This is a genomic window from Parasediminibacterium paludis (genome assembly GCF_042651445.1).
Taxonomy (GTDB): Bacteria; Bacteroidota; Bacteroidia; order Chitinophagales; family Chitinophagaceae; genus Parasediminibacterium; species Parasediminibacterium paludis.
The window spans coordinates 115344-230686 of sequence record NZ_JBHSDC010000027.1 but is presented as its reverse complement, the minus strand read 5'-3'; the positions used below and the strand labels follow the sequence as shown (position 1 = coordinate 230686).

110 protein-coding genes (2 of these 110 cut by a window edge) are annotated in these 115343 nt (G+C 36.3%); 50 read left to right on the top strand and 60 right to left on the bottom strand.

Translation table 11 applies throughout. From position 1 onward, the window contains the following. On the top strand, positions 1-238 hold the 3' portion of the coding sequence (locus ACFOW1_RS13605; RefSeq protein WP_379014983.1) for a hypothetical protein. The gene continues 14 nt to the left of window position 1, outside the view; only the last 238 of its 252 coding nucleotides appear in the window; its start codon lies beyond the left edge, outside the window; the stop codon is at positions 236-238. Between the two features lie 131 nt (positions 239-369). Here ACFOW1_RS13605 and ACFOW1_RS13600 read toward each other — a convergent pair whose 3' ends face one another. Further along, complete coding sequence (locus tag ACFOW1_RS13600) at positions 370-1527, bottom strand: hypothetical protein (RefSeq protein ID WP_379014981.1); 1158 nt, start codon at positions 1525-1527, stop codon at positions 370-372. Positions 1528-1623: 96 nt separating this feature from the next. Then, positions 1624-3162, bottom strand: coding sequence for a glutamine-hydrolyzing GMP synthase (guaA, locus tag ACFOW1_RS13595; RefSeq protein ID WP_379014980.1), 1539 nt, complete (start codon positions 3160-3162; stop codon positions 1624-1626). Positions 3163-3318: 156 nt separating this feature from the next. On the opposite strand from guaA, the gene pyrE reads away from it, so the two are divergent. Continuing rightward, on the top strand, positions 3319-3951 hold the full coding sequence (pyrE, locus tag ACFOW1_RS13590) for an orotate phosphoribosyltransferase (protein WP_379014978.1): 633 nt from the start codon (positions 3319-3321) through the stop codon (positions 3949-3951). A gap of 29 nt (positions 3952-3980) precedes the next feature. Continuing rightward, complete coding sequence (locus tag ACFOW1_RS13585) at positions 3981-4391, top strand: hypothetical protein (protein ID WP_379014976.1); 411 nt, start codon at positions 3981-3983, stop codon at positions 4389-4391. A gap of 54 nt (positions 4392-4445) precedes the next feature. Here ACFOW1_RS13585 and queA read toward each other — a convergent pair whose 3' ends face one another. Continuing rightward, positions 4446-5495 carry a tRNA preQ1(34) S-adenosylmethionine ribosyltransferase-isomerase QueA gene (queA, locus tag ACFOW1_RS13580; protein ID WP_379014974.1) on the bottom strand — a complete coding sequence of 350 codons (1050 nt, stop codon included), beginning with the start codon at positions 5493-5495 and terminating at the stop codon, positions 4446-4448. Between the two features lie 200 nt (positions 5496-5695). Here queA and ACFOW1_RS13575 point away from each other — a divergent pair, with 200 nt between their 5' ends. Further along, complete coding sequence (locus ACFOW1_RS13575) at positions 5696-6208, top strand: GNAT family N-acetyltransferase (protein ID WP_379014972.1); 513 nt, start codon at positions 5696-5698, stop codon at positions 6206-6208. Here the strand turns inward: ACFOW1_RS13575 and ACFOW1_RS13570 are convergent. Both ACFOW1_RS13570 and ACFOW1_RS13565 read right to left on the bottom strand, forming a co-directional pair. Next, positions 6205-7299 (bottom strand): hypothetical protein, encoded by a 1095-nt coding sequence (locus tag ACFOW1_RS13570; protein WP_379014971.1) that lies wholly within the window; start codon positions 7297-7299, stop codon positions 6205-6207. The genes ACFOW1_RS13575 and ACFOW1_RS13570 overlap by 4 nt on opposite strands. A gap of 8 nt (positions 7300-7307) precedes the next feature. Then, complete coding sequence (locus tag ACFOW1_RS13565; protein WP_379014970.1) at positions 7308-8561, bottom strand: DUF2130 domain-containing protein; 1254 nt, start codon at positions 8559-8561, stop codon at positions 7308-7310. A gap of 179 nt (positions 8562-8740) precedes the next feature. Here ACFOW1_RS13565 and prfB point away from each other — a divergent pair. The 6 genes from prfB (at position 8741) to ACFOW1_RS13535 (ending at position 14865) form a co-directional block, all read left to right on the top strand. Next, a protein-coding gene (gene prfB / locus ACFOW1_RS13560; RefSeq protein WP_379014968.1) for a peptide chain release factor 2 occupies positions 8741-9833 on the top strand; the annotation gives its coding sequence in 2 pieces (ribosomal slippage) (positions 8741-8800 and positions 8802-9833; 1092 coding nt in all). Between the two features lie 93 nt (positions 9834-9926). Further along, positions 9927-10226, top strand: a complete 300-nt coding sequence (locus ACFOW1_RS13555; RefSeq protein WP_379014967.1) for a DUF6922 domain-containing protein — start codon at positions 9927-9929, stop codon at positions 10224-10226. After that, positions 10214-10807, top strand: coding sequence for a nucleotidyl transferase AbiEii/AbiGii toxin family protein (locus ACFOW1_RS13550; protein WP_379014966.1), 594 nt, complete (start codon positions 10214-10216; stop codon positions 10805-10807). The genes ACFOW1_RS13555 and ACFOW1_RS13550 overlap by 13 nt, the downstream gene beginning before the upstream one ends. 78 nt (positions 10808-10885) lie before the next feature. Continuing rightward, positions 10886-12994, top strand: a complete 2109-nt coding sequence (locus ACFOW1_RS13545) for an endonuclease MutS2 (protein ID WP_379014964.1) — start codon at positions 10886-10888, stop codon at positions 12992-12994. Positions 12995-13183: 189 nt separating this feature from the next. Further along, positions 13184-13606, top strand: a complete 423-nt coding sequence (locus ACFOW1_RS13540; RefSeq protein ID WP_379014963.1) for an OsmC family protein — start codon at positions 13184-13186, stop codon at positions 13604-13606. Positions 13607-13701: 95 nt separating this feature from the next. Beyond that, positions 13702-14865, top strand: a complete 1164-nt coding sequence (locus ACFOW1_RS13535; protein ID WP_379014962.1) for a trans-sulfuration enzyme family protein — start codon at positions 13702-13704, stop codon at positions 14863-14865. Between the two features lie 104 nt (positions 14866-14969). Here the strand turns inward: ACFOW1_RS13535 and purE are convergent, their stop codons facing one another. Together purE and ACFOW1_RS13525 are read right to left on the bottom strand one after the other, a co-directional pair. Then, positions 14970-15488, bottom strand: coding sequence for a 5-(carboxyamino)imidazole ribonucleotide mutase (gene purE / locus ACFOW1_RS13530; RefSeq protein WP_379014961.1), 519 nt, complete (start codon positions 15486-15488; stop codon positions 14970-14972). A gap of 226 nt (positions 15489-15714) precedes the next feature. Then, positions 15715-16131, bottom strand: coding sequence for a DUF6261 family protein (locus tag ACFOW1_RS13525; RefSeq protein WP_379014986.1), 417 nt, complete (start codon positions 16129-16131; stop codon positions 15715-15717). Positions 16132-16829: 698 nt separating this feature from the next. Here ACFOW1_RS13525 and ACFOW1_RS13520 point away from each other — a divergent pair. Beyond that, entirely contained in the window at positions 16830-17441 is a 612-nt protein-coding gene (locus ACFOW1_RS13520; protein WP_379014960.1) for a hypothetical protein, read from the top strand. A gap of 119 nt (positions 17442-17560) precedes the next feature. Here the strand turns inward: ACFOW1_RS13520 and argS are convergent, their stop codons facing one another. Then, positions 17561-19348, bottom strand: coding sequence for an arginine--tRNA ligase (gene argS, locus ACFOW1_RS13515; RefSeq protein WP_379014959.1), 1788 nt, complete (start codon positions 19346-19348; stop codon positions 17561-17563). A 35-nt stretch (positions 19349-19383) separates the two neighbouring features. On the opposite strand from argS, the gene ACFOW1_RS13510 reads away from it, so the two are divergent. Then, positions 19384-19923, top strand: coding sequence for a GtrA family protein (locus tag ACFOW1_RS13510; protein WP_379014958.1), 540 nt, complete (start codon positions 19384-19386; stop codon positions 19921-19923). 95 nt (positions 19924-20018) lie between these two features. On the opposite strand, the gene ACFOW1_RS13505 is transcribed toward ACFOW1_RS13510, so the two are convergent. Together ACFOW1_RS13505 and ACFOW1_RS13500 are read right to left on the bottom strand one after the other, a co-directional pair. Further along, positions 20019-20534: a DUF2911 domain-containing protein gene (locus tag ACFOW1_RS13505; RefSeq protein WP_379014957.1), complete on the bottom strand. Its 516-nt coding sequence runs from the start codon at positions 20532-20534 to the stop codon at positions 20019-20021. Between the two features lie 80 nt (positions 20535-20614). Then, positions 20615-22393 carry a hypothetical protein gene (locus ACFOW1_RS13500; protein ID WP_379014955.1) on the bottom strand — a complete coding sequence of 593 codons (1779 nt, stop codon included), beginning with the start codon at positions 22391-22393 and terminating at the stop codon, positions 20615-20617. Positions 22394-22682: 289 nt separating this feature from the next. On the opposite strand from ACFOW1_RS13500, the gene trxB reads away from it, so the two are divergent. Continuing rightward, positions 22683-23633: a thioredoxin-disulfide reductase gene (trxB, locus tag ACFOW1_RS13495; RefSeq protein ID WP_379014954.1), complete on the top strand. Its 951-nt coding sequence runs from the start codon at positions 22683-22685 to the stop codon at positions 23631-23633. A 99-nt stretch (positions 23634-23732) separates the two neighbouring features. On the opposite strand, the gene ACFOW1_RS13490 is transcribed toward trxB, so the two are convergent. Then, complete coding sequence (locus tag ACFOW1_RS13490; protein WP_379014952.1) at positions 23733-24242, bottom strand: hypothetical protein; 510 nt, start codon at positions 24240-24242, stop codon at positions 23733-23735. A gap of 274 nt (positions 24243-24516) precedes the next feature. Between ACFOW1_RS13490 and ACFOW1_RS13485 the strand changes: the two genes are divergently transcribed. Further along, complete coding sequence (locus ACFOW1_RS13485; RefSeq protein ID WP_379014950.1) at positions 24517-25266, top strand: L,D-transpeptidase family protein; 750 nt, start codon at positions 24517-24519, stop codon at positions 25264-25266. 4 nt (positions 25267-25270) lie between these two features. Here ACFOW1_RS13485 and ACFOW1_RS13480 read toward each other — a convergent pair whose 3' ends face one another. Continuing rightward, positions 25271-26527: an aspartate kinase gene (locus ACFOW1_RS13480; protein WP_379014948.1), complete on the bottom strand. Its 1257-nt coding sequence runs from the start codon at positions 26525-26527 to the stop codon at positions 25271-25273. Between the two features lie 145 nt (positions 26528-26672). On the opposite strand from ACFOW1_RS13480, the gene ACFOW1_RS13475 reads away from it, so the two are divergent. Further along, positions 26673-27947: an NAD(P)/FAD-dependent oxidoreductase gene (locus ACFOW1_RS13475; protein ID WP_379014947.1), complete on the top strand. Its 1275-nt coding sequence runs from the start codon at positions 26673-26675 to the stop codon at positions 27945-27947. A 160-nt stretch (positions 27948-28107) separates the two neighbouring features. On the opposite strand, the gene ACFOW1_RS13470 is transcribed toward ACFOW1_RS13475, so the two are convergent. Next, positions 28108-28734, bottom strand: coding sequence for a protein-L-isoaspartate(D-aspartate) O-methyltransferase (locus tag ACFOW1_RS13470; RefSeq protein WP_379014945.1), 627 nt, complete (start codon positions 28732-28734; stop codon positions 28108-28110). A 227-nt stretch (positions 28735-28961) separates the two neighbouring features. Between ACFOW1_RS13470 and ACFOW1_RS13465 the strand changes: the two genes are divergently transcribed. Next, positions 28962-30152 carry a pyridoxal phosphate-dependent aminotransferase gene (locus ACFOW1_RS13465; protein WP_379014944.1) on the top strand — a complete coding sequence of 397 codons (1191 nt, stop codon included), beginning with the start codon at positions 28962-28964 and terminating at the stop codon, positions 30150-30152. 78 nt (positions 30153-30230) lie between these two features. Here ACFOW1_RS13465 and ACFOW1_RS13460 read toward each other — a convergent pair whose 3' ends face one another. The 6 genes from ACFOW1_RS13460 to thrS form a co-directional block, all read right to left on the bottom strand. Further along, positions 30231-30536 carry a YtxH domain-containing protein gene (locus ACFOW1_RS13460; RefSeq protein ID WP_379014942.1) on the bottom strand — a complete coding sequence of 102 codons (306 nt, stop codon included), beginning with the start codon at positions 30534-30536 and terminating at the stop codon, positions 30231-30233. Between the two features lie 146 nt (positions 30537-30682). Continuing rightward, complete coding sequence (gene rplT / locus ACFOW1_RS13455) at positions 30683-31027, bottom strand: 50S ribosomal protein L20 (protein WP_379014940.1); 345 nt, start codon at positions 31025-31027, stop codon at positions 30683-30685. A 93-nt stretch (positions 31028-31120) separates the two neighbouring features. Next, the gene (rpmI, locus tag ACFOW1_RS13450) at positions 31121-31318 is read right to left on the bottom strand and encodes a 50S ribosomal protein L35 (protein WP_379014939.1); all 198 of its coding nucleotides are present in this window, start codon (positions 31316-31318) and stop codon (positions 31121-31123) included. Positions 31319-31543: 225 nt separating this feature from the next. After that, complete coding sequence (infC, locus tag ACFOW1_RS13445; RefSeq protein ID WP_379014938.1) at positions 31544-32134, bottom strand: translation initiation factor IF-3; 591 nt, start codon at positions 32132-32134, stop codon at positions 31544-31546. A 27-nt stretch (positions 32135-32161) separates the two neighbouring features. Next, entirely contained in the window at positions 32162-32485 is a 324-nt protein-coding gene (locus ACFOW1_RS13440) for a hypothetical protein (RefSeq protein WP_379014936.1), read from the bottom strand. Positions 32486-32500: 15 nt separating this feature from the next. Then, positions 32501-34438 carry a threonine--tRNA ligase gene (thrS, locus tag ACFOW1_RS13435; RefSeq protein ID WP_379014935.1) on the bottom strand — a complete coding sequence of 646 codons (1938 nt, stop codon included), beginning with the start codon at positions 34436-34438 and terminating at the stop codon, positions 32501-32503. A 163-nt stretch (positions 34439-34601) separates the two neighbouring features. On the opposite strand from thrS, the gene ACFOW1_RS13430 reads away from it, so the two are divergent. After that, entirely contained in the window at positions 34602-37196 is a 2595-nt protein-coding gene (locus ACFOW1_RS13430) for a M1 family metallopeptidase (RefSeq protein WP_379014934.1), read from the top strand. Between the two features lie 206 nt (positions 37197-37402). After that, the gene (locus tag ACFOW1_RS13425; protein WP_379014932.1) at positions 37403-38182 is read left to right on the top strand and encodes a DUF6515 family protein; all 780 of its coding nucleotides are present in this window, start codon (positions 37403-37405) and stop codon (positions 38180-38182) included. Positions 38183-38251: 69 nt separating this feature from the next. Here the strand turns inward: ACFOW1_RS13425 and ACFOW1_RS13420 are convergent, their stop codons facing one another. Both ACFOW1_RS13420 and ACFOW1_RS13415 read right to left on the bottom strand, forming a co-directional pair. Continuing rightward, positions 38252-38953, bottom strand: coding sequence for a cell division ATP-binding protein FtsE (locus ACFOW1_RS13420; RefSeq protein ID WP_379014931.1), 702 nt, complete (start codon positions 38951-38953; stop codon positions 38252-38254). Between the two features lie 70 nt (positions 38954-39023). After that, positions 39024-40193 carry an AIR synthase related protein gene (locus ACFOW1_RS13415; RefSeq protein WP_379014930.1) on the bottom strand — a complete coding sequence of 390 codons (1170 nt, stop codon included), beginning with the start codon at positions 40191-40193 and terminating at the stop codon, positions 39024-39026. A gap of 134 nt (positions 40194-40327) precedes the next feature. Between ACFOW1_RS13415 and ACFOW1_RS13410 the strand changes: the two genes are divergently transcribed. The 3 genes from ACFOW1_RS13410 to ACFOW1_RS13400 all read left to right on the top strand — a co-directional run bounded on the left by ACFOW1_RS13410 (position 40328) and on the right by ACFOW1_RS13400 (position 41735). After that, positions 40328-41275 carry a bifunctional riboflavin kinase/FAD synthetase gene (locus tag ACFOW1_RS13410; RefSeq protein ID WP_379014929.1) on the top strand — a complete coding sequence of 316 codons (948 nt, stop codon included), beginning with the start codon at positions 40328-40330 and terminating at the stop codon, positions 41273-41275. 42 nt (positions 41276-41317) lie between these two features. Continuing rightward, a complete protein-coding gene (locus tag ACFOW1_RS13405; RefSeq protein WP_379014928.1) occupies positions 41318-41518 on the top strand; it encodes a hypothetical protein in 201 nt (66 codons plus the stop codon). Positions 41519-41588: 70 nt separating this feature from the next. Continuing rightward, positions 41589-41735: a hypothetical protein gene (locus ACFOW1_RS13400; protein ID WP_379014926.1), complete on the top strand. Its 147-nt coding sequence runs from the start codon at positions 41589-41591 to the stop codon at positions 41733-41735. 61 nt (positions 41736-41796) lie between these two features. Here the strand turns inward: ACFOW1_RS13400 and ACFOW1_RS13395 are convergent, their stop codons facing one another. The 3 genes from ACFOW1_RS13395 to ACFOW1_RS13385 all read right to left on the bottom strand — a co-directional run bounded on the left by ACFOW1_RS13395 (position 41797) and on the right by ACFOW1_RS13385 (position 44146). Continuing rightward, a complete protein-coding gene (locus tag ACFOW1_RS13395) occupies positions 41797-42954 on the bottom strand; it encodes a Gfo/Idh/MocA family protein (RefSeq protein ID WP_379014925.1) in 1158 nt (385 codons plus the stop codon). Positions 42955-43012: 58 nt separating this feature from the next. Beyond that, a complete protein-coding gene (locus tag ACFOW1_RS13390) occupies positions 43013-43738 on the bottom strand; it encodes a ThuA domain-containing protein (protein ID WP_379014923.1) in 726 nt (241 codons plus the stop codon). A 96-nt stretch (positions 43739-43834) separates the two neighbouring features. Next, the gene (locus tag ACFOW1_RS13385) at positions 43835-44146 is read right to left on the bottom strand and encodes a tetratricopeptide repeat protein (protein WP_379014922.1); all 312 of its coding nucleotides are present in this window, start codon (positions 44144-44146) and stop codon (positions 43835-43837) included. Positions 44147-44301: 155 nt separating this feature from the next. Here ACFOW1_RS13385 and ACFOW1_RS13380 point away from each other — a divergent pair, with 155 nt between their 5' ends. From ACFOW1_RS13380 to ACFOW1_RS13365, 4 genes are all read left to right on the top strand, one after another. Next, positions 44302-45045 (top strand): electron transfer flavoprotein subunit beta/FixA family protein, encoded by a 744-nt coding sequence (locus ACFOW1_RS13380; RefSeq protein WP_379014920.1) that lies wholly within the window; start codon positions 44302-44304, stop codon positions 45043-45045. A 127-nt stretch (positions 45046-45172) separates the two neighbouring features. After that, the gene (locus ACFOW1_RS13375; RefSeq protein WP_379014919.1) at positions 45173-46141 is read left to right on the top strand and encodes an electron transfer flavoprotein subunit alpha/FixB family protein; all 969 of its coding nucleotides are present in this window, start codon (positions 45173-45175) and stop codon (positions 46139-46141) included. Positions 46142-46496: 355 nt separating this feature from the next. Beyond that, the gene (locus ACFOW1_RS13370; RefSeq protein WP_379014917.1) at positions 46497-48587 is read left to right on the top strand and encodes an LruC domain-containing protein; all 2091 of its coding nucleotides are present in this window, start codon (positions 46497-46499) and stop codon (positions 48585-48587) included. Between the two features lie 168 nt (positions 48588-48755). Further along, the gene (locus ACFOW1_RS13365) at positions 48756-49472 is read left to right on the top strand and encodes a tRNA1(Val) (adenine(37)-N6)-methyltransferase (RefSeq protein ID WP_379014916.1); all 717 of its coding nucleotides are present in this window, start codon (positions 48756-48758) and stop codon (positions 49470-49472) included. Between the two features lie 85 nt (positions 49473-49557). On the opposite strand, the gene ACFOW1_RS13360 is transcribed toward ACFOW1_RS13365, so the two are convergent. Continuing rightward, positions 49558-51444 carry an Nramp family divalent metal transporter gene (locus ACFOW1_RS13360; RefSeq protein ID WP_379014914.1) on the bottom strand — a complete coding sequence of 629 codons (1887 nt, stop codon included), beginning with the start codon at positions 51442-51444 and terminating at the stop codon, positions 49558-49560. Next, a complete protein-coding gene (locus ACFOW1_RS13355; protein WP_379014913.1) occupies positions 51437-52111 on the bottom strand; it encodes a metal-dependent transcriptional regulator in 675 nt (224 codons plus the stop codon). The genes ACFOW1_RS13360 and ACFOW1_RS13355 overlap by 8 nt, the downstream gene beginning before the upstream one ends. Positions 52112-52238: 127 nt before the next feature. On the opposite strand from ACFOW1_RS13355, the gene ACFOW1_RS13350 reads away from it, so the two are divergent. Next, complete coding sequence (locus tag ACFOW1_RS13350) at positions 52239-53192, top strand: hypothetical protein (RefSeq protein ID WP_379014912.1); 954 nt, start codon at positions 52239-52241, stop codon at positions 53190-53192. A 4-nt stretch (positions 53193-53196) separates the two neighbouring features. On the opposite strand, the gene ACFOW1_RS13345 is transcribed toward ACFOW1_RS13350, so the two are convergent. From ACFOW1_RS13345 to ACFOW1_RS13335, 3 genes are all read right to left on the bottom strand, one after another. Continuing rightward, positions 53197-54096 carry a DUF6089 family protein gene (locus ACFOW1_RS13345; RefSeq protein ID WP_379014911.1) on the bottom strand — a complete coding sequence of 300 codons (900 nt, stop codon included), beginning with the start codon at positions 54094-54096 and terminating at the stop codon, positions 53197-53199. A gap of 81 nt (positions 54097-54177) precedes the next feature. Beyond that, positions 54178-55488, bottom strand: coding sequence for an exonuclease domain-containing protein (locus tag ACFOW1_RS13340; RefSeq protein ID WP_379014910.1), 1311 nt, complete (start codon positions 55486-55488; stop codon positions 54178-54180). A 666-nt stretch (positions 55489-56154) separates the two neighbouring features. Further along, positions 56155-57309 carry an acyl-CoA dehydrogenase family protein gene (locus ACFOW1_RS13335; protein ID WP_379014908.1) on the bottom strand — a complete coding sequence of 385 codons (1155 nt, stop codon included), beginning with the start codon at positions 57307-57309 and terminating at the stop codon, positions 56155-56157. Between the two features lie 356 nt (positions 57310-57665). Here ACFOW1_RS13335 and ACFOW1_RS13330 point away from each other — a divergent pair, with 356 nt between their 5' ends. Together ACFOW1_RS13330 and ACFOW1_RS13325 are read left to right on the top strand one after the other, a co-directional pair. Then, the gene (locus ACFOW1_RS13330; RefSeq protein ID WP_379014906.1) at positions 57666-57890 is read left to right on the top strand and encodes a hypothetical protein; all 225 of its coding nucleotides are present in this window, start codon (positions 57666-57668) and stop codon (positions 57888-57890) included. Positions 57891-57946: 56 nt separating this feature from the next. Next, positions 57947-58579, top strand: coding sequence for a phosphatase PAP2-related protein (locus ACFOW1_RS13325; protein WP_379014904.1), 633 nt, complete (start codon positions 57947-57949; stop codon positions 58577-58579). Here the strand turns inward: ACFOW1_RS13325 and ACFOW1_RS13320 are convergent. After that, positions 58576-59667: a BamA/TamA family outer membrane protein gene (locus tag ACFOW1_RS13320; protein WP_379014903.1), complete on the bottom strand. Its 1092-nt coding sequence runs from the start codon at positions 59665-59667 to the stop codon at positions 58576-58578. The two genes, ACFOW1_RS13325 and ACFOW1_RS13320, sit on opposite strands and share 4 nt — an antisense overlap. A gap of 157 nt (positions 59668-59824) precedes the next feature. On the opposite strand from ACFOW1_RS13320, the gene ACFOW1_RS13315 reads away from it, so the two are divergent. Continuing rightward, positions 59825-60643, top strand: a complete 819-nt coding sequence (locus ACFOW1_RS13315) for a phytanoyl-CoA dioxygenase family protein (protein ID WP_379014901.1) — start codon at positions 59825-59827, stop codon at positions 60641-60643. Positions 60644-60809: 166 nt separating this feature from the next. Then, on the top strand, positions 60810-62021 hold the full coding sequence (sucC, locus tag ACFOW1_RS13310) for an ADP-forming succinate--CoA ligase subunit beta (protein ID WP_379014899.1): 1212 nt from the start codon (positions 60810-60812) through the stop codon (positions 62019-62021). A gap of 81 nt (positions 62022-62102) precedes the next feature. Here sucC and ACFOW1_RS13305 read toward each other — a convergent pair whose 3' ends face one another. The 5 genes from ACFOW1_RS13305 to mnmA all read right to left on the bottom strand — a co-directional run bounded on the left by ACFOW1_RS13305 (position 62103) and on the right by mnmA (position 65686). Then, on the bottom strand, positions 62103-62333 hold the full coding sequence (locus ACFOW1_RS13305; protein ID WP_379014898.1) for a DUF3820 family protein: 231 nt from the start codon (positions 62331-62333) through the stop codon (positions 62103-62105). Between the two features lie 63 nt (positions 62334-62396). Next, on the bottom strand, positions 62397-63041 hold the full coding sequence (locus tag ACFOW1_RS13300; protein ID WP_379014897.1) for a rhomboid family intramembrane serine protease: 645 nt from the start codon (positions 63039-63041) through the stop codon (positions 62397-62399). Between the two features lie 107 nt (positions 63042-63148). Beyond that, on the bottom strand, positions 63149-63622 hold the full coding sequence (locus tag ACFOW1_RS13295; RefSeq protein WP_379014895.1) for a 23S rRNA (pseudouridine(1915)-N(3))-methyltransferase RlmH: 474 nt from the start codon (positions 63620-63622) through the stop codon (positions 63149-63151). A 70-nt stretch (positions 63623-63692) separates the two neighbouring features. Continuing rightward, the gene (locus ACFOW1_RS13290; protein WP_379014894.1) at positions 63693-64427 is read right to left on the bottom strand and encodes a hypothetical protein; all 735 of its coding nucleotides are present in this window, start codon (positions 64425-64427) and stop codon (positions 63693-63695) included. A 146-nt stretch (positions 64428-64573) separates the two neighbouring features. Beyond that, positions 64574-65686, bottom strand: a complete 1113-nt coding sequence (mnmA, locus tag ACFOW1_RS13285; RefSeq protein ID WP_379014893.1) for a tRNA 2-thiouridine(34) synthase MnmA — start codon at positions 65684-65686, stop codon at positions 64574-64576. A 256-nt stretch (positions 65687-65942) separates the two neighbouring features. On the opposite strand from mnmA, the gene ACFOW1_RS13280 reads away from it, so the two are divergent. Continuing rightward, entirely contained in the window at positions 65943-66905 is a 963-nt protein-coding gene (locus tag ACFOW1_RS13280) for a Gfo/Idh/MocA family protein (RefSeq protein ID WP_379014891.1), read from the top strand. A 93-nt stretch (positions 66906-66998) separates the two neighbouring features. On the opposite strand, the gene ACFOW1_RS13275 is transcribed toward ACFOW1_RS13280, so the two are convergent. From ACFOW1_RS13275 to recF, 6 genes are all read right to left on the bottom strand, one after another. Continuing rightward, complete coding sequence (locus tag ACFOW1_RS13275; protein ID WP_379014889.1) at positions 66999-68183, bottom strand: acetyl-CoA C-acyltransferase; 1185 nt, start codon at positions 68181-68183, stop codon at positions 66999-67001. A gap of 330 nt (positions 68184-68513) precedes the next feature. After that, positions 68514-68747 carry a hypothetical protein gene (locus ACFOW1_RS13270; RefSeq protein WP_379014888.1) on the bottom strand — a complete coding sequence of 78 codons (234 nt, stop codon included), beginning with the start codon at positions 68745-68747 and terminating at the stop codon, positions 68514-68516. A 211-nt stretch (positions 68748-68958) separates the two neighbouring features. After that, positions 68959-69279, bottom strand: coding sequence for a DUF2442 domain-containing protein (locus tag ACFOW1_RS13265; RefSeq protein ID WP_379014886.1), 321 nt, complete (start codon positions 69277-69279; stop codon positions 68959-68961). After that, positions 69260-69499 (bottom strand): DUF4160 domain-containing protein, encoded by a 240-nt coding sequence (locus tag ACFOW1_RS13260; RefSeq protein WP_379014885.1) that lies wholly within the window; start codon positions 69497-69499, stop codon positions 69260-69262. Before ACFOW1_RS13260 ends, ACFOW1_RS13265 begins: the two co-directional genes overlap by 20 nt. A gap of 116 nt (positions 69500-69615) precedes the next feature. After that, entirely contained in the window at positions 69616-70584 is a 969-nt protein-coding gene (locus tag ACFOW1_RS13255; protein WP_379014884.1) for a hypothetical protein, read from the bottom strand. Positions 70585-70727: 143 nt separating this feature from the next. Then, positions 70728-71810, bottom strand: a complete 1083-nt coding sequence (recF, locus tag ACFOW1_RS13250; protein WP_379014883.1) for a DNA replication/repair protein RecF — start codon at positions 71808-71810, stop codon at positions 70728-70730. Positions 71811-71875: 65 nt separating this feature from the next. Between recF and ACFOW1_RS13245 the strand changes: the two genes are divergently transcribed. The 3 genes from ACFOW1_RS13245 to ACFOW1_RS13235 all read left to right on the top strand — a co-directional run bounded on the left by ACFOW1_RS13245 (position 71876) and on the right by ACFOW1_RS13235 (position 73552). Beyond that, positions 71876-72034: a 2-oxoisovalerate dehydrogenase E1 subunit beta gene (locus ACFOW1_RS13245; RefSeq protein WP_379014881.1), complete on the top strand. Its 159-nt coding sequence runs from the start codon at positions 71876-71878 to the stop codon at positions 72032-72034. Positions 72035-72045: 11 nt separating this feature from the next. Continuing rightward, positions 72046-72429, top strand: coding sequence for an iron chaperone (locus tag ACFOW1_RS13240; RefSeq protein ID WP_379014880.1), 384 nt, complete (start codon positions 72046-72048; stop codon positions 72427-72429). Between the two features lie 103 nt (positions 72430-72532). Next, a complete protein-coding gene (locus tag ACFOW1_RS13235) occupies positions 72533-73552 on the top strand; it encodes a WD40/YVTN/BNR-like repeat-containing protein (protein WP_379014878.1) in 1020 nt (339 codons plus the stop codon). Between the two features lie 102 nt (positions 73553-73654). Here ACFOW1_RS13235 and ACFOW1_RS13230 read toward each other — a convergent pair whose 3' ends face one another. Continuing rightward, on the bottom strand, positions 73655-75958 hold the full coding sequence (locus ACFOW1_RS13230) for a beta-N-acetylhexosaminidase (protein WP_379014876.1): 2304 nt from the start codon (positions 75956-75958) through the stop codon (positions 73655-73657). A gap of 506 nt (positions 75959-76464) precedes the next feature. Here ACFOW1_RS13230 and ACFOW1_RS13225 point away from each other — a divergent pair. The 3 genes from ACFOW1_RS13225 to ACFOW1_RS13215 all read left to right on the top strand — a co-directional run bounded on the left by ACFOW1_RS13225 (position 76465) and on the right by ACFOW1_RS13215 (position 78261). Continuing rightward, positions 76465-77082, top strand: coding sequence for a GDSL-type esterase/lipase family protein (locus tag ACFOW1_RS13225; protein ID WP_379014875.1), 618 nt, complete (start codon positions 76465-76467; stop codon positions 77080-77082). A 12-nt stretch (positions 77083-77094) separates the two neighbouring features. After that, on the top strand, positions 77095-77847 hold the full coding sequence (locus tag ACFOW1_RS13220) for an esterase family protein (RefSeq protein ID WP_379014874.1): 753 nt from the start codon (positions 77095-77097) through the stop codon (positions 77845-77847). 96 nt (positions 77848-77943) lie between these two features. Then, positions 77944-78261, top strand: a complete 318-nt coding sequence (locus ACFOW1_RS13215; protein WP_379014872.1) for an antibiotic biosynthesis monooxygenase family protein — start codon at positions 77944-77946, stop codon at positions 78259-78261. A 9-nt stretch (positions 78262-78270) separates the two neighbouring features. Here ACFOW1_RS13215 and ACFOW1_RS13210 read toward each other — a convergent pair whose 3' ends face one another. Next, positions 78271-78975 (bottom strand): LytR/AlgR family response regulator transcription factor, encoded by a 705-nt coding sequence (locus ACFOW1_RS13210; RefSeq protein WP_379014871.1) that lies wholly within the window; start codon positions 78973-78975, stop codon positions 78271-78273. Further along, on the bottom strand, positions 78972-80093 hold the full coding sequence (locus ACFOW1_RS13205; RefSeq protein ID WP_379014870.1) for a sensor histidine kinase: 1122 nt from the start codon (positions 80091-80093) through the stop codon (positions 78972-78974). The genes ACFOW1_RS13210 and ACFOW1_RS13205 overlap by 4 nt, the downstream gene beginning before the upstream one ends. 173 nt (positions 80094-80266) lie before the next feature. Between ACFOW1_RS13205 and ACFOW1_RS13200 the strand changes: the two genes are divergently transcribed. From ACFOW1_RS13200 to ACFOW1_RS13190, 3 genes are all read left to right on the top strand, one after another. Further along, complete coding sequence (locus tag ACFOW1_RS13200) at positions 80267-81631, top strand: alpha-amylase family glycosyl hydrolase (protein ID WP_379014869.1); 1365 nt, start codon at positions 80267-80269, stop codon at positions 81629-81631. Between the two features lie 266 nt (positions 81632-81897). After that, the gene (locus ACFOW1_RS13195) at positions 81898-84351 is read left to right on the top strand and encodes a TonB-dependent receptor domain-containing protein (protein WP_379014867.1); all 2454 of its coding nucleotides are present in this window, start codon (positions 81898-81900) and stop codon (positions 84349-84351) included. Positions 84352-84668: 317 nt separating this feature from the next. Further along, positions 84669-85880 carry a DEAD/DEAH box helicase gene (locus tag ACFOW1_RS13190; RefSeq protein WP_379014866.1) on the top strand — a complete coding sequence of 404 codons (1212 nt, stop codon included), beginning with the start codon at positions 84669-84671 and terminating at the stop codon, positions 85878-85880. A gap of 158 nt (positions 85881-86038) precedes the next feature. Here ACFOW1_RS13190 and ACFOW1_RS13185 read toward each other — a convergent pair whose 3' ends face one another. Both ACFOW1_RS13185 and ACFOW1_RS13180 read right to left on the bottom strand, forming a co-directional pair. Beyond that, entirely contained in the window at positions 86039-86290 is a 252-nt protein-coding gene (locus ACFOW1_RS13185) for a type B 50S ribosomal protein L31 (protein ID WP_379014864.1), read from the bottom strand. A 100-nt stretch (positions 86291-86390) separates the two neighbouring features. Further along, positions 86391-86882: a YajQ family cyclic di-GMP-binding protein gene (locus ACFOW1_RS13180; protein WP_379014863.1), complete on the bottom strand. Its 492-nt coding sequence runs from the start codon at positions 86880-86882 to the stop codon at positions 86391-86393. Positions 86883-87108: 226 nt separating this feature from the next. Between ACFOW1_RS13180 and ACFOW1_RS13175 the strand changes: the two genes are divergently transcribed. Then, positions 87109-87861, top strand: coding sequence for a DUF6089 family protein (locus ACFOW1_RS13175; protein WP_379014861.1), 753 nt, complete (start codon positions 87109-87111; stop codon positions 87859-87861). Positions 87862-87864: 3 nt separating this feature from the next. Here the strand turns inward: ACFOW1_RS13175 and ACFOW1_RS13170 are convergent, their stop codons facing one another. Next, positions 87865-88044 (bottom strand): DUF6728 family protein, encoded by a 180-nt coding sequence (locus ACFOW1_RS13170; protein WP_379014860.1) that lies wholly within the window; start codon positions 88042-88044, stop codon positions 87865-87867. Positions 88045-88249: 205 nt separating this feature from the next. Here ACFOW1_RS13170 and ACFOW1_RS13165 point away from each other — a divergent pair, with 205 nt between their 5' ends. The 5 genes from ACFOW1_RS13165 to ACFOW1_RS13145 all read left to right on the top strand — a co-directional run bounded on the left by ACFOW1_RS13165 (position 88250) and on the right by ACFOW1_RS13145 (position 92495). Then, positions 88250-88813 (top strand): sigma-70 family RNA polymerase sigma factor, encoded by a 564-nt coding sequence (locus ACFOW1_RS13165; protein ID WP_379014858.1) that lies wholly within the window; start codon positions 88250-88252, stop codon positions 88811-88813. A gap of 371 nt (positions 88814-89184) precedes the next feature. Beyond that, positions 89185-89973, top strand: a complete 789-nt coding sequence (locus ACFOW1_RS13160) for a PhzF family phenazine biosynthesis protein (protein WP_379014857.1) — start codon at positions 89185-89187, stop codon at positions 89971-89973. A 64-nt stretch (positions 89974-90037) separates the two neighbouring features. Further along, entirely contained in the window at positions 90038-90508 is a 471-nt protein-coding gene (gene rnhA, locus ACFOW1_RS13155) for a ribonuclease HI (protein WP_379014856.1), read from the top strand. 109 nt (positions 90509-90617) lie between these two features. Then, positions 90618-91148 carry a hypothetical protein gene (locus ACFOW1_RS13150; protein ID WP_379014854.1) on the top strand — a complete coding sequence of 177 codons (531 nt, stop codon included), beginning with the start codon at positions 90618-90620 and terminating at the stop codon, positions 91146-91148. A 75-nt stretch (positions 91149-91223) separates the two neighbouring features. Beyond that, entirely contained in the window at positions 91224-92495 is a 1272-nt protein-coding gene (locus ACFOW1_RS13145) for a helix-turn-helix domain-containing protein (RefSeq protein WP_379014852.1), read from the top strand. A gap of 39 nt (positions 92496-92534) precedes the next feature. Here ACFOW1_RS13145 and smc read toward each other — a convergent pair whose 3' ends face one another. Then, positions 92535-96056, bottom strand: a complete 3522-nt coding sequence (gene smc, locus ACFOW1_RS13140; RefSeq protein ID WP_379014851.1) for a chromosome segregation protein SMC — start codon at positions 96054-96056, stop codon at positions 92535-92537. Positions 96057-96378: 322 nt separating this feature from the next. Between smc and ACFOW1_RS13135 the strand changes: the two genes are divergently transcribed. Further along, positions 96379-98727, top strand: a complete 2349-nt coding sequence (locus ACFOW1_RS13135) for a mechanosensitive ion channel family protein (protein ID WP_379014849.1) — start codon at positions 96379-96381, stop codon at positions 98725-98727. A 42-nt stretch (positions 98728-98769) separates the two neighbouring features. Here ACFOW1_RS13135 and ACFOW1_RS13130 read toward each other — a convergent pair whose 3' ends face one another. Then, a complete protein-coding gene (locus tag ACFOW1_RS13130) occupies positions 98770-99348 on the bottom strand; it encodes a YdeI/OmpD-associated family protein (protein ID WP_379014848.1) in 579 nt (192 codons plus the stop codon). Positions 99349-99889: 541 nt separating this feature from the next. Here ACFOW1_RS13130 and ACFOW1_RS13125 point away from each other — a divergent pair. Then, positions 99890-103576 (top strand): PKD domain-containing protein, encoded by a 3687-nt coding sequence (locus tag ACFOW1_RS13125; RefSeq protein WP_379014847.1) that lies wholly within the window; start codon positions 99890-99892, stop codon positions 103574-103576. Positions 103577-103578: 2 nt separating this feature from the next. Here the strand turns inward: ACFOW1_RS13125 and bshB1 are convergent, their stop codons facing one another. The 3 genes from bshB1 to ACFOW1_RS13110 all read right to left on the bottom strand — a co-directional run bounded on the left by bshB1 (position 103579) and on the right by ACFOW1_RS13110 (position 106176). Beyond that, the gene (gene bshB1, locus ACFOW1_RS13120; protein ID WP_379014846.1) at positions 103579-104307 is read right to left on the bottom strand and encodes a bacillithiol biosynthesis deacetylase BshB1; all 729 of its coding nucleotides are present in this window, start codon (positions 104305-104307) and stop codon (positions 103579-103581) included. Positions 104308-104348: 41 nt separating this feature from the next. Continuing rightward, positions 104349-105629, bottom strand: a complete 1281-nt coding sequence (locus ACFOW1_RS13115; protein WP_379014844.1) for a prolipoprotein diacylglyceryl transferase — start codon at positions 105627-105629, stop codon at positions 104349-104351. Between the two features lie 130 nt (positions 105630-105759). Then, positions 105760-106176, bottom strand: a complete 417-nt coding sequence (locus ACFOW1_RS13110; protein ID WP_379014843.1) for a BrxA/BrxB family bacilliredoxin — start codon at positions 106174-106176, stop codon at positions 105760-105762. Between the two features lie 233 nt (positions 106177-106409). Between ACFOW1_RS13110 and ACFOW1_RS13105 the strand changes: the two genes are divergently transcribed. Continuing rightward, the gene (locus tag ACFOW1_RS13105; RefSeq protein ID WP_379014841.1) at positions 106410-106838 is read left to right on the top strand and encodes an Hsp20/alpha crystallin family protein; all 429 of its coding nucleotides are present in this window, start codon (positions 106410-106412) and stop codon (positions 106836-106838) included. 155 nt (positions 106839-106993) lie between these two features. Here the strand turns inward: ACFOW1_RS13105 and ACFOW1_RS13100 are convergent, their stop codons facing one another. The 8 genes from ACFOW1_RS13100 to rpsU form a co-directional block, all read right to left on the bottom strand. Further along, entirely contained in the window at positions 106994-110284 is a 3291-nt protein-coding gene (locus ACFOW1_RS13100) for a DUF2723 domain-containing protein (protein WP_379014840.1), read from the bottom strand. A 151-nt stretch (positions 110285-110435) separates the two neighbouring features. Then, a complete protein-coding gene (locus ACFOW1_RS13095; protein WP_379014839.1) occupies positions 110436-110864 on the bottom strand; it encodes a DUF4258 domain-containing protein in 429 nt (142 codons plus the stop codon). 87 nt (positions 110865-110951) lie between these two features. Continuing rightward, positions 110952-111338, bottom strand: a complete 387-nt coding sequence (locus ACFOW1_RS13090) for a DUF423 domain-containing protein (RefSeq protein WP_379014837.1) — start codon at positions 111336-111338, stop codon at positions 110952-110954. 38 nt (positions 111339-111376) lie between these two features. After that, positions 111377-111934 (bottom strand): shikimate kinase, encoded by a 558-nt coding sequence (locus tag ACFOW1_RS13085; protein WP_379014836.1) that lies wholly within the window; start codon positions 111932-111934, stop codon positions 111377-111379. Between the two features lie 61 nt (positions 111935-111995). Continuing rightward, complete coding sequence (locus ACFOW1_RS13080; protein ID WP_379014835.1) at positions 111996-113180, bottom strand: acyl-CoA dehydrogenase family protein; 1185 nt, start codon at positions 113178-113180, stop codon at positions 111996-111998. A 124-nt stretch (positions 113181-113304) separates the two neighbouring features. Continuing rightward, complete coding sequence (hpf, locus tag ACFOW1_RS13075) at positions 113305-113604, bottom strand: ribosome hibernation-promoting factor, HPF/YfiA family (protein ID WP_379014834.1); 300 nt, start codon at positions 113602-113604, stop codon at positions 113305-113307. Between the two features lie 146 nt (positions 113605-113750). Beyond that, entirely contained in the window at positions 113751-114653 is a 903-nt protein-coding gene (locus ACFOW1_RS13070) for a tyrosine-type recombinase/integrase (protein WP_379014833.1), read from the bottom strand. A gap of 62 nt (positions 114654-114715) precedes the next feature. Next, on the bottom strand, positions 114716-114991 hold the full coding sequence (rpsU, locus tag ACFOW1_RS13065; RefSeq protein WP_379014832.1) for a 30S ribosomal protein S21: 276 nt from the start codon (positions 114989-114991) through the stop codon (positions 114716-114718). Positions 114992-115247: 256 nt separating this feature from the next. On the opposite strand from rpsU, the gene ACFOW1_RS13060 reads away from it, so the two are divergent. Further along, positions 115248-115343, top strand: the start of a protein-coding gene (locus ACFOW1_RS13060) for a glycoside hydrolase family 28 protein (protein ID WP_379014831.1). It continues 1146 nt past the right edge of the window; 96 of the gene's 1242 nt are visible here — the first part of the coding sequence; the start codon lies at positions 115248-115250; its stop codon lies beyond the right edge, outside the window.

Below are 115343 nucleotides of genomic sequence, written 5' to 3'. Positions count from 1 at the left end.
AGATGTATTTAATGAAGCTTATTATAGCTTAAGCCAACATCATAAACCAGATTTTGAATGTACAGCTAATGTTGCCTTAAATCTTCCTTTCGCTATAAACCCCAATATAGAGGTAGAGATAGAGGGTAGTAATACGGCCCTTGATTTAAATGATATTGTGCATATATCTTTTGGTGTAATAGCCGTTATAGGTGCTGCACTACTTATAACAGAAATTTTAACAGGTGGTGATATATAGTTACCTTTCGAAAGCACCAAACTGTTCTTTGAAATCCTCGACAGTATTTTGAAAGGCTAATATTGTTCTTCGAAACGCTCGCCAGCATTTTGAAAGGCCAAAATGATTCTTCGAAACGCTTGACAATATTGCTATTTATAGTTACCATCTAACTTTTTAATAAAATAGATTTTTTTATTTTCGAGGTAATTGATTTTAGAAGCATCTGTGGCGCTTTTTTGTGGCTCAATGATGAAGTCGTTGGAGATTTTAAAGGCTTTGTCTGACAGATGGTTGATGATATCGGTGGGATAGGCCAAAAGCAAGCTGGTAAAGTGGTACATGCTTTCATAGCCTTTTAATACCATATCGCTTGGCCGTGCTAACAATTTGCTTCTATAGGCTTGTGAGATGTTGGCGATTACAGGCAAATTTCTTGGAAAATTGTACGACGTAGTATACACCATAGTAACGCCATTGCAATCTGATTTATCGAGTTCTCTTAAACCATCCCAAGTGGGCATGCCTACCACTGTAGCGGCATAGTTTTTATCGCTACTGATCGATTTTACTAGGTTGACACCAAAGGTTTCGTTTAAACTACCACAAATCACTAAGTTTTGTTTCACACTGTCTAGTTGGCTATTGAGGTCGGCACTACTAAAATTATCGTTGAGTTCTATGGTTTTAAACTTGAGTGGTAATGCGGCTGTTTTTTTATTGCTTGCAGAAAAGATATTATACAACATGTCTTCTAAAGCGCCTTTTCGTTTAACATACACGATATTATTGGTGCTATAATTGCGCTGAACATATTTGTGAATTTCTTCAATATGTGTTTTTAAAGCGGTATTTATCAGCACAAAAAAAGGGTTATCAGTTACCCCGCCATCATTCGGAAATGTTTCAGAAATAATGGGTATATTTCTATGCAACGCAATGTCTGCCAAGGGTTTTACATCGTTTCTGTTATTGAAGCATGCGATGATCATGGCGATGTTTTGAAACTCAGGCTTGCGAATAATGGTATAAATACTTTCGCTGCCTTTGCTATCGTAAAACAATACTTCCACAGATTTGCCCTCTGCTTTTAAACTATCCACCGCTAGCATCACACCATTGTAAAACTCAAGGCCAGGTAAAATCGTTTTCGGTAAATTATTGTTGCCAAGTTTGTAATTATTGCCGTCAAAAGCACTATCGGTATAAATAGGCGCAAATACAGCCACTTTTAGCGGCTGCTGTGCTTTTAAGGAAGATGTGACAAGAGCAATGAACATCGTAAACACACAATAGAAATATTGTTTCATGGGTGGTTTTTTAAACAAGCAAATTTTATAAATATTGTTGCATTATTCTGCGTTTGTCATATCTCAAATCCAACATCAGAAATCCCCAATCTTATCTTATTCCCACTCAATTGTTGCGGGCGGTTTACTGCTAATATCGTATACCACACGGTTAATACCACGCACATTATTGATAATCTCGTTAGAAATATTGGCTAGAAACTCATAGGGCAAATGTGCCCAATCGGCTGTCATACCATCTACGCTTGTGACTGCACGTAAAGCCACTGTAAACTCATAGGTTCTTTCATCGCCCATCACACCCACACTTTTTACAGGTAACAAAATAGTACCTGCTTGCCAAACTTTGTCGTACAAGCCTGCCTCTTTTAAACCTTTGGTATATAGGGCATCTGCGTCTTGCAACAGCGTCACTTTTTCTGCGGTTACTTCGCCTAAAATACGAATGGCTAAGCCAGGGCCAGGAAAAGGATGGCGGTATAATAAATCGTAGGGAATACCTAATTCTAAGCCTACTTTTCTTACTTCATCTTTAAATAATAAGCGCAGCGGCTCTACCAAACTGAGGTTCATTTTTTCCGGTAAACCACCCACATTGTGGTGCGATTTGATAGTGGCAGAAGGTCCGTGAACGCTTAAACTTTCAATCACGTCTGGGTAAATGGTACCCTGACCTAAAAAGCTAGCACCTTCTACTTTTAAGGCTTCGTCGTGAAATACATCAATAAATAATTTGCCGATTACTTTTCGTTTTTCCTCTGGATCGGTTTTATCTTTTAGACCATCGTAAAATAATTGCTTCGCATCAATCCCTTTTACGTTTAGGTCAAGCTGTTTGTAAATATCAAGTACTTGCTGAAATTCATCTTTGCGCAGCACACCATTGTCTACAAAAATACCATATAAGTTTTTGCCCACTGCACGACTGACTAAGGTGGCAGCTACGGTGCTATCTACACCACCGCTAAGTGCCATAATCACTTTACCATCACCAATTTGGGCTTTTAGTTTCTCAACGGTTTCGTTGATAAAAGAGGCGGGTGTCCAATTTTGTGTGCAACCACAAATGCTAACCAAGAAGTTTTTAATCAACACTTTCCCTTCGGTAGAGTGGTACACTTCTGGGTGAAATTGAATACCATACAAAGGCAAACTATCGGTGGTTGTTTTTTTGAAAGCTGCAACGGGAATGCTGTCTGTGGTTGCCAATATTTCAAAACCTTCTGGCAAAGCCACAATGCTATCGCTATGGCTCATCCACACTTGCGAATTCGGGCTAATGTGTTTTAATAAAACATCTTCGACATCTTTGGTTTGTAAAATGGCACGACCGTATTCTCTTTTATTGCTTTTATCTACCCGACCGCCATAGGTTTTAGCAGTTAATTGCGCACCATAACAAACACCTAAAACAGGTACTTTGCTATTTAAAGCAGCTATATCTACCGACGGAAAATCTACATCATTCACACTGCAAGGCGAACCGCTTAAAATAATGCCCTTTAAATCATGGTCAACAACAAAGTTTTTATTGTAAGGAATGATTTCGCAGTAAACATTGGCTTCTCTAACGCAACGTGCAATTAACTGGGTAAACTGGCTTCCAAAATCGAGAATAAGTATTTTTTCGGTCATGCCGCGAAGGTAAATGAAACGCTATAAAGGAAGAAGAAGAAAGTTGGGGTTGCTAGTTGCTAGTTTATTTTTAAATACGCAATTGAGGTTATTGTATTTGCACTTCGTTTTTTAGAAACTAGAAACTAGAAAATATAATCCTTTTATCTTCGCTGCATGACAAATGAAAAAGCTATTGCTGAAAAATTATTACAGGTGCAAGCCGTAAAGCTCAATCCTGAGAAGCCTTTTACTTGGGCTAGTGGCTGGAAAAGCCCCATTTATTGTGATAACAGAAAAGTATTATCCTTTCCTTTTGTAAGAGATTTTATTAAAAGTGAACTGTGTAGTGTCATTTTTGAGCAATATCCTGATGCAGATGTATTGGCGGGCGTTGCCACTGCTGGCATTCCTTGGGGTGCGATGGCTGCTGACCAATTAAAGCTACCATATATGTACGTACGTCCAAAACCAAAAGAACATGGTTTGGGTAATCAAATAGAAGGGCATTATGAAGCTGGCCAAAAAGTAGTGGTGATTGAAGACTTAATTTCTACGGGTAAAAGTAGCTTGCAAGTAGTAGAGGTGCTGCGCCAAGCGGGCTTGGAAGTCATTGCCATGGTGAGTATTTTTAACTATGGTTTTGCAATTGCTGAAGAAGCGTTTGCCAATGCCAACGTACCTTTTAAATCGCTTAGTAATTACCAAGCGCTTATTGGTATGGCCGTAGAAAAGCAATTGGTTTCTGCAGAAACCGAGGAACTGCTGTTGGAGTGGCGTAAAAGCCCAAGCACTTGGATGGCTGACTAAATGCATGCTACTATTTTAAAATAAAATATATGAAGAAACTAGTTTTTATCGTATTGTTTCTAGGTTTTTTTACTGCCAAAATGCATGCACAGGTAATGGCTGCTAAAACGCAAACTGTGGTGATTAAATCTGCCAATTTGCGTTGTTGGACTTGTAAAGAAAAGCTAGAAGACTATCTGGTGAGGGAAAATGAAGACAATATGCAAAGCGGTATGCTAAAGCGTACTTACAATTTATTGGCGGGAGAAATTCGTATACAATATTTGCCAGATCGTGTATCTGTAGATGCGATTAAAACAGCCATTAACAATGCTGGTTTTGATGCAGACAGCACTTTGGCAACTCCCGATGCTTATAAATTATTACCACCCATTTGTAAACGCAAAGAAGAGGGTGGTGGTCCACAAAAAGGAAAGCCTTGCCATATTGAACCCTATTAGACAACAAAAAAGCTACCGAATTTGGTAGCTTTTTTGTATTGGTTATTTATGAAATTAGATGATTAATAAAGAATCACCATAACTAAAGAATCGGTATTTATCTTTTATGGCTTTTTGGTAAGCTGCCATTGCTAAATCGTAACCTGCAAAAGCGCAAGTCATAATTAATAAGCTGGTTTTTGGTAAATGGAAATTGGTTACCAAACTATCCGCCACACTAAAATCATAAGGTGGGTGGATAAAATGGTTAGTCCAGCCTTCACTTGGTTTAAGCATTTTGGTTGCTGTAAAACTTGTTTCCATCGCACGCATGGTAGTTGTACCAATGCTACAAACGCGGTGGCCAGTTTGTTTTGCTTTGTTCACAATATTGGCCGCTTCTTCTGTAATTTGATAGTATTCAGCATCCATTTTGTGTTTGCTCAAATCTTCTACTTCAATTGGTCTGAAAGTGCCTAAGCCAGTATGTAAGGTTACTTCTGCAAAGCGGATACCTTGGATTTCGCAACGCTTAATAAGTTCTTTACTAAAATGCAAGCCCGCAGTAGGCGCAGCTACCGCACCTTCATGTTTAGCATAAACGGTTTGGTAGCGTTCTTTATCTTCTTCTGTTGGCGTACGTTTGATGTATTTAGGCAATGGAGTTTCACCTAAAAAGTCTAACATTTTTTTGAAGCTTTCCTCATCCTCATCCCATAAAAAACGAATGGTACGGCCACGGCTTGTTGTGTTATCAATCACTTCTGCTACCAACTCTTCATTCTCACCAAAATATAATTTGTTGCCGACACGAATTTTTCTTGCGGGATCAACAATCACGTCCCATAAACGGTTGGGTTTATTCAGTTCACGCAATAAAAACACTTCAATTTTTGCACCCGTTTTCTCTTTACGGCCATACATGCGTGCCGAAAACACTTTGGTGTTGTTGACTACAAATACATCTTTGTCGTCGAAATAATCAAGGATGTCTTTGAAATGTTTGTTTTCCATTGCACCAGTTTTGCGGTCAACCACCAACATACGCGCATCTTCTCTTTGTTTGGTAGGGTTTTGTGCAATAAGATTCAGCGGTAAATCGAACCTGAATTGAGATAATTTCATCTGTGTCTATTTAAGTAAATAATAGGCCACATTAAGTTCATCCTGCAACCCAAAGGGTAGTGGGTTTGTAAGGACTAGCTTGATGTTACGGCATCAAATTTTAAGAAAGTGTGCAAAAGTAAGGGTTTTAGCTAAGCTATCCAAGAAGGAATTTTGATTGAAGATGCCAAAGCGTTGAATGATTGTTTAGTATTGCACCCATGTTAGAGATAAAAGTGGCCACTATTGTAGATGCAACATTGCTTTCGGCTATTAGTAAGCAAACCTTTTACGAGGCGTTTCATGCCCAAAATACAAAAACAGATATGGATATGTTTTTGGCGTCTCATTTTGGCATAGCGGCTACTGAAGAAGAATTACAGGACGCGAATAATACCTTTTACTTAGTGTATCAAGAGGGCATTTTATGCGCTTATGCAAAAGTTACAGCAGTAGATCATCCTATGGAATTGCCAAATTATACAACATTGCGTATTTCTCGCATTTATGTGCTTGATGCATTTATTGGACAAGGCATTGGTAAATTATTGATGCAAACTTGCTTAGCGAAAGCAGCATCGCTTAATAAAACCCATGTTTGGCTGGGCGTATGGGAAAAAAATCAACACGCTATTGAATTTTACCAGCGCTTTGGTTTTGAACAATTTGGTACTGAAACATTTTTGGTTGGCACAGACCTACAAACAGATTGGCTGATGCAGAAAGCCCTTTAATCACCGTCATGTATTTTTGTTTTAGGTACGAGTTTCAGTTTTTTAAGTAAAATTTGTTTCAACTGAATTTTTACAATCTGACCCATTGTTTTGGCTTTTAAAAAACCAATTTGGTGAAAATGATTGGCCAATTCTATTTTGAGATGCTCAATTTTGTCGGGTGTTGAGATATTATCTTGGCACATCAAGTCTATCAATTCTTTAATACGATACCGAGATGATGCTAAACGAAAGACCACTTTGGTGCGCTCTTCAGCTTGGTATTGTTCAATCGATTCTTTGTTGAGTAGCTTACTTACAATTTCTACAAATGGGTAATTTTCTTTAAAAAATTGGGGTAGGTATAGGTTTTTTCTGCCTTCGTAGCATTGTTGGTCAAAGTCAATAGCTCTAATTCGGTATTGTACATTTTCAATATCTGGCGTGATATCTACCACAAAATTATAGCTACGTAAATCGCCCAAAAGCCGCATAAAGCAACGTTCATTAAACTTTACAAATTCCTTGGCAAAACGAACTTGGTTGGTATCTGGATGATAGAGATAGTTTTTGATAAATTCATCGCCCGGTATACCAGGAATATGTTCTTCAATCAACGTTTGGTAATTAGAAAAAAAAGTAATTCTATTGGGCGATAATAAATGTTCTAGTTCTAAACCGTAGACGCGGTTAGCATCGCCACGCTTAATATAATAATGGTCGTAGTTATCATTATAGCGATTCACGATTCTGATTCTAAAGGGTTGGCTATTGCCAAACACACAAAAATCAATGCGGGCCACATCTAATTGATTGACAAAACTGAAGTCGCCCTCTGTTTTTAGAATGGCATATACTTTTACGAGTCCATCGCGTAAAAATTCCCATTCCCGCATATCGTACGATACGGTTTCCCAGTAAGCGTCTTTACCAGATTTATCTTTTAGTGGTACGCTGTAAGTAAATCGCAACAAATCTTCATAATGCACGGGTAGATTCACCTCACGACCATGATTTTTTAGATATTTCCGCAAGCCTTCATTGATAGGAAAAATAGGCTTTTTCCGACTCGGCTTATTAGGAATATTTGACTCAGGATTAATCGATATCATGGTAATTGTTAATCTAACAGTAAATTATCTTGTTCATCTAGTAAATTCAAATTTACAGCATCTACCCCTGCAATTCCTTCAATAGAACCTCTAATATGTGCTGCATTCAGCAACACTTTTTCTAATTGTTTTTCTCTGGCTTTCCATAATTTTTCCATCGCATCTCGTTCTCGTTGTATGCTGAGTTTCATACTCATAAAACCTTCTCGGATGGCTTTCCATTGTTCATTAAATTCATTACCAATTAAATAATCGTACAGTAATACCATTTTATCGCCTTTATTTTCTTGGCTTTTTTTGGCATCATATATTTTTAAAATAGCATTTCGTAGTAATAAAGCCACGCTTTTTACTTCGGTAAATGTGCAGATATACACGCCGTCTTTTTCGCCAAAGCGCTCCATTCCTTTAGGCAAGGTTTGTGTTACAATCACTGCCACATCTGCGCCTAAATTTCGCATGTCTGTTTTTAATTTCTCAATCCAGTCGCCACCAAAATCTTTCGTGCGTTTACTTTCATAGATAATTTTTCCAGCTTCTACACCAAATTGGTTACGAACCGTTTGTATACAATCGGCGCCGCGTACACCTTTACCTACTTCTGAAACTTTATCAAAAGGGAAGGTGGTTTGCAGTAATTCTTCAAGCAATAATTCTTGTACCTCGCCTTGCAATTGCATGCTACCTTGTTCAGACTTTCGGCGCATTTCTTCGGCTAGCTTTTTTTGGTCATCTAGCTGTTTTTCAAGCTCTTTAACTTTCATCACAAAATCATGTTCTTTGGCCGACACTCTTTGTTCTTCAATTTTGCGGATATCTTCGGTTAGTTTTTCACGCTCCTGTTGCAATTGCTTTTGAACTGATAATTCTAGCTCTTGTTCTCTATTTTTTAGGGCTTGTTCTTTTTGCAAAAATTCAAGCTCTTTACTGCGTGCAGATTTTAACTTTTCTTCATTGTCGGCCAAGTTTTGCTGCAATAATTTCATCTGATTCTCAAAATCGGCGGCAATACTTTTTGTTAATTGAACTTGTAATTCAGCTTGTAGTTTTTGCTTTTCACTAGCCAATCGCTTGTTTATTTCCTCATCTTTCAGTTGTAATTGTTGTTGGTATAAAGCTTCTTTGTTACGAAATTCCTCGTCTTTCTTTTTTTGCCAATCAATCACTTTGGTGCGTAATTCTTTTTCAATTTCATCTCGCATAGAATCGCCAGGTTCAAATTGGTGTTTACAGTTGGGACAAGTAATAATGAATGATGCCATAGAGAAAAATTATGCTTCAAAACTATATTAAAAAGTAGCATGTTGGGCTAAAATGCTGATGACTGATAAAAGTTATACAGCTACAGAGTGCGACGAAACGGAAGTGTCATCTTATTACAAAAGCTGATAACCCAAACACCTTCTACGCATTTTAAAAATATCGAGTAACTTGCACCACTATGACACAAGAACAATTGAAAGATATAAGAGACAGAGTTACCGTCTTGAGGAGGTTTCTTTGACTACGATAGCCGTAAAACTAAAGTAGAACAAGACCGTCAGCTATCGTTATCGCCGGGTTTTTGGGATGACAATGCCCGAGCCACGGCTACCATGAAAGACATTAAGCTAAACGAATTTTGGATGAAATTGTACGAGCAAGTAGACACTTCGGTGGAAGACTTTGGCGTACTGTTTGACTTTTGGAAAAGTGGTGACGAAACGGAAGAAGAAGTAAAAAAAGCCTTTGATACAGCACTTGCGGCGGTTGAAGATGCAGAATTTAAAAGCACACTTAACAAGCCTGAGGACGAATTGCCAGCTATTTTACAAATTAACCCTGGCGCTGGCGGTACAGAAAGTCAGGATTGGGCTGATATGTTATTACGTATGTATTTAATGTATGGGCAAAAGCAAGGTTGGAAAGTTACCGAGCTAGATTACCAAGAAGGAGATGGTGCGGGTATCAAATCGGCTACTTTACAGTTTGATGGCCCCTTTGCATTCGGTTTTTTAAAGGCAGAAAGCGGCGTGCATCGCTTGGTGCGTATTTCGCCTTTTGACAGCAATGCAAGGCGACACACTTCATTTGCTTCGGTATATGTGTATCCATTGATTGATGATAGCATTGAAATTGAAGTCAATCCGGCTGATTTAGAATGGGCATTTTATAGAAGTGGTGGTAGCGGTGGTCAAAACGTGAATAAAGTAGAAACTGCGGTGCGTTTAAAACATGGGCCTAGTGGTTTTATTGTAGAATGTCAGCAAGCACGAACGCAAGGCGAAAACCGAGAATTGGCGTTGAAAATGTTAAAAAGTAGGTTGTACGAAGAAGAAATGCGTAAGCGACAAGAAGCTATTAATGCTACCAATAGCAACAAAAAGAAAATAGAGTGGGGCAGCCAAATACGCAGTTATGTGTTTCATCCATATAAGATGATTAAAGACCATAGAACCGATTATGAGGTAGGCAATGTGCAACCTGTTATGGATGGCGAATTGGATGGTTTTATAAAAGCTTATTTGATGCTGGAAAAAGAAACCACTGAATAAAATGATAGGAAAGATTTGCTATGATTTTTTTCGATTTATCTTTAATCACTGAATCTTATAAATTATACAAAATCCCTGTTCAGACAATCAACCATGGAAAAAGCAAAGCCCATATTTCACAGACGCATTTTTTGGGATGTTGATTTCGACAACCTAGATTATGATGCCAAGGCAAATTTTGTAATAGAACGTGTATTTGAGCGTGGTGATGTGCCTGATATTAGAAATTGTAGGCGGTATTATGGGGATGAGAGAATGAAAGAGGTACTAACCAATGCGAAATGGCTATCCAAAGAATGTATATACTTAGCAAGTGCAATTTTTAGTAACGAATTAACTGATTATAAATGTTATCAAACCTACCAGTTGAACCCAGAACAATGGCTTTATTAAAGCAGTTGATGGCAGTTCCTGAATTACAAGATTTTGCCCTTGTAGGAGGTACAGCTTTGGCAATTAGATATCAGCATCGTTTATCAATTGACCTTGATTTGTTCTCAACAAAAGATTTTATCAATTACCAGTTGGTTTCAATTCTAGAACAATATTTTCCAACATTTTCTTATCGTAGTACCAATAATCCTATTGGCGTTTTTGGATACATTGATGATATAAAAGTTGATTTTGTTAAGCATCATCGCTTTCAATTAATTGATAATATTATCATTGATGATGGCATTAGATTTTATAGCGATAAAGATATTATGGCGATGAAGGTGGCAGCTATATTGAAAAGGGCAGTAAAAAAGGATTTTTGGGATATTGCAGAATTATTAAAACATTATTCTCTAGAAGATGTTTTAGAGGCATACCATAAAAAGTATCCTGACCAAAGGTTGGCTATTTCTATACCTTTTGCTATTACTTATTTTGAAGATGCAGAAGATAGTGAAGACCCCGTTAGTTTAAAAGGGCAAACTTGGCAACAAGTAAAAAAAGATATTCAGAAGAAAGTGAGTGATTATTTAAAGTAATAATACGATTATGCGGACAAGGACAGCTATTGAACGTAACAAACCGTAGACCAAACATCCCAAATTAGATATTAGAACATGCGTTTATATCCAGAAACGGCAACCATACAGTTAGAATTTGACAAGGTAAAAGCTTTATTGGTAGACCATTGCAAAACAGTATATGCACAGGAAAAAGCAGATAATCTGCGTATTCATACCAAAAAAGATTATATAGAACTTGAATTACAGCAAAGCCATGAGTACAAATTATTGTACCAACAAAGCTTATACTTCCCCAATGATTTTACGCTAAATATTCAAAAAGATATTAAACTATTGGGTATACCTGGGGCTTTGCTCGTGAGCGAACAATGGATACACATCAAAAAGTTGGCAGAAAATATCAGTAATATTTTTAGATGGTTTGATACAGAAAAACGTTTGGCTTATCCTTCATTAACCAAAGTGATTGAACACACTTACTACGAAAAAGTGATTGTAGAAATGATTAATGAAGTGCTAGACGAGAATGGCAATGTAAAAGACAATGCTAGCGACGATTTGTATAAAATACGTATGGCTTTGTATAAGCGTAGAAACGAGCTGCGACGCATGTTTGAGAAAGTGGTTGCCAAACTTAATAAAGCTGGTTACAGTGCCGAAATTGAAGAAGGTTTTAGCAATGGCAGACGTGTGGTAGCCGTGTTTGCAGAACATAAAAGACAAGTAAAAGGTATTTTACATGGCGAAAGCGATAGCCGTAAAACCGCCTTTATAGAACCCGAAGAAACCATTCCTTTAAACAACGAAGTGTTTGCTTTAGAACACGAGGAAAGCCGAGAAGTACAACGTATTTTAAGAGCTTTAACCAGTAAACTATCGGTGTATTCTGGCTTGTTAATGGGTTATTTAGAAATTGTAGGGGAGTTTGATTTTATTAAAGCCAAAGCCAAACTGGCGGTTGACATGAATGGTCAATTTCCGAATTTGCTTGATAAAGCACATTTAGAGTTAAAAGACGCTTACCACCCTTTGCTGTACTTGTATAACAAAGCGTCTAATAAACCAACTATCCCTGTTACTTTAACATTAGATGAGAAAAGCAGAATATTGGTAATTAGTGGTCCCAATGCGGGCGGTAAAACCGTTACCATGAAGACGATTGGCCTTAACCAAATCATGCTACAAAGTGGTTTGTTGGTACCAGTGCATCCTACATCACAAATGGGGATTTTTAAACAATTATTTATACATATTGGCGATACGCAAAGCATTGAATTTGAGTTGAGTACCTATTCATCGCATTTGCAACACATGAAACATTTTATAGAAGTAGCCAATGGTAAAACCTTGTTTTTTATAGATGAGCTAGGTAGCGGTAGCGATCCTAATTTGGGTGGCGCATTCGCCGAAGTGATTATGGAAGAATTGGGTAGAAGACATGCGTTTGGCATCGTTACCACACACTATTTGAACCTAAAAGTGATGGCGAATCATACACAAGGGATTATCAACGGTGCTATGCAGTTTGACGAAGTGCATTTACAACCAATGTACAAACTGATTGTGGGTAAGCCGGGTAGTAGTTATACGTTTTCTATTGCTGAGCGCATTGGCTTGCCGCAACATTTAATAAATAGAGCGAGAAAGTTGGTAGATGAAGACCATTTTAAGCTAGACAGATTACTCAATAGAACCGAGCAAGATTTACAGCAATTAGATATTGAGAAAAAGGACTTACATAAGCTTATACGTGAGAATGAGAAGCTGAAAAAGGAAATGGAAACAGTGCTTAACAAAGAGCGCCACCAACAGCAAATAGAAACTTTAAAGCACCAAAACCAAATTACCGAAGAGCGCTTGGCTTACTTGAAAGATATGGAGCGAAAACTAAAGCAAGTAGCGCTAGACTGGAAAAAATCGGAGAATAAGGAGCAAGTAGTAAAAAGCTTGCATACGCTGCTGTTTAAAGGCAACGAAAAAGTGGTAGTCAATAAATTGGCTAAAAAAGTAGACAAAAAATTTGTAGAGATTAAGCAGGACATTGTGGTAGGTGCATTGGTAAAACTGAAGAAAAATTACCAAGTAGGCGAGGTAAAAGAAATACGTGGCAAGCGCGCCATTGTGCAAATTGGCCTGCTACCAATGAATGTAGAAATTGATGATTTGGTAGCTGTAGAAAAACTAGAAGAGAAAGTAGAATAATATATACATATTATTTTTTTAGAAGTTTGTTGAGTCATCGCTAGTGCTACTATTGAGCACTGTATGCGTCGCACCTCGCATCTGTAACACTTTACCCAGCTTTGCTCACCTTTTATGTTTACTGCAATCATTTAAATCATCTTAATCATTCTATCAGTGATTATCTTTGCGCCCAATTAAAAATAGGATATGCCTACAATTGAGTTAAACCGAGTTCAAAACGATTATGGTTTTGAAGTTAAAGATGAATACGGCCACGTAGTAAGAATGGATACAAGCCCAGAAAGTGGTGGGCAAAACTTTGGTGTACGCCCCATGCAAATGCTATTAATGGGTCTTGGTGGTTGCAGTGCGATAGATGTCATTATGATTTTGAAAAAGCAACGCCAAAATGTACGTGATTATAAAATGATTATTAAAGGCGATAGAGAAGCGGGTAAAGAACCTTCTTTATGGAAAGATATCACTGTTGAGTTTCATATTTATGGTGAAGTAGACCAAGAAAAAGCAGAAAAAGCGGTTGACTTATCCTTGAATAAATATTGCTCGGTAGCAGCAACTTTATTTGCCGCAGGCGCAGCCATAAAAACAGAAACTTTTGTACATCCATAACCCCTGATTTGAATGATTGTAATGATGTATCATGATTCTTAATTCATCCTGCATCAGCGTTCTATTTCACTTTTCACCACTTACTTTTCACAACTATGCATAAACAAACCCTCGCTATTCGTACACAAACTGCTCAGTCATTCGAGATGGAGCATTCAACACCCTTATATTTAACTAGCAGTTTTACTTTCGATACTGCAGAAGATATGCGTGCCGCATTCGCTGATGAAAGCGATGACAATATTTATAGCCGTTACAGCAATCCAACCGTAGATGAATTTGTAAAAAAAATGTGCTTACTAGAAGGCGCAGAAGCAGGCTTTGCTACAGCGAGCGGTATGGCTGCGGTGTTCAATTCAATTTTTGCTTTATTGAAAGCTGGTGACCACTTAATTTGTTGCAGTTCAGTATTTGGAAGTACACATGCTTTGGCCACTAAGTTTTTACCAAAATATGGCATTGAATGTACGTTGGTGAGTTCTACCAAGCCAGAAGAATGGGAGGCTGCGGTAAAACTCAATACTAAAATGGTGTATTTAGAAACGCCAACCAATCCTCAATTAGAAATTATTGATTTGGCTTGGGTGGGTACATTTTCTAAAAAACATAATATCATTTTTAATGTAGACAATTGCTTTGCATCACCTATTTTACAAAACCCAATTGAGTTTGGTGCCGACATTGTAAGCCATAGCGCTACCAAGTGGATTGATGGACAGGGTAGGGTTTTAGGTGGTATTGTGGTAGGTAGAGCAGATTTGATTAGAGACATTTATTTATTCTGCCGTAATACTGGCCCAAGTATGAGTGCATTTAATGCATGGGTTTTAAGCAAAAGCCTTGAAACACTAGATGTAAGAATAGAAAGACATTGCGCCAATGCACTCGCTATTGCTACCAAGCTAGAACAAAACGATAAAATTGCTTGGGTAAAATATCCTTTCCTACCCTCGCACCCACAATATGAGATTGCCATTAAGCAAATGAAAAAAGGTGGTGGTGTGTTGTGCTTTGAACTAAAGGGTGGTGTAGAAAGCGGGCGTAAGTTTTTAGATGCACTAGAGCTATTATCAATGACACCCAACCTTGGTGATACACGCAGTATTGCATCGCATCCTACAAGTACTACACACTCAAAATTAACTGAAGCTGAAAGGTTGGCTATTGGTATTACGCCAGGTTTAATTCGTATTTCTGCGGGCTTAGAAAATGTAAATGATATTTTAGCAGATATTGAGCAGGCACTAGAAAAATGCTAAAAAAATTGCCACAGAGGCACTGAATCTCAGATTTTAAGATCTATTGGTTGGGTGTTTCTGTGGCAATTAATTTCTCTGTGTTTCAGAGCATCAGTGGCTTGTTCCTATTTGTCAAAACTATTAGGCCAAGTGGTCTTCAGTTTGTCTACTTTTATTAACACTTCATCATTTAGTTGATTTTTGTAGGCTTGTAAAGCCTCACTCAATTCAGCATCAAAACTACCTAAAATAGTAGCGGCCAAAATACCTGCATTCTTTGCAGCGTTTAATGCTACAGTGGCCACAGGTATGCCATTAGGCATTTGTAAAATACTCAATACGCTATCCCAACCATCGATAGAATTGCTGCTTTTAATAGGTACACCTATTACAGGCAAAGTGGTAATACTTGCTACCATACCTGGTAAATGTGCCGCACCACCTGCACCTGCAATAATCACTTTCAAGCCACGGTCTTTTGCAGTTTTTGCATAATCAACCATGCGCAAAGGTGTTCTGTGTGCTGAAACAACTGTTAACTCAAAAGGCACATTGAAATGCGTAAGCATATCTGCTGCTGCTTGCATAATAGGAAGGTCGCTATCGCTACCCATAATAATACCAACCAAAGGTGTATTTGCCATATACTATTTTAAAGCGGCAAGATAAAGGGTATGCTAACATGCGCCATATTTTTTTGTAAAAACAACGTTGTAATAGCTATTTAGGTGTGTTGCCTGTGCTTGTGCTAAGTGCAGTACTGCTACCACCACTATTGCCTAGTACATTTACTTTGGTTATTAACTCGTTCAGGTCTTTTATGCAAGTTTCGTATAATGAAACGTCTAAGTTGTCTGCTTGAGCGCTATTTTAACGGCTTTCCAATAAATCTGCTAACGCATTGTATAATGCCAATGCTTTTTTATGTACCGATGTAAAGCCTTCTACACTTTTTGTAGCACTATCATCGGTTATACGATTACCATATAGCGCCTCATATTCAGCATTTACAATACCTATGTCGGTAATCCAAGCTGTGCCGTTGAGTGCAGCTAAGGCATTTTTACGCTCTATATTATTTGTAAAGCCATCTACGATATTGGTTAAAATAGTGGTTTCTGCTAGTTGATTTTGATAAGCAATGCCTTTTCCAAACCCTTCTACATAGTGCAACCATGTTCTGGCTTTGGTTGCCAAGGTTTCATCTGGAAAATTGGTCATTGATTCAAGAAACTTTACAAAGGCTGTGATTAATACATCACGTTGGTGGTCTAATTTGTTTAAAATTTGGGTAAGTTGATTGCTTTTCTCTTTGTATAACGCTGCTTGTAAGCTAGCAAATATGGCTGTTAATGCCGCCGAAGCTGCTGTTAGTTTTAGTTTGCTCGCATCGCATTTATTTATTTATTAATGCTACAAACTGTTTTAAGAATTGCAGGAAAGAAGGATTTTCGAGTGCATTTTGTTTGACGCTGATAATTTTCATGATTGATTAATTTTATTACTCGAATATACAAATTGATAAATTATATAAATGCGGCGATTTTCAATTAAAATTAAATTTTAACAACAGCAGTATTTTTCACATAAATATTTTAGCCGCCTATTGTAATGGCACTACTTCTTATAGCAATGGGGCAAAACATGACGTAAATGTGTTACTTCCAAGAGAAGTGATGCAAAAAATGTAAAAATTGCCCTACTTCCTTTGGAAGTAAGGCTTCAAAAGTATTTTTTGTGCTACTTCCAAGAGAAGTGAAGCAAAAAATGTTTTAAATGCGCTACTTCCAAGAGAAGTAGTACGAAAAAGGTAAAAGATAGATTACTTACTAAAGAGATAGGGGCTTGGTGGAGATGATGTGTTTATAATGACTGAAATAAAGTAATTAAAATGTTTTGTTTAGTTAATTGGTACTTCTATTTTTGAAATGTTGTTATGATTAGCTCCAATTTTTTAACCACACACAAAATTGAAATAAGAAAGGATGAAAATATTGTTTATCATAATCGGGCTGATTATATTGTCTGTCTTAGTTTTTGTTGTGTATAGACTTATAATAGTTAAACGACAAAATAATAAACTTAATACAGAGCGCTTTAATAGAGTTAGAGAACTTTACAATAAACTTGAAAGTGGTCAGGAAATTTTTGAGAATGACATTCTACCTTTTGCTAAAAACGTGCTTACAAGACAAGCTACATTTCAATTATTACATGACCATAACAAGACAAGTCTTTTCCCTGAAGAATTCAATAACTTGATTTCTGCTGCGGAAAGCAATCTCGCAAATTGGTTAGAGTTTCCGACAGAACTTGGGGCTTGTCCAGACGAAATAGAGCACATCAAAAGAGTAACTTTTGACTTTGACGGGCAAAACAACTTCGTACACTACGAAGTTTTCAAATGCAAGGTGAATGAACCACATTGGGCAGCAAAAAATAATTGGTTCTTAGGTGTAGTTGGTCCATATTTTGACGATAGCAAGCCTTATGATTTTCCACAAGCAACTTTTAGTAGGATAAGTAGTAAATTGGATGAAGTAACGCCAGATGAAGAAGCAAAATGGGTACATGAAAATATATCAATGCAAAGATAAAAAATAGGAAAGCAACATTCTGTTATCCGCTGCTGTTGGTGTTGCTCTCACCAACGGCTTTCATTTGGTTAGATGCTTCCTTCGTCAGCATGACATTATCAAACGCTTTGCCTCAAACATTACATTCGCTCAGGTACACCAATGCCTAACAATTGCATACCTGTTTTAAGTACTTGTGCCGTTAGTTGCGATAACTGTAAGCGTAGCACTTTCTTCTCTTCACTTTCTGCATTAGCAATAGAATGTTCTGTATAAAACGAGTTAAAGGTTTTTGCCACATTAAAAATGTAAATCGCCACTTTGCTTGGGTCGTGTTCTATGGCGGCTTCGCCAATAACCGTAGGGAATAGTTCTAGCGTGATGGCTAGGGATTTCTCTAATGGCAGAAGGCTAGTACCGTCGACCGTCGTCTGTTGACCGTCGACCGTTGTTGCCAACTTTCTTAAAATGCTTTTTATTCTGGCATGTGTATATTGAATAAATGGCCCTGTAAATCCATGAAAGTCGATGCTTTCTTCTGGGTTAAATACCATTTTCTTTTTAGGGTCTACACGTAGTAGAAAGAACTTCAATGCGCCTAAGCCAATGGTATTATAAAGGCTAAGCAATTCATCGTTTGAGAAATCTTTTACCTTGCCTAATTCTTCCGTTTTTTGTTGCGAAATGCTAATCATTTCTGCTACCAAATCATCCGCATCTACCACCGTGCCTTCACGGCTTTTCATTTTGCCCGTAGGCAGTTCTACCATACCATAACTCAAATGAAAAATACCATCCGCAGATGGCAAGCCTAGCTTTTGGCAAATGAGTTTCAGTACTTTAAAGTGGTAATTCTGTTCGTCACCCACTACATAAATACTTTGGTGGGCATTAAACTCTTTTTGTTTTTGCTCAGCCAAGCCAATGTCCTGCGTGATATAAACCGATGTACCATCTTTACGGCGAACAATCTTTTCGTCAAGGCCATCAGCGGTTAAATCAATCCACACACTGCTATCTTCTTTTTGGAAAAACACTTGCTTTTCCAAGCCCTTTTCTACCAAATCTTTACCAAATAAATAGGTGTTGCTTTCGTAATAAGTTTTGTCAAAATCGCTACCAATGGTTTGGTAAGTGGTATTAAAGCCTGCGTACACCCATGTGTTCATTTTCTGCCACAAATCTATCACTTCGGGCTTTCCTGCTTCCCAATCTATCAGCATTTGCTGTGCTGCTTTCATAATGGGCGCCTCTTTCTCTGCTTGTTCTTTGGTAATGCCAGTAGCAACCAATGCATCTATTTCAGCTTTGTAAGCGTCATTAAATTTTACATAATAATCACCTACAAAATGGTCCCCTTTTTTGCCAGTGCTTTCTGGTGTTGCGCCGTTGGCAAATAATTGCCAGGCAATCATACTTTTACAAATGTGAATGCCTCTATCATTAACAATACAGGTTTTAACAATATCGTAGCCGTTTGCTTTTAGTATTTCTGCAATGCTCCAGCCTAAAAAGTTGTTGCGCAGGTGACCAAGGTGTAAAGGCTTATTGGTATTAGGCGATGAATATTCTACCATCACACGCTTACCATTTGGCGCAGCCTTACCAAAACTTTCATTATTAAAATTGGTATTGGTAAACTTGAGCCAGTAATCATCAGCAATACTGAGGTTTAAAAAGCCCTTAATAACATTGTAAGCGGTAAATAGAGTAGGGTTATTGGCTACTAAATAATTGCCAAGCGCTTGCCCAAATGCATCGGGCGATGTCTTTAATTGTTTTACAAAGGCAAATAATACCACGGTGTAATCGCCTTCAAACTCTGGTTTTGTAGCGTTTACCAATATGGCAGCATCTTCTATATCAATTGTGTATAAGGCAGAAATTGCTTTAGCAGTAACTTGTTTAATCTGTGTAACAACACTCATATTCTTAACATTTGTGGGCTGCAAATCTAACAGTTATGCCCTTAACTTTACCGCCATTTATGAAGCATTTACATCAACAGTTTCGCAACTTGATTTTAACGGTAGTAGATTTCTTTTACCCATTGTTTAAAAAAGTCATGCCGTTGCAAACCTTTCGTTATGCGGCTTGTGGCGGTTTCAACACGTTGTTAGATATTATATTGTTCTTTACTGCCTATACTTATTTATTTCATGGGCAGTCTTTACATCCGTTGCCAAGTTTATTTCCGAATTTAATAGTTAGTGCACACATCGCAGCCTTTATTATTAGTTTTTCCATCACCTTTCCCGTAGGTTTTTATTTTAGTAGATATGTGGTGTTTCAAGAAACAAGCGGTAACAAGGTGGCGCAGCTAGGCAAGTATATTTTTGTGGTGTTTATTTGCTTAATGTTGAATTATGGCTTCTTGAAAATTTTTATAGAAGTATTTAAATGGCATGCATTACTATCAAAACTGCTAACTACGTTATTAGTAGTAAGCTTTAGTTATATCTCTCAAAAGCATTTTACGTTTAAAACGGTGGTGGAAGATTAATCGGTGATTGAAGGGATTTGAATGATTAGAATGATTTGCAATAAAAAAGCGATGGTTTTGCCATCGCTTTTTTATTGCAAAATTTTTGTATTAGGTTATTTAACTCTAAAACTCACTTTATTGTCACCCCATAATAAAGTAACGGTGCCGTTTGTAGCAGCTTCAATTTTAAATTGTTCTGTAAAACTACCTTTACCGCCTTTCACTGTTACACGTAAAGCGTCATCCGCCTCTTTGTAATTAAAAGCGCCCCATTGTTTGGCTGTTTTGTTAAAAATAATTGTCCAATTGTCACCATTTACCAATGTAAATAAGCTGTATTTGCCAGCAGGCAATGCTTTGCCTTCTACCGTAACATCTTTGCTTAGTTCTATGGTTGTGGCTTCGTTTGCGCCTGTACGCCATACTTTGCCAGCCATTGGCTCTAAGTTGGTACCAATAGTTCTACCTTTTACTGATGGTGCACTGTAATTAATTTTTATAGTTGCGCCACTAGCAATGGTAGCTTCTGTGCTCATCGGTGGGCTTGCTGGTTTTGGCTTGTCTTGCGCCATTACTGCTGAACTTGCAAATAGACTTACAAATAATAGAGATGCGATTACTTTTTTCATGTGTTTGTTTAATTTTTAGAATGACGAATATATTGTGGCTTTTGTTCGATTAAGCAGTAATTATTGATGTGCGGTAACGATTAATTTAGAGTTACAAAGTCTGGTCTTTTTACATATTGACTATTATATTTAAAACGTAGGTCGGTAGTAAAGGTAACATTTAAAGGGTTCATATTAATGGTAGTACGTGGATAATAAAATGCTTTTAATTCCATCGTTCCAAAAATCAAGTTTTCATTACGGCTTCTGACGCCAGCACCAAAAGAGCCGTAAATATCGCCTTTGTTAAAATTAAGCCCAATGGGTTTCAAGTACGATAAATTGGTAAATACAAATGGCGCAAAGCTAAAGCCAGATAACTTTAATGTATTATAAAAAACAGAAGTGCAACCAATGCTTAAACGCGTATCGGAGAGTGTAGCAGAGTCGCTATTAAACTCTTCTATCCCAAACATGCTGTTTAACCGGATTGGCTCATCCAATGTACGTCGGTATTGTTGCGAAATGCTCGCATTAATAAAATGTCTTGTAAACCATCTGCTGTTAGCTATTTTGCGTAGCTTGGTAAAACTTTCTACACTTAAAACCATGCCCACGTCTTGCAATTCATTTTTGTTTAAATAACTACCCATACGAAATGTGTAGTTAAAATAATTTTTTGTACTGGTAAAATAATTGCGTTGTAAATCAAGACCCAAATATGGTCTAGAAACATCACTTCTATCTGCCCAACCGGCTATTAATGAGTAGTTGAATCCTTCAGGAACGTCCTCATTTCTACCAAATCCATATATAAAATTGGTACGATAATATTCTTGTTTAAAAATAGTATAGGCTGCAAGTACACTGTTCAAATTGGCATATTGATAAACGTATCTATCATGATACAAACTTGGTGTTTCAAAAAATTTACGTGCGGTGGCTCTTATTGCTAAAAATTGTTTGGTTTTACGTATAGTACCTTCGTCAAAAGCCAATTTGCCAGAAATATTATAGCCCACCCAAGCATCAATCTGTCTGTATTTGTAGTTGAAATCGCTGTTAAATAAAGAGTCGCTCACATATCTGTTTACAGTGGTATGTATGGCATTTTCTACTGAGCCCGTCCACAAAGAATAAGGACTTACCAAGGGCAAATCAAATCTTGTATAAAAAACAGTTTCTTCCCTGCGGCCACTATTAAAAGTAGGCGTAATATCACTATAGCCAATGGTAAAATCAACAAACGTACCTTTTATATTGCGTTTGGTATATTCTAATCCTACGCCATATTTTTTATTTCTATCTAAATCATAATACTGCCTCGCAATAATACGTTGGGCTTGGCCCATAAAATTGTCTTCTTTAATTTCTAAGTAAGCATTGCGTGGCGAACCACTACCTGTACCACTTACCGAAAATACATCTTTATAAACCACAATAATATCTACTGCATCATTATCGCCTACCGATGGTTGCACGAGTATTCTAGCATCTTGGATATAACTCAGGTCGCGTAGAAAACGCTCATTATCGGCTACTAAATTGGGAAATAATCGATCACCTTCTTTAAAAAACAGATTGTTACGAATTATTTTTTCTCTTGTTACAACGTGTAAATCATCTGCTAATCTTAAAAACAATGATTTGCGCAGCTTACTTGTATCATTCACCGAACCACCGAAAGTAATATTCGTAATTTTTATATGATTGATTTTTTTGTCTTTAAACAAAAGAAAAGGGGAAACGTTGTTGATGGTAGCTCCAATAGTATCGTTTGGTGGATCGATAGATACCAAGCGCCCAATTTTACCAAGCAAACCCCTCTTTTTTGCCAAAAAAAAGGTATCAGCAGTAGCGTTCTTTTTTGGTTGTGCCATGCCAATTGTTACCACCATTGTAGCCCAAAAGCAAGCAATGCAAGCACGGAACAGAACTATATGAAACTGGCTAAACATTTGTAATGGTAGAAATTAATAACAAGCATGTAAATATAAGTTATGAACGCATTGATTAGTAGCTAGATTGTGTTAAGATTTGCTAGTGGATAAAAAGCTACCAATTTGTAATTTTCCTGCAATCGAAACGTCTTTACCCACAAATGTTGATTTAAAATAGCAACAACAAAGTATCAAACAATATTTTTGTAATTCTTTAAAAGAAGATATTATGGCAACAAATGAGGCAATAGAAAAAGTACACGTATTAATTATTGGCAGCGGCCCCGCGGGATATACCGCAGCCATTTATGCTGCTCGTGCAAATATGAAACCTGTGTTGTACCAAGGTATTCAGCCTGGCGGACAATTAACGATTACTACAGAAGTAGAAAATTACCCTGGCTATCCTGAAGGCATTCAAGGCCCAGAAATGATGATTCACTTTGAAAAACAAGCCGCAAGAATGGGTGCAGATATCCGTTATGGTTTGGCTACTAAAGTAGATTTTAGCCAACAACCATACCGTGTAGAAATAGATGAAGAAAAATGGATTGAAGCAGATGCCGTTATTATTTCAACTGGTGCATCGGCAAAATGGCTAGGCTTGCCAAGTGAAGAGCGATTAAATGGTTTTGGTGTAAGTGCTTGTGCAGTGTGTGATGGCTTTTTCTTTAGAGGCAAAGAAGTGGCGATTGTAGGCGCAGGCGATACAGCGGCAGAGGAAGCCATGTATTTATCAAAACTTTGCACCACTGTACACATGATTGTTAGGAGCGCACAAATGCGTGCTAGTAAAATTATGCAAGATAGAGTTTTGGCTACGCCAAATATTAAAATTTATTGGAGTAGTGAAACAGATGAGGTATTGGGCGAGCACAAAGTGGAGGGCGTACGCATTAAAAACCGTTTAGATGGTACGACACAAGAAATACCTATTAGTGGCTTTTTTGTAGCAATAGGCCACAAACCAAACAGCGATATTTTTAAAGGCTTTATTGATATGGATGAAACAGGTTATATTAATACCATCCCTGGCACATCAAAAACAAACCTTGAAGGTGTCTTTGCAGCTGGCGATGTGCAAGATAAAAATTATCGCCAAGCGGTTACGGCAGCGGGTAGTGGTTGTATGGCTGCTCTAGATGCGGAAAGATATTTAAGTGCTAAAGGCTTGGTTTAATATTGAAAATAATATTTTATTAAAAACATCCGAGTTAATAGCTCGGATGTTTTTGTTTGTAAACTATTTATATACAAATGACTAAGTGCGTGTATATGGTTACTTACTTTTTGTAAAGCTATACGTATGCCTTAACAGCCAAGTACTTGACCCTTTAAACAATACTTCTTTTTTAATAACGAAAGTGGTGGCTGTGATACTAAAAGTTCGTCTGATGGTTGCGGGTTTGTTGTCATTGCCATCTGCGCCATCTTTTTCGCTAATAATTTCAACAGTGTCATTGCTTGTTTTCTTAAATGATACAATGGTAAAATCATCCAACATTTGCCCATTTGGGCTGATAATCATCGAATCTTTTTGATTTGCATGTGGTTCTGTACTATAACCAACCGAACGAAAGTAAATATTTGGATTATTTTTACTTTGCTCAAAATTAGTATTCGCAGGCATGGTATATGGTTTACCGCTGGTATAATCTAAATACGTGAGCGTACCTACCCAATTGCCTTCCAATATTTTTAAATCTGATGGTTGGATGGCTTGCCCTTGCGAATATAAATGTGTTTGAAAAATACATAAATTGAAGATGACAATGATAAATACTTTCATAAATTTTAATTTAAATGTTGGATGATTATTTAACACATTTGGTAATGCAATTTGTACCATTAAAACAATACAACCGCCTCAAATGATAATTTGAGACAAACTAAGCTAGCATTATTTCATTTTACTTATATAATGAATGTATAAAAAATGTGTAATAATTTAATCTTTTTAAAAAAGTGTAATATCTTTCATTCTATTGATTGCTATCCACACTTTTAACAGATGTTTACAAAACTTTACAGCCACTTAAAATAGAAACTTTTATTTTCGGCTTATGAAATACCTTTTGCTATTAATGGCTTGTTTTTGCATAGCCACCACATTTGCGCAAAATACGTTTATAGATGCCCAACGCAGTAACTCAAAAGTTGCGAATGCACTAAAATCTAAGGAGGATACGCTAAAAAAGCAATTTGAAAAAGCCAACTTGCAATGGCCAGCAAAACATGTGTATATACGCAGTTTTAAATATGACAGTCAGCTAGAAGTTTGGATAAGCAATAATAGTAAAGAGCCTTACAAATTGTTTAAAACCTATAAAGTTTGTGCTCTAAGCGGCGCTATGGGGCCCAAGCGCATAGAAGGTGACTACCAAGTGCCAGAAGGTTTTTATTGCGTCAATGAATTTAAACCCACGAGTAGCTATCACCTTGCACTAGGTGTTAATTATCCGAATGCATCAGATTTGCTATTAAGCGATAGCTTAAAACCAGGTGGAGATATTTATATCCATGGTAGCTGCATTACTGTTGGCTGTATTCCCATTCAAAATGAACCCATAGAAGAATTGTACGTTATTACTGCAATGGCAAAAAATATAGGCGAAGATTTTATTCCAGTACATATTTTTCCTGCAAGATTTAATGTAGCCAAAAGTGCTGATTATCTTGCAAAAGCAAGCAAAGACGACAAAGATTACCAACTGTTTATCAAGCAGTTAAAAGAGGTTTACGATTATTTCGAATTACATAAGAAATTGCCACTGATTGCAGTCAACAAAAAAGGGGAATATGTGGCATTATAAAAGTTTACCTATATAAAGCTTGTACAGTTTGCGGCGTTTTTTGCAGTAACACAATTTCTTTGCCTTTTGTTAATTGTTCTAAAATTGCTTCGTTGTAATGGCGAATCGTTAATAAGGTTAAATTTTTAGCTACTTGGATATCAAAAAGGGTAGAAGCCGCCAATGCCAATTGTTCGATCTTTTCTTTTCTATCGTCAAGGCAAATTTGTAAGCTTATGGCTTCAGTTTGAAGCAAGTTAGCCTTGATTTTTAGTTGACTAAATATTTTATATAGTTCAATCATAGGCTGTTCGCCAACAAATGAGAAGTCTTGACTATGCAGTTCTATAAGGGCTTGCTCAGATTTAACAACAATAATTGGTGGTAAATGCTTGACAGTTTTTTGACGAATAGTAGTACCCTGTAAATTAGCATCTAAAAAACATTTTACATATAATGCTATGCCTTTGTTTTGCAGCGGTTTAATGGTTTTTGGATGAATGACCTGTGCACCGTAATAAGCCATTTCAATTACTTCTTCAAAGCTTAATTCAGGAATTAATTCAGCATCTGGAAATTGTTTAGGATCCGCATTCATTACGCCTGCAACATCTTTCCAAATGGTTAAGCTATTAGTATTCAGTAAGTTAGCAAAAATAGCTGCTGTAAAATCACTTCCTTCTCTACCAAGTGTCGTGCTTTCATTATCATCTGTAGCGCCAATAAAGCCTTGGGTTAAAAAGATATTGTTATGAACAAAATCAAGGCTTTCAACGGCTTGTTTAGTTCTTTCCCAATCTACGGTTGCATCTCTAAAATTATTATCTGTGCGTATAATATCTCTTACATCCAACCAAGTATTGGCAACACCAATTTCATTTAAATAACAACTTACGATGCAGGTGCTCAATAATTCACCAATACATACAATTTGATCGTAATAATAATCAAACTCTCGAACGGGCTTGTCATGTAAAAGCCATTCTATTTCAGTAAAAAAGTCGCTCAACAGTGTGTAACAAGGATTGTAATGTGTAACCAATAGATATTTAGCAGTTGTTAAATGCTGTTGTTTAATCACTTCAAATAAGCGCAATGCATTGTCAGTATCGCCGCTAAAAAACACTTCCGCAACTTTTTCTAATGCATTTGTCGTTTTACCCATAGCGGAGATAATTACCATAAGTGGCTCATTATCAGTTCTATTTTGCAAAATATACCCTAAGTTTTTTATACGGTCTACACTATTTACGCTAGCACCCCCAAATTTATACACCTGCATTTGTCAATATTTATTCCTGCAAATATGCTAATTAGTACGTTAAATTTGAGCGTGAAGAAAATTATTTTTAAAACTTTCAGTAATTATTGAAAGTTTTATATAATTTTGGAAGGTCAATTTTTGTGATACTTAAAATCAAAGACACATGAAAGTAATTATTGTAGGGGCAGGTTTCGCGGGTTTACAGCTTGCTAGAAGATTAAATAATAAAGAAGGGATAGAAGTCTTATTACTCGATAAAAATAATTATCACCAATTTCAGCCTTTGTTTTACCAAGTAGCAACAGCAGGTTTAGACGCCAGCAATATTTCATTTCCTTTACGTAAAGTGTTTCAAAATAGCAAAAATGTGTCTATTAGGCTGGCCGAATTACAAACGGTAAATGCAAAAGACAATACCATAACAACAGATATTGGCATTTTATATTACGATATGCTGGTGTTAGCAACAGGAGCGGATACCAACTTTTTTGGTAATGACCATTTGAGAAAATTAGCTTTTCCGATGAAAAGCACGGTGGAAGCGCTGCAATTAAAGCAAAAACTGATTCAAAATTTCGAAGATGCCCTCGAAATAAAAGATGCGGCAGCTTTAGAGCAGCAATTGAGCATTGTAGTAGTTGGTGGCGGTGCTACAGGTGTAGAAATAAGTGGTGCCATTGCAGAAATGCGTAATAGTATTTTGCCTAAAGATTATCCCGATTTAGATTTTAGTAAAATGCATATTTATTTGCTTGAACATTCTCCAGAATTGCTTGGACCAATGAGCGAGAAAAGTCAGGCAGAAGCTAAGCAATATTTACAAGCACTAGGCGTGATTGTGCAAAATGGTTCAGCGCTAGATAAGTATGACGGGGATACTGTTACATTAAGAGACGGAAGCACGATTGCCTGTAAAACGGTTATCTGGTCAGCTGGAATAAGAGGTAATATACCTCAAGGAATTGATAATGAATTAATTGTTCGTGGAAATAGAATTAAAGTTGATCGTACCAACCGTATGCAAGGCTTCGATAATATCTATGTTTTAGGTGATGTGGCATATATGGAAACCCCAAAATATCCAAAAGGTCATCCACAAGTAGCCAACGTGGCTATTAATCAGGCAAAGAATTTAGCCCATAATATTGAACGTATAGTTACTGGCAATAGTCATTTCTTAAATGAATTTGAATACGATGATAAAGGCAGTATGGCAACTGTGGGTAGGCATTTAGCGGTAGTAGATATCCCTAATCCTAAAATACATTTCAGTGGATTTTTTGCTTGGTTAGTTTGGATGAGTTTGCATTTGATGTTGATTCTTGGCGTAAAAAATCGTTTACAGATATTTATTAATTGGGTGTACAAGTATTTTACTAGAGACCAAAGTTTAAGACTGTTATACAAAGGTTTGTTTAGAGACGAAAAGTCTGAGTAGTGATTGGATTTGCATATCCATACGAACCAACACAATAACTTTATAAGGATTGATTTAATTACTGGAGATTGGATATCAAGTTGTTGTGTTGTTTTTGGCAATATTTTATCCTATAATTTATATTATGTTAAATAGACTTGAATCTCAACAGACTTAACCTCTACCGACTCTTCCCGCCCAACATTGGCACAAATGAAAAGTTTTCAAAAGCTTCTTCTAGTAAGTTGCCGTCTGCTTGTTTGGTAATGCGCAACATGCGTTGAAATCCAAGCGCCGTATCGTCTAATGGTATGACCATATTGCCACCAACTTTTAATTGCGCCACTAATTTTGGCGGTATAAATGGTGCAGCGGCTGTAATAATAATTTTATCAAATGGCGCAAATGTTGGTAAGCCTTCAAAGCCATCACCATAAAAAAACTTAATATTGAGATATTTGCTTTTAAAGAAATAATGCTTCTGATTATCGTACAGTTTTTTTTGCCTTTCGATGGTAAAAACTCTTGCACCCATTTCAGCCAAAACTGTTGATTGATAAACACTTCCAGTGCCTATCTCTAATATTTTCTCGTTGCGTTTTACTTCTAATAATTGGGTTTGGTAAGCTACTGTATACGGCTGCGAAATAGTTTGGTCTGCATCAATAGGAAATGCTCTATCCTCGTAAGCAATTTTATCGAAGGCACTATCTAAAAAATAATGCCTTGGTATGGTATTAATAGCATTTAAAACCGCCTCATCAGTAATACCTTTTGTTTTTAATAAGTCTACAAGCTGCTTGCGCATCCCCTTATGTTGGTAAGTATCTATATAATTCCTCTTGTTGGTCATAAGCTGTAGCGAAGGTAAATGCTTTGAAAAATAGAAAATGGGCTATTAATTGATTGTGAACAGAAAAATTTATCCATTAAATTACCCACAACGTTGAAAAAATTCAAATAACCCAAAGCCTTCGTTCAATTTCTGTTAACAATACCTTTATTTTTGCAGCCGCAAATCATTAAAACTTAATCATGCATTTATCTTCTTTGTTAGACCGTTTCGCAGAACCAGAAACGCTGAAAATGGCCAAATTGGGCCGTGAATTAAGAGCGCAGGGCATTGATGTGATAGACCTTAGCCTTGGTGAACCAGACTTTGATACGCCTCAGCACATTAAAGATGCCGCTATTAAAGCAATTAACGACAATTTTAGCCACTACACACCTGTATCTGGTTATTTGGATTTAAGAGAAGCCGTTTGTACAAAGCTTAAGCGGGATAATAACCTTGATTACAAGCCTGAAAATATTGTTACTTCAACTGGTGCTAAGCAAAGTTTAGCAAACGCTATTTTAGCTTTAGTTGATGAAAATGATGAAGTTGTAATTCCTACGCCTTATTGGGTTACTTATAGCGAGTTAGTTAAAATTGCTCGTGGTAAAGTGGTAGAAATTCATTGCGGTTTAGAAACTGGTTTTAAAGTAACACCTGCCCAATTAGAAGCAGCTATTACACCAAAAACCAAAGTATTTATGTTCTCTTCACCTTGCAACCCTTCTGGTGCTGTTTACAGCAAAGCAGAATTGGCTGCATTGGCAGAAGTATTTAGAAAATATCCACAAATTATTATTTTATCTGATGAGATTTATGAATATATCAACTTTGGTGGGCAGCACGAAAGCATTGCACAATTCGACGATTTAAAAGATCGTATTGTTTTAATCAATGGTTTAAGTAAAGGCTTCGCAATGACGGGTTGGAGACTTGGATACATTGCTGCAAATACAACCATTGCTAAAGCTTGTGAAAAATTACAAGGGCAATTTACAAGCGGTACTTGTTCTATTACGCAAAAAGCTGGTGTGGTTGCTTTAACAACCGATTTAAAGCCAAGTTTTGAGATGACTGCAGAATTTACGCGTAGAAGAGCAAAAACGCTAGAATTGGTTAAAACGATTTCTGGCTTTAAATGCTTTGAACCCGAAGGCGCATTTTACATTTTCCCAGATGTGAGTGCCTATTATGGCAAATCGTACAACGGTGAAGTAATAAAAAATGCAGCTGATTTCAGTATGTTCTTATTAAATACTGCTCACGTGTCTAGCGTTATGGGTGATGCTTTCGGCGAACCAAATTGTGTACGTTTTAGCTTCGCAAATAGCATGACAAACATTGAAAAAGCTTGGGCAAGAATTGCAGATGCTTTGGCTAAATTGAACTAATTCAAAACGTTTTCATTCATAAAAAATCCGTTTTAACATTTAGTTAAAACGGATTTTTCTTTTATGCCTCTACCCTTTTTAGTTGGCAGTAATTTCTGCAATAAAGTTATTCTTGCTTACTTTAGCTTTATTGATTAAGGCTAATACACGTTCTTTCACGTCGTCTTGTAAGCCTTCCACTTCCGTTTCAAAAACCTGCTTTAGCTCATCTAGTTCATCTACTGCCTGTCCTCTTAGCTTTTGTAGTTTCTTCTTTAAATCTTCTGCACTATCGGCAATATTTTGTCTTGTTTCTTTACCTGAAGCTGGTGCAGTTAATACACCAATTACAGCGCCAGCTACTAAACCTGCCGTAGCAGCAACAATTATTTTTTGTAAGCTCATGATACTATGTTTTTAAGTTAAACAATAGCTATCATATGCCAATAACCCTGCCAACAATGCTTTACCACATTAAGATTAACAATTACCACCAATAAAAATCCCCCGAACAAGTTCGAGGGATTTTAATAATACATTGCTGTAAAAAACTATTTCACTGAAGCAACCAAAGCTTTAAAACTTTCTGGGTTGTTCATCGCTAAATCAGCTAGTACTTTACGGTTAAGGTCGATACCTTTAACGCTTAGTTTATTGATAAATTGGCTATAAGTCATACCTTCTTCTCTTACACCTGCATTAATACGTGCAATCCATAATTGACGGTATTCTCTTTTCTTTAATTTTCTACCAACATAGCTGTAAGTTAAACCTTTTTCAACGATGTTTTTGGCTACGGTATATACGTTTTTACGTTTACCATAATAACCTTTGGCTTGTTCAAGAATTCTTTTTCTTCTTGCCCTTGATGCTACTGCATTTACTGAACGTGGCATATTTAATAAGTTTATTGTTAGATGAACTAACAGATTTTTAAAATGATTTTTTTGCTTTTGAAACTTGTTCCTTGAAACTTGTTTCTTGGATGCTTATTTTAAAGCTAATAAACGCATAACAAAATCTTTGTTAGCTGGTCCAACCATACCTTTGGCACGTAAAGCACGTTTGCGTTTAGTAGATTTTTTAGTTAAGATGTGGCGTTTGAAAGCCTTTTGAAAAGTGATTTCGCCTGTGCCCGTTACTTTAAAACGTTTCTTAGCACTTGAGTTTGTTTTTACTTTTGGCATAAAATAATCTTTGTTAAGATTACACCCTACTGGCGTCTCGAACGGACGAGCACTTGTTGAGCCTTTTGGGAAATGGGCTGCAAAAGTAAGGTCATTTATCCAAATTAGAAAATGAAATTAACTCAAGGCAAAACTTTATCTACAGCTTTAAGATTTCCACACTATTAATTCGCTAAAACAACGAAAGCCCCACGAGTGTGAGGCTTTTTATAAATTAAGTAGGGCTTATTCAGCTTCTTTCTTCTTTTTTGCTGTTTTTGGGGTTAACATCAAAAACATTCTTTTACCTTCTAGTTTTGGTAAACTTTCTGGTTGGCCACTCTCTGCTAAACGCTCTGCGAATTTTAATAATACCAACTCTCCACGCTCTTTGAACATAATCGCACGACCTTTAAACTGTACGTACGCTTTTACCTTATTTCCTTCTTTTAAGAACTTCTCGGCATGCTTGGCTTTAAAGTCAAAGTCATGATCATCGGTACCAGGCGTAAAGCGAACTTCTTTCACCTCGCTTTGCTTAGCATTGGCTTTCATATCTTTTTCCTTACGCTTTTTTTCGTAGAGGAATTTTTTATAGTCAATCGCTTTACAAACGGGCGGGTCTGCATTTGGCGAAATTTCTACTAAATCTAATTCAAGTTGCTGTGCAATCTTTAGCGCTTCTTGTATTGGGTAAATACCAACCGTTACGTTTTCGCCTACTAAACGCACTTGAAGTGCTCTGATTCGTTCGTTAATACGATGTTCAGGTTCCGGTTGTCTGTTAAATCGTGGGTTAAATCTGCCTGCCCCACCGCCTTTAAATGGTAATGCCATTAAAACTTATTTGGTTATATATTTTTGTTAAAGAAAAATTTTAGCAAGCGTTATGAAAAATGCGCCTGATGCAAACATCGTAGCAATAATCCAAACGATTAGTTTATTAATTTCGGATTTTATTTCACTTTTAGTTTCTGCTGCAATCGTTTTTACCTCTTGTCGCAACATATCAATTTTAAAATCTACTTTTTCTAACGAACTCATTGAAGCAAAATTTTGTTTTTCTGAGTCAAATTTTTGTTCAATTAATTTTTCAACTTCTTCTACAAACACTTTAGCCTTAGCATCATCGATGTTGAGTTGCTGCCTAAAGAAGTCGTAAAATTTTATATGCTGTGACGCAGTCATACTGTAAAAATAATATTATTCTGCACTTCTGCGCTCTAAAATTTCTTCGGTAATATTTTTTACAAATTCTTCTACAGCTTGTGAGCCTGCATCGCCTTTACCTTGACGACGAATTGACAAGCGATTTTCGGCCACTTCTTTCTCGCCTAGTACCAACATGTATGGCACACGGCTTAATTCTGCTTCGCGAATTTTCTTACCAATTTTTTCTTGTCTTTCATCTATTTCTACCCTAACACCAGCTTGCTTCAATTGTTGCATAACCGTTTCTGCGTAAGGCATAAATTTATCGCTTATTGGTAAAATTTTCACTTGCAATGGCGACAACCATACAGGGAATTTTCCTGCATAATGCTCCAAAAGAAATCCAATAAAACGCTCATGTGTACCTAATGGTGCACGATGAATAATTAAAGGAATATCAGTTGTATTATCTTTTGTTGTGTATTCAAGTTTGAATTTGCGACCAGAGTTAAAATCTACTTGGTTGGTAGCCAAAGTAAATTCTCTACCAATGATGCTCCAAATTTGAACGTCAATTTTAGGGCCATAAAAGGCTGCTTCGTCTTGCACCTCAATAAATGGTGTACCAGTTTCTATCAATACTTTACGCACCATGTCTTCGGTTTCTTTCCAAAGTTCTGGTTCGTTTACATATTTCTGACCTAGTTTTTCTGGATTGTGCAAGCTCAAACGCATTACATATTTATCTACCCCAAATATTTTGAAGTATTTTAAATACATGTCGTTAACAGCTTTAAACTCTTGGAAAAACTGCTCTTTATTGCAATAAATGTGGGCATCGTTCATGTGTAAGCAACGCACACGCATCAAGCCAAATAATTCACCACTTTGCTCGTAACGGTAGCAAGTACCATATTCAGCAATACGGTATGGCAAGTCACGATAGCTTTTAGGCTCAGCACCAAAAATTTTGTGATGGTGCGGACAGTTCATCGCTTTTAAATAGTATTTTTCACCATCCATTTCCATTGGCGGAAACATGCTATCGGCGTAATATGGTAAGTGACCACTGGTATGGTACAAACTTTCTTTTGCTATATGTGGTGTAACTACTCGTTTGTAACCGGCTGCACCTTCAGTTTCTTTAGCTAATTTTTCTAGTTCTTCGATGATAATAGTACCATTAGGCATCCATAGAGGCAAGCCTTGACCAATTTCATCGTCCATTGTGTAAATGCCAAGCTCTTTGCCCAATTTTCTATGGTCACGTTTTTTAGCTTCTTCTAATAGTAATAAATACTCATCTAATTCTTTCTGACTTGGAAAAGTAATACCATATACACGTGTTAATTGTTTGTTTTTTTCATCGCCTTTCCAATAAGCACCTGCAATACTCATTAATTTAATGGCTTTGATAAAACCTGTATTTGGGATATGTGGCCCACGACACAAATCAGTGAAATCGCCTTGTGTATAAAAGGTAATTTCACCATCGGTCAGGTTTTGTAACAAATCTAATTTGTATTCATCGCCTTTGGCTTCAAAATATTGTAACGCTTCTGGTTTAGAAATTTCTTTACGAATAAATAGGTTGTTCTTTTTTGCCAATTCATTCATCTTCTTTTCTAAAATCACCAAATCTTCGTCAGATAGTTTTCTATCACCTAAATCCATATCGTAATAGAAACCTTTTTCCAAAGCTGGACCTACCCAAAATTTTACGCCAGGAAACATAGATTCTACCGCTTCAGCCATTAAATGTGCAGACGAATGCCAAAATGTATTTTTACCATCATTATCATCCCAGGTTACTAATTTCAATGATGCGTCAGACGTTATCGGTCTTGTTGCATCCCATACTTGTCCATTTACATTGGCAGCCAAAACTTTTCTGGCAAGCCCTTCACTAATTGATTTTGCTACATCTAGTGCACTTACGCCTTGTTCATACTGTCTTACTGCACCATCTGGGAAACTAATGTTAATCATATATTATCGCCGCTTAAAATTGTTTAAGGCTTGCAAATGTAACAAATGCATTGCTTACAAAAGAAGAAGGTTTTGTACTGTTAATTTGCCAGTTGGTAATATTCTTTTTGTTTCAGAACAAGAAGGCTACTAATTTTAAATCTTAATCATTTTATTAGCATTTATGAAATTTGTAAAAGCATCTGTAATTGCACTCTTTGTCTTAATAGGCAACGCAAAAATGAGTATAGCACAAAACGCTACACCTCCCGCTTCAAAGTACGATCAGCACAAAGTTTTCAACCCATTATTTTACACCACCAATGGTAATGAATACCGCACCGCTGGTGGTGAACCTGGGGTTAAATATTGGCAAAACCGTGCTGACTATAAATTGGCTGTAACATTGGATACTGCCGAACATAAGGTATCTGGTAATGTAGAAATTACTTATACCAATAATAGCCCAGATAAACTACCATTTATATGGTTACAACTCGATCAAAATATTTATCGTGAAGATTCTAGAGCTGAAGCAACCAGTGTGGTTACAGGTGGCAGATTTACCAATAAAGCTTTCACCAAAGGTGATGAGATAAAATCAGTAACGGTTATACAAAATGGTAAAGCAGAAAAAGCCAATTTTATTATTAACGATACAAGACTACAAATTCGCTTAAAAGATACGCTTAAAGCCAATGGCGCTAAGCTGTCTATAAAAATAGACTATGCGTTTACAGTGCCAGAATATGGTACAGACCGTTTGGGTAGATTAAATACTAAAAATGGCTGGATTTACGAGGTAGCCCAATGGTATCCACGCATGGAAGTTTACGATGATGTACTTGGCTGGAACAGCATTCCCTATCTTGGTAGTTCTGAGTTTTATTTAGAATATGGTGATTTTGAATATAGTATTACCGCCCCAGCAAATCTTGTGGTTGTAGGTTCTGGCGAATTAACCAATCCTACTGAAGCGCTTACTGCATCTACGATTGCCAAACTTGCTAAAGCGGCTGCAAGCCCAAGCACGGTTACTATTAGAGATTCATCTGACATTAATAGTAAATCATTTTACCCCAATAAAGCCAATTTAACTTGGAAATTTAAATGCATTAATGCAAGAGATGTGGCTTGGGCTGCTTCTCGTTCGTTTATTTGGGATGCTGCAAAAATTGAGTTGAAAAGTGGCAGAAAATGCTTGGCGCAATCTGTTTATCCAATAGAAAGTAGTGGTAAAGATGCTTGGAACAGAGCAACCGAATATGTAAAACACAGTATTGAATTAAGTTCAAGATGGTATGAATTTACTTACCCAGTAGCTACAAATGTGGCTGGCATTGTAGGTGGCATGGAATATCCTGGCATTGTATTTTGTGGTAGCAATGCAACAAAAGGTGGTTTATGGGGCGTGGTAAATCATGAGTTTGGACACAATTGGTTTCCTATGATTGTAGGTAGCAACGAACGTAAATATGCATGGATGGATGAAGGTTTTAACACATTTATTAATGATTTTGATACCGATGATTTTAATAAAGGTGAATATGCCGAAACACAGAACGTGCAACGTATAGCAAAAGCGATGTTTAACCCCAATGCTGATGCGATTATGAATACACCAGATGTTATTCAAAATAATTATTTAGGTTTTGCTGCTTACCAAAAACCTGCCTTGGGTTTACATATTTTACGTGATCAAATTTTGGGTGCTGATAGATTTGATTATGCTTTTAAAACTTATGTAAAACGTTGGGCATTTAAACACCCAACACCTTGGGATTTCTTCCGCACAATGGAAAACGTAGCTGGTGAAGATTTAAGTTGGTTTTTTAAAGAATGGTTTATGACCGATTGGAAACTAGACCAAAGTGTAAAAGAAGTAACGTATGTAGATGGTGATGTAACCAAGGGCGCTTTGATTACTATTGAAAATTTAGAAGAAATGGCTTTACCTGTGGTGATAGCTATTAAAGAAGCCAATGGCAAAACGGATACAGTAAAATTGCCAGCAGAAATTTGGGAGCGTGGTAGCAAATGGACTTTTAAATATAAATCAACATCTAAGTTGGTGAATGTAACAATTGACCCAAAAGCGCAGTTCCCAGATATTAATACGAGCAATAACACTTGGACAGGTATTGCTGCAAAAGCAGTACCAGCAGGCGTTACAGCCAATTCAGTCATTGATAATTATATCAAAGCCATTGGCGGAGCTGATAAAATAAAAGCCGTAAAAGATGTATATATTACTTCGATAGGTACAGTACAAGGCATAGAAGTAATTTCTACTTTGAAATTAAAAACGCCTAATAAAATGTTCCAAGAAATAAGTGTGCCAACTATGAACATGGTACCGCTAAAAATAATAATTGCTGGTGACAGTGTTAGTATGCAACAAAATGGTCAAGTTACACCTTTGCCGGCAGCTGCAAAAGCAAGTTTATTAGCCAATGCACAAATTTGTCCAGAAATAAATTATGGTACGGCCACTTTATCGCTAGCGCCAAACTTAGAAGCAGTAGGCGATGCACAAGCTTATGTGATAACCATTATGCAAGAAAGTGGCATTAAAATAACTTCTTATTATGATGAAATTACTGGCTTAAAAATTAAAGAAGTTACCAATGCAGGTTCATCAGAATTAAGCAATTATCAAGCTGTAAATGGTATTAAAATTCCATTTACAAGAAAAGCCGAGATGGGTGGCCAATTAATTGATTTTAAAGTAAAAGACGCTAAAATTGATAGCGGCTTAAAAGACGAGGACTTCAAATAAATATAAATTTGTATGTAATTAAAAGCGCCACATTTTGTGGCGTTTTTAATTACTGATACTACATTTTAAGGTTGTAATGTAACTTTTTCATTCTTATTTCGTAGAATAAAGGGTATCAATTAGTTATTCACCGATTTTGTAAAATTTTAGCTTTTTGGCATCAAAATTATTCCCCAATTTACATGCAGATTTTAAATTCATCAGCTATGAAAGTTTTCTCATTAAAAAAGGTAAGTGTAGTTTTTAGCTTAGTAGTATTACTAATATTAACCAACCACGTTTCAGCACAACGCTATTGGGGGCGTTCGGGTTATTATCATCCTTCGCCAAGAGTATATGCGTATGCGCCAACTCCGATATTTCGTCCGTCAGTTCAAATAAGTTTAGGCTTAGGTAGCCCTTATTATGCAAGACCTTATGTGCCTTATTACAGGCCATATATACCATATGGACCAAGTATTGGCTTTAGAGTAAGCGTATTGCCTTATGGCTATTGGCCTTTTTATTTTGGCAGTGATTATTATTATTACTATGATAATACGTTTTATCGCCGTTACGACGATAGAAACTATGAAGTTGTTGCCCCACCAATTGGCGCTAAGCTACCGCAACTACCTAAAAATGCAAAGGCTGTAACAATTGATGGTATTAGATATTATGAGCTTGGCGGTACTTACTATCAAGAAACCCGCAATGAAAAAAACCAAGTATTATATGAAGTGGTTGGTGTAAATGGTGAACTGAAAACCAATCAATTGCAAAACAATAGTAATAGCGGCAATAATATTAATAACGGCAATTTCAACAATCAAAATCAGCCTCAACAAAACAGACCAATTCAAGAAGGTGATTTTGTTGACAATTTACCCGGACAATGTAGAACCATAACCGTCAATGGGCAAACATTGTATGTATCGCCTGATAATATTTACTACCAACAAATCAATGAAAGCAATAGAACTTATTATAAAGTTGTAGGGAAATAAATATATGTAAATAAACTAAAAAGCCACTTGGAACGCTCCAAGTGGCTTTTTTTATGTGGTATATATTTTTTAATGTTGATGATTGTTTGGTACAAACGTACCACTGTCAAGCACTTTACCACGTTCTGTTTTAAGCATCCGAGAAGGGTAACGATTAATGACAATAAAATCATGCGTAGCCATAATGATGGTAGTGCCATAATCTTCGCCAATTTGGAACAGTAACTGCATAATTTCATCGCTTGTTTCTGGATCTAAATTACCTGTAGGTTCATCGGCTAAAATAAGTTTAGGTGAATTTAATAAGGCTCTAGCAATATCTACACGTTGTTGCTCACCACCACTCATTTCAAAAGGCATTTTAAAACCTTTACTTTTCAAGCCTACTTTATTCAGTACATCATTAATTTTTTCTTCCATCAAGCGTTCATCCTTCCAGCCAGTAGCTTTTAGCACGAATTTTAGGTTATCGTGTACGTTTCTATCTGTTAATAATTGAAAATCTTGAAACACCACACCTAAATTTCTACGTAAAAAAGGTACTTTTTTCCAGTCCATTTTTCGTAAGTCAAAACCCACTACTGATGCTTCGCCATCAGTTAATGAAAGATCACCGTACAATGTTTTAAGCAAGCTACTTTTACCAGTACCAGTTTTGCCTACCAAGTACACAAACTCACCTTTTTCAATGGTAAAGTTTACATCTTGCAATACTAGGTTAGAGCCTTGATATATATTAACGTTTTTAAGAGATATTACAGTTTCAGCCATGATTGTTCTATTGAATTATTCTTTTAACGAAACTACAAGATAAGAATTGTTTAGAATGCCTACAATCTTGTTAATATTTAATCTCGCCAAAGCTACCTTTTAACATCAATTCTTTTTCTTCTGCAGCTTCTACCCTGCCAACAATTTGCGCTTCTATACCAAAGCTTGCTGCAATGGCAATCATCGCTTCGGCAGCTTTGGGGTTTGTAAAAATTTCTAAGCGATGTCCCATATTAAATACCTGATACATTTCTCTATCATCTGCTCCAGAGTTTTCTTGAATGAGTTTAAAAATGGGTGGCACTTGAAATAAATTATCTTTTACTATTCGCAAAGGTTTTGGCAAATATTTCATACACTTTGTTTGCCCACCACCGCTACAATGTATAATACCCGTAATATCATTAAAATGCTTATCTAGCAAGGCTTTTAGCAAAGGTGCATAGGTTCTTGTTGGCGACAATAATAATTTGCCAATAGTGAATTGTGAATTGTCAATAGTAAATGTATCTTCTACTTTATTTTTACCAATGTATACAACTTCGCTATTCAATTTTGGCTCAAAGGTTTCAGGATATTTTTCAGCATAATATTTACTCAACACATCGTGCCTAGCACTTGTAAGGCCATTGCTGCCAAGACCACTATTATAGTCAGTTTCGTACACAGCTTTACCACTACTTGCAAAGCCTACAATTACATTTCCAGCATCAATTTTATCGTTGGTTACCAATTTATTTTTAGGCCATCTTGCTGTCATCGTGCCGTTTACAGCTATAGTTCTCACCACATCACCTACATCGGCAGTTTCGCCACCTAAATAGTGAATATTTACGCCAAAATCTTTTAACTGGTTAAAAAACTCCTGCGTACCATTGATTACTGCTTCTAACACTTCACCAGGAATGACCGATTTATTTCTGTCAATAGTAGATGAAAACAACAAATTATCTACCACACCTACACATAATAAATCGTCCAAATTCATTGCTACCGCATCCTGCGCAATACCTTTCCATACGCTTATATCGCCAGTTTCTTTCCAATACAAATACGCCAAAATACTTTTCGTGCCAGCACCATCAGCATGACTAATATTCACATAATGATCATCACCACCAAGATAATCTGGATACATTTTACAAAATGCATGGGCATATAAGCCAGCATCCAATTTTTTAATGGCAGCGTGTACTTCTTCTTTTTGCGCCGAAACACCACGTTGAGAGTATAAAGACATAAGACATTTATGATTTATGAAGTAAGATTGATAGGTCTTAAAAGTTGCGAAAGTAAGTAATGCAATCGAACCATTAACGAGTTAGTATACAGATAGCATATTCTTATTGCTAAGTCCTAAATTTGCAACAGTTTATGATGCAAGTACACAGAGATTTAGCCCGGTTACCCGAATTTAGAAATGCCGTTATCACCATCGGTACTTTTGATGGTGTTCATAAAGGTCATCAGCAAATTATAAATCAGTTAAAAGCCACAGCAGCGGCGATTGGTGGCGAAACGGTTATCATCACGTTTCATCCACATCCGCGAAAAATAGTAGGTAATTACGGCGGTAATGTTGCTTTACTCAACACACTTGATGAAAAAATTATGCTACTCAACGAAGCGGGCATACATCATTTAGTGGTAGTGCCATTTACGGAAGTTTTTGCGAATCAATCTGCCGAAGCTTATTGTAAAGATTTTATCTATCAATATTTTAAACCAAGTAAAATCATTATTGGCTACGACCATCGTTTTGGTAAAAATCGTTCGGGTGATTATCATTTACTTGAAAAAATGAGCGAAATTTTAGGTTTTGAGGTCATAGAAATTAATGCGCAAATATTAAATGAAATTACCGTTAGCAGTACCAAAGTTCGTCAAGCATTACTAGAACATGATATAACTACCGCCAACCAACTTTTGGGGTATCCTTATTTTTTTGAAGGTGCAGTGGTAAAAGGCAATCAATTGGGTAGAACCATTGGTTATCCCACGGCTAATATAGCCATTGCTACAGAAGAAAAATTGATTCCTGCAAATGGTGTGTATGCTGTAATAGTGTCAATAGTCAATAGCCAACAGTCAACAGCTAACAGTCATAAAGGCATGATGAATATTGGCATTAGACCTACCATTGACGGTGGAGCAAGAGTAATTGAGGTAAATATTTTTGATTTTAACGAAGACATTTACGACCAAACTATTCAAGTGCATATTCAGGCGTATATCCGCGGGGAAGTAAAATTTAATGGCTTAGATGCCTTAAAAAATCAGTTGAAAGAGGATGCAGTTCAAGCGAAGGAATTATTGGCTTAATATGCAATAATTGTTTAAATTTGAATTGATACGAAAATACTTATGGCCTTAGTGTATGCTGATATTGAACTAATAAATGCGGAGGATATTACGCTAGCAAAACGTAATATAATTGGTGTTGAAGACATCAAAAGTATGCACGTAAATATGCTGGTAGATACGGGTGCATTTATGATGGCTATTAATGAGAGCATTCAAGCGCAACTACAATTACCATTTAAGCAAAACGTAAAGCACAATTAGCGGATGGTTCAGTTGCGGAATATGATGTTGTAGGACCCATTGAAGTGAAATTTAAAAATAGACAAGCAACATGCAATGCTTTTGTTTTAAAGGTGATGCAGAACCACTTTTAGGTGCCATACCAATGGAAGAAATGGATGTTTTAGTCCATCCTACGCGGCAAGAATTATTGGTAAATCCAGCGCATCCTTACTACGCAGTTCTAAAAATGAAATAAAATAACAGCCCGCAAAAATTAAAGATTGCGGGCTGTTTCTTTAAAAGAAAGTTATAATATTTTACACCTTAAACTCAGTCCATTTCTCTGTAGATTTTGCCGAAGCAACTACAGAGTCTATAAATGCCATACCTCTTACACCTTCTGCAATAGTAGGAAAATCGAGCATTTCCTTTGTAGGCGTTTCGCCATTACGTTTTGCATTAAGTGTAAGTGAGAAATTTCTATAAATATTGGCAAAAGCCTCTAAATAGCCTTCTGGATGACCCGCTGGCACACGTGTGTTATGTGCCGCAAAACTACCTACATAGCCACTACCTGTTCTATATATTTCTGTTGGTTTATCTAACCATTTTACTAGTAAAGTATTGCTATCTACCTGACACCAATCTACGCCCCCTTTCTCACCATAAACACGCAGTCTAATGGCATTTTCTTCACCCGCAGCAACCTGACTCGCTATTAAAACACCAGTTGCACCATTGTTGAATTTTAATAACACATTACCATCATCATCTAAATGTCTGCCCTCTACAAATGTTTGTAAATCAGCACACAAATGTGTGATGTGCAAGCCCGAAACATATTCTGCCAAATGAGCTGCATGTGTACCTATGTCTCCCATACAACCAGCAATGCCACTGCGTTTTGGGTCAGTGCGCCAAGCTGCTTGCTTGCTTCCACTACTTTCTACAAAGTTGCTCAGCCAACCCTGCGGATATTCTATATATATTTTTCTTATTTTACCAAAAGCGCCCTCAGCAATCATTTGCTTGGCTTGTTTAAGCATTGGGTAGCCAGAATAGGTATGCGTTACAGCTAGTAATAAGCCGGTTTCTGCTACTTTTTTTTGCAAAGCAACTGCTTGTTCATAATCAAAACTTAAAGGCTTGTCTATTACTACATGAAAGCCATGTGCTAAAGCCATCATTGCTGGTTCAAAGTGCAAATGATTAGGTGTTACAATTGACACAAAATCCATACGTACATCTGCTGGCAATTGGCTTTCTTTGGTAATCATATCTGCGTAGCTAGTATAAATTCTATCATCCGCTAAAAACAAATCTTTACCAGATAATTTTGCGTTTTCTTCATTGCTACTCAAGGCGCCACAAGTCAATTCTATCAAACCATCAATATTGGCCGCAATGCGATGTACTGCACCAATAAACGCGTTGCGACCACCACCTATCATTCCCATTCGTAATTTTCTTTTCATATATAGAAGCGTTTTATATTAACTGTTTGTATTTAAATGCTAATCATTTGATATTTCATTATTGAGTGTTTGCCTTACTCACCCACGCTATTGCGCCTTGTAAGTGTTGCAAAAACAAAGGCTCTTTATAGCTAGCATCTGTATGACCAAGTGCCGTTTGTAAAACCCGACCTTTTTTCACTGTTTGATACCAAGCGATTGGATGTTTACCCATCGTACCGCCAGTATAACTTGTTTCATCAAGTTCAATTAATACATGCAAATTAGTAGGAATGCTATCTCTGAAATTATACAATTCATCAAAACGTACCCATTCTTTTGGTAACATGTTAGTGGCAGGATGCACGCTATCTTTTACTAAAAACCGTGCTTGTTGTTGTTTCGGGTGACTTTTAAATTTTGCCCCAAGCGCTGCATTGTACCAAGGCCAATCATATTCAGTATCAGTGCCTGTATGGATCGTAAGTAAGCCGCCACCTCTTTCTACAAATTTTTGGATGGCCGCTTGTTCTTTATCGCTAAAAATATCGCCTGTTGTCATCACAAAAATAATCGCATTATATTGCTTCAAAGCTTTGTAATCACTAAATTGTAATGAATCTTCTGTAAAGCTAATGCTCCAATTTTGTTGCTGTGCCATTAACGTTAAGGCCGCTTTTGCAGCAGGTATTGCAGCGTGCCTATAACCATTGGTTTTTGAAATGGCCAATAGTTTGATTGTTTGCGCATTCAATTGGCAAAAAGCCAAACTAACCAATACTAAAAAAAAAGCTAATTTTTTCATAATCAAGCAATTAAATCGATAATAAAACAAATTTAACTGAAACAAAGGGCAACAGTATTTAAGCAATAAATTCACAGTAAATGGTAGCGGTTGTTGTTAATAAATCAAATCTTCGTAAGCAGCTTGTAACTCGCTGTAGGCATGGTTATCATTGGCAGCTTTTGCCGCTGCCATACCCATTTCATAATATTCAATAGCTTTCTCTGTTTGTTCTAATTTTTCTAATAATTTCGCTAAATGATAATAAGAACCTACATAATCTGGGCTGTCTTTTAAAATTTCTTCAAATAAAATTCTGGCTTTTAAATCATCGCCTAATTTGATGTATTCTAGTGCCAATGCGTGTCTTAGAAAATTATCTTTGGGATTCGCTTTTAAAAACTCCAATATTTTTTCAATTCTGTCCATAAAAAATTTCTTAATTAATATTTTAACCTAAACATTTGCACAACAAAACAAGCCTATATTTGTAAATTAGTTGCATAAACAACCATTTAGTTTTGTCATATGAAGATAGTAATATCGCCATCATCATGCGGCAAATAAAATAAAAAAATCTGCACATGAAAATTTTAGTCTGCATTAGTAAAACACCTGATACGACTTCAAAAATAGCCTTCAAAGATGGCAATACCAAGTTTGAAGACGCAGGTGTACAATGGATTATCAATCCGTATGATGAGTGGTATGCTTTGGTAAGAGCTATCGAATTAAAAGAAAAAGACCCCGCTACTGTTTTGCATCTTATTACCGTTGGTGGTACTGATTGCGAGCCTATTATTCGAAAAGCGTTGGCACTTGGTGGTGATGAAGCTATTAGGGTGAATGCTGATAGTACTGATAGTTATTTTATCGCTGCACAAATTGCAGAAGTTGCGAAACAAGGTGGTTACGACCTCATTTTCACAGGTAAAGAAACGATAGATTATAATAGTTCATCAATTGGTGGCATTGTTGCCGAATTAGTAGACGCACCATATATATCATTGGCAACAAAATTTGAAATTGCAGGTAATACTGTAACCGTAACTCGAGAAATTGAAGGCGGCGAAGAAACCAACGAAGCTGAATTGCCAGTGGTTGTAAGCTGCGCAAAAGGCGTTGCTGAACAACGTATACCAAATATGCGTGGTATTATGGCAGCCCGTACCAAACCTTTAAAAGTGGTAGAACCAGCAGCCATAGACGCTTTAACGAGTGTGGTTAGTTATGAATTACCTCCTGCAAAAGCTGGTGTTAAATTAGTATCCGCAGACAATGTGGCTGAATTAGTAAGATTATTACACGAAGAAGCTAAAGCTATTTAAGCTTCGCTTTTAGTAATAATTTTTATGTAACAGGCTGTTGTTTTTCAACTAAACATCGTTGCGTCGTACACTTGTACGTTTAGTCCTTTAATCACCTTTTTCAACTAACAATTTCAAATTCAACAATATGTCAGTCTTAATATTTGTAGATCATGCAGACGGTCAAGTTAAAAAGTCTTCTTTCGAAGCTTTAACTTTTGGAGCAAAAATAGCTGCACAAATTGGCACCACTGCAGAAGCATTATTACTTGGTACAGTAACCGACGATTTATCAACCTTGGGTAAATACGGTGTCACAAAAGTGCACCAAGTAGCCAACGAAACATTAAACCACCTTGATGCACAGTTATATAGCAAAGTCATAGCTGAGGCAGTTACTACTAGCGGTGCAACGGTATTGGTATTTAGCCATAACCAAACTGGTAAAGCAGTAGCAGCAAGGGTTTCGGCTCGTTTAAAAGCTGGTGTGGTAACTGGTGCTTGCGCTTTGCCAGATACAAGCAGTGGCAATTTTATTGTCAAGAAAACGGTGTTTAGCGGTAAAGCTTTTGCCAATGTAAATATTAACTCACCAATGAAAGTTATTTCATTAAACCCAAATAGTTTTACAACTATTGCAGGTGAGGGTGTTGCAGATGTGGTAGCACTTAATGTTGCTGTAGATGCTTCTAAAGTGCGTGTGGCAGCAGTTACTAAAATTGTTGGTGAAATTCCATTAACAGAAGCTGATATTGTAGTGAGTGGTGGTAGAGGTTTAAAAGGCCCTGAAAATTGGGGTATGATAGAAGACCTTGCCAAAACCTTGCATGCAGCTACTGCTTGTAGCCGCCCCGTTGCTGATGCGCATTGGCGCCCTCACCATGAACACGTGGGTCAAACAGGTTTTCAAATTGCACCAAACTTATACTTTGCCATTGGTATTTCAGGCGCTATACAGCATTTGGCTGGTGTAAATAGAAGTAAGGTAATTGTTGTTATAAATAAAGATCCAGAAGCGCCATTTTTTAAAGCAGCCGACTACGGCATAGTAGGCGATGCTTTTGACGTTGTACCGAAATTGAATGAGGAAATTAAAAAGCTACACGCTAGCACTTAAGTATTTTTTGTAGTAATACGTTTAAAATACCATTTACAGCCCTGTAAATGGCATTTTTTATGCCCATAATACCGAATATGTTGTACAAAAGCACCAACTTTATATAACCAAAGTCCTAATAACCATGAAGCCACTCCTATTGATAAACCTCTCAGTGGCACATGCTCATCTAGAACCCCCTTAAATCTAGTTGTTAGCGCTTTTCTAATAGCATTTATTCCAAAAAGTGAACACATTCCATATTTTGGAATAAATAATACGCCTATCCTAAACTATTTTAATTGAAAATCAACCACTTGTGTTTGATAAATGCATTGGCACAAGAATGGTTATTTTATAAACAACCTAATATTCTATGAAAAATTTATTTCCAATTCTCATGAAAAACCTTATGGTATTGTCTATTTGTGGCGCTTTTGTTTTACTAGCTGCCTGTAGCAAAAAAGACGCCAGCAGCGTTGTTAACCCAGCAATAACTACAGTAAACAAAGTAGCGCCAGATGGATTTAATTATGCCACTAATAAAACAATTTCAGTAAGCATCTCTTTATTAACCAATACAGATGTGCCTTTAAACAATATTCCTGTAAAGGTTTATTTCTACCAAAATGGCAATATTGGTGAAGTTGCCCTAACCGCCATTACTAATGCGCAAGGCGCTATCAACACCAACTTGTCTGTACCAGCTTATATAGATACTCTGATTGTTGATCCATCATCATTGGGTTTATTACATAATGCCAAAGTATTTTTAGTAGGTAACACGCTCAATTGTACACTTGGTGGTACCCAAGGTTCTAAAGGCAATATTGCGGGTACTTTTAGTAAAGAAGGGCATATTTTATTTACCGAAAGTAATTATACTACTATGGGCGTAGGCGGCACTGGTGCGTATTTTAAGTCTATGGGAAATGCAGATGTTAATGGCAGACCTTTATATCTAGAACCTACTGGTGACGTGATATCTTCTGAAATGTTGAGTTATATTAGCTATTCATTACCCGAAGGTAAATCGGTACCTAAATTACATCCTGAGTTTATTGCAAATGGTGCGGCATCAAATATTGATGTTACTAAAACATCGAATGTTTGGGCAACTTTTATCTATGAAGGCGCCGGTTATAGAAATACAGTGGGGTATTATGTTTACGATACAAAAAATCCCCCTGCAAGCGCGAAAGATATTGATACAATTTATACACTTTTGCCAAATGCCAGTATGGTGAATAGTGATGGTAGTTTAAAATCAGGCGATAAAATTTGGCTGGGCACTTTTAATGCAGGAAAAACTATTGGCTTTGTATTATTTGCCGATGCATGGAGAAGTTACCAAACCTTTAATACAGCTGCACCGGCATATTATACCAATTCAAATTTTAATCCAGAACCAACAGATTCATTAAAAAGACATACCGTTTTATTAAGCAATAATGGTAAATATATTATTGGTTTTGAAGACATGAATAGAACTTATGCTAGTTGCGATCACGATTTTAATGATGTTTGCATCTATGCATCTTCCGATCCTGTTGATGCTATTTCAACCCAAGCTGTACAACAATTATTAGTTCCTACAGATTCAGACGGTGATGGCGTATCGGATGCTTACGATGCTTTTCCAAACGATCCAACAAGGGCTTATATTTCTTATTATCCATCACAAAATACTTGGGGCACGTTAGCTTTTGAAGATTTATGGCCAGTAACAGGCGATTACGATTTAAATGACTTAGTGGTAAGTTATCGGTACAAGTTTATAGCCAATTCACAGAATAATGTGGTAGAATTTTATGCAGATTATGCGCCACTCGCAGCAGGTGCGGTTTATTATAATGGCTTTGGTATTCAATTTCCTTTTAAACCTAGCGATGTAAAAATTGTAACAGGGCAAAGCGCAAAAAATACGTATATCAATTTAAATAGTAACGGAACAGAAGCAGGACAGACTAAAGCGGTAGTTGTACCTTTTGATGATTACTCTAACTTAATTAGTAACCCGGGCAAAGCCTCAATATTAAATACAGACATGACAAAATCGAAAATTAATGGCGATACATCACACATTTACTTACAGTTTAATACGCCTATTTCTCAATTATCACTAGGTTCTGCACCATTTAATCCTTTTGTTATCAGCAATAAACGTAGAACATATGAAGTGCATTTACCTGGTCAATTACCGACCGATCTTGCTGATAAAAGCTTGTTAGGTACTTTACAAGATGCCTCTAATGCTTCTACCAACAAATATTATCTTACAAAAGATAATCATCCTTGGGCTTTAAGTTTTACAGTACCATTTACCTACCCTATAGAAGGCGTAGATATCTCAAAAGCGTATTTACATTTCTTAGATTGGGCTAATTCGGGTGGCACACTTTATACCGATTGGTATAGCAACACAAGTTCAGGCTATAGAAATTCAGCCAACTTGTACACGAAATAATTTTTTTCATGGATATATGGTTATAGTTTAGGCAGATAGAAGCCGTCTCTTTTCTAAGGGACGGCGCTATCATTTTAGGGAGGTACCTACAATTTGAAGCCATTTCTTGAAGATAAGAAGTATTACTTAAATATATCGGTTTCAAGAAACTGGTTACTTTTACAACTTATGCCAAATGATTACTTTCAGTTTAAGCAATTTACTATTTATCAGCAACACTGTGCCATGAAAGTAACCACAGATGGTTGCTTATTTGGTGCTTGGGCTGCTGCCAATATTCAAGAAAATGCATTAAAAGTGCAACGAATATTGGATATCGGTACTGGCACAGGTTTATTAAGCATCATGTTAGCACAGCAATCTGAGGCTTTTATAGATGCTGTAGAAATTGATTCAGCTGCGGCAGAACAAGCCAAAACCAATTTTCATTCGGCTCCGTGGCAGCTGCGTTTAAAAGTATACGAAACGCCCATCCAAAACTATATTAATGGCCCTTATGACTTTATTATTTCCAATCCACCTTTTTTTGATAAAGATTTAAAAAGCGCCGATGCTAAACGTAACTTGGCTCTGCATAGTTCGGCTTTAAGTTTAGAGGTGTTATTGGCTAATATTACCAGATTATTAGCTGCAAATGGCGAGTTTGCCATACTTCTGCCCTACCATCGCCTTACTTTTTTTGAAGATTTAGCTACCGCAAATGGCTATTATTTATACAAAAAAACATTGGTGCAACAAACGCCCAAGCATCCTTACTTTAGAGGCATGTTGCAATTTGGCTGCGCAAAAAAAGAAGCGATTATAGATAGCATAGTTATAAAAGAAGATAGCAGCTACACAGCAGCATTTAAAGACTTATTAAAGGATTATTATTTAAAGTTGTAACGAAATGTAGAGCAAAAGGGTAAGCGTGTCTTTGTTACTTCTTTGCTTTATGATCATTTTATTCTAAATAAAACTGCAAGGTGTATTATACATTAATAATCAACACTGGAATTTCCAACTGATGTCTTACAGATTCGATGGTTTCGCCAAACAGATAATCTTTAATACCACTATGTCTATGAGCACCCATCACTAGCAAATCTGCATCTGCGGCTTTTACCAAGCGTATAATTTCAGATACTCGGTTTTTAAAGCCCAGTTCTACAGTAACTGTATAGCCTAATTTGGTCAGTTGTTCAGCATAAGATTGTAAGCGGGCACGGTCTTTTCGGGTTTCAGTATCATCGCTTGATGTGCCTAAATAACTAGCACTAACGCTTTCTACAATATGCAATAAAGTATAGTTGGCATATTGCTTACCTTGACTAATGGCATGGGCAATCAAACGTTCATCGTTATTGGTAAAATCAAGTGCAATAGCAATGTGTTGCGTTTGTGGAATAAATAAATTTTCAAGCGGTAAGGGCTCTCTATGTAAAGCAATGTTTTTCTTGTGTCTTCTCCGCTGCACTATTGGCAAAAATGTCATCATTAAAAATAACCATATAAAAAGTAACACTGCACATACAATAATTATTTTCCAAACAATATTAACTTCTACATCAAAAAAATCTAAGATTTCATCAGCAATCAATTTTACATTCAAAGACACGAGAATTACGGCTACTAGCCAAGCCAAAACTTTGGTATACGTTTTTATGGCAAATTCGCCCATCGCTTGTTTGTCGCTCACAAAATGAATCAATGGGATAATGGCAAATCCAAGCTGTACACTCAGTACCACTTGGCTAAACACTAGTAAAGCGTCTACTTTTTCATCACCATACAAAAGAATCACAACAGCCGCAGGCAGGATGGCAATTAAACGCGTTAATAAACGCCTTAGCAGAGGATTAATCCGTAAACTTAAATACCCCTCCATTACTATTTGACCAGCCATTGTACCAGTAACTGTACTGCTTTGGCCAGCAGCTATCAAAGCGATAGCGAAAAGTAACGGCGCAAGCTTTGTGCCAAGCATCGGCTGCAATAATTTGTGCGCGTCTTCAATTTTAGCGACTTCTCTATGACCTGTTGCAAAAAATGCAGTAGCAGCTAACACTAGAATCGCTGCATTTACAAAAAATGCTGCATTTAAAGCAATTGTGCTATCAATTAAATTGAATTTTAGGGCTTTTTTTATGCCGGCAGTATCAGTACTAATTTTTCGTGTTTGTACCAAAGCTGAATGCAGGTACAAATTATGCGGCATTACCGTAGCGCCAATAATACCAACGGCTATGTATAGCGCTTGCTGATTTAAACTTGTGGGTATAAAACCTTTTGCAACATCAACGAGATTGGGCTTTGCAAAAATGATTTCTATTAAAAAAGATAAACCAATAATGGCCACCAATGCAATAATGAACGCTTCTAGTTTCCTAATACCAAGCTTTTGCAACCAAAGGAGTAAAAACGTGTCTAAAACAGTAAATGCAACGCCTCCTATAAGCGGTAATCTTGTTAATAGATTAATGCCAATCGCCATGCCCAAGACTTCGGCTAAATCGCAAGCTGCAATGGCTAGTTCTGCTAAAATATAAAGACAAAAATTGACCAATGGTGGATACACTTCTCTATTGGCTTGGGCCAAATCCTTACGCCTAACAATTCCTAATCTTGCGCTTAAACTCTGTAGTAATAAAGCCATCAAATTACTCATCAGCAATACCCAAATAAGTTTGTAGCCAAATTGTGCACCGCCTTGCAGATCGGTAGCCCAATTTCCAGGATCCATATAACCAACACTTACCAAATAAGCTGGGCCGAAATAAGCAAGCATACGCTTGAAACCTTTACGGTTTTTGGTGGTATCTACAGATGAATGCGCTTCACCTAATGAATTGTCACTATATAAATGGGTATCACTCATTGGAAATCTTTTTTACAAAAAGGGCTTGCGCCAATTGCTGACTAATGGTAAAAGCAGCTTGCTGTTGTAATTTTATTTCTACAGAATTATCAAACAAGAACTTCTTTTTTATGATAATTTTAGTACCAATAGCAATTTTTTTGTGCTTTAATAATTCAAGTAATTCAGTTGATTGACTACCTACAGCCGTTACTTGGGCAAATTCATTAAGCGGTAAATCGGTAAGATTGATTTGCGGTTGAAATACCATTTTACCATTGACATCCGGTATTGGGTCGCCATGCGGATCAAACTTGGGATATTCTAAAAAAGCATCTAATTTTTCCACTAATTTAACGCTAGAAATATGCTCTAATTCTTCCGCCACCTCGTGTACTTCATCCCAGCCAAATTGCAGCTTTTCTACTAAAAAATATTCCCATAAACGATGCTTACGCACTATGTTTAATGCAATTTTTCTGCCTTGTGCGCTAAGTGTAAAACCTTGGTATTTCTCATAATTTACAATGTTTTTTGCATTTAATTTTTTAAGCATATCTGTAACTGAAGCAGCTTTTGTACGTAACATATCAGCTACTTCATTGGTTGTTACATTGCCATCTGTTTGTTGCAAATGGTAGATAGCTTTAATGTAGTTTTCTTCTGTTGAAGATAAATTGGCGATCACGAAATAAAATTTTAGGCGAATCTAAAATAATTATCAATACCAATCTAAATATAATTATACAGCACTTAATGCGTTGTTAATACAGCGGATGCGTCAAAATCCTACTTTTACGCAAATTTTGGCCTTTATGAGACAATGGATAATGCTTTTGGTTGTGGTAACCATCTTGAGCTGTAAGGAAAAAAAAGTAAATTTATCTGGTGATACCCCGGTAAAACCCAATGAATTTGTAAAAGCGTTTCCAATACTTCCATTACCATTTTCTGTTGCTGATACAAATCTTTCTAAAATTGGCGATAGTACGATTATTAGTGCTGCTGTTCTACAACAGTTTGTGCCCGATTCTGCCATTAGTATTTTGGTCAATACTGATAGAAAATACATCGTTCACCCAGTTGGTAGAATTGAAAAAAATACAGAGAATTATTTGCTTGCCACGCTTGTTCAAAATAAGAAAACATTGGTCGTAGCTTTTGTGTTTAATAAGAAAAACAAGTTTCTTGCTGCAAAAGCTGTTTTTGAAAACTACAATAGTGATGGCTATTTACACGCATTATCAATAAATAAAGAGCCTACATTTTTGATTAGTAAAGAAAAAGTAACTACAGATACCAAACAATTGCTATTTTCAAGAGTAGGTTGGGCTTATGGATCTGATAATATGTTTATGGTAGTAATAAATGACACCAATGAAGACACAAAAAAGTCTAATGCCGTGATCAACCCGATAGACACGTTGCCAAATAATAACAAATTAAGTGGTGATTATGTGCAAGACAAAAAGAACTATATTTCCGTAAGAGATGGCAAATATCCTAACACTTATATTTTCTTCATTCATTTTGAGAAAAAAGAAGGCACTTGCATAGGCGAATTAAAAGGCGAATTTAAAATGAAAAATGCTACTACAGCGGTATACAACCAAGGTGGTGACCCTTGTGTAATAAACTTTAGTTTTGAAGGTAACAATATCACATTAAAAGAAAAAGGCAGCTGCGGTAACAGACGTGGCATGCAATGTTTTTTCGACGACACATTTACCAAAAAGAAAGAAACCAAATCCACTAGGAAAAAGAAATAATTTCTTATAATGCATTAGGATTTCTCATACTTCGTGTTACATGTTTGTAAGATTGATGATAGAAATCAAAATCTTTACCTATTTGAAGGTTTGAAAGTCTTATAATAGCTTTCAACTGAAATGTATAATAATAATCTTGAATTTTTCCAGTTCCGCGGCCCACTGCAGCAATATCACTTAAACTGTAACCAAGTTCATCACCCCTAAAAGAAAGTTGCATGGCTTCGATTTGACCCTTTGCTAAAAATTCAGCTGGGTCTACGAAGGGTTTAGCATGTACATCATCAATATAATCTGTATTTAACTTTCGGTAAGAAACTTCCATTCCGAGCGAAAGGTTGTCGTTTACCTGTATCCTAAATCCACCACCAATTTGAAAATTTAATTGTAAAAGACTGTATTTTCTGTAATCATAAGCGCTATTTCCTAGCAGTTGTCCTTCGGTACCAACATCTCTCAGGCTTACTTTATTGCCATGCCTATCAATAGTGGTTGGCTTAAAATGAAAAATACCTGGCCCTCCAAAAAAATAGGGCGTAAATCTTGTTTCACGTTGCAGAAAGAGATTAATGACATCGAACTCGCCAAGTATCGCTAATTCCCAAATATTTGATTTAAAATTTAGATTTCTAATTTTATCATAAGTCGATTTATTCAATTTGTCATCCCCTTTTATGCCCATAAATGAAAGGTCAGACCTTAACCTAATAAACGGTGTAATATCATAGGTGGCACCAACCGTGAATGCAGCGCGGGGTTCTACTAAAAAAGCCTCGCTTTTTTGTAAATCACCTACATAAGCACTTGCACCAACAGCTGTATGTACTTTTAGCCTTTGTGAAAATGTTGCGAAACTTATTAATAAGTTTACTAAAATAATTATAATGAATACTGTTTTTTTCATATCGAAAGCCCTTCAAATGGTTGAAATTTCAATGAACAGACAAAATAGTTCGATAAACAACTTTGCCCAACTGATATATACTTAAATGATAGTTACTTTTTCAGGATATTTTAAGGTATATTGTTTTAACATGCCTTTCAAAATCTCATTCTCGGGATATTGTGTTAGCTGTGCTTTTAGTGCATTTTTCGAATGTAGCCCATTTTTTTCTGCCACTTTACCCATTCCGTAAAATATGCCATTTTCTACCAGTATACAACTAGATGCTTCCTGTATGAAATACGTTTCCTTCTCCTTTTCTATTTTTTTAACAAGATTGGTAACAATTTCGTTGTGTGTATTGACAGGTGGCAAACTATCTATTGTTTTTGCTCTTTTATCTAAAAAACATAATGCGGGGTGAATATTATGTTGTTTTGACCACGACCATAACGTATTATGCGCTTGGAGGACTAAATTGAATGACATTAATGGTTTAAGAATTTTCTTTTTCTTATCAATGCCTAAGCGCAAGTAACCTTTACTATCTTCAAATATAAAAATACCATATTGGTGCTCGAAGTGTTTTTGACTTTTATTGTAAATGGGCCAAATACGTTTAATTTCTATGGACTCAAATAAGGCCGCCAAAAACTCCGTATCCATTTCTTTGTAAGACACATCGTAAATATCTCTTAAAAATGCCTGTTTTTGTTTGGATGGTTTATTGTTGGCAAAATGTGATATTACACGCTTTTTTATATTTTTTGCTTTTCCCACATAAATAACCTTGCCCAACTTGTTCTTAAAATAATAAACACCCGAACATATTGGTAAATTATCAACTGTTTGACTACTTAGGTTTGGCGGGAGGTACTGATTGGCGTTTTTTTTTACCATTTTCTTCAACTCGCCGCTTGTATCATGTTGTATCAGCAATTGAAATAAATGTGCTGTTGCAATCGCGTCGCCTGCAGCCCTATGTCTATCATTCAATTCAATGTTCAGTTCTCTGCACACTGTACCAAGGCCATATTTGGGCAAATCAGGGAAAATTTTTCTCGCGAGTCTGATCGTACACAATTTGTGGGTGGTAAGGTTATAGCCAGCTTGTGCCAATTGATGTTTCACAAAACTGTAATCAAAATTGACATTGTGTGCTACAAAAATTCTATCTTTTAATAAGTTATAAATATTTTCAGCCAAATCCTCAAATTTTGGTGCAGTAGCCACCATCGCATCGGTAATACCAGTTAGCCCTTGAACGTAACGCTGTATAGGCATACAGGGATTTACAAGTGATGTAAACTTGCCCTCAATTTCTTTACCGTTATGAAGTACAATAGCTATCTCGGTAATATTATTTGCATTTGCATGCCCTCCAGTTGTTTCAATATCTACTACTGCAAACATATTTTAGTTATTAAAATAAATAATGCTTAAAAATCACTACAACAATACAATTTTTTAGCATCATTATACGTTTATAAAATACTCTATCTCATATCATGAAGAACCATTGAAAATAATTGTTTTTTAACCCCACAATTAAAAATCTTTGGTTATGCGAAAAAAACAAATCATTATTCCGTCGTCATCCTTTGACAAAGGAATAAAGAATTTTGTGATTATTACAATGATGTACATTGTAATTGCAGTTTTGTCTTACTTAAGGTTTAAGGCATAACTACTTTTGGTGGCAAATTATACAATTTGTTCCGTAAAAAAATCTCTTCAAAAACTGAAGAGATTTTTTATTTGAATCAAATAATTACGTACATTTATAGTGGCAATAGTTACTAAGCGGTTTTAATAACAGCATGGATTTGGTGAAAACATCCTTCCCCTGAAAAACTACTCACAATTTTTTTCACCTAACTTATTCTGCCATGGAACAAACACATTTACATCAACCATCAGAAGACAAGTTTGCATCAGTAGCCATTGTAACAATTGTTTGCTTTATTGTAGCAGCCATTGTTACATTTATTGTTATTCAAAGCAAGTAGGCGCAACTTGTTGTTTTACAACAATCGCTTCAACCTAACGCATGTGGTGGTTGAAGCGATTATTAGTGTATTATTTTAAAATCGCCCTACTAATAACAATGCGTTGTACCTCACTTGTACCTTCATAGATTTGGGTAATCTTCGCATCGCGCATCATCCGTTCTACGTGGTATTCTTTTACAAAACCATACCCACCATGTATTTGTACAGCCTCTGTGGTTACCGCCATGGCAGTTTCGCTTGCAAATACTTTAGCCATCGAACTGCTAACATCGTAGTTGCGTCCATTGTCTTTATCACAAGCGGCTTTTAAGCATAATAATCTCGCAGCTTCAATTTGCGTAGCCATATCTGCTAGTTTAAATTGTATGGCTTGGTGTTGTGCAATTTCTTTACCAAATGCTTTTCGTTGTTTTGAATATTTTAATGCGGTTTCATAAGCACCGCTTGCAATACCAAGCGCTTGTGATGCAATGCCAATGCGACCGCCCGCAAGCGTTTTCATGGCGAATTTAAACCCAAAACCATCCTCGCCTACCCTGTTTTTTTTGGGTACTTTTACGTCGTTAAACATAATGGTGTGCGTATCGCTACCTCTAATGCCTAGTTTATTTTCTTTTGGACCAACCGTTACCCCTGGCCAATGTTTTTCTACGATTAAAGTATTAATGCCATGCGGACCTTTTGCTCTATCTGTTTGTGCCATTACCAAATACACGGATGCTGAAGAACCATTGGTAATCCAGTTTTTGGTACCATTCAGCAAATAATAATCGCCCATATCTTCAGCAGTTGTTTGTTGGCTTGTAGCATCGCTACCAGCTTCTGGTTCGCTTAACAAAAAAGCACCGATATATAATTCGCCATCTTTTTTACCTTGTGCAAGTGGCACTAAATATTGTTGTTTTTGCGCCTCAGAACCAAAAGCTTCTAAACCATAGCAAACCAAACTATTGTTAACGCTCATACAAACACTTGTACTTGCATCTACTTTACTTATTTCTTCCATAGCCAATACATAACTAACGGTATCTAAACCGCTACCACCATATTCTGGCTTTACCATCATACCCATAAATCCTAGGTCGGCAAGTTTAACTATTTGATCTTTAGGAAATTTTTGTAGTTCGTCGCGTTCTATCACGCCGGGTAAACATTCTGTTATTGCAAAGTCTTTTGCAGCTTTTTGAATCATTAATTGTTCTTCGGTAAATTCGAAATTCATGTTGGCAATATTTTAAAACAAACTTAAACTAACAAATGTTAGTTTTTACATTTTTCAATAATTTTATTTTGAACTAAATGTTAATTGATTTCAAAGCAAGTAGTTGCATAAGAAATACGTGTTAATATAAAAAGCGTTTATTTCCAAAAAACAATAATAGTTATATGGGAATAAGTGATTATTTGCTTTATTTTGTGAAACATTTTAATAGTTTCAAAGCATTGCGAGTCTAAAAATAATCAGGTAAAATTATATGCGTTAAAATTTTGGTATTTTGTTTAATCTTTTAAAATGTAGGAAGGTAAGCTATTGAATTGAAAAAGCAGAGGTGATAAATTTAAAAAATATATTTTTCCATGGGGCATCTTAATGACGATATTATTGTTCGATTGAAAACGATTTCTGGCAATAGTATCGTTGCTTGGTCTATCACTCACACATTGAATAATAATGAAATGAATGCTGAACTAATTAAAATGCTAGTATCCCAAATTAAAGACCAAATACATGATAATCCTGAATTAATGCAGGAAATTCTTTCTCCTGAGGACTTTCATTTTTTTAGTAATATTTATTACTAACCATTTCCCAATAATTTCGTTTTTTATTACTCGCTATTTCTAAAGTATTCTACAGCATGATTTTTGACGAACGTGAACAGGTTTTGTGGGCTGACGCTTGGTCTAATACATCTTTTAAAATAAAATTTTTTGGTGGGCTTTCTTTAGTAGCGGTTACACTTAGTTTATATCCTCTTTTTTTTGATTATATTGAGCAGAGAAATGGTAAAGTACTGAATGATTTTTTTTTACAAAAATTACCTGCCAAAAACGTTTCTACGCCTGTATTTACCATTATTTGGAGTATGGGCGCGCTCACGCTTTACCAAGTAATCAGCAACCCTAGAATAGCTATTAATACGATTTGGTGTTTTCTGCTTATTGCATTGACGAGAGTGGTATCTATCAGCTTGTGGCACTTAGATCCACCGACAGAATTAATTCCATTAATAGACCCGTTAAGCAATACTTTTTATGGTGGAAAATTTATAACCAAAGATTTATTTTACTCAGGCCACACAGCAACACAATTTTTAATGTTTTTGTGTTTAGAGAAAAGAATTGATAAAATTTTAGCACTAATTTCTACAGTGATGATAGGAATATTGGTATTGATACAGCACGTTCACTATACATTAGATGTGTTAACAGCACCTTTATTTGCCTATTTATGTTTTAAAGCATCGCAATGGCTACTGAAGCAATTTTAAAAGGCTTCACCTAACTGAAAATATAAGCCACTATTGCCTTTGGAGCCAAATCCATAGTCAACCCTAATATTTAAGCGCTCAGTTTTATTAACAGCAAAACGTAAGCCTGTACCATAAGAATACTTGCAATCAAACGGTGAAAAATCGGATAAACGATTACCAACATCGCCAACGGCTCCAAAAGCAACTGAACTCAATCGTTTATAAACAGGAAAACGTAATTCAGACTGTAGGGTTATCAATTGCTTATCTCTAAATCTCCCTTCATAATAGCCACGCATTCTATTACTACCGCCAAGCGATGCCAAACTACGAAGTGGAATTGCATCGCCATAATTGCCAGAATAATAGGCTTGCAGTGCAAGTACTTTTTGCTTTAAAGAAATATATTTTCTAATGTCTAATACCACATTAGAATAAATATAATCTGAGCCTAAATAAGTATCAAAATGATTAAAATATACTTGGGCAAATAACCCTTTTTGTGGCGAAAAAGCATTGGAACGATTATCGTAAGTAAGGCTACCGCCAATGCCCGCTATAAAATAAGGATGTCGACCCGAAACATTATCCAAATCGAATATACCACCCTTCGTATAGTCGATAGCCATCAGGTTTTGTATTTCTAGTAAGCTACCTATAAAAAAATGGTGCCCAATGTTTTTTAATGCCTGTAAATTAATATAATACTGCTGAAACTTATATGACTCTTCGTTGCTAGCCAAAGCATATTTTCCAAGTCCCCAAAATTTGTCTGGAAATGAACTGAAGCTCATTGTTTCATTAAAAATATAGCTTTCATTTTTGGTGTATTGCGCGCCTGCTATAGCGGCTACAAATTGCTGCTTTATAGAATATAAAGCCAAAGCTTGTATGTTAGAAGTTCTGGTGGCGGTATCGTTCTTTGATAAATGAAACGTAGTAGAAGCAGCAACACCAAAACTAAAGCCAGTTTCTATAGACCTTGCAACGACTGGAAATATAACAGTTGATTTTTTCTTAATGTAATTCGTAGTGTCTGTTTGGGCAATAACTAACAATGGTAATAAAAGGATAATGGCAGTTAATCTTCTTTTACAATTTTTCATTCTACTTTCATCGATATATCTTTGCAAATTAAAAGAACTATAATTATTCGTATCTCTAAAAGGTGTTTAATTTTAGTTTGGAGTATTTTTTATTTACACTTAACTTCACAATTTTGTAATAATTATTTAACATTGTGTAGATTAATAGAGAACAGGCATGATAATGAAAAAATGGGATTCTAATTTTTATTTAGGTGATACACTAACCCAAGACCAGTTGCGTTTTTTTGAAAAACATGGGGTTATTGTGTTTCGTAACTTTTTAAGCCAAGAAAAGGTTCAGCTATATATCAGCGAAATAAAGCGATTAGAAACATTGTGGCTAGATGAAGGACGCGATAAAGTAAATGGTATTCCATTAAAATTTGGTAAAGATGAACATGGTAACAAAGCTATTCAACGTTTATGTTTTACCTCTTTACATAGCGAGCCTTTAAGAGAATTGTTACAAGACCCGCGTTTGACTAGTTTATATGAGCTATTATCGCCTTATGAAGGTCGAATTGGTGAAAACGAAAAGGATGGCTTGGTAATTAATAACTATATCAATACGCCTAATAGCACATTTACACAAATGGGTTGGCATACAGATAGCCCGAGAGATTTATTTCTTGGTCAGAAAATAATGCCCATGTTAAATGTGGGTTTACATTTAGATACTTGTTTATTCGAAAACGGTGGCTTAAGAGTTATTCCTGGTACACAGAATCAAAATATCATTAAATTATTATTTGGTAAAAAATATTTTGTAGATAATAGTGATGATAAAAAAGAAGTTGGTTTTGATATTTATTCTGGTGATTTAACCGTTCATGATGGTAGATTATGGCATCGTGTAAAGCAATCGCCTTTAATGGGAGAAGCAAGTCGTAGACGTGTGATGTATGTACCGATTATCACGGGTAAGTACAAACCGAAAGATGAAAAAAGTAAAACACCTTTTTACCATAAATTTACAAGTAAGGTACACCATTAACATACTTAAAACTAGCTATATAGCTAGTTTTTTTATTTCAAAAAAGTACCTAAAAATTTCATTAAAAAACATTCGATAACGTTGGCGTAAATAATTCTATAAATCACTAGCAATTCATTTTTGTCAATTATACTTTCACTTATCTTCGCCAAAATTTTTTAACGATATGAATCTACACGAGTATCAAGCAAAGGAATTATTAAAAAAATACAATGTTCCCGTTCAAGAAGGTATCGCTGTTGAAACAGTAGCTGCCGCAGAAGAAGCTTACCGCCAAATAAAAACACAAACCAACAACAAATTTGCCGTTGTTAAAGCGCAAATTCATGCAGGTGGTCGTGGCAAAGGAAAGGTGATTGAAACTGGTATGAATGGGGTAAAAGTTGGTAAAAGTGTAGAAGATATTTCTAGCTATGCAAATGGTATCTTAGGTGGTACTTTAGTGACCATTCAAACAGGTGAAGCTGGTAAAAAAGTAAACAAAATTTTAGTAGCGCAAGATGTATATTACGAAGGTCCCAACCCTACTAAAGAATTATATTTAAGCATTTTGCTTGACCGTTCAAAAGGTCAAAACGTGATTATGTATAGTACCGAAGGTGGTATGGATATTGAAGAAGTTGCACATCATACACCCGAAAAAATATTTAAAGAATTGGTTCACCCAAGTGGTGGCTTACAGCCATTTCAAGCACGTAAAATTGCTTTCAACTTTGGTTTAACCGGTGAAGCTTTTAAAAACTGCGTAAAATTTGTAACCAATTTATACAATGCATATGTAGGTTTAGATGCGAGCATGATTGAAATCAATCCATTTTTCAAAACGAGCGATGACAAAATGATTGCTGTGGATTGTAAAATGAATTTGGATGACAATGCTTTAATGCGCCATGCGGATATCGCAGCTTTACGTGATGTAACTGAAGAAGATCCAACAGAAGTTGAAGCTGGTCAGTTTAACCTAAACTTCGTAAAACTTGACGGTAACGTAGGTTGTATGGTTAATGGTGCTGGTTTAGCAATGGCTACCATGGATATGATTAAATTAGCTGGTGGTGAGCCTGCAAACTTTTTAGACGTAGGTGGTACTGCCAATGCACAAACCGTAGAAGCTGGTTTTAGAATTATTATGAAAGATCCTAACGTAAAAGCTATCTTAATTAATATTTTTGGTGGTATTGTACGTTGTGATAGAGTTGCTGCTGGTGTTATTGAAGCTTATAATAAATTAGGCAATATTAATATTCCTATTATTGTTCGTTTGCAAGGTACTAATGCGGCCGAAGCTAAAAAATTAATAGACGAAAGCGGCTTAAAAGTACAGTCTGCTATTTTATTAAGTGAAGCTGCAGATCTAGTAAAACTTGCTGTGGCTTAATTACTCGTCATTTTATTATAAAGTATAAAGAGCCGTTAGATGCGTTGTCTAACGGCTCTTTCATTTTAAGGTAAGTTGTACTTATTTTCTTAAGGGGTTTAGTAAATCTTTCAACCCGTTTAAATTAATCTCGTACATGGTTGCTAATAACACACCAATTTTTCCCTTTGGAAATCCTTTTCTAGCAAACCATTCAATATAAAATTCTGGCAAATCGCAAATCAGGGTGTCTTTGTATTTGCCGAAAGGCATTTTAGTATTGACAAGTTGTAAAAGTAATTCGCTATTTGCTTTCGGCAATTCGTTGTTCATAAGAACATTTTAATATGCTTTATAAATAATTAAAGAGTTGATTGTCTCCAACAAATATTAGTATTATAAGCTTTGCAAATATTGTGTTACCTGCTTAATAAACCATCCCACTGCCTTAAAATCACTAAAAAAATAACTAGTAACAATAAGGAAAACTATACCATAGATAGCGCCCCATAAGTGTGCAGAATGATTAATATGGCTAGTCCCTTTTTTTGCTAAATATGCAGACACACCTAAATAAATAGCCCCAAATAGAAAGGCTGGCAATGGTATTGGCAATATAAGTAGTGCCATTTTTTCTGCAGGGTCGATAAAAATATAGGTAAATACGATTGCTGAAACGGCTCCCGAAGCCCCCAAACTGCGATAATAATAATTATCAATATTTTTAGCATAGGTTGGCATTAAACAAGCCACTAGAGATGACAAGTAAAGTAAAATATAATAAGCTTCACCCATATTGCCATAAATGCGGGTGAATGCATCTTCTACCGCACCGCCAAACATCCATAACGAGTACATGTTAAAGGCCAAATGCATAAAATCGGCATGAATAAAACCACAAGTGATAAAGCGATACCACTGCTTTTGGTTGTTAATAGCAGGCGGATAAAAAATCAAGCCATCCAAAACTGCTTCTTTTTGGAAGGCAGCAAAAGAAATAAGACAAGTAATAATAATAATGATAAGGGTAACGTTCAGCATGCGGTAAAATTAAGTGTAATTTGTGTGTTTAAATTGACCTAAATGATTCAAAATAAATAGACTTCCATAAAATTGAAGGTAAGCAGTAACAATATTTTGACCAATGTTTATACATGGTGATACTTCTCGTTACGCAGAATACTGCAAGCACGGTATACTTGTTCGGCTAATATTAAACGCACTAGCATATGTGGAAACACCAATTTAGATAATGACCAAGTGAAATTGGCACGTTTGAAAACTGTTTCATCTACACCAAAAGCCCCGCCAATTAAAAATACCAATCGTTTGGCACTTTCATTGGCGCGTTGTTGTATTAAATTGGCTAATTCTGGCGAAGCAATATTTTTTCCACGTTCATCTAATAATACCAAAAAATCATCTTTTTGCAATTGGTTTTGTATAATAACACCTTCTGCTTTTTTTAAATCAATGTCTGATAACACTGCTGCGTTTTTTGGCGGCGCAATAATTCCCCATTCTACAGGAAAGTATTTGGTGATGCGGTTGGTAAAATCTTGAATGCCCGCTTGCACATAGGGCTCGTGAGGTTTGCCAATACTATATAATATAATTTTCATGCTAGGTGAATGGCGAATGCTGAAGTGAAAGATTAGGCAGATTTGCGCAGATTTTCTATATGGTGAAACATTACTTGTAATCAACTAAATTTAATCGAATGCCATAACTCCCTGTTTCGTAGTATTTTGAAGGTGTTACTTGGTAGGTATAGTGTAAAAAGTCTTTATAAATGAGTCCTATACCTTTGGCATATACTTCTACCGAATAGGTTTTATTGTAGTAAAAATTGGGATTAAACGTTGGGCTGCTGCTTTCATCTTGCTGCAATACCGTTACAGTATTATTCATGTTACCTTTTTTGACAGTATAAGCAGCACCAACATTTTGATATTGGTATTGCCAATTATTTAAGAAATAATTGGCAGCATTGGTGGTAGTATTAATATAGCTATTGCCACTCCAAGTAGTGTTTTCCGAAACAGGATTTACCAAGGTAATAAAGCGCAAATTATTATCTACATACTCAATTTTATTACTATCAATCACAGCGTAGTACGTTGCTGCGTATTGGTAAGGCGCACTCGCAAGCGTATCTGTAAGATATCTGAAAATGCGATACGATTGGCGCCCTTGATTATCCAAAAAACTACTCTCCACACTATCTTTTGCTAAGTAATAAAATTGTTGTAAAGACGCACCAAATGTAGTAACCACTGTACTATCAAGTCTATACGTGAATGTTTTACCCACTTGTAAAGGGTACAAATCTTTGGCAGCAATAAGGTTTAATGTTTCTGTTTGCTTGCTACAGCTTAGCAGTTGCATAGCCATAAGCAATAAACATAAATATCTAAAAAGCTTCATCTTACTATTTGAATTTGAAAGATAAGTAGAATGATGATATGGCTGTCTGCAGGTTGTAAAATTTGTCTTGCAAAAACGGCATCGCTTTAATTATCAGCTTAGATTAACGAAATCTTCGAACACCTAAAAAATCTGTGATTCTAACCTTATAATACCAACTCGCCCCTTTGAATCACGCCACCACCAATCACATCGTCGCCTTCGTAAAATACGGCGCTTTGTCCGGGTGCAATGCTTTTTACATTTTCATAGAAACGAATGCGCAAGCCATTATCAGCGTTATATAAATTACTTACAGCGCCCTTATCTTTATAGCGAATTTTAGTAATTGCTTCCATGCCATCGCTTATGCTATCGTATTTGATCCAATTTATTTTGCCTACCAGCATATCGTTTTGGTCTAAGTCGGCTTCTTCGCCAAGTACTACGGTATTGTTATCTGGGTTGATAGCCGTTACATAAGCTGGCTTACCCAAAGCTATTTCCAAGCCTTTTCTTTGCCCTACAGTATAGAAAGGATAACCTTTATGCTTACCCAATTTTTTGCCTGTTTTATCTACAAACCAACCCCCATTTACCTGCTCTTCTAGCCCATCCACGCGGCGTTTTAAAAAACCTCTGTAATCATTGTCTGGCACAAAACATATTTCGTAGCTCTCACTTTTCTTTGCAAGTTCAGGATAGCCAAGGTCAACCGCCATTTGTCTAATAGCAGTTTTACGATATTTCCCCAAAGGCATAATGGTACGGCTAAGCAATTCTTGATCAAGGCCCCACAAAACATAGCTTTGATCTTTGGTTTCGTCTAGGCCTTTGCTAATGACATATCTACCATTGGTATGCTGGCGAATTTGTGCATAATGACCTGTCGCAATAAATTGACAACCTAAGGCATCGGCACGTTTTAGCAACGCACGCCATTTGATATGGGTATTGCACATCACACAAGGGTTGGGTGTACGGCCCGCCAAATATTCTTCTACAAAATTTTCAATAACAAAATCACCAAACTCGTCTCTAATATCTAAGATATAATGTGGAAAGCCATGGTCTACCGCCGCCTTTCTGGCATCGTTAAAGCTATCAATATTGCAGCAGCCAGTTTCTTTTTTGCTTGTGCCGCCTCCGCTTGTAGCATAATCCCAGGTTTTCATGGTAATGCCAATCACTTCATATCCTTCATGGTGCAACATCAAAGCCACTACAGTACTATCAATACCGCCACTCATTGCCACTAAAACTTTTCCTTTTTGGCTCATTTTAAAACTTTTGGCAAAAATAACGAATGGGTAGCAGTTGCCATCTATCTTGTAGCTGGTCGGATTATCTAATACTGGAAATTTTATCGCTAGGATATACGATAATTTTATTTTTTATTAGGTGCTAGTTCTATTTTGTTCCTTGTATGTCTCGTGCATATTTGCTGTTTAATACTTTAATCAGTTGCTCTAAGCATTGGAAAATAATACCCAATTGCTGCGCCTGTCTTGCTTATTTCTAGCTAATTTCATCCCCATGAAAACATATCGTTGGGGTATTTTAGGTGCAGGTAAAATTGCCCAAAAATTTTGTACAGCACTCAATTTTGTGAATGGCGCACAAGTCTATGCCATTGCTTCTCGTAATGCTGAGCATGCACAAGCTTTTGCAGTCAAATACAATGCTGCTAAGTTTTATACCAGTTATCTTGATTTGGTGACAGACCCTGATATCGATATTATTTATATCGCAACACCACATGCGTTTCATCACGAACATACCATGCTTTGCTTGCAACATTGCAAGCCAGTATTATGCGAGAAACCAATGTCACTTAATAGCTCGCTTAGTAAAGAAATGACTGACTTTGCCACTCAGCAGGGGATATTTTTAATGGAAGGTTTGTGGACACGCTGTATGCCGTTTATAGAGAAAATCCTAAGTCTTATTGCGGAGGATGCTATTGGTACTATTAAACATATACAAGCAGATTTTGGTTTTGCAGCGCCTTTTGATACCAATGGCAGACTATTTAACAAATCCCTTGGCGGCGGTTCGGTTTTGGATGTAGGTATCTATCCTATTTTTCTAGCCACTTTATTGCTTGGCAAACCAACTACCGTTCATGCTATTGTTAACAAAGCTGAAACTGGCGTTGATGTATCTGCCGATATGCTGCTGCAATATGCCGATGGGGCAACGGCTCATTTACTAAGTAGCATTGGGTTTAATACGCCTATTACTGCAACTATTTTGGGTACCAAAGGGCGTATTGCGATACACAATCCATTCTTTAAAGCCACTGATCTCTCTCTCGTTTTAAACGATGGAACTACCAAAACCTTTGCTTATCCGCATCTATGCAATGGCTTTGAGTACGAAATTGAACATGTGATGTATTGCCTTGAAAATGGCTTGCTACAAAGCCCTAAACTGCCACATCATTTTACTTTACAACTAAGCACTATTATGGATGAAGTGTTGCGTAATTTGGCTTAATATACTTTCCTGAGAAAATAAAAATGGCTCAATATAGAGCCATTTTTATTTATCCGATTTAATCTTGACCATCTGCGTTATCAGCGTTCCTATCTACACCAATTCTATCACCATCGCGCTAGCGCCACCACCACCATTGCAGATAGCAGCACCGCCTATTTTACCGCCTTGTTGTTTTAAAACATTAATAAGGGTGACAATAATTCTTGCGCCACTACAACCCAAAGGATGTCCCAAACTAACCGCACCACCATGTACATTCACTTGCTTGGGATACAATTTCATTTTCTCGCTATTGGCAATGCCTACTACGCTAAAGGCTTCGTTTAGTTCTACAAAATCTAAGTCCTTTATTTGCAAGCCCGCTTTGGCTACTGCTTTGGGCAATGCCAAGCTTGGTGTGGTGGTAAACCATTCAGGCGCTTGTTCTGCATCGGCATAGCTGCGTATAATGGCCAGGGGTTGAATGCCCATGGCATCCGCTTTTTCTTTACTCATCAGTACTACTGCGGCTGCCCCATCGTTCATGGTGCTGGCATTGGCGGCAGTCACTGTACCGTCTTTTATAAAAGCTGGTTTTAAGTCGGGTATTTTGTCAAATTTTACATTATAAGGCTCTTCATCTTTGGCAAATACCATCGGTTCACCTTTCTTTTGTGGGATTGGCACAGGCACAATTTCTGCTGCAAACCAGCCTGCTTGTATAGCAGCCTGACTGCGTTTATAGCTTTCTATGGCAAAAGCATCTTGGTCTTCACGACTTATCTCTAGCGTTTTGGCACATAGTTCGGCAAAATTGCCCATGGCTTCTTCCTTATACACATCCGTTAGACCATCTTTTGCCAAACCATCTTCTAGCAACACATTGCCATATTTATTACCCCAACGCAACTTGGGCGAATAGTAAGGTACATTACTCATGCTTTCCATACCGCCAGCTACCACAATATCCGCATCGCCAAGTAAAATGCTTTGCGCACCATTGGCAATGGCTTTCATGCCACTAGCACATACTTTGTTAACTGTGGTACAAATCACAGTATCTGGCAAGCCTGCAAACTTAGCCGCCTGCCTCGCCGGCGCCTGACCGAGCCCTGCCTGAATCACGCAACCCATCAGCACTTCTTCAATATCGGTGGGTTGTAAGCCCGCTTTTTCTACAGCGCCTTTAATGGCGATAGCGCCCAATTGTGTGGCCGAAAAATCTTTCAAGCTGCCGCCAAAACTTCCAATAGGTGTGCGCACAGCAGCAACAATATAAACGGTTCTGTTAGTCATAGTAAGCAATGTTTGTAGCGAAGGTAGATTTTTAATAAGTCACATAAAGCAACAAAGCAGACAAAATACACCAAGTTTATGTGATACAAGACTCGTAACACTAGCAATGATGTACCCAGTCTATATTGTATCAATAATTCTACAAATGACATGGCAGCAAGCTTCTGCTTCTTGTGAAATACAATTTTAGTACACTATCCCAACTTAGTCTGTGCTTTATCCCGACTTGATTTATACTTAATACCCAATTGGGTTTTGTACTTTACCAAGCGCCAAGCGATTTTTTTGTTGGAAGATGGGGTATGGAATTTTGACTAGTAAATACGCATGTCATGCAATAGATTTTGGAGCATGCACCAAGCTATTTAAAAAGCGCCCCAACCCTTTTGCAACGAATACATTAAAATATGCAAAAATGTCTACTCGTTTTGCAACGAATACATAGCGATATGGAAAAATATCTGATGTATTTTGAACAAATATATTATAATATGCAAAAATATCTAAGCTTTTTGCAACTATTACCATGTTGTTTACAAACCTACAGTTGGCTTTTGCAACCATTGACCAGCCAAATTGACCAATGCCGAAGTCATCATGAAGGGTAGATAATGGCTTTGGTATGCAGCAGAGGATGTTTTAATGCAGGTCTTTAAAACATACTAACTAAAGGATGACTTTTGATGGGTAACTATTATTTGAAAAAAGTAACAGGCAAGTATGGGTTGGCTAGTGCTTATTGCTACGCTAGAGACTAGTGGAATCTTAGGGATTCTTATGCTGTATGTGCTATTTGCGTATTTCCTACCAGACGCTTTAATGTATCTGTTAAAAAGCCTTTGAGACTTAAATCTTCATCCAAACTGTGCCAATAAATACCGGTACCATTTGCTTGAATAGCATATTGTAATAGTTGCTCTTTAGTAGCTAATTTCAATAATGGATAATTTGATATTTTTTGTTGAAGTACTGCATTGGTATTTAAGATAACCAATAATAAATCTAACTCAGGATGAACGTCAATCGTTTTAATACGCAATCCTTCCATGAATATTAGTCTTTCAATACTATCGTAATTATTTTGAAAAGTAGTCATTCCATCTAGTTTTAAATTGTTCAAAATTTTTTTGTACATGCCACATGATATCTTTTATTTCTTTGTTGTTAAATTCGTGCATATAGGCTATTTCAATAGTAGGCTCTAACCATATTTTCCCATCAGCATTACCTTTTGTTACATGCACATGAATAGGCTCATTGTTCTCGTTGCTGTAAAAGAAAAATCGAAAACCATCTATAAGTAATAATGTGGGCATATGCTACAAAAATAAACAACTTAATTATTAATGCAAAGATGATTGCTATCGTATAAAAATTAGTTTCTGAACTATCGCAAGTTTCTTGTTTGGTGCTAAACGGCGTTAAGAAAATATTATTCCTTATTGATTGTACTATCTACATTTATTACTGTGTATTTCATTTGCTTTTGAAGTATATTTCTTTTACCGCTATTAAAATCAATAAACGATACTTCTAGCGGTATTGTGTGTGTGCCAATTGTAGAAGCTGCTTTTAAATTATAAACAGAAAAGCCTTCAACATTTAAGCTGACCTTAATGCCATTAATCTTAATTATCGGTTGAAACCTTGTTGAAAATATACCGATGCCAGCCGTTATTTCAATGTTTTCACCAGCCTTTACATAACTTTTATCTTGAGAAACTACTGGTAATATTTGATCAAAACCGCAATAATTCCATAGGCACTTTTTGTTGAAATAGCCATTAATGTCAGACTGCGCTATTAAGATATTGTTTTGAAAGACTGTTATTGTTGCGATTGTAAGGTTTGTTGATGTATTTTTAAAAAAGTAATCATTGAAATTTTGTGAATCATTTTTCGTGGAATCAAAGTATGGATTGATAATTTCTAGATGCCTTTCAAATTCTTTATTTGCATTCGTGTCTAACTGTAAAATATTGGTGCGATAAGCTTTTAGTGTCTTGTATAATGTTGACCAATCGTCATTAGTGATGTGTGTTTGCTCTGTATTTTTAAATTTTGCTTTAGCAGCATTTAAATAACTGATTATACTGTCTGTTAGCTTGTTTACAGCCTCTGCTTTAGACAAATAATCTTTTGCAGCTTCTGTATTTTCGTAAGGGTCACTCAATCTATTTTTAAAAGCATGCATTTCTGAACTACAATTTGCTTCTATCAAAGCGTTAGACTTTTCTAAACTGGCAGCAAGAGTTTCTAACTGTAATTGCTCGCTTTTGTTGCTTTTCCCACAACTAGCAGAAACAAGTACAAACAAAACAAGCTTGGTAAAACGTAGTACAATTTGCATAGTCACATATAAGCAACTCAATGTACTATTAGATGCATTATCGTGTTTCATATTGTTTGTTAATTTTATAACTACTATCGTTTGCTTACATCTAAATTTATAAAAGCTCAATACAATATCTAATATTGCATTATGCAACTTATCAAACGATAAATAGTAGTCCCAACCTAGTAACATAACAGGAAAATCAAAACCTACAATTGTATCAACTGATGTTCTATGCCTATGGCTTGTAATTGTTGCTGTAGGCGGTCTGCGTGGGTATCGGTAATAAACACTTGCCCATCGTCGGCGGTACAAACCCAAGCTAAAAGGTTGTGCATCCTTTGTTCGTCTAGCTTTTCAAAAACATCGTCAAGCAGTAATATGGGTGTAAAGCCTTTTTGGTTTTTAAGGGTTTGCCATTCAGCTAGTTTTAGGGCAAACAATAGGCTTTTACGCTGCCCCTGGCTGGCTTCGTTTTTAAAGCTGCTTTGCCCCATGGTAATGGTGAGGTCGTCTTTATGAATTCCAACGGTGGTGCGCTGCAAAGCCATGTCTTTACGCTGTGCCGCTTGCAATAATTGTAGCAAAGGTGCCTGCTGCAAATCGCTCGCATAAGTAATAGCAACATCATCGGCCTTGCCTGCAATACGTTGGTAAAATTGTAGGGCAAGCGCTAGAAAATCTTGTAAAAATTGGGTACGTTGTTGGTACAGCCACTGCCCTTTTTGGCTGAGTTGCTCGTTAAAAATGGTGAGCAAAGCCTCGTTAATACTGCCTTGCTCGGCGGCTTGTTTTAGTAAGCTATTGCGCTGTTGCAATACTTTGGTGTAAGCAATGAGTTCGTGTAAATAATCAGCATCTAGCTGCGATAGAATGGTATCTATAAATTTTCTTCGCGCTTCGCTACCACCAATAATCAATTCAACATCGTCTGGCGCAATCATCACGCAAGGAAAACGGCCAATATGGTCGCTGAATTTTTTGTAAGCATCATCGTTGACGCTAAATTCTTTTTTATTGTTTTCACGTACAATACACAGCAGGTCTTGCGGCTCGTTGTTAAGCGTAAAATGGCCTTGCAAGCGCATACCTGCTAAGCCATGGTGGACGTTTTGTGCATCGGTGCGGCTGAAATAACTTTTGGTAAAACCGAGGTAGTAAATCGCATCAAGCAGGTTGGTTTTACCACTACCATTAAGCCCGCAAATGCCTACCACTTTGCTGGTAAAAGCAAATTGCTGTTGCACATAATTGCGAAACTGCACTAATGATATGGACTGAACTTGCAGCATTTGGGCAGCAAAGTAATACGATGTACTGTATATATTTTTTGTAAGTTTGAATAAACAATGAGAAAATGGAAGAAATAATATTTATGGTAGAGGAAAGTGCCGAGGGCGGATTTCTTGCAAAGGCACTTGGGGTTTCTATTTTTACAGAAGCAGATACTTATGACGAACTAAGAGATGCTGTAAAAGATGCGGTAAAGTGTCATTTTGATGATGAGAGGTTCTAATTGTAAATGCTATGCAAACAGATAAACCCAAACCTACCGATATAGACAGCTATATTGCTGATTTTCCTGAAGCAACACAAGCATTGCTACAACAAATACGCGCAACGATACAGGCTGCAGCACCAAATGCGATAGAAATCATTAGCTATGCCATACCTACGTTTGTGTATCATGGTAATTTGGTGCATTTTGCTGGTTACAAACAACATATAGGTTTTTATCCGGGAGCTGCTGGTATTGCAGCTTTTAGAGATGAGATTAGCCAATACAAATGGGCCAAAGGTTCGGTGCAATTTCCTTTAAACGAGCCGCTACCTTTGGATTTGGTGACAAGGATAGTGCATTATAAATTGGCTCAAAATGTGGCTAAAGTTGCAAAGAAGAAGAAACAATAATTTTAACACATAGGCACATAAAGCACAAAGTAGCGCATACACTGAATAATCTTTTAGCACTTATTACCTTATGATAACTTATCTTACCCCAAATAATACTGTTATGCAAATACGTTTTGTTATATGTTTTGTTGTTTGTGCTATTGCCTCAAAAGTATCTGCACAAAGCCCTACTATTTCTTTGCTAGATACTAGCAGAAAAGTAAGTATTAGAGGCTTAAGCGTGGTGAACGATGATGTGATCTGGTGCAGTGGTAGCAATGGTAGTGTTGCTAAAAGTGTAGATGGTGGTAAAACCTTTACTTGGCAAACGATAACAGGTTACGAGAAAAGGGATTTTAGAGATATTGAAGCCTTTGATGCTAATACCGCTGTTATTATTGCCGTAGCAGAACCTGCCATTATCTTAAAAACAAAAGATGGTGGGCAAACCTGGAAAAAGGTATTTGAAGATACGACCAAAGGGATGTTTTTAGATGCAATGGATTTTAGCAAAAATGGTATGGGTTGGGTAATTGGTGACCCGATTAATGACCAATTATTTAAAGCCTTGTCAATTGATTTTGGTGACAGTTGGGTGAGTATTACAGGCCTTGATGAAAACAATAAACTGCGTAAAGGCGAAGCTTTTTTTGCATCAAGCGGAACGAATATAAAGACTAGTACAGACAAAGTATACCCGAACATATTTACGACTGGTGGTATGGCTTCTCGCCTATTTTACAAAAACAAAACGTATCAACTGCCAATAGTACAAGGCAAAGAATCTACTGGGGCAAATTCTATTGATGTGTTTAAAACCAAAGCTGTGGTGGTGGGTGGCGATTTTGCCAATGATAAAGACACCACCAATAATTGTGTATTAATTGACCTTAAAGGAAAAACCGGCCCAACATTTACCAAGGCACAAACACCACCACATGGCTATAGAAGTTGTGTGGTGTATATTAACGAAAAAACATTGGTAGCTTGTGGTACAAGTGGTGTAGATATTAGCTACGATAGTGGCAATAACTGGCAATTAATTTCTACACAAAGTTTTCATGTGGTCCAAAAAGCGAAAAATGGTAATGCCATTTACTTGGCTGGTAGCAGGGGAAAAATTGCTAAACTGTCATTCTGAGGAACGAAGAATCTAAACGTCATGTTGACGAAGGAAGCATCTAACTGAATGCTATTTAGCAGATGCTTCGTGCCTCAGCATGACAACAATAACAGGATGACATTAATCTACCGCAATTTCATCTACAAATAACCAACCCGGCTTACCTGCACCGGGTTTGCCACCTAGTATGGTGCCATCATTATGGGCAATCACTTTTAAATATCGGGCTGTTTGACTAGGAAATTTCAACACGACTTGTTGCTGTGTATCATCTGATGTTAATGGAAACCTTTCTACTAGCTTAAAATCTTTGCCATTGTAAGAAATCAATATTTCTGTCAGTGGCGATTTGTAAATCCAACTGCCTTCTTGCGCTAGCATATCCAATGTTACAGTGGAAAAACTTTCAATTTTGCCAAAATCAATCACTGCTTCCATGTTGGTACCATTAAAACCAAGCCATTCGGCCGAGTTAATGCCTTTAATACTCACCACACCATTTACCAAACCAAAAGCCCCACCGTTACCAGGATATTGTGCAGCAGGTGCATTGGCAAGTGTTATCTTTTTGCCTGTTGCTTTATTGAAACGAATAATCTTACTAAAGTGTTGATTTAATCCTTTAACACTTGCTAGCACTATTGAAGTGGCATCTAAGTAAATAGGCTTTTCGTATTTTAAATGTGCAGTTGGATATGCTGTCCATTCGGTAGTTTTAGTATCGTATGCACCTGCGAAATACACTATTTCTTCTTGAGATTTTGAAGAGAGAGACCACATTAATCCTTTATTGTTTTTCGCTGCATAAATGCTATCCTTTATATCATAATATGCTTTACTACTATTTACTTTCCAAAATTCATAGCGTTTAAATTGGTATTGCAATCTCTTCTCAAAATCAGGCAGACTTTTGTTAGCGGGTTTTGTCCATAAGGCTTCGCTTAGCGCACTCATTCTTGGAAAAATCATGTACTCTAATTTGGCGGTATTGCCTATGTATTCTGTCCAAACATTTCCTTGCGCACCAAGTATATATTTGGCTTCATCGGCCGTTAACTCGGCTGGCAATGGATTATAATTGTATACTTTTTCTACTGGTAGATAGCTACCAATGGTTACAGAATCTTCGTTTTTGGTTTGGCTATGATCGAAGTAGCAATAAGTACCGGGTGTCATTACAACTTGGTGTTTTTGTTTGGCGGCTTCAATCCCCCCTTTTTCGCCACGCCAGCTCATCACCAATGCATTTGGCGCCAAGCCACCCTCGAGTATTTCATCCCAACCCATCATTAGTCGGCCTTTGGCGTTAATCATTTTCTCTATGCGATGAATAAAATAACTCTGTAATTCATCTTCATTTTTCAACCCTTCTTTCTTCATAAGATCTTGGCAAAAAGCCGATTCTTTCCACCATTTTTTACTACACTCATCACCACCAATATGTATGTATTTACCGGGAAATAAATCGATTACTTCATTGAGTACATTTTGCAAAAATGTAAAAGTACCTTCTGTAGGATTCAATACATTATTCACTTTATCAAACGTACCCCAGGTTTGCCCCACTTCTTGAATAATATTGGGTGTAGTAGATAACTCCGGATAAGCAGCAATAGCCGCCAAACTATGGCCGGGTACATCTATCTCTGGTACAATGGTAATAAACCTATCTGCAGCGTATTGGACTAACTCTTTTATTTGTGATTGGGTATAAAAACCGCCATAGTAAACACTGTCGTTGCCAGTACCAGGATAGCGACCAATGATGGTACCTTTCCTAAAAGCACCAACGCTTGTTAGCTTCGGATATTGCTTTATTTCAATACGCCAACCTTGATCGTCGGTTAAATGCCAATGAAAATAATTCATCTTGTGTAGTGCAATAAAATCGATGTATTGTTTGATATAATCTACGCCAAAAAAGTGCCTACTCACATCTAAATGCATCCCACGATACCTGAAATTAGGTGCGTCCGTAATATTGAGGCAAGGGATGGAAAAGTGAGTGGTGGATGGTGAATAGTGACTATTAATTGGTAGTAATTGTAAGAGACTTTGCATGCCATAAAAAGTACCTTCTAGCCCATCACCAGAAATAAGTACCGCTTTTGGCGTAATAGCTAGCGTGTAAGCACTACCATTATCCGCGGCTTTTGGAAATTGTTTGGTGGCAAAACTGATATAATTAGCCGCTGCTTGCTTGGCTACGGGCAACTGAAAGCCATAAAATTTTTTTAAATAGCCATTAAAAAAGTTGGCTGTATTTTTCTCAGCGTCATTTGTGTAAACAATGGTAGTAGTGGTAGATACCGTAAAATTACCCTTGGTAACTTGTAATTGATTGGGCTTAGGAATAATATGAATGGTTTGTGCTTGGCTTGTAATAGCACTAAAGGCAAACAGAATGGCAATAATTTGTCTCATTAGATAGTATTTTACAGGTGATGAAGATAGGTAAGATGTTGCTTATTGTAACTACCTTTCATGCATATAACCGCAAAAAATTCATTACTATCATTTGGTCATAGTTTTATTTAACATGCTAAATAAGTGTGTAGTTGTACTTGTCGCACACAAAAATGCCATATTTAATAGTTTTTTTATTTATTTAAGATGGCTAATTTTTGGTTGTTTAAGTGACACCAAGCGCATTTATTACAAAATATCAGACACTGCCATGCAAAAAATTGCAATTTGAAATTTTATAATCTGGTTGTTGCAGTAAAGTATATTTCCAAAATCTTATAGGTCATGTACCTTTTTGTTAAAAAATGTGAAGGTTACATAATGTTTAAATTAATTGATGAATGACAAGTATTCTAACATGATGGTTATGTTTGCATATTATTATTTAGAGCGTACATTATTTTAAATGCAGTAGCTTTATATTTAAGCATTTACATTTGCGGCGTTACTAAATTGTTACGTGTATGTTTTGGTATGAGGAAGATGTAAAAAATCTCGAACGCATAAAAGAATCTATATCCTATCAGCCCGAATTGGTATTTTATGGTAGTTCTTCAATAAGGTTATGGCGTAGTTTAAACAAAGATTTTGAGAATTGTCATCCTATCAATTTAGGTTTTGGCGGTTCTACATTGGCGGCTTGTGTATGGTATTTTGATAGAATCATGGCAGGCTTGCAGCCAAAAGGGATGGTGCTATATGCAGGTGATAACGACCTTGGGGATGGTAGACATCCAGAAGAAGTGTTTGTGTTTTTTAAGCAATTGATGGCTTTTATTAGGCAGAAATATGGGAATATCCCAGTAGCTTATATTTCTATTAAACCAAGTATTAGGCGTTTTAATATTATAGACCAAATACGATTTACCAATAAAATTATTTCGGAAGAAATAGAACGCATGAACGATGCTACGTATTTTGTAAATATTTACGATCGCATGTTAGATGCTAATAAATATCCTAGAAGGGATTTGTTTGAGCCCGAAGGATTGCACATAAACGATAAAGGCTATGCCCTATGGAAAAGCGTCATCGATGAAACACTTGCAGCTAAGTCACTTCATTTATTGTCAACCATTTAAATAAAAATCGTTATGAGTTACCAAGCAAGTCACGCCGTTAAAAGAGCGTACCAAAAATGGTATAGCCCTCACTTGCAAAGAGATATGGAATTATTAGTGTTTGGTGACGGTGGTAAGCCCGTGTTGTTTTTCCCCACACGGACGGCTCATTTTTACGATTATGAAGATTGGAAAGTAATAGATGCATTAGCGCCAAAAATAGATGCGAGAGAATTACAAATTATTTGTGTAGATAGTGTAGATAAAGATAGCTTTTACAATAAAGAATTACATCCCTCAGAGCGTATCAAGCGCCACGAACTGTTTGAAAAATATATCCTAACAGAAGTATTGCCTTTCATCAAACAAAACAATACAAACCATCAGATTATTTCGGCAGGCTGTAGTTTAGGCGCTTACCATGCAGTTAATTTGGCGTTTCGATATCCACAACTATTTAGTAAAGTAGTAGGTATGAGTGGGCGTTATGATATCACAATCCAATTATCTTTTTTTGAAGATTTGTTTGAAGGCTATATGGATCAGCAGATTTTTATGCACCAACCGACACAGTACCTGCCACACATAAAAAGCGAAGCCACGCTTGATAAGCTAAAGCAATTAGAAATTATTATCGCGATTGGAGAAACGGATGCTTTTTTAGCCAATAACCTGTTGCTTGATAATATATTGTCAGAAAAGGGCATACAGCATGAGTTTTTTATTTGGCAAGGTGAAGCACATAAAGCCCAATATTGGAGCCAAATGGTGCAGTTATATTTCTAATATTATACCTAGAATTTAAAATAATTACACTAATTATTGAATAGTGCTATTGGTTCTTGTTGAATCTACGTTATCTGCAATACCAAACATTCTTTTATGATAGCGAAAACGCCACGACCACCCTATTATGCGGTCATTTTCACATCCCTTAAAACCAATGAAGAAGAAGGCTACAATGAAACGAGTTCGTTAATGGTAGAACTTGCCGAACAACAGGCTGGCTATCTTGGCCAGGAAAGTGCAAGAGATGGTGTAGGTATTACGGTTTCTTATTGGGAGAATCTTGATGCTATAAAAAATTGGAAACTACAAACTGACCATTTGCTAGCACAAAAGCAAGGCAGAGAACAATGGTATGCTTGTTACAAAACACGCATTTGTTTGGTAGAACGCGATTATGGTTTCGAAAAATAAATAGATATTTTAGTCGGCTTTTACGCGTTGTAATAAAACATCATATACATCTGCATAGCTTGTACCGATCGGTAATTCTTTACCAACAACAAATACCTTGCTTTTACTAAATTTTTCCACCTTAGCTATTGGTATAATGTACGACCGATGTATGCGTATAAATTCTTTTGTAGGTAGCTTTTCTTGAATGCTTTTTAGGGTCATTAAAGTAAGTATAGGTGTTGGTTTGATGTATAATTTAATATAGTCATCAAGTGCTTCAATTAAGTCAATCTCTTTTAAGTTTATTTTCATCATCTCATAATTGGCTTTAATGAAAATAGAACTCATTTGTAAGTCTTGCGAAGACAAAAATTCCATGTATTCTTTGGCTTTGTACACCGCCTTTAAAAACCGGTCAAATTCAAAGGGTTTTAGTAAATAATCAACGGCGTCTACGTTAAAACCATCTACTGCATAATCTTTAAAAGCAGTTGTAAATATTACTTGTGGCTTATTAGCTAATGATAGATTTTTATAAAATTGTAAGCCACTGACATCAGGCATCTGTATGTCTAAAAAAATCAAATCCACTGGATTTTGATGTAAGTAAATAGTGGCTTCATCAGGATTAGTAAATACCTTTTTAAGTTGTAAAAATGGCACTTTCTCACAGTATTGTGTTACCAATTGCAGCGCCAAAGGCTCGTCATCTATTGCTATGCATTTAATCATTTTATCGTAATATCTAGAGTTACAAAAAACTGGCTACCATCATTGGTAATGACTAATTTATGGTTGTTGGGGTACAATAAATCCAATCTTCTTTTCACGTTATTAATACCAATACCTGTTGTATCTAAAATGCCATTATCTGCTTTTACAATGGTATTGGTGGTGTATAAGTGTACAGCATTGTCTGTAGCTTTAATAGTGATAGCAATAGTAGAATGTTCTTTGGTACTTACGCCATATTTAAACGCATTTTCAACAAAAGGAATAAATAGTAATGGCGCAATTTGTTGATTGGTAATCGTTCCTTCTGTGGTGAAAGCTACCGCAACTTTATCTGTTAATCGTACACGCTGCAAATCGATAAAATTTGTAATAAAATTAACCTCATTTTCAAGCGGTACAGTATCACTTTGCGTATCGGTTAGTATGTAGCGCATAATGGCTGATAGCTTCATAATGGCGGGTGCTGTTTTTTCGCTGCCAACAACTGCCAATGAGTAAATATTATTAAGTGTATTAAAGAAAAAATGTGGATTTACTTGAGATTTTAAAAAAGATAACTCCGTATTTAATTTCTCTGTTTCTACTTCTTTTTTGGTTTGCTCAGACTTAAGCCACTGCTGCGTTACAGAAAGGCAAGTACTTATTAAAAACACCAAGAAAAATATCGCATTTGAGCCTGGAAAAAATATAAAACGAGATCCGCCATGCATACCGCCACCGCCTCCTCGTGGGCGCATTTTCCATTGGTTTAAAGAATCAGCTAGATGGTCTTGCGCTTTAAAAGCTTCCATTTTAAATGGAAACTCTTCCGGGGGTACAATTAAATTTGCAATTTCTCGCGGTACATACATAAATACTATCAAACAAGCCACAATACTTGCCGCATACCATAACCACTTTTTTTGAAACAACAATTTGGGTAATAATACCAATGTATTTAAATAATAAAACGCTATCAAATATATTCCATTGGTTGTAAATAAAGCGATAAAACGGTTACTAACATTCGCTGGCATTTCTCTGCCCTGTGGTCTAAAAATATAGGGCAATAAGAAAAAACAGCCCCAAACAGCCATATGGATTACAATCGTAAGTATTCGTTTATTGTTCTTCAAAACGGGGTATTTAAAAGGTACATCAATAGTCGTACAAACATAATCTTACTATTAAACATAGGTTTTACAATATGGGTAAAGCAAAGTATTCAATCGGTAAATATTGTTTTTCGCTATAACTAATGTGTTTATTATACACAACAACTAGTATTTTTAACCCCTAAAACATTGTTATGCATTTGAAAAACGTATGTCTTGCAGCATTGGTAATGCTGTTTTTTGCTTCTTGTACCAACCAAAATACTGCAGTAACTAGCAGTGACACAGCTAAAATAGACGGTCATCCTGCATGGATTATGCAAGGTAATATTTACGAAGTAAATATTCGCCAATACACACAAGAAGGCACTTTTAAAGCTTTTGAAAAAAATTTGGACAGATTAAAAGATATGGGTGTGCAAACACTATGGTTTATGCCGATTAATCCAATTAGTATAAAAGATAGAAAAGGCGCGCTTGGTAGTTATTATGCTGTCGCAAATTATACTGCCATCAATCCTGAATATGGAACGTTGCAAGATTGGAAAGATTTGGTAGCAAAAGCGCATGAAATGGGCTTTAAAGTAATTATAGATTGGGTACCAAACCATACCGGTGCAGATCATTATTGGCTAGAAAAACATCCTGACTTTTATGTGCTTGATAGTATTACTAAAAAGCCAGTTTCGCCATTTGACTGGACAGATACACGTAAACTTAATTACAATAACCCTGCAATGTGCGATAGTGTGATTGCTTGTATGAAATATTGGATTACAGAAACTAATATTGATGGGTTTAGATGTGATGTAGCACCAGAAGTACCAGAAGCTTTTTGGAAAAAATGCATTGCTACATTGAAACAGCAAAAAAACATATTTATGCTGGCTGAAGGCGATAAACCTTGGCTTCACAAAGCTGGCTTTGACCAAACTTATACTTGGAATGATTTTAATATGATGAAATTAATTGCCAAAGGTGAGCGAAAAGCGTTTGCTCTAGATAGTGCGATTGCTAAAACCGATACCAGCTTTCCGAAAAATGCGCTGCGCTTATTCTTTACGAGCAACCACGATGAAAATAGTTGGAATAAAGCCGATTATGCAACCATGCCTGGCGAAAGTCATGCGCCATTTGCCGTGTTAACACAAACGTTGCCAAATAGTGTACCATTAATTTATAGCGGTCAAGAAGAGCCAAAGCTAGATAGTATTAGCTTTTTCTATAAAAACCCGATTCAGTTTGGTAAATATCAACGCGCTAATTTCTACAAAACATTATTAACTGCTAGAAAAAACAACGCAGCACTGGCCGCAAATGCAAGTTTTACCAAACTTAGTACCTCTAACGGCGATGCTGTTTATGCTTTTGTAAGAGAAAATAGTGGTAAAAAAGTTGTGGTTATTACCAATCTTTCTAAATCACCTCAAACCATTACTATTAAAAATGCCATTATTGATGGCGAAGCGACAGAATTATTTACTAATAGAAAACAATCTCTAAAATCGGGTCAAGCAATTAATTTGCCTGCTTGGGGCTATTTGGTATATCAATACTAACTTATTTAAGAATCATTGTAAAAGGCTATTACGGGTTTTAAACCTGTGATAGCCTTTTCTTTTTTCATATATCTGTAACATTTTAGCGACACTTTCGTTTAAAAAAGCGAATCGCTTATCTTTTAACCATTAAACAATCCTTATAATTTGCCTTTTATCCTCGCTTTGCGCCATCCATGCTAAAGCAATGTACTATGCAATGCAAGGTAATTAGTTTTGTTCTGTAATAATCAAACACAAGAACTAAAAATATTCAAAATAACATTATGAAAAAGATCATCACGCTATTAACTGCACTTGGTTTATTGAGCTTTACAAGCCAAGCACAAAACAATTCTGGTAAAATAAACGGTGCTATTACTAGTGGCACCAAACCTTTAGAAGCTGCTACCATCAATCTATTAAGGGCTAAAGACAGTAGCATTGTTAAAATTGCCGTAAGTAATAAAGACGGCAATTTTGAAATAGAAAAAGTAGCTAACGCAAAATATTTGGTAGCCGTACAAAGCATAGGTTATAAAAAATATTATAGTGATGTATTTGAAATAACGACCGCTAAAAATGTGGTTACATTACCATCCATTGTGCTTACTGTTATGGATAAGCAACTAAGCGATGTGGTGGTTACAAGTAAAAAACCCTTGGTAGAAATTAAACTTGATAGAACCATTGTAAATGTAGAAGCATCAGTTACCAATGTTGGTGCTACCGCTTTGGAAGTTTTAGAAAAGTCACCTGGAATTACGGTAGATAAAGATGGGAATATTAGTCTCAAAGGTAAAAGCGGCGTAGTTGTTTTGGTAGATGGCAAACCTTCTTATTTAGGCGCTGCCGATTTAGCCAATATGCTACGCAGCATGTCATCCAATCAATTAGACCAAATCGAAATTATGACCAATCCGCCAGCAAAATATGATGCTTCTGGTAATGCAGGCATTATTAATATTAAAACAAAAAAGAATAAAATAAAAGGCTTAAATGGTTCTATAACAGCAGGTTATGGGCAAGGTGTGTTTCCTAAAGCCAACCAAAGTTTTAATATGAATTATCGTGATGGTAAATTGAACTTATTTGGTAATTACAGCTACAATTACAGAAAAGGTTTTCAAGACCTAGATTTGGTCAGAAAATTTTTAGATAATAGCAAACAATTGGCTTCTACATTTAGTCAAACTAGCAATATGACCGATGAGCGAAACAGTCATAGTGCAAAATTTGGTGCCGACTTTTTTGCTACTAAAAATACCACGTATGGTTTTGTCATCAATGGGTTTAACAATAACACATCCCGCACTGGCTATAATAATACATTAGTTCGAAAGGTAGTTGGTGCTGATACTATTACAATAGCATCAACGCCTACAAAAGAAACATTTAAAAACCTCAGTACCAATTTCAATTTTCGTCATCAATTTGATACAACTGGTAAAGAAATGACTGTAGATTTGGACTATGGTGGGTATGATATTAAAAATATTGGTATGCTTAGTAATCAATATTTTGATGCGAACTACCATCCTATTTTGAACAACGATACATTAAATAGTAATTTACCTACTAAAATTAATATCTACAGCGCAAAGAGTGATTTCACGTTGCCACTAAAAAAAGGGGCAAAATTTGAAGCAGGTTTTAAATTTAGCTATGTAGAAACTGATAACAATGCACAATATGATAGTCTGATTAATAACCAATCGAAACCAGATTATAACCGTAGCAACCACTTTCTTTATAAAGAAAATGTGAATGCTGTTTATGTAAATTATAGTAAACAATTGAATAAAAAATGGGCGATGCAGCTAGGGCTACGTTTAGAAAACACCCACGCAAAAGGCGACCAATTTGCTAAAGTATTAATAGGTAATGCTACGTTTGATACTACTTACACCCAGTTATTTCCAACAGCATATATTAGTTATACGTTAAATGATAAAAATCAATTTTCATTAAACTATGGCAGAAGAATTAACAGACCTGATTATGAATCTTTAAATCCTTTTGTACAATTTATAGATAAATACACTTTTGAGCAAGGTAATCCTGGTTTAAAACCACAGTTTAGCGATAATATTGAGTTGAGCCATTTATTTATGGGCGGCGCTATTAGTACTACCTTAAACTATACAAAAGTAAATAATATTATACAACAAGTTATTGAACAACATACAGCCACCAATGAAACCTTTGTTAAGCAAGCCAATATTGCAACCCTAGACCAATTTGGTATTGCGATTGCTGGCCAGGCGCCTATTGCAAAATGGTGGAACCTTAATATATATACTAATTTTTACACAAATCGTTTTAGAGGGTTGGTAAATAATGCTTATGTAGATCTCAGTTCGCCTACTTTCTTGTTAAATGCCAGCAACACATTTAAGTTGGGCAAAGGTTGGAACGCCGAATTGAGTGGTTTTTATAGAAGCGAGGGATTAGAAGGTGTAATGTATATAAGACCATTAGGCAATATAAACGTCGGTATTTCAAAATCTGTACTAAACAATAAAGGTTCTATTCGCTTGAATGTAAGAGATATTTTTTGGATGCAACAACCAAGTGGTTATGCCAAATATGGCGATATCGACTTAACTTTTAAAAATAGAAACGATAACCGCGTGGCAAATATCAGTTTTACCTATCGTTTTAGCAAGGGTAAAATAGGCAATACACAACGCAATAGAAGTAGTGTTGACGAAGCAAGCCGTGTAAAATCTGGCAATTAACAATCTCGCGTCGTTTTAAAATCCTTCATACATATGCAGGCTATCTTTTAGGTAGCCTGCTTTTTTATTAGCAAAATATTAATAGGTTATGTAAATTATTTAGTGCACCTTTACAGTATTAAGAAAAGAATTGTCATTCCGTACCCTATTTTCTCTTAATAAAACGCTTTGGCGCATTCGTTTTTATCCGCAGGTATTTTGTCAACCTTCTCCAGGCAATTATTACTTATTCATCATTAGCGGTTTTCAGCAATGATCTTCAGCACAATATTCATTAGCAGTTGTACCATTTGGTATCGCTAGCTCAAATACATTTTATGACATTTAACGACATGGGCGTAATTAGCCCCATTTTAAAAGCCTTACAAGAAGAAGGTTACACGCAACCCACACCTATTCAAGAACAAGCCATTCCGGTAATTTTAAGCCAAAACGATATATTAGGTTGTGCACAAACAGGTACTGGCAAAACCGCTGCTTTTGCTATTCCTATTTTACAATTATTACAGGCACAAAAAGACGCTGGCGATACCAATACTGGTATTAAAGTATTGATTTTAACACCTACAAGAGAACTTGCTATACAAATTGGTGAAAGCTTTGTAGCTTATGGCAGACATTTAAAATTGAAACACGCAGTTATTTTTGGCGGTGTTTCTCAGTTTCACCAAGTAGAAGCCCTAAGAAAAGGCATTGATATCGTTATTGCCACACCAGGCCGTTTGTTAGATTTAATGAACCAACGTTTTGTGCATTTAAATAGTCTTACAACGTTTGTTTTAGACGAGGCTGACAGAATGCTTGACATGGGTTTTGTGATGGATGTAAAACGCATTATCACTAAATTGCCTGTTAGAAGGCAAACTTTGTTTTTTTCTGCAACTATGCCGCCTATTATTCAACAATTGGCTAATAGTATTTTAAGTAATCCAGTAATGGTAAAGGTGTCGCCAGTATCTTCTACCGCTAATACTATTGACCAAAAGGTATATTTTGTAGATAAAGATGATAAGAAAAAATTATTGGTGCATTTGCTACAAGATAAGTCCATTGCCAGCGCATTGGTATTTACACGCACAAAACATGGTGCCAATAAAATAGCTGAGCATTTAACCAAGTCTGGTTTCGATACCCAAGCGATTCACGGTAATAAATCGCAAAATGCGAGACAGCAAGCCTTGCAAAATTTTAAAAATGGCAAAAACCGTGTGCTAGTAGCTACAGATATTGCTGCTAGAGGTATTGATATTGATGAACTTTCCCATGTTATTAATTTCGAATTGCCTAATATTCCAGAAACCTATGTGCACCGTATTGGTCGTACAGGTCGTGCAGGTTTTAGCGGCAAAGCCTACTCTTTTTGTGATATGGAAGAAAAAATGTTCTTGCGTGATATTCACAAGGTTATTGGTAAAACCTTACCTGTAGAAAAAGAACATCCATACGCAATGCCAGAAGTAACGCCAATTATTACTACTTATGTAAAAGCACCGTCACAACAATTTAGAGGTAAAAAGCGTAGATTTTAACTGTGTGAATTAGCAATAATTTTACGTCCCGATAGCTATCGGGATAAACGAATAGAAAATCCCATTTCAGTTACTTGAAATGGGATTTTTAATGGAAGAACTTTGGGCTAATAAAAAAGCCCACCAAAAAGTGGGCTTTCATTATTTGTAAAAAAAGATTAGTCTTTTTTCGCGTAACGTTTTTTGAATTTATCGATACGACCTGCAGTATCTACCAATACATTTTTACCTGTATAGAACGGGTGAGATGTATTAGAAATCTCTAATTTAATTACTGGATACTCGTTACCATCTTCCCAAACAATGGTTTCTTTGGTATTAGCGGTAGATTTGCATAAAAATGATGTACCGTTACTCATGTCTTTAAATACTACTAAACGGTAATTTGAAGGGTGGATACCTTGTTTCATATAATTTTATTTAAGGCTTGTACGGATTTTGCCGTACAAATTATTTTAATGGATGGCAAATGTACGCTAGATAACAGTTTTAGCCAAAATAAATTTGCAACTAGCTCTTCATATTATCAAATTGAAGTGAAAAGCCTAAGTTTCCATTTCTACATAATGCCATTACTTCTTGTAAATCATCAATTTTTTTGCCAGTAACACGTACAATATTATCCATAATGGCTGCTTGTACTTTTAGGCCGCTATCTTTAATAAGCTTTACAATTTTTTTAGCATCATCTTGCTTAAGCCCATTTCTCACAGACACTTCTTTTTTTACTACTTTACCACTTGGGTAAGCATCTTTTTCAAAATCAAATGCATTGGCATCAATACCTTGTTTCATACTACGACTGATAATCACATCTATTACTTGCTTTAGTTTCATATCGCTTTCGGCTTCCAGATTTACGATATAATCTTTTTTGTTAAGCGAAATGACTACGTGGCTATTTTTAAAATCGAATCGATTTTCAATTTCTTTTTTTACAGTATTGATGGCATTATCTAATGTTTGCAAATCAACCTTACTGGCAATATCAAATGATGGCATAACTAAAATTTTACGCAAATATAACAGCAACTTATAAAAGGCGGGTTTGTATCCATTCAAAATCTTTAAGATTTCTTTCACAACAAAAACTAAAAAGCTAGTATCTAATAACAATTATAGGCACGAAATTTTCTGATGTAAAGTCTTCTTTTCTTAAAATTTAAAATAATAGCCACAAAATAGAATTCTACCTGACCTTTTATTATTCAACACTAAAATTTCGGTTATGAATTCTTTCCAAATCATTCGTGTGATGGCTACTACCATTTTTGCGTTTATTGTTGTCAATATTTCTGCGCAAAACAAAAACAACTATGAAATTGGTATTAATGGTGGTACACTTATTTATCTTGGTGACCTTACTAATAGCGCATTTGGTACCTATAAAGGCGCCAAACCAGCTATTGGTGTATTTGTAAATAAAGATATAGACCCCTATTTTTCTTGGCGTGTTAATTTGATGTATGGTAAAATTGGTGTAGATGAATCGCAGTTTACCACACCTTTTTGGAAACAACTACGCAACTTTAAGTTTTCAACTTCCATCACCGAATTATCATCTGTAATTGTTTGGAATTTTTTGGGCGATAATGGTGCAAAGGAATATAGCCGCTTTTCACCTTATGTATTTGGAGGCTTGGGCATCAGTTTATTGCATGTTACAAGAGATTGGCACAATATCAATCGGGGGGCTTTTGATAACAAATCAACTGCGATTATTGGTTTGGGTGTAGATACTTTACATCGTACTCCAACGCTACTGCCTGTTATCCCAGTGGGTATAGGTTTTAAATATGCGCTTAATAATCAGCTATCAGTTCGAGCCGAAGCGACTTATCGCATTGGTTTTTCAGATTATATTGATGGCTTTAGCCAATCTACTAATCCTTCAACTAATGACAAATATTATGGTTTATCACTCGGTGTAAGTTATAGATTGTTAGCCAATAATTATAGATGCCCCACCATAAGGCGGTAATATTTAATGCTTAAACATTGGTACAATCACCAATTTTACGAGTATCACGATAAGGGCTATTAAAAACATAAACACTGAAATACGATTCATGCCATGCATGTATTTCATCCATTGTGTACGTTCATCATTTGGATCACGTTTTTTGATATATAGATATTCGGCTAGTTGTTTTAAAATTCCCATCTTGCAAAATTATATTCTTACAACAATATCACTTGGGTTTAGTTGTACAATTGTGTTTTTTAAATCGTAATCGTTGCATTTGGCCTCATGAAAACAATTTTTATTATGCATATGAGTCGATTTCAGATTATCAAATAAACAACTATCAAAGAGATATTTTGCCGATTGCAATTTTTAATTGTTATTTGGAATAATAATTGCCAAAATGGATAATAAGCATACCCTCAACGCTGACCAATGGATTACCAATTATTCCGACGCATTGTTTAAATATACGATGATGCGGGTAAATGATACAGGTGTTTCTGAAGACATTGTTCAAGAGACTTTTTTAAGCGCTTGGCGCAACAAAGACAATTACAAAGGCGAAGCTTCTGAAAAAAACTGGCTATATACTATTTGCAAAAACAAGATAATAGACCATTACCGTAAAAAAAGCTCAAGTATCGTACAATATGCAGAAGCCGATACTACGACCAATATGTTTGATGATGCCGAGCATTGGACAAAAGAAGATGCCCCAAAAGAATGGGGGATTAATTACCATCAAAGCGTTGAAAAGAAAGAATTTTATGGCATTCTGGAAAAATGTAAGTCTAAGCTGCAGCAGTTGCAACAATCTGTTTTTGTAATGAAATACTTGGAAGATTTAGACACAGAAGAAATTTGTAAGGTGTTGGGTATTACAACGTCTAACTATTGGGTATTAATTCACCGAGCCAAGTTGGGCTTAAGAAATTGTTTAGAAAAGAACTGGGTAAATATTTAAAGTATTGTGATGAAGCGATTAGTGAATATCAGTTGTAAAAAGGCAACATATCTTATTTCTAAAAAAGAAGAAAAGGCAATTGGCCTTTTCGATAGTATCAAACTTAAGTTGCACTTAGGCGTGTGCAGCGCATGTCGTTTATTTGAAAAACAAAGTTGGTTTATCAAAATCAATGCAAACCACGACCACGACCATTTAGATGTTTCATTATCTAATGAAGCCAAAGAAAAAATAAGGACTGCGCTTAAAAATGTACAATAGCACTTGCTAACGAAAGTACATCTAAAAAATAATGCTTTAAATATTATAAGTTTGGTACAATTATTTCTTAAAGTATAATATATTTTCATTGTTAGCATTAATAGAGCATTATGACAGCCTACCCATTTTATCAAGTTAACGCATTTACGAATTCAATATTTGGCGGTAATCCTGCAGCAGTTTGTCCACTTACAAGTTGGCTACCTACTGAATTAATGCAGCAATTAGCCAAGGAAAATAATTTATCCGAAACCGCTTTTTTTGTACAGGACGGTGATATTTTTCATATACGTTGGTTTACACCAGAAATAGAAATGGATTTAGCTGGCCATCCTACTTTGGCTACGGCATTTGTTATTTTCAATGATCTCAATTATGCAAAAGCAGAAATAGAATTTCACAGTAATAGCGGGCCTTTGTATGTGGTAAATAAAGGCAATGGATTACTGGAAATGAATTTTCCAAGCAGAATGCCTGAAATATGTAACCAACCTTTGGCATTAATTGAAGGTATCGGTCATCAACCTTATCAGATGCTTAAAAGTAGAGATTATGTGTTGGTTTATCATTCTCAAAAAGAAGTGGCTGATTTAAAACCAGATTTTAATTGGTTAAATAAAGTTGACACAATGGGCATTATTGCTACTGCGCCTGGCGATGATTGCGATTTTGTGAGTCGCTTTTTTGTACCCAATTCTGTCATTGGCGAAGATCCCGTTACAGGTTCTGCGCATGCCACTTTAATTCCTTTTTGGGCAAAACAATTGAGCAAAACCAATATGCTTGCCAAACAAATTTCTGAACGTGGCGGCGTTTTGTATTGCGAAAGCAAAGGCGACCGTGTAACTATTGGGGGCGAGTGTGTATTGTACATCAAAGGAGAATATTTTTTACCTTAGATGGATTAAAAAGTAGCGGTGAAAACAATAAGTTTGCAGCTTTTATACGCATAATTTTTTCTTAATGTCTGAAACGCAATCTCATCCACTTATTATTTACACAGATGGTTCTTCTCGTGGTAATCCTGGTCCAGGTGGTTATGGCGTGGTGATGATGTGGGGCAGCAAACGCAAAGAAATTTCGCAAGGTTACCGAAGAACTACGAACAATCGGATGGAATTAATGGGTGTTATCGCAGCGTTAGAAAGTTTAAAGAAAAATGATATTCCTCTTACTATTTATACCGATAGTAAATACATTGTAGATAGTGTGCAAAAACGCTGGCTAGATGGTTGGATTAAAACGGACTTTAAAGGTGGTAAAAAAAACAAAGACCTTTGGCTACGTTACTATCAATTGTCTAAGAAGTTTACAATTACATTTGTGTGGGTCAAAGGCCATGCTGACAACCCATACAATAATCGATGTGATGAATTGGCTACTACAGCTGCCGATGGCGGTAATTTAATTGAAGATATTGGCTATGAAGGCTAACCCATTAAAATTTTTCCAATAAAATTTCGTTTGTGTAATTAATAAGAGTTGTAGAATTATGGTACACAAGTCTGTGTACGCTAATTCTCGGCCTGAAATTTTACACAAGATGCATACCATTCAATTTATTAGACAAAAATTAGCCATTTCATTTGCTCAGCTTGCCAATTATTTAGCATTGCCTATTAGCCAATTATCTATGGCACAGTCAGGGAGAAGAAAATTACCTGATGCAGCTAACTTATTATTAATCAGGCTTCAACATGCCATTACGCAATCAGAATTACAGCTTTCTCCCATTTCTAAGAAGCCAACGGGGCTAGAAATTGCACAGCTAAACAGAGTGATGTTGGATACAATCCAACAAACAACGTTGCAATTGGCTGCTACACGCAAAAACTTGGCAATAGCACAAACGAAATATCGGCAAGGGCAATTATTTCTACAGGTAGCTGCCTATTTACAAGACCATCCAGATAATCTTACGTTGAATCGTGAAGAACTTTGGCTAAATGCACTCACTGGAAATGCCAATGATTTGATCACTAATAATAGTTATGCCAACAGGATGCTTTTAGAATTACAAATTAAAGTTCTTGAATTTACTTTGTCAGAAACTAAGAAAATGAAACTGAGCTAATCAATAGATGATAACGCATCTTTATATGTGACAAATTCTTAAACTATATTACTCATTTTAGAAACTAATCAGCATATGCCTTTTGTATTTAATAAATATAGTGGCTTACTCCTAATATTCTTTGTACACGGTCTGGTATATGCATTATTACTATTTGGAAAAGGCATAAAAAACGATACCGTTCATGATAAATGGTTAGCTTTTTTTCTGTTGCTCTGCATTTTTTTTATTTGCCCATGGATGCTTGGTTTTGCTGGCTGGTATGATGGCTATACTTGCCTTTCTTGTAGAAATTTCTTGTTTTATATGCCTTTTCAGCAGTCTCTGTTGATGGGCCCGGTTATTTATTGCTATGTCCAAGGTCGTTTAAATCCTAATTTTCAGTTTACTAAAATGCATTGGCTTCATTTTATACCTGGTATCATTTATAATAGTTGGATTTTGATAGTAGTCATTGTAGATAGGCTGATTTTAAAACGTTATTATTTAATGGATGGCAAAAACGATCCTGATTTTAATAATTGGTATGTTGCCTTAGGCTTAGTAAGTCTTTTGGTATATCTATACTTAAGTTTTAAGTATTATCAACATTACAAAACTATTATTTATCAGGAGTTATCTTTTGCAGATGATGTTACTTTTAAATGGATTCGCAATTTTTTAATTGCCTTTTTCATTTACTTTTTCTCAAGTCTTATTGTTGGATTATTAGATTTTTTTGATGTCGATATAAAGTACACCGATTCTTGGTGGTATTACTTATTATTTGCTATTATCTTTTACTATATCGCTATTACGGGCTATTCAAATTCGATTGTAACGAAAGCCCAATATCGCCTCGCTTTTTTACAGCAACAATTACCCCCTTTATTACCTAATATCAATCAAGATAGTGCTATAATAGAAGCTATAAGCTTCGAAGATATTACAGAAAACCAACCTGTTGGTAAGACTAAAAATAAAAAGAATAGTGAAGCTATGGATGAATGGAAAGCCAAAGTATTACAAGCTGTTGTTACAGAGAAATTGTACCAGAATCCTGAATTAACCCTTACCGATTTATCTAAACATTTAGTGACTAACCCTTCCCTCCTTTCAAAAATTATCAACCAAGGTTTTGCAATGAACTTTAACGACTTCATCAATTGGTATCGTGTTGAGGAAATTAAACAACAATTAGAAGATGGTGCCAATGCTAACCGTACCATCATGAGCCTAGCTTACGATGCGGGTTTTAATAGTAAGGCGACATTTAATCGGGCTTTTAAAAAAGCCACGGGCAAAAATCCAAAGGAATTTTTACCCGTAGCTAGTAATAAAGTATCTACACCAATGAACATGAAATAAAAGGTTATAAAGCCTCTGAACCTAAAATAATTATTCAGTTTAATTTAAACTTCTAAAGTCTACTGGGACCAATTTACTTACGCCTGGCTCTTGCATGGTTACGCCATAAATAACGTCTACCGCACCCATCGTTTGTTTATTGTGTGTTACAATAATAAACTGTGAGTTATCGCTGAACTTCTTAATCATTTGGGTGAATTTGCCCACATTGGCATCATCTAATGGCGCATCTACCTCATCTAAAATACAGAAAGGCGCAGGCTTAATTAAATAAATAGCAAATAGCAAAGCCGTTGCAGTTAAGGTTTTTTCACCACCACTTAACTGTGTAATAGATGATGGTCGCTTACCTTTTGGCTTGGCAATAATTTCAATACCTGTTTCGGCCAAGTTTTCTGGATTTACCAAGACCATATCGGCTGTATCTTCTTCTGTAAATAGGGCTTTGAACACTTTTTGGAAATTGTCGCGTACCTTATTAAACGTATCTAAAAACTGTTGATTAGCGGTAGCTTCTACCTCTTGAATGGTTTGTAATAAGCTGTCTTTTGCGTTCACCAAGTCGTTTTTCTGCTCTAAAATAAAGTCATAACGCTTCTTCATTTCAGTGTACGCTTCTATGGCTGTCGGGTTTACTTCACCCATATTATCCATACGCTTACGCATACGGTCGCTTGTAGCTTGTAGCTCTTCTAAAGGTGTATCGGTAGTCCTTGCTTCGTCTAAAATTTTGTCTAAATCTATTTTAAACTCTACATGCAAGCGCTCTTTCATACCAGCTAATTGCAACTTGAGTTCGTTCAACTTATCTTTTAGTTCGTTGATTAAGCTATCCAACTGTTCTTTACTTTTAACCTTGCCGCGTAGCTCGCTTTCTTTAGCTTGTAGCGCATTTCTTAAGTTGTAAAACGCTTGATCAGCCTCATTCAATTTTTTCTCTTCTTCTTCTTTTTTGCGTAGCAAAATCAACAATGCTTCGTGGCTGTCTTGCAATGCATTTTCACCTTCTTCAATATTGGTAGCAGCTTCAGCTAATTGCGCTGTATTGGTATCAATTTGTTGGTGCAAATCGTTCAATTGCTTTTGCTTAAACTCAAGCTCTTGCTGCAATGCCGTAATCTTACTTTGCTGACGTGTTAGCTGTAAATTGTGCTCGTTGTATTGCGCCGATGCTTGTTGATAATCCTGCTCAGCCAATTTATAATCTTGCTCTACCAATTTCAATTGCTCATTGGTTTGTAGCAATTGTTCGTTTAAGCTTTGCAAAGTTTCTCTTGTAGTTGCAATGGCTTCTTGCTCGTCTTCAAGGCGCAGTTGCAAGTCTTCTAAACGCTGTGTAGATGCTGCTTGTTGTGCTTGCGTATTTTCAATTTTATTCTTAGCTGCAAACACTTGATTGGTTAATTGATTTACCTCAGTTTCTGTTTGCTTAATGGCTTTTTCTTGCAACTGACCACTATAGCCAAGCACACGGTTATGCGTGGTTTGTATCTCAGCTTTTAGCGATTGTACTACCGCATCTAGCATGATAATTTCATCGTTCAGCTTTTCAAGGTTTTTAGCACGACCAATTTTTTTACCTTCAAATAAACCAACGCTACCACCAGTTAATGTGTATTTACCCTTCACAAATTTGCCCGATTTCTCTAAAATCGTTACGCCATTGCTAGTGGTAAATGCCTGTTCATTTTCAGCGATGTACACGTTTTGTAGCAAATATTCAGCAAGGGTTTGATATTCTTCATCCACCTCAATTACATCAAGGGCTTTTATGGTATTTGCCGGCTGAGGAATATTGTTTAACTCTTGACCCTTCAATTGATCTAGTAAGAAGAAATTAGCCTTACCTTTTTTGTTGTCATCAAGCAAATGCACCGCTTGCATACCTTCGGCTAAGTTGTTTACTACGTAATAATTTAGGTAAGGTTCAAGCACATTTTCAACCGCTGTTCTATAAGCTTCGTTTACATAAATAATATCACTTAAAATAGGTGCGCTGTGGTTCCAATTTGGATTTTTATGTAAAAATTTAATGCTCTCAGGATACCCTTCCATCGAGTCAATTAAACTCTTCAATAAGGCATATTCATTGCGTTTACTATCAAGCTTGCGGTTTTCTTCTGCCAATTGATTACGCAATACTTCTAGTTCTTGTTGGGTAGCCAAAATGTTTTGTTTGGCAGTTTCGTGTTGCTCATGTAATAGCTGTAAGTCAACACGTTTTTGTGCTAATAAATCTTCTTTTTCTAATGCTTCTGTTTCTAGTTGTTGTAACTGATACTGTCGACTTTGTTGTTCTTCAATTAGTTGTGCAGATGAGCGTTGAATGTTATGGATAGAGGTATCGGCAACAGCTACTTTTTTCTCAGCATCAAACTGGTGGCGCTGTATACTTTGGTATTGGTGGCGCAAGCCATCTAAGCCTACACGTTTTTCATCAAATACTTGTCTTTTATCATCAATATCCTGTTTCGCATTGGCTACTTTAAACTGCAATGCTTGTAGTTGATTGCTTTCCTCACCTACTTGAATTTGTGTATACTGAATGCTATCGCCTAAGTTTTTCAACTGCCCTTCTGCTTTTTGCAAAAAGTCTTTAAGGTTGGTTTCTTTTTCTTTAAGGTAATGTAATTTTTGCGAAGCCAAATTCTTTTCGTTCTCTTTGGTACGCAAGTTTTGCTGCAATTCGTTAAATGCAACTTGCATACCATGCAAGGCCTTTTCTTTCTCTATAAACCCTACTTTTTCTTGCTCTAGCGCCGCTTCTTCAGTAGCAATTTCTGCATCCAAACGCAATTTTTTATTAGCTTCATTTTCTTGCTGTTCGTGAAGGTCTTTATACGTTACGTTAAAACCTTCTAGCGCGGCTTTAGCCAATTCTACTGCTATGTCTCTGTATTCGTTCTTTAACTCAAAATATTTTTCTGCTTTTTTTGCCTGATTTTCAAGTGTTTTTAACTGATTATTGATTTCGAATAAGAGGTCTTCAATACGGGCTAAGTCTTGTTCGGTAGCATCTAGCTTGCTTTTGGCTTCTTTTTTACGGGTTTTATAAATGGTAATACCGGCTGCTTGTTCAAGCATTCTTCTACGGCTATTTTCCTTGTCACGTATTATGTCATCTACCATGCCAAGCTCAATAATCGCGTAACTATCGGTGCTGATACCAGTATCTAGAAACAAGTTATGAATGTCTTTTAAGCGGCAACTGACATCGTTTAAACGATACTCGCTATCCCCATTTTTATAAAACTTTCTGGTGACGGTAACAGTACTAAATTCGGTAGGTAATAAGTTGCGGGTATTTTCAAACGTTAAACTCACTTCGGCCAAGCCACTAGCGCTGCGCGTTTTAGAACCATTAAACACCAAAGCGCCTTGATTCTCACTACGCAAGGCACTAATTTTTTGTTCGCCAATAACCCAGCGAATACTGTCGATGATATTGCTTTTACCACAACCATTAGGCCCAATAATGCCTGTGATACCTTCGTCGAAACTAACGACGGTTTTGTCAGCAAAACTCTTGAAGCCCTTGATTTCTAAACTCTTTAATCGCATAACGCTCACCCATTTTAGTATCTGCGAACATACGGTTTTACCAATAAATAGACACGGCTTTAAGTGGTACTGTGGAGAACTAGTGAGGAAGAAAAGAGCGCTTCTATTTAGGTTATGTAATTATAACCGATCTCTATATTTAAACCCTATGATCATTTGCTTTTTCTTGCGAAAAAAGACGTATAAGTTTTATTGTATACAATTTATCTAGCGATGCAATGTTTCTTTTTAATGGTCGTGCAAGGATTGTTTCAACAGACTTAGCCCCAATAGCTATTAAATTTGCGCCATTACATTTTTTGTTACCCCAAAAAGTCTCTACATGTATTATCCTTCAGTTTTCAAAAGAAGTATTTGGTTGATACTTTTTTGTTTGATTCAAGTAATTGGCTTTTCTCAAAAAAAGAAAAAAGTATTTGCCCATGATTCGGTATTGATAACTGCCAAACAAGATACAGTTGTTTTTTATCTTATAAATAAAATTGCAGCTTATACCTTAACCATCGATAGAAATAATGCGTTTATTGATCGAGAGATTAATACGGATGAGATTATCGACACATTGCCAGGTATTGAAAATCAACTAAAAAAATTTAAAGCAAGGCTTGAAAGTGGCAATAGCAGCTGGAATCTTAGAGGTTTAAATAGTACAACCATTGTACTAAAAGGCGTTGTAGAGGATTTAACAGAATTTGACCATCAACTAGAAGATTATAGCATAAAATTATCCTCCAATAATAAAGCATTAGCCAAAATACTAAATGATTCTGTTATTCATACTGCCATGCCTAACCAGGTTTTGCAAGACCAAATGGATGATGTAAGTTTTGAAGCTTATAAATTGGATTCCATACAAAAAAACATTTTAACGAATGTTAATATTCTTCGAAAAAGAGTGGTGGTGGCGCTGTTACAAGCGAATGATATTGTATCGGATTTAGGCTACATGACAACCGCTAAAAAAAGGCTTATGTGGATTGAAGAAGAGGCGCCTTTATTTTCTGCTTCACCTATAAGTTATAAAAAAGCGCTTGTAGTTGTCACTAACGATGCTTTAATAAGACTTGGTCACAACTTGAGCCGCTATTGCAAAAAAAACATCGGAACTATTCTCATATCTGTAGTGCTATTTGTACTTCTTGGCATATGGAATTATTTAAACTTGTCAAGAATTAAAAAGAAAGCAGACAATATATTGGTACTCCAAAACCTACATTTTAATGTAATAAATGTTTGGGTAGCTGGCCTATTTGGTTTATTTATGTATGCCCCACTCTTTTTTGCCAATCCTACCATGTCAGTTCTACATACCTGCGAATTTTTTAGAACTATTTTTCTCACGATTATATTGATAAAATACCTAACCCAATCCTCAAAAATAATGTGGATAGCCATTTTGGCACTTTGGCTCTTATACGCTGTAGACGATGTATTTTTAGAGTCTGCCTACGGCGAAAGATGGCTATTATTTTGGGGCAGCATTGTTTTGATAATTGTTTTTGTTGCCTTGTTACTCAAGAAAAAACATTTTATGGGCTTACCAGAATCGCCTATTACTAAAATATTAGTAGCAATAAGTTTATTACTTGCCATCGGCTCTTTGGTGTGTAATATTTTAGGTAGGGTAACGCTTACCAAAATATTGGGCGAAACCGCCATCCAAAGCTTGGTATTAGGCATTTCGCTAAAAATATTCTGCGCCTTGATTTTAGAAAGTATTTATATGCAAGCAGAAGCCCAAAAAGATGGTAAGTTATCTAGCTATATTGATTTTGAAGACCTCAAAGTGAAATTCAAGAGAAACGTTTGGATAGTTGCCATATTATTATGGCTTTTATGTATTGTTAGAAGTATTACACTGTATGATTTTATTAAATTGACGATTATCAACTTTTTTACAGAAAGTAGAACCATTGGTAGCCTAAACTTTACGTTGCAAAACGTGGCTATATTTATTATTATCGTTTGGATTTCTATGATCGTTTCTAAATTTATCCATTTTTTATTTGGGCAACGCATCGAAAAAACATCTGGTAAGCGCAGTTCACTTGGATCGATGATTTTATTGGTTAGACTCACTATTTGGACAATTGGTTTTTTTATTGCCATTGCTGCTTCGGGTATTCCTATTGATAAATTGTCTATTATGATTGGCGCTTTAAGCGTGGGTATTGGCTTCGGTTTGCAAACCATCGTTAACAATTTAGTATCTGGTATTATACTAGCTTTTGAACAGCCCATACAAGTGGGCGACCAAATTGAAGTTGGTACCAAAAGTGGTGTAGTAAAAGAAATTGGTGTAAGAAGTAGTACCATCAGAAGTGGTGACGGAGCCGATATTATCATACCAAATGGCGATTTGTTATCGCAACATCTTATCAACTGGACCTTACAAAACAGAAATAGAAGGGTGGAATTTACAATTGGCATTTCTTATTTGAGCAATATTGGGCATGCCAAAGCCATCATCGAAAATACCCTTGCAAAAAATGATAAAATTTTGCACGTGCCTGCCCCATCAATTATTGTTAAAGAGCTTGGTGAGAAAAATGTTGATATGAGTATTATGTTTTGGGTGCCAGATTTATCTACTGCTGGCACATTAAGAAGTATTGCCATGATTAGTATTTACGAAGCACTTAAAGCAGAAGGCATTTTTACGAAAGAATAATGAAGGTAATTAGTATTCACAAACATTTTGGCTGGTAATTGGCTAATCTTCAAGCCCTTTGCCAGCTAAAATTTGAGGCACATATTTGTCTATTCTTGCCAATCTAGTTTTGGCTTGTTTGGCGGCAGAAAAAAAGAGCAAATAGCCTCTTTGTCTACCCGGAGTTAAGGCCTCAAAAGAGGTTTTCAATTCAGGCATTTGTGCTAATGCCGTTTTAAATTCATCGGGCATGGCAAAGGCTTCGGTTGGTTTAAAAGCTACTTTTAAGCCTTTTTGTTCTATACTTATGGCTTCTTGTATATACCATTTAATGCGATCCGCTTGTGCTTCAATTGCTTCAAGACTTGTAAAACGCAGTTGCCGCCTATCTTGCACATTGTCAGTTTGCTTCATCAGCATGCCGTATTTGTCTTCTATCAAAGCGCCTTTCATAAATAGTAGCGCACAATAATCTTTAAAGCCATGAATCAATACTACATTGTTATGGTTAAGTGTGTAGCAAGGGCAGCCCCATTTTAGCGTTTCGGTAAGATTACAGCTAAGCACAATTGCCCTCAATGCCACATAAGCCGACTGCCATTTGGTGGGCTTATCAAAAAAGAAATTTACTTGGGTATTCATTTGGTAATGTTGTACGTCAAATATAGATGGCTCGTGTAACACGCAACAAAAAAAATTTTGATAGCCTCTATCAGTTGTCTTGTTATCTGTTTCTGAGGCAGAATGTTTAAAATAAGATACTGTGAAGATGTCGCAATGCGAAGTAATAGGTCATGCTTTAATGGCAATATTATCTCAAAGACTTTTTATCAATCCAAACGGCGGCCATTTACCCTCAAGTAATTTTACATCAAGTCAAACGGCGGCCAAATGCCCCTAAGTAATTTTTCCTGAACCCAAAAGCCGGCCATTTAGCCCCAAGTAAGTTGGCATGAACCAAAACGGCGGCCGTTTAGCCCCAATTAAGTTGGCATGAACCCAAACGGTGGTCGTTTGGTATTGTTTTTTAGGAAATGGGTAGGGATGTTTCAATAGTTATTTGTCAGATGTCCGCTAATGGTCTATCCCTATCATTTGTGTTAATTTTCTTCATTTTACAATCAATAATCTATCATCGGGCGTTGTATAAAAGCTGCATTTGGCTATTTTTGAGTTTAACATTATGACAAAGTATTTATACACCATAGTTTTACTATTATTTGCTAGCAGTATGTATGCTCAAAACGGCTGTACAGTTCTTGGGCAAACGCCTAGCACTGCTTTCCCAGTATGTGGTACTACTATTTTAACCCAAACCGTCATACCCAATTGCGCAGGCGCCACCATACCTGTACCTGTTTGTAACGACCCTCTAGGTACTTACGCCGATGTTCGCCCTTTTTGGTACAAGTTTACCTGCTTTAAAGGCGGCACTTTGGGATTTTTAATTCAGCCTAATAATAATAGCGATGATTATGATTGGCAAATATTTGACATAACTGGCAAAAATCCTAGCGATGTTTATACAGATGCCAGCTTATTTGTATCGTGCAATTGGAGTGGCATTACAGGGCCAACTGGCGCTAACGCTACGGGTAGCAAACAAAATAGCTGTGCTGGCACTAATTATCCTAACATCAGTTCTATGCCTACCCTCATTCAAGGGCACAATTATTTGATGATGGTGAGTAATTTTTCCATTTCACAGGCGGGCTATAAGCTTTCATTTGGTGGCGGTACGTCTAGCATTACTGATACGGTAACCCCCAAAATGTTAAATGCAACGGTAGCATGTACAGGCCAAAGCATCAGCCTCAAGCTAAACAAGCTGATGAAATGTAAAAGCGTTGATCCTGATGGTAGTGATTTTAGTATAAGCAATAGCTCGGTAAGCATTACAGGTGCAACGGGTGTTAATTGTACCACCGGTTTTGATATGGATTCTATTGTACTGACACTAAACAACCCTTTACCACCAGGATATGCTTATATTACTGCTAAACTAGGTAGCGATGGCAATACCATTCTCGACAATTGCGATAACGGGATAGCCGCGGGCGATACCATTGGTTTTGTAGTTAGAGCAGGCCTACCAGCAAGTATGGATAGCTTATCTAAAGCGGCTTGTGCGCCAAAAGATATTACCATTACCTTAAGCGATTATGTGCGTTGTAGTTCTATTGCCCCAGATGGCAGCGATTTTGCCATCAGTGGCCCAGCATCAATAAGTATTGTTAAGGCATCAGGTAACTGCAATGCAAATGGACTTACCAATACCATTGTGGTAAGTCTTGCGCAATCGATTAATACTGCAGGCTTGTTTACCATTAGTCTCAAAAAAGGCACCGATGGCAATACCATTGTGAACAATTGTAATAAAGAAACACCAGTTGGATCGCTATTAACCTTTACCACAATAGATACAGTATCGGCAACATTTACTTATACCATCGATAGTGGCTGTGTAAACAATACCGTTCATTTTAAACACAATGGTAATAATGGCACCAATAGCTGGCTTTGGAATTTTAGTAATGGTAGTACTTCTACCCTTCAAAATACTGATCTTGTTTTGCCAAACGCTGGCAGTACCACCATTAAACTTACCGTGAGCAATGGCGTATGTACCAATTCTTACACCAGTGTATTGGTACAAAAATTTGATACGGTAAAAGCTGTATTTAGTACACCAGCTAGTGTTTGTCCTACTAATAGTTGGTCTATCACCAATGCTAGTACGGGTAATATTACCAGTTATCATTGGGATTTTGGTAATGGCACTACCAGTACTGCTCAAAATCCAGCCCCATTTGCCTACGCCCTACAAACCACTAAGCAGGTATACAATATCAGCTTAATCGTCACCAATGCGCTAGGCTGTAAAGACACAGCAGTGCATGCGATTGAGGTAAAAGGCAATCCTTCCGTTGTGTTAGACTCTGTGATAAAAGCTACTTGCGCCCCACAAAGTATTACAGTAAGACTTAACAATCCAGTAAGCTGTAGCAGCGTGGCGGCAGATGGTAGCGACTTTGCCATTAGTGGGCCAAGTGCAATTAGTATTAAGAGTGCCAGCCCTATTTGCGACAATACGGGACTTACCAACTTGATTACGCTTAATTTAATGCAACCTATTAAGCTTGGTGGTAATTATACCATCAGCACCAAATTAGGTAGCGATGGCAATATTTTACTAAACGATTGCGGAATTACTGTAGCTAGTGGCACAAGCATTGGTTTTACAACCGCAGATACTGTTTCGGCTAAGTTTATGTTTAAAATTGATAGCGGCTGCGTAACTAATACCATTCATTTTACCCAAAGTGGCTTTAACAATATCAACCAATGGAATTGGAATTTTGGAAATGCGGCGGCGACTGCTACAGTTCAGAATCCTAGTATTGTGGTACCAAATGCAAGTACGGTAAATGTGCAATTGATCGTTAGTAATGGTACTTGTAACGATACAGCAACGCAAACCATTGTGCAGCAATTTGATACGGTAAAAGCGATGTTTGATTTTCCAACACCCATTTGCCCCACTAACAATTGGGCTATAATGAACAATAGTACCGGTAAAATAGCTAGTTACAAATGGGATTTTGGTAATGGCACAAGTAGTACGCTTAAAAATCCACTGCCATTTGCTTACCCTACATCTACACAGCAAAACCAATATGCCATCCGCTTAATAGTGGCCAATGCTATCGGCTGTACCGATTCATTAACCAAAACAGTTACTGTAAAGGCCAATTTACCTGCTACATTAGACAGTGTTGTTAAAATAGCTTGTAAACCACAACAACTGGTTTTGTATTTCAGTGGACCAATTGACTGTAGTTCTATCGCAGCAGACGGTAGCGATTTCAATATCATTGGGACATCTCCTATCAACATCGTCAGTGCTGCTGGGAATTGCAATGCTGCCGGACTTGCCAATAGTATTACGGTTAATTTTTCGCAACCTGTGTATACCGCAGGTGCTTTTGCTATTTACTTACAAAAAGGTACTGATGGCAATGTATTAATTAATGATTGTGGTGTAGAAAGCTTGGCAGGTGGCAACCTAACTTTTACTACTTCAGACACAGTAAATGCCCAATTTACCTATAATACAACGCTTGGTTGCAACAACGATAATATTCAATTTGCGCATGACGGCAGACATGGTGTAAACCAATGGAACTGGACAATAAGTGATGGGAGAACCTCAACATTACAAAATCCCGCTTTGGTATTTCCAAATGCAGGCAATTTTACGATACAACTTACTGTGAGTAACGGCGCTTGTAGCGATATGTATTCAGCACCTATTACACTCACTTTTGATACCGTACAAGCCATTTTTGAAGTACCGCAGTATATTTGTCCGAATGAACCTTGGTTGATTTCAAATACAAGTACTGGTAAAATAGTGAGTTTTGATTGGGATTTTGGAAGCGGCGTACGTAGTGCTTTACAAAATCCAACCAATATCAGTTATCCGATACCTACGACCGTTACACAACGCAAATATACCATACGATTAACTGTAACGAATAATATAGGCTGTTCTAGCACGGCAAGTAACGAAGTGATGGTATTAAAATCTTGTTATATTGCTGTACCTACAGGCTTTACGCCTAATAACGATGGCTTAAATGATTATTTAGGGCCGCTCAATGCTTATAAAACTGAAAATTTATTGTTTAAAGTATTTAACCGCATGGGCAATGTGGTATTCGAAACAACAGATTGGCAGAAAAAATGGGATGGCAGAATTAATGGTATTTTACAACCTTCGGGTACCTATGTTTGGTACTTAACCTATACCGATACAGATACCAAGAAAGTGGTGAACTTAAGTGGTACTAGCGTACTTATTAGGTAGTTTTACGTCACATTTTGTACAAATGTATCAAAAGAGCTGACACCAATGACTTTCTCAGATATAAAGCCTTCGGCATATTGTACACCTATTCTTTTACCAAGCATCATGGCTCTTGCTTTTACTGTTTCTAGAAATTGTGGCGAAGAAATATAGGTTTGGGGTTCGTCTGTGCTTGGGCTATTAAACTGGGTAGTATAAGCCAATATCGAATTAATCTTGGTATCAAAATGAGCAGAAATATCCACCACAAATGAGGGTTGTATAAACCTATCCTGAATATAATGGAAAACGTATTTTGGTCGCCAAGCTTCTTGAATGAGCCCATCACTATTCGTTGTAATTTTTCGCAATCCGCTTAAAAAAGCAGCATCCGATACTAATTTAGCACTACGGCCATGATCTGGATGACGATCTTCTGGTGCGTTGCACAAAATGATGTCTGGTTGGTATTTTCTAATTGCAGCAATTACCAATCTTTGATGCGCTTCATCATTTTGAAAAAAGCCATCTGCCATTTTTAAATTGTCTCTCACTGCCACCCCTAAAATTTTCGCTGCTGTAGCAGCTTCTGCATACCGCGTATCTACAGTACCCCTAGTACCTAATTCACCTTGGGTTAAATCTACAATCCCAACTTTCTTTCCCTCAGCAACAGCGCTTGCAATGGTACCGCTACAACCTAATTCTACATCATCTGGATGTACGCCAATAGCCAAAATATCCAACTTCATAGCATGTATTTAATAAATAGAACTAAGATTTATGAAAGTTTTTAAACAGCCACTTTTGTAGTTTTTTTACTGGCAATAATCATAATCACAACACCCGCTATAATCAAAAGTGTTGAAATAAGTTCTGCTTGTGTGGGTTGAAATGGTAAACCTTCGTATTTGGTATTAACCCGAATCTTTTCGATGGTAAAACGTTCCATACCATTTAAAATAAAATAAAAACCAAACATTTGGCCAGGTAATTTAAACCGCTTACGGCTAGTCCAAAGTACTGCAAAGAGTATCGTACACGCAATTACTTCGTAAAAAGCAGTAGGGAAAACGGGAAGTGGTAATTGAGAGCAATACTGACCATCACACCCTATAATTTTTACTCCTTCGTTAATAACGTTATGCGGATAATTGTAGGCAAACACCCAATTTGGTAAATGCCAAAAAGGTTGCACACTAATATGTTTTACAGCTTCTAGACTTTTAAATTGGTTAATATAAAAGTTTTGATTGGCCAATAATATTGTATTAAACTGACCTGGATTTGCGGGTACTACTGCACCAGTATTGGTATTTACAAAAGCACTATTTAAAATTCCCCAATCGCCATCACCACTTACATGGCAGCCGATACGACCAATTGCATAGGCCAACATTAAAGCTGGCGCAAATGCGTCGGCTAAATGCGGGATAGCAATTTTATGTTTACGTGCATAAAACACGATAGCTAAACCTGCGCAAATTAAACCACCATAAAATGTTAGCCCACTAAATGAAACCAGAGAACCAATTGGGTCTCTCATAAATTCATCCCAATTTTCTAAATTATGAAACACTTTAGCGCCAGAAAACCCGAATACTGCTGCAAAAATTACCAAGTCACCTACCCTATCTTGAGGCCAAATGCGGATGGTGCGTTGTTCTGGTTTGGCTAATTTTTCCTTATTTTTTTCACGCCATTTAAGCCATGCAAATAAGCCGCCTATCAATATGCCTGTAGGTAAAAAACCTTGTGAAGATAAAATAAAAGCTTGCGGGTCGTTAAAAGCATCGGTTATAATAAAGGCGCCGATAATTTTAAAGCCAAATATAAAGCCCAGTAAAAAATTAATGATTAATTCGGATGCTGATGCGGGTGCGCCAACCATCATTTTTTCCTCGGTATAGCCAAGCAAACCTTGTTGTTGCTTGCGTTTTAACTCTTGTGTAACAATATAAGCAGCAGTTAAAAAAGCAATAGCTACAAAGAATCCGAAAGAATTTACCAGTTTTAAACCGCGCCAATCAGCACCAAAAAAATCTTTGAATACGTAATACAAATTGGGATACATAATGCTTGTATAATATTTAATAGTGGTAATGCAAGTGCAATGTTAGTTAATTTACCCAATAGCCTCAATAAAAAAGCCTCGCATAAATATACGAGGCCATTTACTAACTAACCCATCTAAAAAAAAGCGCTTAATTACAATATTTTTCAAACTCTGCAATTAAATGATGCGCAATCATTTGTGCAGATCTACCTTCAATTTGATGACGTTCTACCATGCTTACTAATGTACCATCTTTAAACAAAGCAATAGCAGGAGAAGATGGTGGATAAGGTAATAAATGTTGTCTTACTTGATTCACAGCGGCAACATCAAAACCTGCAAATACAGTGGCTAAATGGTCTGGTTTTTTAGCGGCATTGTGAACAGCCATTAATACGCCTGGTCTGCAACTACCTGCTGCGCAACCACAAACAGAATTCACAACTAGTAAGGTTGTTCCTGTTTGCTTTAAAGTATCGTTTACTAATTCTGGTGTACTTAAATCTTCAAATCCGCCGTCAGTTAACTCGGCTTTCATTGGTAAAACTATTTCTGCTGGATACATAATAAATCTTCTTTTAATTGATACTGCAAAAATAAGAGAAAAATGCGCATTGGATGAAAGTTCTAAACGTCAATTTGCCTTTTTTCGACTATCGAAAGCGTCGTTATGGCACTATGTATAGCTTAAAAATGACATAATGGCGCCAATTTAATCTACTTTTGCCCAATGGAACACTATTTGACTCACTAACCCACAGAAAACAATCATTTCAAAAAAACAAAAAACATACAATTATGACACTCGTAAAAAGAAATCCAGCTAGCATCAATTTCTTATTTGATGAATTATTTAATGCTTTTCCTGCACATTGGGGTAATGACCAAGTACAACACAACTTTGCGCCAGCAGTAAATATCCATGAAACAACTGACGGCTACCATGTAGAATTAAATGTGCCTGGCAGAAACAAAGAAGATTTTAAAGTGAGCATTGATAATCATTTACTCACCATTGCTTTTGAACAAAAAGAAACAATAGAGAACAAAGACTACAAAACCTTACGTAGAGAATTTAGTTTTAAAAGCTTTAAACGCAGCTTTACTTTGGATGAAAAAGTAAATGCAGATGCTATTCAGGCGAAATACGAAAATGGTATCTTAAAACTGTATTTACCTAAAAAAGAAGAAGTGAAAATTGCACCTAAAGAAATTGCAATTTTATAATGCTTTCATATACAGGCAGTTAGTTTTGGTTAGAGCCACTTGTTTCTACGAGTGGCTTTTTTGTGTTATACTGAAGAAATTTAATAAACATGACAAAACCAAAACACCTCACAGAACATATCTGTGAGGTGTTTAACTATTGATGAGCAATATTTTTACTTGCTACTATCTTTTATTATTGGTGTACCCACTTCTGGCACAGCAGCTTTTGCAGGTTGTGCATATTGCTTTTCCATTTGGTCGAGCGCATTTAGATAACTTTCTGCATAGCGTTTTTCTTCGCCCATATTGTCTGCATTACGGCCGTCGAGACTATTATAATATTTAATTTGTTGTTGTAAATCTTTCTTTACAGACTCCGATACTTTCTTAATTAACGCTTTGTCCTCAGCCATGTAACAAGCATTTAAGAACATTAGACTGTATCTATTGTGTGTATTTCCGCGGCTTACCATACCATATGCAAAGTTTTCTTCAGACATACCTTTGTCTACTTTATTTAGCACTTTTCTAGCTTCTTCTTTTCTGCCTTTGGCTGCTAAATAACTTGCTAGTTCACCGTAAGCGGTGCGAATGGTATTCAAATGACGACGATTTTCTTCATCATAATACACACCTTTTAAGTCTGCATTACCAAAGGCAAATTTGTTCAACATCTTATCCAATGCCCAATCTGCATTAAACTCATCGTTTTCTACAGGCACCAAGCGGTAACTTAAACCATCTTTACGTAAGTATTTGCCAAAACCCAATTCACCGTAAGGCGATGTAAAATAAATCGGACGCTTCCATTTATTAGCTGCAATAATATTTAATACCGCAAGGTCATTTTTCATCAATGCGCCTTTTGGAATTTCAAATTGCAATTCGTTGACAACACTATCTTTTGCATTAACCGTTCCATTTGCTAAAACCACTGATTTATCTACTGGTACAGATACTTTCCTCACAGGGAAAGTTGGTTCGGCATTACCATCACCTTGGTCTTCTGCCCCTACTTTTCCGCCAACATAATTTTTCATCATATCGAATAGATCATAGAACTTGGTTTCTGGTATGGCTGGGTTTGGCTTGTAGCGAATATAGTTCATTTTAGAACCTTCAATTTGGTCGGCGCTCCAAATCACGTCAATAGAATCACTCTCATTTACTTTATAGCGCAATTGATTAATATACCAGTCAATGCCTAATAAGCTATTGTTTATTACACGTACATCCTTTCTTATACCTTCTACTTCTTGCGCATACCACAATGGATATGTATCGTTATCGCCAAAACTCATTAAAATAGCATTTGGTGCGCAACTCTCTAAATAGTCTTTTGCTAAATCTCTTGCCAATACTTTTTTGCTTCTGTCATGGTCGTCCCATTCTTGTTGCGCCATGATTGCTGGTACAGCTAGTAGACATACTAATGTGGCAATAGAAGCTGCAGTCGTTTGAGATACCGCTTTTGCTATCCAATCTCTCACCTTTAACACACCAATACCAATCCACACGGCAAAGGCGTAAAAACTTCCTACATAGGCATAATCACGCTCACGTGGCTGATAACCTGCTTGGTTTAAGTAAATAACAATGGCAAAACCAGTAAAGAAGAACAATAAGAAATTAACAAATGCGTCGTCACCTTTTTGTTTAAACTGATAGAACAGCCCAATCAAACCCAAGATGAAAGGCAATAAGAATAATTTATTGTGAGACTTATTATTTTTAATGCTATCAGGCAAGGAACTTTGGTCACCATAAATAAAATTGTCGATGAACCCAATACCAGAAATCCAGTTACCATCACGAACATTACCATTAAATAAGCCTTGTACATCATCTTGTTTACCAGCAAAATTCCACATGAAATAGCGGAAATACATCCAGTAAAACTGATAACCTACAAAAAACTTAACGTTATCACCTTGATTAGGAGCACGTTCATAAGTGCCATCTTTGTTTTTATTAATATCTAAGAAATAGCCATAATAATCAGCATGGTTTTGGTCGTTACTTGCGTCCCATACACGCGGAAAAGGCATTTTATCTTTTGGCAAATACACATAACCAAAATCTTTCCCAATTTCTATATACTTATCTTTTCCTTTTTGGTATTTCATTGCGCCTTGCTTATAAGAAGCAGGTTGTGCAGTGAATTTTTGACCATAAATGAGAGGAAAATCACCGTATTGTTCACGACCTAGATACCCAACCAAACTCATTGGATTATCAACATTGTACATATCTACAGCAGGATCTGCATTACTACGAATCATGGTGGTTAAATAGGTACTGTAGCCGATTAACATGAACGAGAAACACCATAAGCCCAAGCGTAAATAGGCCCAACCCTTTTTTGTTGCGAAACGTAAGCCAGCCCATATTAGCACCGCCAATAATATAAAGAAAGTGGTAAATCCGCTAAAAAATGGTAAACCAAAATTGTTGACAAATACCCTATCAAAACCACCAGCCAACCCAATACTAGTTTGTATTACACCAACTTGTACAATACCTGTAATAGCACAGCCAATAATGAAGAAAATATAGACACCACCATATAATGCTTTTTTAGTTTTATTAATACTTTCTACAAAGTATAAAAAGCCGCCAGCAACAATTACTCCTAATAGTACCAATCCAGCCAATGTCGAATCTGAAAATTCTACATCTTGACCATATTGTTGTTGAATTTCAGTGCTACGAAGCAATAAAAGATTCTCTTCCCCTTTTGCAATTATAATTGCTCCTATTAAAGCAATAAAACCTCCCACACCGAGTAGGATAAGAAACCATTTACGGATAATTGCATAGTTAAAAGTTGATTGCCTTTTGTAGTAGTATACCATTACTATGGCAGGAATAGTTAACAAGTTTAATAAGTGTACACCTATTGACAAGCCCATTAAAAAGAAAATCAACACAATCCATCTATCAGCGCCAGGCTTATCGGCTTCATGTTCCCATTTTAAAATTGCCCAAAATACAATCGCCGTAAAAAATGAACTCATTGCATATACTTCACCTTCAACCGCGCTATACCAAAAACTATCACTAAATGTATATGCCAATGCTCCAACTACACCAGCCCCCATGACACTCCAAATTTGATAGCTACTCATCTTTTCAGTAACGTCCAACTTCACTATTCTGCGAGCAAAATGGGTGATTGTCCAAAATAAAAACAAGATGGTAAAGCCACTAGCTAAAGCACTCATGATATTCACGGCTTTTGCAGCAGTATTTGGATCATCACCAAATAAAACAATAAAAATTCTACCTAATAGTACAAACAAAGGCGCCCCTGGCGGGTGAGGAATTTGCACTTTAAAACAGCTACTTACAAATTCTCCACAATCCCAAAAACTGCCGCCAGCTTCTGATGTTAAAATGTAAACCGTGCAAGCTAATAAACATACAGCCCAACCAACTAGGTTGTTAATCTTGGTAAAGTTCATTCGTTATTTTTTTAAAGACGTTCGCAAACATAGGGATTATTGGTGTTTGAAATTTAGGATTTGAGACTGAAATTTTAAAACACGCCTTTAATGCATCTATTTTAAATTAATTTTCACTTTTAACGTTTCACCATTCACTATCTAGTATGCATTATTTGCAATCGCAAGCCCATTCTCTACCGATATCAATGCAAGTTACAACGGTTACTTCGTCTGCACATGGTGCAAATATGATTCGTAAATGTTGGTTGTCTTTACTATAACCTTCAACTGCATATTTCTTGCTACAATCTTCGCCTTGCAGCTCGCTTTTTTTATAATTGATGGTACCATTTTCCAAAATATCTTGTATTTCAGCAGCATCAATATGTCTGCAAGCCATTCTACATTGCGCATGTTTGCTGTATTTGATATGTGAGGGATGTCTATTTAAACCATTTGATGGGTTGACATCGGGTACAATTACAGCAGTTACTTGTTTGGAAGGATTATTTGCCTTGGAGGCTTGCTTACAGCTATTTGAAGCCAATACAGCGAGCAACAGAACTATCAATAATAAATATGATGTAAATTTTTTCATATTATTTATAAGAATTTGAGAATTTTTATGTATCAACCTCAATAGAAAATAGTTATTTACTACTCAAAATTGACTATTCACTTTTGACTATTTGTACTTTACACCAAGCGATAAACACAACCAACCAATGATAAAAAATAAACCTCCAATGGGTGTAATTGCGCCTACCCATTCGTAACCTACAATACCTTTTGCTGATAGGTAGGTTAGTAAATATAAAGAACCACTAAAAAAGCCAATACCAAGCATAAATAGAATACCTGCAGTGGTAATGAGTTTGTTGCTAAATTCTTTGTAGATAAGAGCAGTAAGTGCTAATGCAAACACATGGTATACCTGATAGCGTACACCAGTTTCAAATATATTTAGCGATTGTTCGGTTAACATTTGCTTCAGTTTGTGTGCTGCAAATGCCCCCAACATAACAGACAAAGCCCCTAAGAAAGCTGCGGTTTTTATATAACCTTTATGCATAAAATATAATTTGATGATTAAAATAAATGGACTGATTATTACAAATGTAAAAGTCTTACAAAATCTCCAACGGTTGCTTTTGAGCCAACAACTATATGTTGTGCCTTTTTGTAAAATTGTTCTCGGCTAGCTAGTCTTTCTGTTAAAGATGCATATAATTTTTCATCAGAAGTATCACTTACCAATGGTCTATGGGCTTTTTCTTTTTGTAAGCGATGTACCAATAACTCAATTGGTTCATTAATAAAAACGGTAATGCCATGTGCATTCATCCAATCGATATTATCAAAAAAGCATGGCGTGCCTCCACCCGTAGCCACAATTAGATTGTTATATCTAGCAGTTTGTTGTAATGCCTTTTGCTCAAGCACGCGAAAAGCAGCTTCTCCTTCTGTAGCAAATATGTCAGAAATAGTTTTACCAGCTGTTGCTTCAATTATCGTGTCTAAATCAATCCATTGGCGCTGTGTGACTGCCGCTATTTGCTTTGCCCAATAGCTTTTGCCACTACCCATCATACCTATTAAAAAGAGGTTGCTACAAGCTACTAGAGGTGTATTTAATAAGTTGTTTTGGTTGATATTTACATCCATCATAAAATTTTCATTTCACATAATCATTACAATATTACTTTCCTTTAGAGGCTAGTGAGTGGCGCTACTTAAACGCATTTATCCCAGTAATATCCAAACCAGTAATTAGTAAATGTACATCGTGGGTGCCTTCGTAAGTTAGGACACTTTCCATGTTCATCATGTGTCGCATGATACTGTATTCGCCAGTAATACCCATACCACCCAAAATCTGTCTTGCTTCACGTGCAATATTAGCGGCTAATTCACAACTATTCCGCTTTGCCATGCTTATTTGTGCTGGCGTAGCTTTGTTATTATTCATTAAAACACCCAAACGCCAAACTAGCAACTGCGCCTTTGTAATTTCTGTAATCATTTCTGCCAGTTTCTTTTGCTGCAATTGAAAACCTGCTATTGGCTTACCAAATTGAACTCTTTCCTTACTGTAACGCAAAGCTGTATCATAACAATCCATGGCGACACCAATAGCGCCCCATGCAATACCAAATCTAGCTTTTGATAAGCAACTTAACGGTCCTTTTAGCCCTTTGATATTAGGCAATATATTCGTCTTGGGTACACGTACATCATTAAATACTAATTCGCCTGTAGCGCTTGCGCGTAAGCTCCATTTACCATGCGTAGTAGGTGTCGTAAAACCAGCCCTACCCCGTTCTACAATAATACCTCTTACCTCGCCTTGCTCATCTTTTGCCCATACTACTGCTACTTGAGCGAAAGGCGCATTACTAATCCACATTTTAGCACCGTTTAAAATAATATCATCGCCATCTTCTACAAAATGTGTCAGCATGCCCGCTGGGTCGCTACCATGATTAGGCTCCGTAAGCCCAAAACAACCCAACCATTCGCCACTAGCAAGTTTTGGTAAGTATTTCTGACGTTGTTCTTCACTACCGTAAGCATAAATTGGAAACATCACCAAACTACCTTGCACACTAGCAGTGCTGCGAACACCACTGTCGCCACGTTCTAATTCTTGCATCATAAGGCCATAGCTAATATAATCTAATCCACCACCGCCATACGTTTCAGGAATGGTAGGCCCAAAGCAACCTAGAGCACCCAACTGAGGCACTATATGTTGTGGAAATTCTGCTCGTTGCGCATAGTCTTCTATAATTGGCGAAATATCTTTTTTTACATAATTCCGCACAGATTCTCTAATCAGTTTTTGCTCTTCAGTGAGTAATTCATCTAATAAATAGTAATCGGGCGATTGAAATAAGTCGGTTTTGGTAGCCATTAGTGTTTGTTAAGCGTTTGCAATAAAGGAAAGCGAATCTTTCGTACCAGAATAACCGTTAATCAAAAAGAATGTTTTAGGGATAACAAAAAGGCCTCGAATAGAGGCCTTCAATTTTTTTGGTTTATGCTGCAAGCTTTTCTTTTTTTCTTTTTATTTGATTGGTGATAGAATCTAAAGCGTTTTCAAATGACTCTTCAAAAGATTTTGAAGAAGATTTTACAAACAATTCATGACCAGGAATATGTACTCTTATTTCAGCAACTTTATCCTTAATCGTGTGAACTACATTATCAAGTTTTAAAAACACATCAACCTTCACTATTTTATCGTGGAATGTTGACAATTTTTGAACTTTTTTAGACACAAAATCTACTAATTTGTCATCTGCATCAAAGTGTACTGTTTGAATGTTTACGTTCATGACGTTTCACGTTTTAAAAATGAAAAAATAATTGTGAAAGAACTTCAAGTAGAGTATTAATTCATAGGCAATAGCTGGGTATTTTTCTAGTACTAATGTAAAACTTATTATTTGAAAAAATAACAAAAAGATAATTTTTTAAAAAATTATGCCTTTGGATGGGCATTCTTATAAACATCTTTCAGCTTGTCAATGGTGTTATGGGTATACACTTGTGTGGCTGCCAAACTACTATGGCCTAGTAATTCTTTAACGGCATTTAAATCGGCTCCATTATTCATTAAATGTGTAGCAAAACTATGTCTCAACACGTGCGGACTTTTCTTTTTAATAGTAGTTACAAGCCCTAAATTATCTTTTACAAATTGGTACACAAGCCTTGCCTGCAAAGGTTTTCCTTTATTATTAGTAAATAAACAATCTACCTCTGGTATTCGTATTGGCTTGCTATTGTCATAGGCTAATAATTTATCCATCAATATTTTAGCAATTGGGATAATACGCTCTTTATTGCCTTTTCCTAGTACTTTTATTTGGCTAAGCGATGCATCTAAAAAGCTTGTTTTTAGGCTAATTAATTCGCTTAAACGCATACCTGTAGCGTAAAACAATTGCAGCACCAAACGCTTTGTTTTCCCATCCCAATCATCTGTGAATGCGACATGGCTAAATAAAGTATCTAAATGATTTTCTTGTACAAATTCTGGTAGTCGTTTACTCACCTTTAGTGCTGAAATTGTGGTCATTGGGGTGGCTTTTAACACACCAACTTTCATTTGGTATTTAAAAAAAGATTTTAAGGAAGAAGCTTTTCGATTGATAGATTTGGCGTTCAACTTATCACTTTTTAATTCGGCTAGCCAGCTGCGTACCATGGCTGCAGTAATTTTATCCAATGCGGGCGCTTCAAATTGACTGCTCAAAAAAGCAAAAAATTGCGCTAAGTCGTTTTGATAAGATGTAATGGTATGGGCAGAATAACGCTTCTCAAAGCTGATATAATCTATAAAAGACTGTAAATTTGACTGATATATTTGAGTAGTAGACATAAAAAAGTAGCCTAAAGCTATACACTAAAGGCTACTTAAGTATGTTTGGGTATAAAAGGAAATTATCCTTCTATTTTTCCACTTGCTAATTGTTGCTTGTAGATTGCCTTTAAAACTTGGCCACGACGAACAACACTTGGTTTAGTGAACGTTTGACGTTCTCTCAACTGTAACAAAGTTTTACTTTTTTCAAATTTCTTTTTGTACTTCTTTAAAGCCTTGTCAATGTTTTCGCAATCTTTTGAATCGATAATAAGCATGATTAATATACCTCCTTTGGTGAAAAATTGGAATGCAAAAATAGTTGAATCATTCAAACTGCCAAATTGTTTTTTCAAATGTTGATAGTTACTGCTTTTGCGTAATAGTATTAACAACATGAAAAGTCTGTTACAAAATTATTACAATTAGTGTTTATTATTATATAAGTATATTTTATTTTGGGAAATTAAATGTACTTGTTTGCCTGTTTAAAGTCGGGAACGATTGCGTAGTTATTAGTTTTTTCTTGAAAAAAATGTTTCTAATTTCACGTTGAATTGGAAAATGCGGTTTTGTGTTAAAAACATAAGACGTTAATTCTCAAAAAACTATATGAAAAAAATACTTCTTTTTAGCTGCTTAGCTATCGTTCTCGCCTGCTCTAAAACTAGCACAACAACAGATAGCCCAGTTATAACAGTGCCCATC

What these genes read in the sequence shown, in the direction of transcription:
- ACFOW1_RS13255 (WP_379014884.1), bottom strand. Translation starts at nt 70,584, where the DNA reads ATGAAACACGATAATGCATCTAATAGTACATTGAGTTGCTTATATGTG.
- ACFOW1_RS13220 (WP_379014874.1), top strand. Translation starts at nt 77,095, where the DNA reads ATGAGTTACCAAGCAAGTCACGCCGTTAAAAGAGCGTACCAAAAATGG.
- ACFOW1_RS13475 (WP_379014947.1), top strand. Translation starts at nt 26,673, where the DNA reads ATGAAAGTAATTATTGTAGGGGCAGGTTTCGCGGGTTTACAGCTTGCT.
- ACFOW1_RS13575 (WP_379014972.1), top strand. Translation starts at nt 5,696, where the DNA reads ATGTTAGAGATAAAAGTGGCCACTATTGTAGATGCAACATTGCTTTCG.
- ACFOW1_RS13125 (WP_379014847.1), top strand. Translation starts at nt 99,890, where the DNA reads ATGACAAAGTATTTATACACCATAGTTTTACTATTATTTGCTAGCAGT.
- ACFOW1_RS13100 (WP_379014840.1), bottom strand. Translation starts at nt 110,284, where the DNA reads ATGAACTTTACCAAGATTAACAACCTAGTTGGTTGGGCTGTATGTTTA.
- ACFOW1_RS13505 (WP_379014957.1), bottom strand. Translation starts at nt 20,534, where the DNA reads ATGAAAAAAGTAATCGCATCTCTATTATTTGTAAGTCTATTTGCAAGT.
- ACFOW1_RS13490 (WP_379014952.1), bottom strand. Translation starts at nt 24,242, where the DNA reads ATGAAAGTATTTATCATTGTCATCTTCAATTTATGTATTTTTCAAACA.
- ACFOW1_RS13080 (WP_379014835.1), bottom strand. Translation starts at nt 113,180, where the DNA reads ATGGCTACCAAAACCGACTTATTTCAATCGCCCGATTACTATTTATTA.
- rnhA (WP_379014856.1), top strand. Translation starts at nt 90,038, where the DNA reads ATGTCTGAAACGCAATCTCATCCACTTATTATTTACACAGATGGTTCT.
- ACFOW1_RS13485 (WP_379014950.1), top strand. Translation starts at nt 24,517, where the DNA reads ATGAAATACCTTTTGCTATTAATGGCTTGTTTTTGCATAGCCACCACA.
- ACFOW1_RS13175 (WP_379014861.1), top strand. Translation starts at nt 87,109, where the DNA reads ATGAATTCTTTCCAAATCATTCGTGTGATGGCTACTACCATTTTTGCG.
- ACFOW1_RS13395 (WP_379014925.1), bottom strand. Translation starts at nt 42,954, where the DNA reads ATGAAAAGAAAATTACGAATGGGAATGATAGGTGGTGGTCGCAACGCG.
- pyrE (WP_379014978.1), top strand. Translation starts at nt 3,319, where the DNA reads ATGACAAATGAAAAAGCTATTGCTGAAAAATTATTACAGGTGCAAGCC.
- ACFOW1_RS13425 (WP_379014932.1), top strand. Translation starts at nt 37,403, where the DNA reads ATGAAAGTTTTCTCATTAAAAAAGGTAAGTGTAGTTTTTAGCTTAGTA.
- argS (WP_379014959.1), bottom strand. Translation starts at nt 19,348, where the DNA reads ATGAGTGTTGTTACACAGATTAAACAAGTTACTGCTAAAGCAATTTCT.
- rpmI (WP_379014939.1), bottom strand. Translation starts at nt 31,318, where the DNA reads ATGCCAAAAGTAAAAACAAACTCAAGTGCTAAGAAACGTTTTAAAGTA.
- sucC (WP_379014899.1), top strand. Translation starts at nt 60,810, where the DNA reads ATGAATCTACACGAGTATCAAGCAAAGGAATTATTAAAAAAATACAAT.
- ACFOW1_RS13510 (WP_379014958.1), top strand. Translation starts at nt 19,384, where the DNA reads ATGCCCTTAACTTTACCGCCATTTATGAAGCATTTACATCAACAGTTT.
- ACFOW1_RS13365 (WP_379014916.1), top strand. Translation starts at nt 48,756, where the DNA reads ATGCCAAATGATTACTTTCAGTTTAAGCAATTTACTATTTATCAGCAA.
- ACFOW1_RS13430 (WP_379014934.1), top strand. Translation starts at nt 34,602, where the DNA reads ATGAAATTTGTAAAAGCATCTGTAATTGCACTCTTTGTCTTAATAGGC.
- ACFOW1_RS13345 (WP_379014911.1), bottom strand. Translation starts at nt 54,096, where the DNA reads ATGAAAAAAACAGTATTCATTATAATTATTTTAGTAAACTTATTAATA.
- ACFOW1_RS13565 (WP_379014970.1), bottom strand. Translation starts at nt 8,561, where the DNA reads ATGGCATCATTCATTATTACTTGTCCCAACTGTAAACACCAATTTGAA.
- ACFOW1_RS13500 (WP_379014955.1), bottom strand. Translation starts at nt 22,393, where the DNA reads ATGGCACAACCAAAAAAGAACGCTACTGCTGATACCTTTTTTTTGGCA.
- thrS (WP_379014935.1), bottom strand. Translation starts at nt 34,438, where the DNA reads ATGATTAACATTAGTTTCCCAGATGGTGCAGTAAGACAGTATGAACAA.
- ACFOW1_RS13465 (WP_379014944.1), top strand. Translation starts at nt 28,962, where the DNA reads ATGCATTTATCTTCTTTGTTAGACCGTTTCGCAGAACCAGAAACGCTG.
- ACFOW1_RS13520 (WP_379014960.1), top strand. Translation starts at nt 16,830, where the DNA reads ATGAAAATATTGTTTATCATAATCGGGCTGATTATATTGTCTGTCTTA.
- ACFOW1_RS13380 (WP_379014920.1), top strand. Translation starts at nt 44,302, where the DNA reads ATGAAAATTTTAGTCTGCATTAGTAAAACACCTGATACGACTTCAAAA.
- ACFOW1_RS13585 (WP_379014976.1), top strand. Translation starts at nt 3,981, where the DNA reads ATGAAGAAACTAGTTTTTATCGTATTGTTTCTAGGTTTTTTTACTGCC.
- ACFOW1_RS13385 (WP_379014922.1), bottom strand. Translation starts at nt 44,146, where the DNA reads ATGGACAGAATTGAAAAAATATTGGAGTTTTTAAAAGCGAATCCCAAA.
- ACFOW1_RS13600 (WP_379014981.1), bottom strand. Translation starts at nt 1,527, where the DNA reads ATGAAACAATATTTCTATTGTGTGTTTACGATGTTCATTGCTCTTGTC.
- ACFOW1_RS13200 (WP_379014869.1), top strand. Translation starts at nt 80,267, where the DNA reads ATGCATTTGAAAAACGTATGTCTTGCAGCATTGGTAATGCTGTTTTTT.
- ACFOW1_RS13240 (WP_379014880.1), top strand. Translation starts at nt 72,046, where the DNA reads ATGCAAACAGATAAACCCAAACCTACCGATATAGACAGCTATATTGCT.
- infC (WP_379014938.1), bottom strand. Translation starts at nt 32,134, where the DNA reads ATGGCATTACCATTTAAAGGCGGTGGGGCAGGCAGATTTAACCCACGA.
- ACFOW1_RS13460 (WP_379014942.1), bottom strand. Translation starts at nt 30,536, where the DNA reads ATGAGCTTACAAAAAATAATTGTTGCTGCTACGGCAGGTTTAGTAGCT.
- ACFOW1_RS13145 (WP_379014852.1), top strand. Translation starts at nt 91,224, where the DNA reads ATGCCTTTTGTATTTAATAAATATAGTGGCTTACTCCTAATATTCTTT.
- queA (WP_379014974.1), bottom strand. Translation starts at nt 5,495, where the DNA reads ATGAAATTATCTCAATTCAGGTTCGATTTACCGCTGAATCTTATTGCA.
- ACFOW1_RS13320 (WP_379014903.1), bottom strand. Translation starts at nt 59,667, where the DNA reads ATGAAAAATTGTAAAAGAAGATTAACTGCCATTATCCTTTTATTACCA.
- ACFOW1_RS13415 (WP_379014930.1), bottom strand. Translation starts at nt 40,193, where the DNA reads ATGTCTTTATACTCTCAACGTGGTGTTTCGGCGCAAAAAGAAGAAGTA.
- ACFOW1_RS13550 (WP_379014966.1), top strand. Translation starts at nt 10,214, where the DNA reads ATGGCTTTATTAAAGCAGTTGATGGCAGTTCCTGAATTACAAGATTTT.
- ACFOW1_RS13440 (WP_379014936.1), bottom strand. Translation starts at nt 32,485, where the DNA reads ATGACTGCGTCACAGCATATAAAATTTTACGACTTCTTTAGGCAGCAA.
- guaA (WP_379014980.1), bottom strand. Translation starts at nt 3,162, where the DNA reads ATGACCGAAAAAATACTTATTCTCGATTTTGGAAGCCAGTTTACCCAG.
- ACFOW1_RS13150 (WP_379014854.1), top strand. Translation starts at nt 90,618, where the DNA reads ATGCATACCATTCAATTTATTAGACAAAAATTAGCCATTTCATTTGCT.
- ACFOW1_RS13480 (WP_379014948.1), bottom strand. Translation starts at nt 26,527, where the DNA reads ATGCAGGTGTATAAATTTGGGGGTGCTAGCGTAAATAGTGTAGACCGT.
- ACFOW1_RS13390 (WP_379014923.1), bottom strand. Translation starts at nt 43,738, where the DNA reads ATGAAAAAATTAGCTTTTTTTTTAGTATTGGTTAGTTTGGCTTTTTGC.
- ACFOW1_RS13350 (WP_379014912.1), top strand. Translation starts at nt 52,239, where the DNA reads ATGAGACAATGGATAATGCTTTTGGTTGTGGTAACCATCTTGAGCTGT.
- ACFOW1_RS13420 (WP_379014931.1), bottom strand. Translation starts at nt 38,953, where the DNA reads ATGGCTGAAACTGTAATATCTCTTAAAAACGTTAATATATATCAAGGC.
- ACFOW1_RS13105 (WP_379014841.1), top strand. Translation starts at nt 106,410, where the DNA reads ATGACACTCGTAAAAAGAAATCCAGCTAGCATCAATTTCTTATTTGAT.
- ACFOW1_RS13115 (WP_379014844.1), bottom strand. Translation starts at nt 105,629, where the DNA reads ATGTATCCCAATTTGTATTACGTATTCAAAGATTTTTTTGGTGCTGAT.
- ACFOW1_RS13535 (WP_379014962.1), top strand. Translation starts at nt 13,702, where the DNA reads ATGCATAAACAAACCCTCGCTATTCGTACACAAACTGCTCAGTCATTC.
- ACFOW1_RS13235 (WP_379014878.1), top strand. Translation starts at nt 72,533, where the DNA reads ATGCAAATACGTTTTGTTATATGTTTTGTTGTTTGTGCTATTGCCTCA.
- ACFOW1_RS13540 (WP_379014963.1), top strand. Translation starts at nt 13,184, where the DNA reads ATGCCTACAATTGAGTTAAACCGAGTTCAAAACGATTATGGTTTTGAA.
- ACFOW1_RS13330 (WP_379014906.1), top strand. Translation starts at nt 57,666, where the DNA reads ATGGGGCATCTTAATGACGATATTATTGTTCGATTGAAAACGATTTCT.
- ACFOW1_RS13070 (WP_379014833.1), bottom strand. Translation starts at nt 114,653, where the DNA reads ATGTCTACTACTCAAATATATCAGTCAAATTTACAGTCTTTTATAGAT.
- ACFOW1_RS13335 (WP_379014908.1), bottom strand. Translation starts at nt 57,309, where the DNA reads ATGAATTTCGAATTTACCGAAGAACAATTAATGATTCAAAAAGCTGCA.
- bshB1 (WP_379014846.1), bottom strand. Translation starts at nt 104,307, where the DNA reads ATGAAGTTGGATATTTTGGCTATTGGCGTACATCCAGATGATGTAGAA.
- ACFOW1_RS13130 (WP_379014848.1), bottom strand. Translation starts at nt 99,348, where the DNA reads ATGAATACCCAAGTAAATTTCTTTTTTGATAAGCCCACCAAATGGCAG.
- smc (WP_379014851.1), bottom strand. Translation starts at nt 96,056, where the DNA reads ATGCGATTAAAGAGTTTAGAAATCAAGGGCTTCAAGAGTTTTGCTGAC.
- ACFOW1_RS13400 (WP_379014926.1), top strand. Translation starts at nt 41,589, where the DNA reads ATGCAATGCTTTTGTTTTAAAGGTGATGCAGAACCACTTTTAGGTGCC.
- ACFOW1_RS13165 (WP_379014858.1), top strand. Translation starts at nt 88,250, where the DNA reads ATGGATAATAAGCATACCCTCAACGCTGACCAATGGATTACCAATTAT.
- ACFOW1_RS13545 (WP_379014964.1), top strand. Translation starts at nt 10,886, where the DNA reads ATGCGTTTATATCCAGAAACGGCAACCATACAGTTAGAATTTGACAAG.
- ACFOW1_RS13315 (WP_379014901.1), top strand. Translation starts at nt 59,825, where the DNA reads ATGATAATGAAAAAATGGGATTCTAATTTTTATTTAGGTGATACACTA.
- ACFOW1_RS13370 (WP_379014917.1), top strand. Translation starts at nt 46,497, where the DNA reads ATGAAAAATTTATTTCCAATTCTCATGAAAAACCTTATGGTATTGTCT.
- recF (WP_379014883.1), bottom strand. Translation starts at nt 71,810, where the DNA reads ATGCTGCAAGTTCAGTCCATATCATTAGTGCAGTTTCGCAATTATGTG.
- ACFOW1_RS13230 (WP_379014876.1), bottom strand. Translation starts at nt 75,958, where the DNA reads ATGAGACAAATTATTGCCATTCTGTTTGCCTTTAGTGCTATTACAAGC.
- ACFOW1_RS13195 (WP_379014867.1), top strand. Translation starts at nt 81,898, where the DNA reads ATGAAAAAGATCATCACGCTATTAACTGCACTTGGTTTATTGAGCTTT.
- ACFOW1_RS13210 (WP_379014871.1), bottom strand. Translation starts at nt 78,975, where the DNA reads ATGATTAAATGCATAGCAATAGATGACGAGCCTTTGGCGCTGCAATTG.
- ACFOW1_RS13405 (WP_379014928.1), top strand. Translation starts at nt 41,318, where the DNA reads ATGGCCTTAGTGTATGCTGATATTGAACTAATAAATGCGGAGGATATT.
- purE (WP_379014961.1), bottom strand. Translation starts at nt 15,488, where the DNA reads ATGGCAAATACACCTTTGGTTGGTATTATTATGGGTAGCGATAGCGAC.
- ACFOW1_RS13185 (WP_379014864.1), bottom strand. Translation starts at nt 86,290, where the DNA reads ATGAAACAAGGTATCCACCCTTCAAATTACCGTTTAGTAGTATTTAAA.
- ACFOW1_RS13260 (WP_379014885.1), bottom strand. Translation starts at nt 69,499, where the DNA reads ATGCCCACATTATTACTTATAGATGGTTTTCGATTTTTCTTTTACAGC.
- ACFOW1_RS13570 (WP_379014971.1), bottom strand. Translation starts at nt 7,299, where the DNA reads ATGATATCGATTAATCCTGAGTCAAATATTCCTAATAAGCCGAGTCGG.
- rplT (WP_379014940.1), bottom strand. Translation starts at nt 31,027, where the DNA reads ATGCCACGTTCAGTAAATGCAGTAGCATCAAGGGCAAGAAGAAAAAGA.
- trxB (WP_379014954.1), top strand. Translation starts at nt 22,683, where the DNA reads ATGGCAACAAATGAGGCAATAGAAAAAGTACACGTATTAATTATTGGC.
- ACFOW1_RS13265 (WP_379014886.1), bottom strand. Translation starts at nt 69,279, where the DNA reads ATGACTACTTTTCAAAATAATTACGATAGTATTGAAAGACTAATATTC.
- hpf (WP_379014834.1), bottom strand. Translation starts at nt 113,604, where the DNA reads ATGAACGTAAACATTCAAACAGTACACTTTGATGCAGATGACAAATTA.
- ACFOW1_RS13360 (WP_379014914.1), bottom strand. Translation starts at nt 51,444, where the DNA reads ATGAGTGATACCCATTTATATAGTGACAATTCATTAGGTGAAGCGCAT.
- ACFOW1_RS13095 (WP_379014839.1), bottom strand. Translation starts at nt 110,864, where the DNA reads ATGAAAAAATTTACATCATATTTATTATTGATAGTTCTGTTGCTCGCT.
- ACFOW1_RS13160 (WP_379014857.1), top strand. Translation starts at nt 89,185, where the DNA reads ATGACAGCCTACCCATTTTATCAAGTTAACGCATTTACGAATTCAATA.
- mnmA (WP_379014893.1), bottom strand. Translation starts at nt 65,686, where the DNA reads ATGAGCCAAAAAGGAAAAGTTTTAGTGGCAATGAGTGGCGGTATTGAT.
- ACFOW1_RS13555 (WP_379014967.1), top strand. Translation starts at nt 9,927, where the DNA reads ATGGAAAAAGCAAAGCCCATATTTCACAGACGCATTTTTTGGGATGTT.
- ACFOW1_RS13375 (WP_379014919.1), top strand. Translation starts at nt 45,173, where the DNA reads ATGTCAGTCTTAATATTTGTAGATCATGCAGACGGTCAAGTTAAAAAG.
- ACFOW1_RS13180 (WP_379014863.1), bottom strand. Translation starts at nt 86,882, where the DNA reads ATGCCATCATTTGATATTGCCAGTAAGGTTGATTTGCAAACATTAGAT.
- ACFOW1_RS13110 (WP_379014843.1), bottom strand. Translation starts at nt 106,176, where the DNA reads ATGTATCCAGCAGAAATAGTTTTACCAATGAAAGCCGAGTTAACTGAC.
- ACFOW1_RS13270 (WP_379014888.1), bottom strand. Translation starts at nt 68,747, where the DNA reads ATGGTTGCAAAAGCCAACTGTAGGTTTGTAAACAACATGGTAATAGTT.
- ACFOW1_RS13410 (WP_379014929.1), top strand. Translation starts at nt 40,328, where the DNA reads ATGATGCAAGTACACAGAGATTTAGCCCGGTTACCCGAATTTAGAAAT.
- ACFOW1_RS13305 (WP_379014898.1), bottom strand. Translation starts at nt 62,333, where the DNA reads ATGAACAACGAATTGCCGAAAGCAAATAGCGAATTACTTTTACAACTT.
- ACFOW1_RS13225 (WP_379014875.1), top strand. Translation starts at nt 76,465, where the DNA reads ATGTTTTGGTATGAGGAAGATGTAAAAAATCTCGAACGCATAAAAGAA.
- ACFOW1_RS13290 (WP_379014894.1), bottom strand. Translation starts at nt 64,427, where the DNA reads ATGAAGCTTTTTAGATATTTATGTTTATTGCTTATGGCTATGCAACTG.
- ACFOW1_RS13470 (WP_379014945.1), bottom strand. Translation starts at nt 28,734, where the DNA reads ATGCGCAAGCAGCTTGTAGACTTATTAAAAACAAAAGGTATTACTGAT.
- ACFOW1_RS13135 (WP_379014849.1), top strand. Translation starts at nt 96,379, where the DNA reads ATGTATTATCCTTCAGTTTTCAAAAGAAGTATTTGGTTGATACTTTTT.
- ACFOW1_RS13215 (WP_379014872.1), top strand. Translation starts at nt 77,944, where the DNA reads ATGATAGCGAAAACGCCACGACCACCCTATTATGCGGTCATTTTCACA.
- ACFOW1_RS13325 (WP_379014904.1), top strand. Translation starts at nt 57,947, where the DNA reads ATGATTTTTGACGAACGTGAACAGGTTTTGTGGGCTGACGCTTGGTCT.
- ACFOW1_RS13245 (WP_379014881.1), top strand. Translation starts at nt 71,876, where the DNA reads ATGGAAGAAATAATATTTATGGTAGAGGAAAGTGCCGAGGGCGGATTT.
- ACFOW1_RS13340 (WP_379014910.1), bottom strand. Translation starts at nt 55,488, where the DNA reads ATGTTTGCAGTAGTAGATATTGAAACAACTGGAGGGCATGCAAATGCA.
- ACFOW1_RS13280 (WP_379014891.1), top strand. Translation starts at nt 65,943, where the DNA reads ATGAAAACATATCGTTGGGGTATTTTAGGTGCAGGTAAAATTGCCCAA.
- ACFOW1_RS13170 (WP_379014860.1), bottom strand. Translation starts at nt 88,044, where the DNA reads ATGGGAATTTTAAAACAACTAGCCGAATATCTATATATCAAAAAACGT.
- ACFOW1_RS13295 (WP_379014895.1), bottom strand. Translation starts at nt 63,622, where the DNA reads ATGAAAATTATATTATATAGTATTGGCAAACCTCACGAGCCCTATGTG.
- ACFOW1_RS13085 (WP_379014836.1), bottom strand. Translation starts at nt 111,934, where the DNA reads ATGATGGATGTAAATATCAACCAAAACAACTTATTAAATACACCTCTA.
- ACFOW1_RS13275 (WP_379014889.1), bottom strand. Translation starts at nt 68,183, where the DNA reads ATGACTAACAGAACCGTTTATATTGTTGCTGCTGTGCGCACACCTATT.
- ACFOW1_RS13190 (WP_379014866.1), top strand. Translation starts at nt 84,669, where the DNA reads ATGACATTTAACGACATGGGCGTAATTAGCCCCATTTTAAAAGCCTTA.
- ACFOW1_RS13090 (WP_379014837.1), bottom strand. Translation starts at nt 111,338, where the DNA reads ATGCATAAAGGTTATATAAAAACCGCAGCTTTCTTAGGGGCTTTGTCT.
- ACFOW1_RS13300 (WP_379014897.1), bottom strand. Translation starts at nt 63,041, where the DNA reads ATGCTGAACGTTACCCTTATCATTATTATTATTACTTGTCTTATTTCT.